Below are 115,343 nucleotides of genomic sequence, written 5' to 3' on the forward strand. Positions count from 1 at the left end.
ATAACCGTGCGCGGGTGCCCAAGAAGGCGGGTCGGCCTGTGCCGGATTGGCAAGGAGGCCGCCAAGGCCGAGGACGAAAATTCCGATAGCGAAACGAAGTGGCTTGTGGGCCATTTTTTGGCTTTCCTTTTGGCGAGGCGGCGCACAGCACCTTGTATTTCACACCCGCTAATATTGCGTATCTGATTAAAAACCCGGTTAAATCACCCCGCCGGACCAACGCCGTAAACAGCCGCAAGATACATTGCCGGGCTATTTTAGGCAGTCTGTTGCGCCGGGCCGAAAAAAGGGGCGTGCGGCCTGACCGTGCGATTGTTCCGGTGCGCAAGGCACGTCGTAAGCCGGCAATTTGCCTTTCAGTTTAATCTGAGCAGGCTTTGTGCGCTAGATAGGGCGCAGTTGGGGCAAATTGTGGCGTTGTTGCTTGCCTATACGTCTGCAGGGCGTCATTTGCGTTGAAACCGTTTGCACAGGCAGATAGCCTTCTGGCACTTACACAAATCATTTAAAAAGAAGTGCCGGGGAAACGTTATGACTTTCACTGCGTGGCTGTCGGTTGCCACCATCTGTATTTTGGGGGCAATGACACCAGGGCCCAGTCTGGCGGTTGTGTTGCGCCATTCGGTCGGGCAATCGCGCCAGGCCGGTTTTGCCTGTGCGCTGGCGCATGGGGCCGGTATTGGGTTTTATGCTGTCATTACGATGGCTGGCCTGGGCGTGTTGTTTCAAACCGTGCCGGTTTTTCGCGAAGCGGTCAGTATTCTGGGCGCGCTCTATCTGGCGTGGCTGGCAATAAAGGCATGGCGCGGGGCGGGAAGTGCCGCACGTTTCCAAAACGACAATCACGCCGGCGCGATAGCCGATACCTTGGGCCATGCGGCGCGTGATGGCTTTATGATTGCGTTTTTAAACCCCAAAATCGCCTTGTTTTTTCTGGCTTTGTTTAGCCAGTTTGTTTCGGCTGATGCCAGTTGGACCTCTAAAATATGGCTGGCTCTGACGGCGGCAGGCATTGATTGTGCGTGGTATTGCCTGGTGGCGATCGGTTTTTCGCACGGGGCGGTTCTGCCATGGCTGCGACGCAATTCCGGCATTATCGAACGGCTGATTGCGGTGCTGTTTCTGGTTATTGCCGCACGGGTTTTGTGGGGGATTGTGCCGGGCCTGACTGGCGTTGGTGCCTAGATCGGCGCAACCAGCCCATGTTTCCTGTTATCCTGATTAAAATTTCGGGGCGCATTACATCGCCCTGTTTAACGGACAGTATTTTCCATGTCTGAAACCAAATCGCCTGCTTCGAACCGGATCGCGTCAGACCCGGCTGAACGCGGTTTTCGCAGTCTTGTTCCCCATCTTGGGTTTTTGGCAGCCTTGCTGTTGCTGGCATTTAACATGCGCGGCAGCATCGTGGCGATGGGGCCGCTGGCCGAAAGCGTTGGTCTTGATTTGCAGTTATCAGGGGTGCAGTTAGGGCTGCTCACCACCATTCCTGTGCTTTGTTTCGGTATGTTATCAATATTTGCGCCGCGTTTGGGGCAACGTTTTGGCCTTGAGGCGACGCTGGTTGCAATGTTGGCACTGGTGGCCGTTGGGCAAGGATTACGTGCCAGCGGGCAATATGGCGTGATGGTGATTGGTACCCTTGTGCTAGGTGCCGCCATTGCCGTGATGAATGTGCTTACCCCGTCGCTGGTGCGGCGCAGTTTTCCGGGCAAGGTCGCGCTGATTACCGCCCTTTACACCTTTGTGATGTCCAGCGGTGCCACGATTGCCGCGTTTAGCGCGGTGCCGTTGCGCAACAGCATGGCGGGTGACTGGCGTTATGCGCTGGGTATTTGGGCGGTTGTGGCGGCAATTGGCTGTATTTGCTGGTTGCCGATGTTGCGCTATCATCATCATGCGCAAGGCGCACCGGCGCGCATATCGTTGTGGCGCAATGGCGAGGCCTGGTGGCTGAGCCTGTTTTTTGGCTGCCAGTCGATGGTATTTTATACCGGCACGGCATGGGTTGCGAAAATCTTCCTTGATTCCGGCATGTCAGATGCCGAGGCCGGAACGTTGCTGACGGTCTTTAATGTGTTTGGCATTCCGGCGGCATTTTTGGCCCCGCTGATTTATTCGGCCATTCCCCATAAAAAACTGGCGATGATTGTTTTGCATCTGCCGTTATTCATTGGCATTCCCGGGTTTGTTTTTGCCACCACCGACATGCCCTATCTGTGGGCGATGTGCATGGGGCTGGGCCAGGGCGCCATGATCAGCATTGCCTTGACACTGATAGGTTTGCGCGGGGCGGACCCGCAAACATCTGCCAAACTGTCGGGCATGTGCCAGTCTTTGGGGTATTTGCTGGCGGCAACCGGGCCGGTCCTGTTTGGGGCGCTGCATGACTTTTCGCACAGCTGGCAGATACCACTGTTTATTTTGTTTGCGGTGGTGGTGGTGCAATTTGTTGCCGGTTTGAGGGCCGGGTCGCCTGACAAGATTGTGTCGCGATAATGCCAAACCTTCCCAGCGTTCAACACCCCGATGGTTCAGCCGCGGGGTGTTTTGTTTTGCCCGGAACAAATCGGCGCGTGGGCAAAAATGACGGGGCATCGGTGTTTATCGTTGTTCCAGGCTGCTGCCATCAGCGCGATGCCTTTCCTTTTACGGGCTCCTGTGGTCATACTGGCTGTTGTTAATAATAATAATCGTTATTAATAAAATAAGTTTCAGAAATCAGACGGGCTGGTTCGTCATGGGTTCAGGCGGTTTTGCCGTATGAGACATGTATCATGGCCAGGAAAGTGACGAAATGACACCAAATTCAACCGACATTGTTAATGCCTGGAACGGCTTTGCGACCGGAACCGCCAAAGGATATGCCGTTGATATTGCAAAGCAGTTGGGCGTCAGTGAAGGCGAACTGGTCGCGGCGGGATGTGGCAGCACCGTTACCCGGATCGATGCTAATTGGGGTGATGTGATCTCGCGTCTCGAAGAACTGGGTGAGGTGATGGTGTTAACCCGTAACCCCAGCGTTGTGCATGAAAAAACCGGTACATTTGGCGCGGTTAGCATTCAGGGTGACATGGGGCTGGTTTTAAACGGTGACGTTGATTTACGCCTGTTTTTGGGCCATTGGGGCTTTGGTTTTGCGGTTGAAGCACGCGGGCGGCGCAGTTTGCAGTTTTTTGGCCACGATGGTACCGCGATCCACAAAGTTTTCCTGACCGATCACTCCAGCAGTGCGGGTTTTGACGCGCTGGTGACGGATTTTCGCGCAGCCGACCAAACAGCGCAGATATCGGTTTTGCCACCCTTGCCCACGCCAGTGACGCAGGTGGATGAAAAGGTCGATGTTGAAAACTGGCGCGCCCATTGGCGCAACATGACCGATGTGCATCAGTTTCACGGCTTGCTGAACGATTTTAACCTTGGCCGCCATCAGGGATTGCGGCTGGCCGGGCCGGAATTTGCCGAGCCACTGGACCCGGCGACATTCCAACGCCTGCTGGAAGATACCAGCGCCAGCGCCTTGCCAATCATGGTGTTTGTCGGCAATGCGGGTGCCATTCAAATTCATACCGGGCCAATCAACACCATTCGGGTGATGGAGAACTGGGTGAATGTGATGGATCCGCGCTTTACCCTGCATTTACGGACCGACCATCTGGCTGAAATGTGGCTGGTGCGCAAGCCGATCCGCGAAGGTGTTATCACCACGATCGAGCTTTATGATGCCGACCAAAACAACTTTGCCATCCTGTGTGGGCAACGCGCGCCCAAAGAAGCTGAAAGCCCGGCATGGCAAAAACTGGCCGAGGGGATGCCCCGCCTTGCACACCCGCAATCAACCCCGGCGGGGGCGTAATAATATGCGATTTTATGTGATGCTTTTTGCCGCGATTGTCGGCTTTATCGGCCTGTGTTTTCCGGCCTTTGCCGCCGATATGCCACAGCGCGTGGTTACGGTTGGCGCACCGGCGACTGAAATTGTATTTGCTCTTGGCGCGGGCGACGCGGTTATTGCCACCGACACCACCAGCACCTGGCCCGAACAGGTTAAAACCCTGCCCAAGGTTGGCTATATGCGCAATCTGGCGGCAGAAGGTATCATCAGCCTGAACCCTGATTTGATTATTGCGGTGGCCGAAAGCGGCCCGACGCCGGTTCTCGATAATCTGCGTGCCCTTGGTATTCCTGTTACTGTTTTGCCGTCGCTTAGCGCGCTTGAAAACCTGCCCAATGCCATTTCGGTGGCGGCAACGGCGTTGGGTCGCAACGATCAGGAGCAGGCATTAACAGGCCAGGTTAAAGCCGATATTGCTGCGATCCATGATATGGCGGCGCATCATGCCAATGCGCGCCGATCAGCCCGAAAGAAGATCGTGTTTTTGATGTCGGTCGGGCATGGTCAGCCCTTGTCAGCCGGGGCACATACAACGGCCAATGAAATTATCGAATTGATTGGTGGTGAAAACCCGATGGCGGGCTATGACGGCTTTAAACCTGTATCGCCTGAAATTATTGCCACCGATGATGCCGATTATGTGTTGGTCATGTCTTCAACGCTGGCGCAGCTTGGCGGCCTTGCCGGGGTGCAGGCCGACCCGGTTTTGGGCCTGCATAAGGCGGTGGCAGCGAGGCATGTGCTAACGGTTTCCGCCTCGACCATTTTGGGGTTTGGTCCCCGGTCTGTCGGTGAAATTCGCGATCTTGCGGCGCAAATTCATCGCGACGAAGCCGGGAAATGACTTTGCGCATACGCCAACCCGGGGGCGGACCGCTGAACTGGGCACGAGAACAGGTGTACCGGGTCCTGTGTGCTTTGCATATCAGGGGGCACGGGCAGGGCGCGGTTAACCGTAAGGCCCTGTCCTTGTTGGCATTGCTCACCATATTGTTGCTTGCCGTGGTGATCTCGCTTGGTGTGGGTGGGGCGGAAATTGGCGCGGTAAAAGTATTATGGCATTTGGCGTATAAAATTGGCCTTGCCGCAGGCGGGGTGGATGATTTTAGCGCGCGTGTTTTAGATAGCCTGCGATTGCCGCGCATTTTACGCGCCATTGTCATTGGGGCAACCTTGGGGGTGGCCGGAACGGTGATGCAAAGCCTGTTTCGCAACCCGATAGCCGACCCCGGCATTATTGGCGTGTCGGCCAGTGCGGCGTGCGGGGCCGTTGCGATGATTGTGTGCGGGCATATCATTTTAGGCAGCCATTATGTGGCGTTTGGCCCCTATGGGGTGCCCGTGGCGGCCTTTTTAGGCGCGGGGCTGGCGACGTTTGTGATCCGGGTTTTATCGCGCCAGGACGGCCATACCGATGCCGCGATTATGTTGCTGATCGGGGTGGCGATTAACGCCATTGCCATTGCCGGGGTGGGGATTTTCACCTATCTGGCCGACGATGCCCAGTTGCGCAGCCTGACATTTTGGCAAATGGGGGCGTTATCGGGCAATGGCCCGGCCGATGTGCCTGCCCTTGTGGTGATGGCCGCCGGGGTGGCATATTTGCTTACCCTTGGCACGCCCCTGAACCTGTTTTTGCTGGGCGAGGCCGAAGCCCGCCATTTGGGGCTGGAGGTTGAGGCCTTAAAACGCCGGGCGACCATTATGACCGCCCTTGTTGTTGGTGCGGCGGTGGCGGTTTCGGGGATTATCGGGTTTGTCGGGTTGCTGGCCCCGCATCTGGTGCGGCTGGTATGCGGGCCGGATAACAAAATTGTACTTCCGGCGTCGGCTTTATGCGGGGCGATTTTGCTGGTCGGGGCCGATGCCGTGGCCCGGGTGATTGTGTTGCCCGCCGAATTGCCAATAGGGCTGGTGACCGGAATATTGGGCGGGCCGTTCTTTTTGGGGCTGTTGATGCGCGAAAAGAAAAGGCGGCGGATATGACCCTGTGTGCGCAAAACGTGCGTTTTGAGGTGCGGGGGAGGGCCTTGCTCGATGATGTGTCGATAACCCTTCATCCCGGCGAGGTTTTGGCGGTTTTAGGCCCCAACGGGGCGGGTAAATCGACCTTATTAAAGGTTCTGGCGGGCGAACTGGCCCCGGCCGGTGGGCGCGTCACTCAAAACGGGGTTGATATTGGCCATGTGCCCGCCCTTGTGTTGGCACAAAACCGGGCGGTGATGCCACAGGCGGCGGCTATGGCGTTTCCCTTTATCGTGCGCGATGTGGTGATGCTGGGCCGGGCACCATTTCGCAAAATTTCGTCGCGTCACATCGACCGCGATCTGGTGGAAAAAGCCATTTTATTGGCCGATATCGGGCATTTGGCGGATCATGCCTATCCGGCCCTCTCTGGTGGGGAAAAACAAAGGGTGCATCTGGCGCGCGCCTTGGTGCAGCTTTGGGGGATGCCAAACAACACCACCAGCCAATCGGCGCGGTTTTTGTTGCTTGATGAACCGACAGCCGGGCTGGATATCGGCCATCAGCAGGGGTTGCTGGCGATTGCGCGCCGCGAGGCAGAGGACCATAAAACCGGTGTTCTTATGATCTTGCATGATTTCAACCAGGTCAGTGGCTATGCTGACCGGGTGGTGGTTCTACGCCAGGGAAAAGTTGTCGCCCAAGGCCCCACAGACCAGGTGATGCGCCCCGATTTGCTTAGTGATGTGTTTGAAAGCCCGATCCGGGCGATTGCGGACCCCGATGGTGCCCGCGATATTCTGGTTAGCAGCAATGCGCCGGTTAGCCGTTAACGCTCAGTGCTGGGTAATAGACCGGGCTTCGGCGGCAAGCTGTCCCAGTTTGTCAAGCAGGTCGCGGGTGGCGGTTTCCATGCGGGCAAAGTGTGCTTGCGCGGTTGCCATGTCCTTTTTGCGCCAGGCAGCAAGGGCGGCAGCGCCTTCGTCATGCTGGGTCTGGTGCGGGGCGCGGATGGCCTTATAGGCGCTCAGGTGGCGGAAGGGCTCGGATGCCGGGCCGTCATACCATTTGCCAAAGCGGCAGGTGGCGGGTTTGCTCATGGCCGGGTCATGTTCGCTGGCAAGACCGGCCAGAATTTCGGCGATTTGTTTGCAATAAACCGAATGATCGGCCTTCGCGCTGCGAATGGTACGGTTGGGAATTTCATATTGCACCAGTTCGCTGATTTGCACGTCGATCAGCTTTTCCACATTGCCAATCACGTCAATGATCGTGCGAATGGCACTGACCTGATCACCGGTTTGGCTGGCAATTTCGGCAATGCCACTTTGCACCGCATCGGCCGATCGGGTTTGTTCGGCCAGAATGTGGGAAATGTCTTCGATCCGACGGGTCGAATCGCCCATTTTCACGCCGATATCCTCGATCCGGGTTGAAACCTCGCCAATCACTTGCTGGCCGTTGGTTACCGCCTGTGTGCCGCGTGCCATGGCCTCGACAATGTTGCGCATTTCTTCCTGCAAATTGCCAATACGCTGGCGAATTTCCTCGGTCGCGCGCGCTGTTTGCTGGCTTAGCGATTTTACCTCGCCCGCGACCACGGCAAACCCTTTGCCCGCTTCGCCGGCGCGGGCGGCTTCGATGGTGGCATTTAAGGCCAAAAGGTTGGTCTGACTCGCGATATCTTCAATCGATTGCACAATTTCGCCAATCCGTTCCGATGCTTCGGCCAAAATGCCGACCCGTTCGGCGGCATCGGAAACAGCGGTGGCAATGTCGTCCATCCCGGCAACGGCGTCTGATACGGTTTGTTGGCCATTGCGGGTGGCTTCAATGGCTTCGGCGGCGTTGGCGGCCGCAAAGCTGCTGTTTTCATTAATGCTGTTAATGCCAGCGACCATTTCATCAACCGCGCTGGAAATGGAGCGTGCCCGATCATCGACCTGTTGCAGGCCGCCCATCATTTTGGCGTTGGAAATAACCCCTTCATTGATCGCAACTGACATATCCATGGTGCGGTCCATTAATTTGTCGGCAAATTCGGTTTCCGACAGGGCGTTTCGCGCTCTGCTTTGCCCGGCTGGTTTGCCGCCCGCCGCTTCATTCCCGGTTAGCAACAAATTCAGATCAAACATCAGGGCGGCATTGGCAAGGGTTACCAGCGCCCCTGCCTGGCCAACATTCCAGCGAAAGCGGCCAAAAATGGCACTGCTCAGCGATTGTTGCACATTGGACATGGCGAGGATGACGGTGGCGGGGGATATACCGGATTTGGCGTGTAAACCTGCCAGTTCGGCGGCCTGATCGCCTAGTTTGCGGTCAATTTTGCCGCTAAAAATCCGGGTCCAGTGGGTTTCAAGCAGCGAAACAAGCTTTTCACGTTGGGCATCATCGGTTTTTACGCCGGAATTATCAGCGATTATCTGATAAAACTGCTTTGCCCGTTGTCCCATCGGGGCAAAAACAACGTCTGACACGCGTTGAAATTTCACAAAGTCTTCAGTTTCGATCTGAAACTGATGCAGGTTGCTCTCCACGACCGACAAAGTCATTCCCCTTCACACTACCCCGATTGATCAATTTGCTGCCCGTCTTTGTTATCTATGTGCTTCGGGCTGAAAAAACATTAGGGGTGGGCGGGGGCTGGCGCAATCAAAAACGAAGTTCAAGCGCCTGTAAGTATCGGCCCATCATATTGATTTTCACCATTAACCCGGCTAACCCGGCCCACGGGACTATTGCCGCTGGCGGTTAATATCCAGTCACGAAAGGCGCGCACGGCGAAGGTGCTTTCCTTTTCTTCGGGGTAAACAACGTAATAGGCATGATGGCTGGGGATGCTCAGATCAAACGGGGCCAGAAGGCGGCCATTGTCCAGTTCCTCGCGCACCAGAAATTCCGGCATTAAGGCCAGTCCCAGCCCGGCAACGGCGGCCTGTATCACCATATGAAAATGCTCAAACCGGGGACCCGCCAGGTCATCAACGGCGGGTACACCGGCGGCTTTTAGCCAGTCCTGCCAGGCGGTGGGACGGGTGGCATGTTGCAAAAGCGTGCAATTGCGAATGCGGTCGCGCGCAATGGGTAAATCGTCGTTGTCTTTTAGCAGTTTGGGCGCACATACCGGGATCAGGGTTTCACCCATCAGGCGGTGAAAAACGCAGCCCGGCCAATTGGCCTCGCCAAAATGAATGGCGATATCAATTGCTTCCTCGGCAAAATCAAACGGGCGGATTTGCGTGATCAGGTTTAGCTGAATATCGGGCCAGGCGGCGCGAAAATCGCCCAGACGCGGTACCAGCCAGCGCGCGCCAAAGGTGGGCAGGGTGCCCACATTTAACATGCCGCCTTCGCCGCTATAGGCCATAACCTGCAAGGTGGCGGCTTCGGCGCGGTCCAAAAGGTCGCGCACCTGGGCGGCATAGGCATCGCCCGCAGGCGTAAGTTTAAGACGCTGGCGAATGCGACGAAACAGGTCCCGCCCCAGATATTCCTCTAACGATCTTACCTGGCGGCTGATCGCGCTTTGGGTCACGTTGAGCTCCTGTGCGGCCTTGGTAAAGCTCAGGTGTCGGGCCGATGCCTCGAAAAACTGAAGGGCGGTCAGGGACGGTAAAACGCGACGCATCGGCGGGAACTTCCATTGGCTAAGCTCATTCCAAAACGGAATGATATCGTGCCAATATATCGTTTGCTGCCCGCCGCGCCAAGGCCTAGCGTGTGAGCGGCCCGGAAAGCGCCCTCGCGCCGCCCGCGTGATGATTGCAAGGTTTTGATAGCGATAAAATGGAAAGATGCGGCACACGGTCTGCCGTTATGTTTCCTGTGGGTATCGCATCTGTCATGGCCCCTTTGGCCTTCGTGGTTTGGCCCCACCAACCCCGTGACATACCCGGCACGATCACGTCGCAAGTCCGCTTTTCGGGTCGAAAAACATCGGCTGTTTTACGGCCAGGTCCCATCGGCATAAGATGGGACGCATAACAATAAAACCAGTGAAATTTGGGCAAACCAAGGTTTGTTTTGAATTCGTTATCATTATCGGGAAGTTGGCTTTTATGGGTGTGAGCGGCGAATTTTACGATGTCATCATTGTTGGCGGCGGGGTTATTGGCTGCTCGGCGGCGTGGCATCTTTTGGGGCGCAATGATTTTGATGGCCGGGTGCTGGTGATCGAAAAGGATTCCAGCTATGAATTTTGCTCGACCGCTCTTTCTGCGGCCTCGATCCGCCAGCAGTTTTCAACCCCGATCAATATTGAAATGTCGGGTTATGGCATTGAGTTTTTGCGTAACCTGAAACGCGATGTGGACCCGGATGCGGATATTGCCCTGCATGAAAAGGGGTATCTGGTGCTTGCCACCCCTGATGGCCGCGATATTTTAACCCATAACCATCAAACCCAGTTGGCCCACGGGGCCGATATTGCCTGGATGGAACCAGGTGAGCTTAAGGCGAAATACCCGTGGATGAGCGTTGATGATTTATCTGCCGGTTGCTGGGGGCGCACCGGCGAGGGCTGGTTTGATGCCTATTCCCTGCTGCAAATTTTTCGTCGTCAGGCCAAGCTGCGTGGGGCGGATATCGTGGAGGGTGAAGTTTCAGCCCTTTTGCGCGACGGTAACCGTGTTACCGGCGTGACATTGGCCGATGGGCGGCAATTTAGCTGCGGCACTGTCATTAATGCCGCTGGCACCGGGGCGACCAAAGTGGCCCGCATGGCCGGGCTTGATATCCCGGTTGAGCCGCGCAAGCGCTGCATTTTTGTTTTTAACTGCCGCGATGCCGCCGATATTGTGGCCACATGCCCGATGCTGATTGACCCAAGCGGCCTGTATTTTCGCCCCGAAGGCGACTATTTCATTACCGGCATTCAGCCCCCGGCGGATCGCGATGGTGAATGCTGGGATTTCGAAGTTGATCACAGCCTGTTTGACGACATCATCTGGCCGGGCCTGTATCAGCGTTGCGAACGGTTTGAAGCGGTTAAAGTGATTAATTCCTGGGCCGGGCATTATGCCTATAACCTGCTGGATCAAAACGCCATTGTTGGCCCGCATCCCGATGTCCCCAATTTTCTGTTTGCCAATGGTTTTTCCGGCCATGGGTTGCAACAAAGCCCGGCTGTGGGCCGCGCGCTGGGCGAACTGGTGGCAACGGGGCGCTATCAAACGCTTGATATGTCGGTGTTTGGTTATCAGCGGGTGCGCGATAATGCCCCGGTGCGCGAGCTTAATGTGATCTGACGTTACGATATAAAAACAAGCCTTGTGAAACAGGAAACAGAACGGTTTTGCCTGTGCCGTTCATCCCAGATTTAACCGGAGCCACCGACCATGCCCCGCGATGATATTGCCGTTTCATCAAGCCTTGCCAACCGACAAAAACAGTCGGTTGCGGCCGGCATTCGTACCTTGCACCCGGTTTATATCGACCGGGGCGAAAATGCCGTGGTGTGGGATTGTGATGGTAAACGTTACCTGGATTTTGTGGGTGGCATTGGCGTTTTAACGCTGGGCCATCGCCACCCGGCAGTAATGGCAAAGGTCGCCGCCCAGCTGGACCGCTTTACCCATAGCTGCTTTAACGCGCTGCCCCATGAACCCTATATCGCCGTGACCGACTGGCTGGCCGACCATTGCCCGATCGAAGGCCCGGCAACATCGATGTTGACCAATTCCGGGGCCGAGGCGATGGAAAACGCCCTGAAGCTGGCGCGGGCCTTTACCGGGCGCAGCGGTGTTATTGCGTTTGACGGCGGGTTTCATGGCCGCACATTGGCGACTTTGGCGTTAACCGGTAAGGTTGCCCCTTATAAAGTCGGGCTGGGTGTGCTTCCGGGCAATGTGCATCATGTGCCATATCCTTGCCGTGAAGCCGATATATCAGATGCGGATGCGCTAGCCGCAATCGCCCGGATATTCAAGGTTGTTGCCGAACCGCAATCAATTGCGGCAGTGGTGATTGAACCGGTGCAGGGCGAGGGCGGATTTCGCACCTGTTCGACCGCGTTTTTGCAAAGCCTGCGTCATTTGTGCGACCAGCACGGTATGATTTTAATCGCCGATGAAATTCAGTCCGGCTTTGCCCGTACGGGCAAACTGTTTGCCATCGAACATGCCGGGGTATGCCCCGACATTGTGGTGATGGGCAAGGGAATTGGCGGCGGTTTTCCGCTTGCCGCCTTAACCGGGGCGCAAGATGTGATGAGCGCGATGGCACCGGGCGGCCTTGGCGGCACCTATTCGGGCAATCCGGTGGCGTGCGCGGCGGCAACCGGCGTGTTCGTGGCGCTGGAAAACGAAAATATCCTGTCCCGGGCCAATCAACTGGGTCAGCGATATGTGGATCATGTTGAAAAACTGCGCCTGTTGCCGGGCGGACATGTGATTGGGGCTGTGCGTGGCATTGGTGCCATGCGGGCCTTTGAACTGGTTAATGATGACGGTGCGCCGTCACCCAAACGACTGCAAACTTTATTGCAACTGGCCCGTCAGAACGGGCTATTGTTAATGCCAAGTGGTGAATATGCCAATGTGGTGCGTCTTTTAGCACCCTTGACGATCCCGTTTGATCAGGTCGATGAAGCGTTCGAGATTATCGGGCGTCTTTTACCGGCCCTTGCCGATGTGCAATAAGCGCACCAAGGGCCGCAAGACAAAACAGGACGTTAAATTGGCAAATCACCCCAACAGAACCAAAAGGAAAGGGAGCTTATTGTGAGCCATGCAAAGATACTGAGCGAACTCGGCCTGACCGATGATGTCATTTCGGGTGGAACCTTAAAGGTCCAGACCCCGGTGGATGGATCGGAGATCGCGAGCATTGCGCAGACCGACCCGGCAGCGATGAGCGACATCATTGCCAATGCGAAACGGGCGTTTTCACAGTGGCGTCAGGTGCCTGGTCCGCGCCGCGGTGAACTGGCCCGTTTGCTGGGCGAAGAACTGCGCGCCGCCAAGGAACCGCTTGGCCGCCTTGTTGCCCTTGAATGCGGCAAGATATATCAGGAAGGTATGGGCGAAGTTCAGGAAATGATCGACATTTGCGATTTCGCTGTTGGTCTGTCGCGTCAGCTTTACGGTTTGACCATCGCGTCCGAACGTCCGGGTCATAAAATGATGGAAAGCTGGCATCCGCTGGGCGTGGTTGGCGTTATTTCTGCTTTTAACTTCCCGGTTGCGGTTTGGTCGTGGAACACGGCACTGGCGCTGGTGTGCGGTAATGCCGTGATTTGGAAACCGTCGGAAAAAACCCCGCTTACCGCACTTGCGTGCCAGAACATTTTCCAAAAGGCGCTGGACCGTTTCGGTGACGCGCCCGAAGGTCTGCATCAGGTTGTGATTGGCGCGCGCGACATTGGCGAAGCCCTGACCGACAGCAATGATGTGGCCTTGGTATCGGCCACCGGCTCCACCCGTATGGGCCGCGAAGTTGGTCCGCGTGTGGCGGCCCGCTTTGGTCGCACCATTCTGGAACTGGGCGGCAACAATGCCATGATCGTTACCCCGTCGGCCGATCTGGACATGACGGTCCGCGCGATTGTGTTTTCCGCCGTTGGCACCTGTGGCCAGCGTTGTACGTCGCTTCGCCGTTTGATCGTACATAAAGATGTCAAAGACGACCTGCTGCCCAAGGTGATTGCGGCGTATAAATCGGTCAAAATCGGCGATCCGCTGGCGGATGGCACACTGGTTGGGCCACTGATCGACAAGGACAGCTTCGATAATATGCAGGCCGCCCTTGCCAATGCCAAAAAGGACGGTGGCACAGTACATGGCGGCGAACGTGTGTTGGAAGACCAATATGGCGATGCCTATTATGTGCGGCCGTCTGTGGTTGAAATGCCGGGCCAGACTGACACCGTCAAACACGAAACCTTCGCACCAATCCTCTATGTCATGACCTATGAAACGCTGGAAGAAGCCATTGCGCTTCAAAACGGTGTGCCGCAGGGCCTGTCATCATGCATTTTCTCAACCGATCTTCGTGAAACCGAACTGTTTCTTTCGTCTGTTGGCTCGGATTGCGGGATTGCGAATGTCAATATCGGCCCGTCGGGGGCGGAAATTGGCGGTGCGTTTGGCGGCGAAAAGGAAACCGGCGGTGGCCGTGAATCTGGTTCGGATGCCTGGAAGGGCTATATGCGCCGCGCAACCAACACGATTAACTATTCCCGCGAATTGCCGCTGGCACAGGGGATTAAGTTCGATATCTGATTTGTCTGATCAGACTGGCTTAACCGCGTGATATTCAAACACCGCCGACAGCGATTGTCGGCGGTGTTTTGTATGACGATCATTGCCATTTTGCACACATGGCGTAGAGCATATTTCCTTTAATAAGACCCATTTTGTTTGATTTTGACGTGCCGTTTGGCAAGGCACAGCGTGCCGCGCGATGCGGCGCATCGGGCAAGCGGTGTAACGCCGCCAAATGCCGTCAAAATTAAACCCTACGGGCCCGCGCATTCTGCTGCTCGGCTACGTCGAAATCCTTGTCCGTAACCCCGTTACGCCCTGCGGACTTCTCCTTGTCGAGCAGCAGAATGCGCGGGCAGAATGGGTCTTATTAAAGGAAACATGCTCTAATGGCCGGACGGGTTTTCATTTCTGGCATGAAAAAAGCGGCCCCCAAAGAAGGCCGCTTTCATTCTTAACCGGTTATATCGCTTGGTTTGCCTTAGGCGAAACGCTCGGCGACATATTCCCAGTTTACCAGATTGTCGAGGAATGCCTTGAGGTAATCCGGGCGCTTGTTGCGGTAATCGATGTAATAGGAATGCTCCCACACATCGCAACCGAGCAGCACTTTATGGCCGGTTACCAGCGGGTTTTCGGCATTCGGGCTGTTGGTGGTGGTCAGCTTGCCAGAATCTTTATCCTGCACGAGCCAGGCCCAGCCGGAACCGAACTGGCCAACGCCAGCGGCGGTGAAGTCTTCCTTGAATTTTTCGATCGAGCCGAAATCTTCAATGATTTTCTTTTCGAGTTCACCAGGGATGTTGCCACCGCCATTCGGCTTCATCATTTTCCAGAATTCGATATGGTTCCAATGCTGGCCAACCTGGTTAAACAGCTTGCCTTTGGATTTGTCGGCATAGGTTGCCAAAACCAGTTCTTCGAGCGACTTGCCTTCAAGGCCCGAACCTTCCAGCAGTTTGTTGCCGGTTTGGACATAGGCATTGTGGTGCTTGTCATGGTGGAATTCGAGCGTTTCAGCCGACATATACGGTGCAAGCGCGTCATAGGCATAGGGGAGTGCCGGGAGTTCAAGAGCCATGATACAGTACCTCGAAGTTCATTATCGTTACACGGTGCGGATCGCACAAAGCTTCCGCAACATATCCCCATTTGGCGTTTGTGTGAAAGTTAAATTGCCGTGCAACCTGTTGTTACGCGGTAATTTTGCTTCCAGCCTGCTTAAACAGGGTGCGAAAATTGATCTGTCCGTTCTATCTAGGACAGCGGACTGTTTTCGCAATGGGCAACATCGTCATGCGATGCAACCTCTTTGCGTAAAACACTATGGAACAACAAACGTTCCAGAAAAAATGTTATTTGGTGAATTTTGGTCGATGGATGGCGCAAAACCCTGTTGTGCAAACCGTGGTTCGTAATAGAGCCTGGCGTGAAATTCAGCCCGACGACCCTGTGGCAGGGCGTGCGCCGCCAAAGGTTTGCAAAGCCCGATGTCACGATAAAGACCGCCCGAACGAGGCGGTTGCAGAATTGGTTATTCCTTGTACAGGCTGACCATATTTTGAATGTCGGTGCCTTGACGGATCATGACACCATATTCGCCTTTTTGCAGGCTGCTGATATTAAGCTGGCACGGGAAGCTGCCACAGGTTTTGTTTAAGGCCATGCTGCCATCGGGATAGGTCAAAACGACCTCACCTTGCGGCGCATCGGACTGGACGGTGACCGTATCTGTTACGGCTTTGGGGGCAACCTTGATCGCAGCCAAGGCAGCTGTCGTCACTGACAAAAGACCGATCAGGGCGAGAACCACCGGTTTGCTGCGGAAAGACTTCGACATGGACGTCTCCTCGCAAAATGTCTGGTGCGATAAATCGGCAATGCAAGCAACAGTCTGGCATGTTCCGGTTCGATATATGCCGGGGCAGGCTTTGGTGTTCCTGACGGTGCCTTTGGGCCGGTATCGGCCCTTTTTTATCGTCGTTAATTGCGAATATGTCAGGCAATCAAGGGCTATTCGGGGCACGAATGAGGCAATTCGATGCCATATTTTCAGGTGAAAACAGCATATGGGCCGCGAAAATGCCCGATAACCGCTTGTTTGCGAGGATTTTTGCCGGGATGTTTCGATTTTACGGGTTTTTGCCTTATTTTCGGCCTTATAGGGCCAATTTTGCGAATTAACGGCGTTGTATCAAAGCCAATAATGCTCGTGAAAATAGAGACGCGGGGGTCGTTATTTTAAGCCAGAAGCTTTTTAATCCATATTCAGACAGGCGCCGGGGCTGGCGTAAACACGGGGCGACAGGCGAGGCCTTTGGCCCCGTGTTTGTGGAAATGGCCGCTTGCAGGTTAGGAGGCAGAAGAAGCCGCCAAAATGGCATCGGCGAGGGTGCGGCTGGCAGTTTCGGGGGCCGGTTGGCCGCAAATAGCGGAAACCACGGCCATGCCCTGCGCCCCTGTCGCCATCACGGCGTTGGCATGCTTCGTTTTTAGCCCGCCAATGGCGACGGCGGGAAGCGGGCTTAGCCCGACAAGGTGCTTTAACCCGTCAAGCCCGATGGCGGGTTTGTGGCCGGGTTTGGTTGCGGTGGCAAAAACCGGGCCGATGCCGATATAATCAACGAGGGCCGGGTCAACAGCCTGCATCGCAGATTCCGATTCCACCGACAGACCCAGGATTTTATCGTCGCCCAACTGTTGGCGGGCGCGGGCAACCGGCATGTCATCTTGCCCGATGTGCAAGCCGTGTGCCTTGATGGCAAGGGCCACCTCGATATTGTCATTCACAATCAGCGGCACGTTGCTGCCTGCCATGGCGGCCATCAGGGCGTGACCGATTTTGATCATGTCGTCGGTGTGCGCATTTTTGTCGCGCAGTTGCACCATTGTCGCCCCGCCCCGAATGGCCGCAACGGTGGTTTCGATTACGGAATGATCCCGGCACAGATCACGGTCCAGCACCAGATAAAGCGATAGATCGAAGGTCATGACAGAATTTCAATTCGGGCATTGGTGTTGAGGGTTTCGGGGCTGAGAGCATAAAGCGCATCGATGAAATGCATCATGAAGGTTCCCGGCCCGTTTGCATTTGGCGCAGCATGGGAACCGGCAGCCGCAAAGCTGGCAAGGGCGGCAATCGTCGCCTCAAACGGGGCATCGGGTGCGATGGCAACAAAGGCACCGACCAGTGCAGTCAGCGAACAGCCCATCGCGGTAATTTTGGGCATCAATGGCGATCCGCCGGCAATTCGGACGCTGCGTGTACCATCGGTGACGAAATCAACCGCGCCGGTGACGGCGACCACCGCATTTTGGGTTTGGGCAAGGCTGCACGCGGCGTCTTCGGCCAGTTCAACCGGGTCGCCACTATCCACCCCCTGACCGGCACTTTGCCCGCCCGCAAGGGCAATGATTTCCGAGGCATTGCCGCGAATGATGGTGGGGCGAAGTTTTAGCAAATCAGCCGTGGTGTCGCGGCGAAAGGCGGTGGCAAAATGGGCCACCGGGTCCAGCACCCAGGGCTTTTGCGCCTGATTGGCACTTTGCGCCGCGGCTTTCATGCCATCGACCCATTCGGATGACAGGGTGCCGATATTAACCGTTAACGCCCCGGCAAGGGCGGCAAATTCGCCTGATTCTTCGGGTGCATGGACCATCGCGGGTGATGCCCCGGCCGCCAGCAAGGTATTGGCGGCAAAATTCATTGCGACATAATTGGTAATGCACTGCACCAGTGGCGATGTTTCGCGCAGGCGGGCAAGAAGGTTGGCCGGGGAAAGGCTGGCATCGGTGGTCATGTTAAGGCTCCAATACAAGTATGTTTGGAAACCCAGTTCGAAGCCGGAATGATGGAGAAACGCCGAAAAAGCAGCGTTCACACCCTCCCTACGCCAGTATGAACTGGATCAGGTTCAACGGGTCACTGCGCTGCGGATATGGTCCGTGCGGCAGTTTCTCAGCCCCCTGTCGAGGCTCCCCTTGGTGAAATTGCAAGATGGGTGTTGGGGCGCGATGTGTCAATTGGCTGTTTTCGGGCGGGGAATGTCGGCGACCAAAAAATAACGGCGGGGCGCGTTTTACGTTGCCCCGCCGCCAAGCTTTTAATCTTGCACCTGTTGCCCATGGGCATGTCAGCCTATTTACGGCGTTCCATCGCGGCTTTCAGGGCGGCGGCCATAGCATTGCCACCGGCATCGCCCGCCGACATGTTGGCGCGGGAATTGCCACCCCCACGGTTGGCATCGCGGTTATTGCCGCCGCCATTGCCTGCCGGGCGGCGTTGCGCGCCCCGGTCATTGCCATTGCGCGCGCTGGCTGGTTGGCTGCGCTGTTCGCGGCGGGTTTCTGCCCCTTCGTAATCGGGGTCCGATTTCATTGACAGGCCAATGCGTTTGCGCGGCGCATCAACTTCCATCACGGTCACCGATACGATTTGCCCGGCCTTCACCACTTCACGCGGGTCGGCGACAAATTTGTCGGCCAGTTGTGAAATATGAACCAGCCCGTCCTGATGCACGCCAACATCCACGAACGCGCCAAAATTGGTGACGTTGGTGACCGTGCCTTCCAGCTTCATGCCGACTTTCAAATCTTTGATCTCATTGACACCTTCAATGAATTTCGCCGTTTTGAATTCCGGGCGCGGGTCGCGGCCCGGTTTGTCCAGCTCGGCCAGAATATCGCGGATGGTGGGCACGCCAAAAACGTCATCGGCGAATTTTTCGGGGTGCAATGTTTTCAAAAATGGCGAGTCGCCAATCAGGCTGGCAAGGTCGCGGCTGCTTTCACGGCTGATTTTTTCGACAATCGGGTAAGCTTCGGGGTGAACCGCCGAGGCATCAAGCGGGTTTTTACCGCCCAGAATACGTAAAAAACCGGCGCATTGTTCAAAGGCTTTTGGCCCCAGCCGTTCAACCTTGCGCAAATCGGCGCGCGAGCGAAAGGCCCCGTTGACATCGCGGTAGGTGACGATATTGCGCGCCAACCCTTCGCTAAGCCCGGCAACGCGGGTAAGAAGCGGGATAGAGGCAGTGTTAAGGTCAACGCCTACGCCGTTGACGCAATCCTCGACCACGGCATTAAGCGAGCGGGCCAGTTTTGCATCTGACACATCATGCTGATATTGGCCGACACCAATTGATTTGGGATCGATTTTCACCAGCTCGGCCAGCGGGTCTTGCAAGCGGCGCGCAATCGAGGCTGCGCCGCGCAGCGACACATCGAGATCGGGAAACTCTTCGGCGGCAAATTGCGATGCCGAATAAACCGATGCGCCCGATTCACTGACAATAACCTTGGTGGCCTTGATCTGCGGAAAGGCGTTAAGCAACATGCCAGCGAGCTGGTCTGTCTCGCGCGAAAACGTGCCATTGCCAATCGCAATCAGCTCGATTTTGTGTTTGGCGGCCAATGCGGCCAAGGTGTTGATCGACCCTTGGACATCGTTACGTGGCTGGAACGGATAAACCGTGGCGGTATCGACCAGCTTGCCGGTGGCATCGACCACAGCAACCTTAACGCCGGTACGAACCCCCGGGTCCAGCCCCATGGTGGCTTTTTGTCCGGCCGGGGCGGCAAGCAGCAGGTCTTTCAAATTGTCGGCGAATACTTTGATGGCGTCTTCTTCGGCGCTGTCGCGCAAATTGCCAAACAAATCAAGCTCGATCGACAGCGACAGTTTGACACGCCAGGTAAAGCGCACGGTATCGGACAGCCATTTATCGGCCGGGCGGCCCTGGTTGCGAATACCGACATGGGCGGCAATAACAGTTTCGCCCCGGCCCGGTTCACCGCGCGGGCGGTCTTCGTCTTCGGCGCCCAGGGTCAGTTTAATTTGCAAAATGCCTTCGTTGCGACCCCGGAACAGGGCCAGCGCACGGTGCGACGGGCAGGTTTTGATCTTTTCCGAGTGGCTGAAATAATCGGAAAATTTCGCGCCTTCGGCTTCCTTGCCTTCAATGACGCTGGCGGTAATTTCGCCGTCATCCCACAAAAGCTGGCGCAGGCGGGCAACCAGATCGGCGTCTTCGGCAAAGCGTTCCATCAAAATCTGGCGCGCGCCATCAAGGGCGGCTTTGCTATCTTCGATGCCTTTTTCAGCATCGATAAATTTGGCGGCTTCGGTTTCGGGGTCAAGCTGCGGGTTTTGATACAACCCGTCTGCCAGCGGCTCCAGCCCGGCTTCGCGTGCGATCTGGGCCTTGGTGCGGCGCTTTTTCTTATAGGGCAAATACAAATCTTCAAGGCGGGTCTTGGTATCGGCGGCCATAAGGGCCTTTTCAAGCTCCGGCGTCAGTTTTTCCTGTTCGCGGATGCTGTCAATCACCGATGACCGGCGTTCTTCCAATTCGGTCAGGTACCGCAGGCGTTCATCCAGATTGCGAAGCTGGGTGTCGTCCAGCCCTCCGGTCTTTTCCTTGCGGTAACGGGCGATGAAGGGCACGGTGGAGCCTTCATTTATAAGCGCAATGGTGGCAAGGACCTGTTCGGGACGGACAGAGAGTTCTTCGGCGATACGCTGGGGGATTGAACGCATGGTTTCTCCTTGGTTTTGCTCGTCCGCTTGAAATAGCGGCTTTCACCCCCGGTGGAAAGAGCCAGTTTGCGGCAATCACAAGGCAGCCATCAGAAGCCGGGGCTTGTCGTTGGCGGTCTGCGGCGCTATCTGTTGGGCAGTATTGAAAAACCGCCGCCCCGCGCGGCTTTGATCGGAGGCTCCCATGGCCGGAAAATTCCGCGAAACGGTTATCCATCGCTCGACAGGTTCCGTCCCCAATGCGGCATCGCCTGCAACCAAGGATGACGAAAAGGCAGCAGATAGCACCGTTGCGGGTGCCAGTGACGCGCCCGATATGGCGGCAGATGCACCGGTTTTGTCGCAAGATGCGATTAATGCCCTCGCCGAAGCCAAAGCCTTTCGCGAAGCCGCCCAGCGCGAAATTGGCGGCCCCAAAGGCCCCGAACCCACCCGTTTCGGCGATTGGGAACATAAAGGGCGCTGTATTGATTTTTAATGCCTGCATTGGCTGATTTACGCTGATAGCGTTGTGCAGGTGACTTTGGTGGTAAGGTTAGCTATATTGTTAGCTAACTTTGAAGGGGCGTTGCCATGAAACTGGTAAAAATGCACGATGCCAAATCCCAACTTTCTGCCTTGATCCGGGCAGCCGAGAACGGCGAAGACGTTGTTATTGCCCGGGGAAACGAGCCGGTTGCACGGCTGGTTGCCATTCACAAACATCAGCGGATGCCGGGAATGTTAAAGGGAATGCTTGATATTCCTGCCGGGGTTTTTGACCCGCTTCCCGATGACGAGCTTTCGGCTTGGGAAAATTAATGCAGGTGTTGCTTGATACCCATGCCTTGTTCTGGTGGCTTGTCGACTCGCCGCAACTACCACAGCAGGCGCGTAAAGTGATTGGCGAGGCCGAGACGGTTTTCATAAGTGCGGCCAGCATGTGGGAAGTGGCAACCAAAGTGCGGCTTGGCAAATGGCCATCGATGGTACCTTTGTTATCGCACTATGAAAGCTGGATCGGGCAGGCCGGGTTTGAGCCATTATCGATCAGTTTTCAACATGCGCATCTGGCGGGCGGACTGGATATTCCCCATCGCGACCCGTTTGACCGGATGCTGATTGCGCAAAGCCGGATTGAGTCCATCCCGTTGATCAGCAACGAGGCAATGTTTGACGATTTCGGCGTAACACGCATCTGGAATAAAAGCGGCGATATTCTTTAACAGAAAAACCGCCGTTTTTTTAGGGTATCAGTTCCCGCGAATGGCCTTGATATTGGGGGCATACTGGCTGGGGCCGCCTTTGAAGGTGGCGGAGCCTGCGACCAGAACGTCGGCACCTGCTGCAATCACGTCACGCGCGATTTCGGGGTTTACCCCGCCATCGACTTCAAGGTCGATAGGACGACCGGTTGCGTCGATCATTTTGCGGATGCGTTTGATCTTTTCAAGCTGGCTTGCGATGAATTTCTGGCCGCCAAAGCCGGGATTAACCGTCATCACCAGCACCAGATCGACCAGATCCATCACATATTCGATCACGCTTTCCGGGGTTGACGGGTTCAGCGACACACCGGCTTTTTTGCCCAGCGATTTGATCAGTTGCAGGCTGCGATGCAGGTGCGGGCCTGCTTCGGCATGAATGGTGATAATATCGGACCCGGCATCGGCGAAAGCCTGGATATAGGGATCGACCGGGGCAATCATCAGATGTACGTCAAACACCTTGTCGGTGTGCGGGCGCAGCGCCTTGACCACATCGGGGCCGATGGTGATGTTGGGTACAAAATGGCCGTCCATTACATCAATATGGATGTAGTCGGCACCTGCGGCGTCAATCGCGGCGACTTCTTCGCCCAGTTTGGCAAAGTCGGCCGACAGAATGGACGGGGCAATTTTGATGATATTTTGCGTTGTCATGGCGCAGCACGGTCCTGATCGTAACACAGTGAAAAAAAGCGGGAATTGGCCGCTGCTATAGCGCAAATTCCCGTCTTTGTCACTTAAACCGGCTCCGATTGGCCCTTTAACAGCACTTATCCGCGCTGTTTAACCAGTCGTGCGCAATAAAACCCGTCCATACCGCCGAGGTCGGCCATATGGGTTGGCAAAATGCGTAATTCACCTTCGGTGGTTATGGCTTCGTCCCAGCCACCCAGTTCGTCGGCCGTAATCGGTTTGCGGGCATAGTTGGGATGATCGGCCAAAAACGACTTTATCTGAAATTCGCCTTCATCGGGCTGCATCGAACAGGTGCAATAAATCAGCTCGCCGCCCACCGCCAGCACCCGGTCGGCCTGCAACAGCAGCTTTTGCTGGATCGGCAACAGCGATTTCATCAGGGCATCGCTTGAGCGCAGCAAAATATCGGGGTGGCGGCGAATGGTGCCAGTGGCCGAGCAGGGCGCGTCGAGTAACACCGCATCGGCAATCGGGGCATCGTCGGCCAGATCGGTGGCATCGCCGGTGACAATGGCAGCCCCCAGATCGACCCGTTCAAGGTTTTCGTAAACCCGGCGCAAGCGCCCTTCGGATTTATCCACCGCAATGGTATTGGCACCGCGGGCGGCCAACTGCATGGTTTTACCGCCGGGGGCAGCGCACAAATCATAGATGGTTTTGCCGTCATATTGGCTAAACAGCAGGGCGGGCAGGGCAGCCGCAGCATCTTGTACCCACCATTTACCATCGTTATACCCGGGTAAATCGCGAATACGCTGGCCGCTTTCAAGGCGGATGGTGCCGGTGGGTAGCAAGGTGCCACCCAGTTTTTCGGCCCATTCGGCCCGTTCTTCGGCGTCACGCACGGAAATATCAAGTTTGGCGTAGCCAAGGCTGGCACGCGCAATCTCGCGGGCGCGATCGGCCCCATAGGTTTTTTTCCACACCCCGCGCAGCCATGCCGGAACATTCAATTGCCAGTCTTCAACCCCGTCGGGCAGCTCGTACCCGTCACGTTGCAACCCGCGCAGCACTGCGTTGACCAGTTTGATATATTTGTGCAACCCGGCATCACGCGCGAGGTTTACCGTGCTATCGACCGCGCCGTGGTCGGACACATCCATGAAGAATAACTGGGTGACGCCCAGCCGCATGATATTGGTCAGGCGGTTGGCGGTGCGGTCCTGCGGCGGGTGATAACGCGGGGCCAGAATGGCATCAATTTCGCCCAGATGGCGCAAGGTGCTGCCAAGGAGATGGCGCAAAAAATTTCGATCGCGCGAGGACAGGGCATAGCCGTGTTTTGCCAGCAATTCATCGAGCGTGACTTCCCCGCCGCGCAATTCCTGCAGGGTTTTAAGGGCCAGCATACGCGGGTCTGCGGCCACGGGGGCGGCAGAGGTGCGCGCATCGGGGCTGCGGCGGCCAGAATGGTTTGAACGGCTTTCACGCACGGAAGGGTCTCTCCTTGATCAATATAATAGTGTAAGTAAGCGTGATAGGCAGGGGTGTAAAGCGTCTTGGCCGCAATTCAGCCCTGCCAAAGCGACGGTTTATGCGCAAAAACCGAAAAACCTTGCGGTTGGGTGCCTGCATCGCTAATCCAGAAATCAAATCTAATTAAAAGCGGGTCTGTTTGATGTCATTTGCTGCCCTTGCCGGTTTTTCAGGCGGTTTGCTACTTGCCTCGTTGCTGTTGACCGGGGCAGTTTTGCGATATTTGCGCCACAAAGCCATTCTCGACATGCCCAATCATCGTTCCAGCCATGCTGTGCCCACGCCACGCGGCGGCGGGCTGGCGGTAACGCCGTTGCTGTTACTGATGGTGGCCGGGGTGACAATCTGGTTTGGTGATGCGGGCTGGCAACGCTGGTTAATGCTGGCCACAGCGGTTGGTTTGGCGGCCATTTGCTGGATGGATGACCGCCATGATTTATCGGCACGGTTACGGTTCGGGTTTCAGTTTGTTGCCGTAATTTGCGGGATCACAGCCCTGAGTGGCCCGGTTTTGCAAGGGTTGGTGCCCCTGTGGCTGGACCATGTGCTGGTGGTTCTGGCGTGGGTGTGGTTTGTGAACCTGTTTAATTTCATGGATGGCATCGACGGTATTTCCGGGGTTGAAGCCGGATCAATCGGGGCGGGTGTGTTTGTGGTTGCCCTGTTGGCATTTACCCCGGCCTTTGTCGACCTGGGTGTGATCGGCCTTGGCATCGTTGCGATTATGCTGGGATTTCTGATCTGGAACTGGCACCCGGCCAAGCTGTTTTTGGGCGATGTCGGGTCAATTCCACTGGGCTATGTGCTGGGCTGGTTGTTATTGGAAATGGCGGCGCGCGGGGCGTGGCTGCCGGCTCTGATATTTCCGGCATATTATTTGTTTGATGCGACCTATACCCTTGTGCGCCGGGCTGCACGAGGCGAGAAAATATGGCAGGCGCATCGCCAGCATGCCTATCAGGTGGCGACCGGGCGCGGCATGAGCCACGGGACGGTATCCTTGCTGATCCTGCCGGCAAACCTGATCCTGATAACGGTTGTGTTTGTACCCTTGCCCGTTGTTATAGCGGGGGCGATTGCCCGTTTGGGGATCGCGCTGGGTGTTGTATTATTGCTGGTTGCGATCTTGCGGTTTTGGCCGATGGCAAAGGCCGATGGGTCTGCCGGGAAATAACCTGTCATTATACGACCTGTGCTTGACTTGCCCCCGTCAGGGCGCGAAAAGATCGACCCAGGACAACAGACAAACAAAACCGCCTTTGAACAATCAGGCGCACAGGCAATTGGTTTGGGACATTTATGTTGCGATTGATACGGCGTAGCCAAGTGGCGTTTGCCCATGATGTGATCATGGCGGCGGTTTCATTTCCGTTGGCGTTATATTTGCGTGTTGGCAATGCCCTGCCTTATTTTGTGCCGCAAAACATGGTTCTGGCAACACTTGGTTTTGCTGTGCTTGCGGGGGGCATCTTTTGGCTGTTCGGTCTTTATCGCGGCATCTGGCGCTATGCGTCGTTAAATGATCTGTCCCGTATTGCCAGGGCGGTGACGCTGGCGATTGCCATTTTGTTTGCTGTATTGTTTTTAACCACCCGGCTGGACTGGCTGCCGCGTTCGGCACCGATTATTCAGTGGTTTTTGTTAATGGCGCTTTTGGGCGGGCCGCGCCTGTTGTACCGCGTGGTCAAGGACCGGTCGGTATCACGTGCGATGGCGCGCGATGGCGAAAGCCGCATTCCCATTTTGCTGATCGGGGCGGGCGATGAATCCGAAGCCTTCATTCGTGAAACCCGCCGTTCGGCGCTGGCCCCGTTTGAAGTTGTTGGCATTGTTGGCCTGACCGAGGGGCGCGTGGGCCGCAATATGCATGGGGTCAAGGTTTTTGACACGGTGGATAACCTTGAAGCCACCCTTGATAAGCTGGAAAAGGTGCGACAGGACCACCGGCCGCGCAAGCTGGTATTAACCGGTAATGCCCTGCGCCATCCTGACATTGGCAAATGGGTTGAAATCGCTGACCGGCGTGGGCTGGTTTTATCACGATTGCCCAAACTGGGCGATTTGCGCGACGGTATTGCCGACCCGCTGCAAATTCGCCCCGTCGCGATTGAAGATTTGCTTGGCAGGCCCGAAGCGCGCCTGGACCGTGAAAAAGTCCGCCACATGATTGCCGGTCGCCGGGTTCTGGTGACGGGGGCTGGCGGATCAATCGGGTCGGAACTGGTGCGCCAGATTGCCAGTTATGGCCCGGCACGGATTTGCCTGTTTGATGCGGGTGAATATAATTTGTACGAAATCGACATGGAAATGTCGGAAAAACACCCCGACCTGCCGCGCTATAGCGTGCTGGGTGATGTGCGCGACCGGGTACGTCTGGATCAGGTTTTTGCCATCGAGAAACCTGATATTGTGTTCCATGCGGCGGCCTATAAACATGTGCCGCTGGTCGAACACAATCCCAATGAAGGTATTTTGACCAACACCATTGGGACGCGCAATGTGGCCGAGGCCTGCCGCGCTGCCGATGTTGAAACCATGGTGCTGATCTCGACCGACAAGGCGGTGAACCCGGCCAACGTGATGGGTGCGTCCAAGCGGCTGGCGGAATGTTATTGTCAGGCGTTAGAAACCTTAAGCGATGAAGAACGGGGTAAAACCCGCTTTGTCACTGTGCGGTTTGGCAATGTTTTGGGCTCTACCGGGTCGGTTGTGCCGTTATTTCGCCGCCAGCTTGAGGCCGGTGGGCCGTTAACCGTGACCCATGAAGGCATTACGCGTTATTTCATGACCATTGCCGAAGCGGTTGAACTGGTATTGCAGGCCGCCGAGATGGGCCGTCAGGGCATGACGGCGGGCGGCAAGATTTTTGTTCTTGATATGGGCCGCCCGGTCAAAATCGTTGATTTGGCACGGCAGATGATTTTGCTGGCAGGTTTGCGCCCCGAGACCGATGTGAAAATCAAGGTGACGGGGCTGCGACCGGGCGAAAAGCTTTATGAAGAACTGTTCCACGATTCCGAACCGCCAGAACTGACCGCAACCGATGGCGTGTTGTTGGCAGCACCGCGTGTGCTGGATTATGTGCTGATTAAATCGGTGCTGGCGCAATTGGCCGAAAGCGCGCAGGCGCGCAATTCGGAACGGACGCTGGAACTGGTGTCGCAACTGGTGCCGGAATTTCAGCCGCCTGAAATTAGCGTCAGTTCGATTTTGGCCGAGCAACAGGCCGAAATTGCCAGTCGCCCGATTGATGCCTGAGGCGATACCTGCTTTTTGATAGTAGGCTGCCTGAAAAAACAGCATGTTTCATTTGTGCTGACGAGATAGCCGCCTTGCAACAATTCGGGGTCCACATTTGGCCCGTTGCGTGTTATTGCTCCGCCCGAAATCGGACCGGGCCCATTAATGATGTGTGTTTGCCGAAATTGCAAAAGGCAGAACGGCAGAACCATGATTAATGCGCCCGGGCCATGTTCCTGTTTCCGTTCCTGCATGAAAGCGAAGCCCCGATGACAGCCCGTATTGCGCGCGCGCTTATTTCTGTTTCCGATAAAACCGGTCTGGTTGAATTTGCCAAATCCCTGCACGAACAGGGTGTTGAAATTCTGTCGACTGGCGGTTCCGCCAAGGCCATTGAAGCGGCTGGTATTCCGGTTAAGGAAGTTGCCTCCCATACCGGTTTTCCCGAAATTATGGATGGCCGTGTCAAAACCCTGCATCCGAAAATTCATGGCGGCCTGTTGGGCCGTCGTTCTGTTTCCAGCCACATGCAGGCGATGACCGACAACGACATCACCCCGATTGATCTGGTGGCCGTTAACCTGTATCCGTTCGAGGAAACCGTTGCCAAGGGTGCCGATTATGACACCTGCATCGAAAATATCGATATCGGTGGCCCCGGCATGATCCGATCTGCGGCCAAAAACCATGAATCGGTGACCGTAATTGTTGATCCGGCCGATTATGGCCGTGTGGTTGCCGAAATGGGCGACAATGCAGGTGCCACCACCTATGAAACCCGCCGTGCGCTGGCTGCCAAGGCCTATGCCCGCACCGGGTCTTATGATGCGGCAATTTCAACCTGGTTTGCCGGTCAGCTTGGTGAAACCTTCCCGCAGCGTTTGAATGTTTCGGCCGAACTGAAACAAACCCTGCGTTATGGTGAAAACCCGCACCAGCAGGCGGCATTTTACACCAATGGCAAAAACCGCCCCGGTGTTGCCACCGCAACCCAGCTTCAGGGTAAGGAACTGTCATTTAATAATTTGAATGATACCGACGCTGCCTTTGAACTGGTGTCGGAATTTTCCGAAAAACCGGCTGTTGCGATTATCAAACACGCCAATCCCTGTGGTGTGGCCGAAGGCGAAACCTTGCTTGATGCCTATCACAAGGCATTGTCCTGCGACCCGGTATCGGCATTTGGCGGCATTATTGCGGTAAACCGTACGCTGGATGCGGCGACCGCTGAAGAAATTGCCAAACTGTTTGCCGAAGTCGTGATCGCGCCTGATGCCGACGACGCAGCAAAAGCCGTTTTGACCGCGAAGAAAAACCTGCGTGTTCTTTTGACCGGCGGCATGGCAACCCCGGATGAAGCCGATATGACCCTGCGGTCATTGTCGGGCGGGTATTTGTTGCAAAACCGCGATGCGGGCCGGGTGACGCGCGACGATCTGAAGGTTGTGACCAAACGTGCACCGTCTGAACAGGAACTCAACGATTTGCTGTTTGCCTTCCGCGTTGGCAAACATGTGAAATCAAACGCGATCGTTTATGTGAAAAACAGCACCACAGTGGGCATTGGTGCCGGGCAGATGAGCCGGGTTGACAGCTCGCGCATTGCTGCGTGGAAAGCCGAAGAAGCCAGCAAAAACGCTGGTGAAGAAACTGTGCGGACCGAGGCGTCGGTGGTTTCGAGCGACGCTTTCTTCCCGTTCGCCGATGGTTTGCTGGCTGCGGTCAAGGCCGGTGCCACGGCTGTTATTCAGCCGGGTGGTTCCATGCGCGATCAGGAAGTGATCGATGCGGCCGATGAAAACAACATCGCGATGGTGTTTACCGGAATGCGTCATTTCCGCCATTGATCAATTTTGGTCTGGCAGGACTTGGATAAATAAAAACGGCGACCCGCGAAATATCGGGTCGCCGTTTTTTTATGTATTTCGCAATCAGTGTGGTGTGCTGGGCAAACTTAATCGCGGCCGGGTTTTTGCAGCACAGCCGTTTCATCGCCGTCAATCGTGGTGCCAGCTACCGAAACCGCCAGCGGGGCATTTGGCTTGCCCGCTATGCCTGCATGGCCATGATCGTCATGGGGGTGGTTATGCAGGCGCAAAGGCGCACGCCAGTCAATCGCACCAAAGGAATGGCAGGAGGGGCAAATAACCGACCATTTGCCGGTTTCCGCACCACACGCGCTACAGCGCCAGTCCGGGTCGGGGTTGGCGTGGCTGGCTTTGACCAGCAATTCACGCGCCTTGGCCGGGTCCTGCTTTTCGGCAAATTCCAGATCGGCAAGAAGGCGATAATGGCGGGCCTGTGCGTTTTTGGTAATTGCCTTTTCAAGGTTGCTGCGCGCCATGCCCCAAAGCTGGGCATGAAGGGCGGCTTCGGCCAACAGCAACTGGCTTTCGGGGTGGTCGGTTTTACCGGCAATCAGTTTTTCAACGGCTTTGATTTTACTAAGAGCATCGCCGTCCAGACTTTGCAGGTAAAGCTGGCCCAAAGCCCCATTGGGGCTGACCTGCCAGCTTTGGGTGACAATATCGCGCGCCTTGGCGGGCTGATTGACCTTTATGTAAAGCTCGGTCAGTAAAATGGCAGCACCGCTGAAATCGGGATGGGCGGTCAGGGCTTTGCGCAACAATTTGACGGCTTCGCTGTTTTCCCCGTCGCGCACAGCATCTTCGGCCTTTGCCGTTATCAGCAGGGCGCGGCGACGTGAAAGCTCGTCTTCTTTAAAAATCTCGGCCTTTTGCGCATCAACCAGCAGGGTTAAGGCCCGGTCCCAGCGTTTCGCACCCAACAGCAAATCGAAATAAGTGACCAGAACCGACGGATTGCGCGGGCGCAAACGGTGCGCGCGTTCGGCGTAATCAAGGGCGGCGGCGCGGTCATCCGATTTCAGGGATAATTGCAGCAGGCCACGCAGCCCGAAAAATGCCGAATCCGGTGATTTCAGCATTTCTTCAAACTGGTGATGGGCGGCGTCATTGTTGCCTTCAAGTTCGGCGGCCTGTGCGGTCAGAAGGCGGGTTAAGGTATCGTCTTCCAGGTATTTATCAACCGCACGGGTATGTTTAAGCGCCTGACGCACATCACCCGATGCCAGTTCCAAAAGACCCATGGTGAGGGCCTGCTGGCCCTTTTTACGGCGACGGCTGCCGAGCATGCGCCCGACCCAGCCCGGCGAGCGTGAAATGACAAACCAGATGCGCCACAGCACGACCAGAACCATAACCAGTGCGAGAATGGCCAGCACCACCATGCCGATAGAGCCATCAAACCGATAGCCCAGCCAGATGACGGTCATGGTGCCGGGATTATTGGCAAACCAGACAGCCCCGGTCACAAGGGCGACTGTGATTAGAATAAACAGAACCAGACGGATCATTGGGCATCCTCCGACCCGGTGGTGGCATTTCCGGTTTTATCTTCGGTGCCGGTCAAAAGGCCAATCGCGTGGCTGCTTAGCACATCAATCGCCTGATTGATGGTCTGGCGGGCATGGGCCTGATCCAGCCATGGTTTGAGGGCCGTCTTGGCGTTTTCGCCTTCAATGCCTTCAAGGGTTGTGATGGCATCGGCAAGGTTATCTTGTGCCAATGCCTGTTCGGCGGTGACCAGACGCCCATCAAGGGTTTCCTGCCCCACCACATCCACCCGGCGGATCGGAAACAGCTTTTTCAGGTTCGCTACTGTCGAGTCCCATATCCCGCCTGAATTATCGTCACTGGCGGATTTGATTGCGTCTTCTGCGGCACCAGAAAATGTCTGGCGTAATTGCTCAATTCGTGGTGCGCCAGTGCTGGCAAGAGGTTCCAGTGATGCGATCTGTTTTTGAACGACAGGATCATCCGAGCCACTGCGCGTTAGCTGGTTTAAGGCCACCTCGAACGGTCCGCCGCGCTGGGCAGCATCGCGTAAAATGGCAACAGCAATGCCAATCGCCTGACCGCGCCCGGCAATGCGCAGGCCTTCGGTGGCTTTAAGCTCGTCTTCGACCGTTGCCATACGGGCGGTAAGATCGCGCATTTCCTTGGCAACGCCCGAAAGTTCGGACTGCACCCGGGCCACGTCGTCAATCGGGGCGGTACGGGTTTCAAGTTCGCCCAGGCGGCGGGCAACAGAATCGTTCAATTCGCCGCCGCGTTCTTTGTCCAGCCGTTCGCGCAGGGCCCCGATTGTGCCTTCCAGATGTGACAGCCGGGCGGTCAGATCACTTGCAACAACAACGTTGCTGGCCTGTCCCTCATGAGAGCCCGGAGTGTCTGATGTGTCTGATGTGTCTGGCGTGTCATACGTTTTGGAAATATCGGTATCGGCAGACGGGGCGGCCTGTTGGGTGTCCATGCCCATATTGCCCATGCCATCGCCATCGCTGGCGTTATCACTGGCTTGGGATGTGCTGTTGGCATCACCGTCAGATGACGTAGCGGGCGGGGTGGTAGTGTTCGTTGCGGTGTTGGTTTGGGTGCCGCCTTGGGCGGCATCGTCCGGTGTCGATCCTTCATCCGTGTCTTGGCGCGGTGTGGCGGCGGGGGCGGTATTTTGCGTTATGGTGCCCGTGTTTGCCGTATCGGGAGCAAGGGCTTCTATCGCGGTTTGCGGCAAAAGGTCTGACAGGGCCGGTTGGGCCTGTTGCCACCACAACGAACGGCTTGCCCAAGTCAATGCCAGCACAATAGCAACAATGATCACGGCCCAGATCACCACCATGATGGCTGGTTTGCCGGGTTTTGCAGGTTTATCTGACGGGGTGCCAGAAGCAGGCCGCGAAGGGCCGTTATTATTGCCGCTGGTGTTTTTGCCACCAGACCCGCTTGCCCCGAAGGGACCAGAACCAGTTGCGCCAGATGACGGGCTTGCGGGCTTGGTCGCACTACTGGCTGGCTTGCTGGTGCCGCCTGGTGGCACGCTTGCATTTGCCGGTTTGTTGGCACCGGGTGGCGTCGTGGCAGTGGCCTTGGTGCTGCCTGGGGCATCGCCGGGCTTTGCCGTGCTGGCGGCGGATGGGGATGGCGACGCAGACGCAGATGCGGCGCTATCCTTGCTTGACGGCGTGCTTTGGGCGGGGGCCGCGCCAGTATTGGCATTGCCTTTACTGTCGATCGAAATCGTATCCTGGCCTTTGGCCGGCGTCGCGGAGGTGTCGGTTTTTGGCGTTTCTGGTTTTTTCACGGTCGGACCATTGCAGTTTGCGGTTGTTCCGATACGCCCATTGGCGCAGGACAGTCAGGCGATTGCGCTATATTATTGCGCTATCAAGTGCCGATAACAGGCTTTGTTGTGTCGGTTGGGCCGCGACCACGACCTTGCGCCAGTGCAGGCTGGCAAGGCGGTCTTGTACGGCGGGGCTTAGACAAATTGCGGTCATGTTGGCCATTGCCCCTTTTATATTGTGATGTTCCACCAGCTTAACAAAGGTTTCGGCCGTGCGGGGAGAGAAAAATAACACCGCATCAATGCCAGCGTGAACAAGGCCACCGATAAGGGCCGGTGGAAATGCGTTTGCGGCATGGGCTTCATATAATGTCTGGCGGCGTACCACGTAACCTTTTGCGGCCAGCAATGTTCCCAGATCACCGGCAGTTTTGCGTGCTGCCGGGTGATAAAGCCCGCCTTTGTCTGGCGATACTTTCTGGCTGATCAGGTCGGCCAGATCGTCAATATTGCCGCGCGCACTGGCAATGTCGGTAAATCCGGCGGCGTGTGCGGTGCTGGCGGTGGCATCACCCACAGCCAGCACCGGCAAATCGCGCCGGTTACAATGGCGGGTAAAGGCCCGAACCCCGTTGGCCGAGGTGAAAACCAGCGCCTGAATATTGTCAAGGTCGAGGCTGTGAGCACCATGTGGCAGCGCGGGGAATTCTATCGTCAACATCGGCGCACAACAGATTTCATAACCGCGTACAGTCAATTCTGCGCACAAATCAGTCGAGTCTGTTTCAGGCCGTGTGTTGAGGACAGTTTTCCCCATATTTTCTTCCGCGTTGTTCAGGTCGGTCTTGTTTTGTCGCGTGGTGGCAAGGTTGCACGTCAAGCCAGAATAAAGTCTGGCCCGCCACGTTCTTTAAGTTCATTCCCGGCATCGGCACCAATTTTATCAGCCCCGGCGATGTCGGGGTTTTCCAGAACCCGTTCGGTATTTAGCCATTCGCTGCCATCAGGGCGAACAATGGCGACGCGCAAACGCATGGTGCCGTTGGCATCAAGTTCGGCCAGGGCGGCGATGGGCGTTTTGCACGACCCGTCAAGCGCGCGCAAAGCAGCCCGTTCGGCGGTAATGCGAAGGTCGGTTTCATGGCAATGTAACGGGGCCAGCCACGTTGCAACCTTTTCATCCCCGGCGCGGATAGCAAGGCCGATGGCACCCTGGCCAACAGCGGGCAGCATATCGTCTTCGGCGATGACATGGGTGGCAATTTCGGGGTGGCCCAGGCGGTTTAACCCGGCCATGGCCAGCAAGGTGGCATCGGCTTCGCCGTCTTCAAGTTTGCGCAGGCGGGTTTGCACATTGCCGCGAAAGGTTTCGACCTTAAGATGCGGGTATTTGTTGAGCACCATTGCCTGACGGCGCAGCGATGCGGTGCCGACAACGGAACCCGCGGGCATGTCGGCGAAGTTTTTGTATTTTACCGAAATAAAGGCATCGCGCACATCTTCACGCGGCATGATCACGGGCATGGCAATGCCATCGGGCAAAAGGGTCGGCACATCTTTGATGCAATGAACGGCAATGTCGATCTCGCCCTTAAGCTGGGCTTCGTCGATTTCCTTGGTAAACAGGCCCTTGCCGCCAATTTCGGAAAGGGCGCGGTCGGTTACCCGGTCTGCTACCGTGGAAATGACAACGATTTCAATGTCGTTTTCGCCTGAAAGCTCGGCATGGGCCTTTGCCAGCAGGTCGCGTACTTCGTACGCCTGTGCCAGGGCAAGGGGGGAGCCACGGGTGCCGATGCGAAGTTTTACTGTATCTGTCGCTGTATTTGTCATGGTGCCGGTTTGTAATCCGAATTCAGTGTTTAAACAAGTTTTGCACGGTATCGTTGCGCTATCAGTGCCGGTTATCTGCGGGGCGTGTCAATATTTAGCCCTGTGAATACCGGCCTGCATAGGGCCTATATCACGCCCGATGGATGAATTTCCTTAATCTGATCGTATTTGAGTGTCGCGATATCCTGCAAGGGGTGGCAAGGCGTGTTACTTTGGGCTACATCATCGCCCACAGGCCTGCTTTGATCGGGCGCAAATCAGTAAGCCGGATATCAAAATCCATGATTGTTCTTGGTATTGAAACCAGTTGTGATGAAACGGCCGCCGCCGTTGTAAATGACAAACGCGAAATTTTGTCCAATCGCGTTTTAACCCAGTTAGAAGACCATCGCCCTTATGGCGGGGTCGTGCCCGAAATTGCCGCGCGCGCGCATCTCGAACATATCGACCGCCTTGTTGCCGAGGCGATGGATGATGCCGGGCTGGAATTTGCCGACCTCGATGCCGTGGCCTGCACCGGTGGGCCCGGCCTGATTGGCGGGGTGATGGTTGGCACCATGACAGCAAAATCAATTGCCTTTGCCACCAACAAACCGTTTCTGGCGGTCAACCATCTTGAAGGGCACGCCTTAACCGTGCGCCTGACCGATGATGTGGCGTTTCCCTATTTATTGTTGCTGGTTTCAGGCGGGCATTGCCAGGTTTTAATCGTCGAAGGGGTGGGGCAATATAAACGCATTGGCACCACCATTGACGATGCGGTTGGCGAAGCGTTTGATAAAACCGCAAAAATGATGGGGCTGGGTTATCCCGGTGGCCCGGCGCTGGAAAAACTGGCCGCATCCGGCGACCCGATGCGGTTTCGCCTGCCGCGCCCGTTGCGCGGGCGGCCCGGCTGTGATTTTTCGTTTTCCGGTTTGAAAACGGCAGTGCGGGTACATCTTGATGGTTTTCCGGTGCCACAGCGAACGCAGGAAATGAAGGCCGATCTGGCAGCATCGTTTCAGCGCGCGGTGGGGGAAACCCTGATTGATCGCTGTAAAAACGCGATTTATCAGTTCATGAATGACTATCCGACCGGTAATACGCTGGTGCTGGCCGGTGGGGTTGCGGCGAATAAATATTTGCGCACCCGTCTGGCTGAATTGACCGACAAGGCAGGCATGAAACTGGTGGCCCCGCCGTTGGAACTGTGTACCGATAATGCCGCGATGATTGCATGGGCCGGGCTGGAACGGTTTCGGCTGGGACAGCAAGATACGCTGGATTTTAAACCGCGCCCGCGCTGGCCGCTGGACCCCGAAGCCCCCAAACGCCCCGGCGCCGGGGTGAAGGCCTGAAATTGGCAAACGGGCGGATCTGGCCCGGATACGAGCATTTATGTCACATAAACGGAAACAACCGGCATGTCGGAAAAGCGCATAGGAATTGTTGGCGGCGGTGCGTGGGGCACCGCATTGGCCATTCAGGCGGTGCGGGCCGGGGCGCAAGCCCATATGTTGCTGCGCGACGGCGACCTTGCTGCGCGGATGAACGATACCCGTGAAAATGATTTGTATTTGCCTGGCATTACGTTGCCTGCCGGGTTAACGGCAACCCTGAGCGCGGATGATGTGTTACGCGCCGATGCCGTGCTGCTGGTGACCCCGGCGCAGTTTTTGCGCGAGTCCCTAACGGCGATTGCCGATAAATGGCAGCCGGGCGTCCCCGCCGTTATTTGTGCCAAGGGCATTGAAAAACATACCGGTGCCCTGATGGAAAACGTGGTGCGCGATGTGTTGGGCGATGTGCCGGTGGCGGTTTTATCCGGGCCGACCTTTGCCCAGGAAGTTGCCGCAGGGTTGCCAGCCGCCTTAACGCTGGCCTGCCGGGACCGCGAGATCGGCAAAAATCTGGTTGATCAAATCGGCACATCGTCGTTTCGCCCTTATTACAGTTCGGATGTAACCGGGGTAGAAGTGGCGGGCGCGATTAAAAACGTGCTGGCGATTGCCAGTGGCGTGGTGGCGGGCATGAAGCTGGGCGATAATGCCCGTGCCGCCCTGATCACACGCGGATTGGCTGAAATGTCACGCCTTGCGATTGCCATGGGGGGACGTGCCGAAACCCTGATGGGCTTGGCCGGACTGGGCGATTTAATGCTGACCTGTACCGGGACCTTGTCGCGCAATTACAGTTTTGGTGTTGCTTTGGGGCAGGGGCAAAAGGCGGCCGATATTTTATCGTCCCGGCGCAGTGTCACCGAAGGGGTGCATACCGCGGCTTCGGTAAGTGCCGTTGCGGATAAATACGGCGTGGAAATGCCAATTTGCAATGCGGTTAATCAGGTTGCAAACCACAATGCGCCGTTGCGAGACACCATTGATGCCTTGCTAAATCGCCCGTTTCGCGACGAGCAGGAAGCCGGTCTCTGATCCTTATTCGGTGCGTGTCGGCAAATGCCCCTTGGGGAACATGATGCGAAAATATCGGGTTCAGCTTGAGGCGGGCTCCGGCTTCTGTCATTTTGGCGTTATCTTCATCATATCATTTCTTTAGAGGTGAAAATTCCATGTTGTTTTACATTCGCTGCGTCGACAAGCCCGGTCATCTTAATGTGCGTAAAGCCAACCGTGATGCGCATCTGGCCTATATCAAGGACGGTTATGCCGACAAAATCGTTGCGGCAGGCCCGACCCTTGATCCCGACCTTGAAGGCATGAACGGCTCTGTTTTTATTATTGAGCTGGAAGACATGACCGCAGCCGAAACCATGGCTGCGAATGATCCCTATGCCAAAGCAGGTTTGTTTGAATCGGTTGTGATCCGGCCGTTTAAAAAGGTTTTCTGATCGATGGCGTACTGGCTGATCAAAACCGAACCGTCGAGTTGGTCATGGGATGATCAGGTGGCGAAGGATGTTGAAGGCTGGGACGGGGTGCGCAACTATCAGGCGGCCAATAATCTGCGGGCGATGAAAATCGGCGATCAGGCGTTTTTTTATCATTCGGTAAAAGAAAAAAGCATCGTCGGGATTGTCGAAATTGTCCGCGAAGCCTACCCGGACCCAGGCGATGCCAGGGGCAAGTTCGTGCAGGTCGATGTGAAAACGGTTAAACCGCTGAAAACGCCGGTATCACTGGATGATATCAAGGCTGATCCGCGTTTTGCTGATCTGGCATTGCTAAAACAGTCCCGGTTATCGGTTTTGCCAATTGACGATGCTTCCTGGCAGGCGATTTGTGCAATGGGCGGGTTGGCATCATGAGCCGCCTTGCACCGCAAGGAACGGTTTTGTGCCCGCTTTCTGCCCTTGATGATACCGGGGCCAAAGGCCTGTTCGTGGGCGAAGGTGACGCGCGGCAGAACATTTTTGTCGTTCGTGAAGGCGATGCGGTGTTTGGCTATGTCAATAGCTGCCCGCATGTCGGCGTACCGCTGGAATTTGAAGACGATGAATTCATCAGCGAATTTGGCGGTGAAATTCTGTGTTCGACCCACGGTGCGCGTTTTCGCATCAGCGATGGGTATTGCGTTTCGGGCCCGTGCAGTGGCGATGCGCTAGAGCCGGTTGCCGTGCGGGTTGAAGGCGATAACGTGGTGCTGGTTTGAGCCAGCCGGTCGGGCAGTTTCCAGGACTCGGGTGACCGAGTCCCTGAGCTATTAGGGCCCGGGCGGGATAGAAAACAGAAAATGCGGCGGCATCGTGAAAGGTGCCGCCGCATTTGTGTGAGCCGGATCACCGTCTCATCATTGTTTCATCTGCATCTCGTCAGCCGTCGCTTGGCGCACATCCTGCCAGCATATCGATATGATGGGTGATGGCGGCCAGTTCGTCGGCTTTGGACAGGCGGTGGTCGCCTGATTTGATCAGATGGACTTCGACATCATTGCTGGTCAGTTTATCGGCCAGTTTAAGGGCGGTTTGCCACGGAACGTCGGGGTCTTGCATGCCTTGTACCAGCCGGACCGGGAAGGTCAGATTGATGGGTGTGCGTAACAGTAAATGGTTGCGGGCCTCGACAATCAGGGTGCGGGTGATGGTGTAGGGATCATCGCCATACTCTGTCGGTTCGATCAAGGCGCCGGTTTCCTCGATGGTTTGTTTTTGCGTGTCGCTAAACCGGGCCCACATCAAATCTTCGGTAAAATCGGGGGCGGCGGCAACGCCGATCAGGCCGCCGATACGATCAGGCCGGGCAAGGGCTGTTAACAGGCTGATCCAGCCGCCCATCGATGATCCGACCAGTATTTGCGGGCCAGTGGCGACATGGTCCAGAACCGCGATGGCATCCTTGGCCCATTGTCCAATTGTACCATCGGCAAAATGGCCTGTTGATTGTCCGTGACCGGAATAGTCAAAGCGGGTATAAGCCAGCCCGCGCCGAGCACAATGTTCCTCGAAATGCGTCGCCTTGGTGCCTGTCATGTCAGACATGAAACCGCCAAGAAACAGGATGCCGGGCTTTTGTTCATTTGGTGTCGCTGTCTGCTTGCGGGGGATCGCGTGGTATGCGATTTTTGATCCGTCAGGCCGGTCGAGAAACATAAGTGTCGGCATGTCATAAGTCATCTGGGCTGAGAATCCTGGATGCTGAATGGTTAAGGTTGGATGAGCGCGTCACAAAACGAGACACAGGCAGTCTATCGCTCCGGGCGACAGACGCAAGGTTCGGACTTTCGTCCGGCGGTAATCCTTCAGGTTTTGCCCGAACTGGAAACAGGCGGTGTAGAACGTGGAACGGTTGATATTGCCAAGGCAATTGTTGATGGCGGTGGCGTTGCCCTGGTGGCATCGCAAGGCGGACGGTTAGAGCGCGAACTGGAACGGGCAGGTGCGCGCCACATCACATTACCCCTTAAATCGAAAAATATACTGACCATGCGCCAGAACGGGCGCTTGCTGGCTGATCTGATTGGGGCGGAAGGTGTGGATATTGTCCATGCCCGGTCGCGCGCGCCCGCATGGAGTGCGCGCTGGGCGGCGCGCCACATGCAAGTGCCGTTTGTCACCACTTTTCATGGTACCTATTCGGGCTATACCAACCCGTTCAAGCGCTATTATAATTCGGTTATGACCATGGGCGACCAGGTGATTGCGGTATCTGAATTTATCGCCAACCATGTGCGCAAATATTACAAAATTGACGAAGACCGCCTGAATGTGGTGCCGCGCGGCACCAATGTGGACCTGTTCAACCCGGAAAATGTCAGTCAGGAACGTCTGATTGCCCTTTCAACCCAGTGGCGGCTGAACGGGGATGACCAGGTCATCATGTTGCCCGGTCGCCTGACGCGCTGGAAAGGGCAGGCTTTTTTGATCAAGGCCATTCCGGCAATGCTGGCAGAAATTGGCCATCGTAATGTGCGCTGTTTGCTGGTGGGGTCCGATCAGGGACGCACAGCCTATCGCGAGGAGTTGATTGCCCTGAGCCGCAGCCTTGATTTGCAAGACGTTGTTCACATCGTCGACCATTGCGCCGACATGCCAGCGGCTTATATGTTGGCCAACGTGGTTGTTTGCCCGTCTTTGGACCCCGAGGCCTTTGGCCGGGTGCCGACCGAAGGGCAGGCGATGGGACGGCCGATTGTGGCAACGGCCCATGGCGGTGCAACCGAAACAGTTTTACCCGGTGAAACCGGCTGGCTGGTGGCGCCGGGCGAAGTGGCCCAGTTATCGCACGCGCTGGCGCAGGTTTTAAGTCTGAGCCCGCAACGGCGCGAAGCGATCGCGCAAAAAGGGCGACAGCATGTGATTGAGAAATTTTCCCTGACCCAGATGGCGGAACAGACCCTGGCGGTTTACGATAAGGCCTTGCAGCCTATCGTCAGGAATAATGCGGCATGACAGAAGACAAAATGGCACCGATTGGTGTGGAAATGGCGGTTGGTGGTGAAGAACCCGTCCGCCAGCAACGAATTTTAGTGATCAAATTAAGCGCGTTGGGCGATGTTGTGATGGCAACCGGGCCATTTGCCGCCATCCGTCGGGCGCATCCTGACGCCCATATTACGCTGTTAACCACCAAACTTTATGTTGATCTGGCCAAATCGACCGGCTGTTTTGATGCCATTGCCGTTGACCGGCGGCCAAAACTGACCCGGATTGGCGATATTCTGGCGTTGCGCCGGTTTTTGCGCGGGGGTGAATTTGACCGCGTTTATGATTTGCAAACATCGGACCGCACCACGTTTTATTACCGGTTGTTCTGGCCGGGCAAGGCGCCGGAATGGTCGGGAATCGCCTGGGGATGTTCGCATCCCCATAAAAATCCCGAACGTCATAAAATGCATACGATTGATCGCCATATCGACCAACTGGCCGATTTGGGCATTATCAATGTGCCCTTGCCCCATATTAACGCGCCCAAAATTGACCCGGACCGCTATGGCATCAAAACGCCCTATGTGCTGATTTGCCCTGGCGGGTCGGCCCATCGCCCGGAAAAGCGCTGGCCCGCCGAACGGTTTGGCCTGCTGGCCAAAATGCTGGCCGATTACCGGTTAACCCCGGTGCTGATTGGCACCGATAGCGAAGCCGACGTTTTAGACCGCATCAGCAACATGTGCCCGCGCGCGCGCAATTTGATGGGCCGGACCGATTTTCTGGAAATTGCCAGTCTGTCGCAAAATGCGGTGTTAGCGATTGGCAATGATACCGGACCAATGCATTTGGCCGCCGCCGCCGGGGCACCGACGATTGTGTTGTTTTCTGACGCATCGAACCCGGAAATGTGCGCCCCGCGCGGACATTCAAAGGATGCGGTCAGTATTATTCAGCAGCCCGATTTGCGTAATTTGCCGATCACGCGCGTGTTTGATGTGATTCGCCAGCGCCTTAATCTTGAGGACTGAACGGGTAAAACTGCGAAGTCATGCAAGTGCCGGGCCAGTGAACTGTTACCGTACTGCCTTATATTGCGAAATCATTGCTTTCTGATATGGGGCGGATATGCTAAATCAACTTGCTACTGATGCTTTTGCGGGCATTGGACACGTATTCTTGTTTGCCTTTATTTTTTGACTGTCATAGGAGATTCTCCATAGCACGACCACGCAAACCGATGCAGCCGACCAAAGACGGTCCGCGCGTCAATCAGGATATCAAAGCCCGTTCCATCTGTGTTGTTGACGCAGAAGGCAATTTGTCAGAACCGATTAGTGTTCGTGAAGGCATTGACATGGCGATGGAGGCAGGACTCGACCTCGTCGAAGTCGCGCCGACTGCCGAGCCGCCGGTTTGCAAGCTGATCGACTTTGGTAAATTCAAATATGAACTAAGCAAGAAACAGAACGAAGCCAAAAAGAAGCAGAAGGTTATCGAGGTCAAGGAAATCAAACTGCGACCGAATATCGATATCCATGACTACAACGTCAAACTGCGTGCGGCTCAGAAGTTTCTTGGTGGTGGCGACAAGGTGAAAGTCACCCTGCGTTTCCGTGGGCGTGAAATGGCGCACCAGGATCTTGGTCTTGGCATGCTGCAACGTTTTTCCGGTGATTTGGAAGATCTGGCCAAAACGGAAATGATGCCGAAAATGGAAGGCCGGATAATGATTATGGTGCTGGCGCCGCGTTAATGCGCGGCGATGCAGCCAAACCGGAAGGAGACGCCGATGGGAGCAGCTCAGGGACCCCTTGTTGTCGGTGTTGATGACGACGGGAAAAGCCTTGTTTTGCTTAAACGGATCGTCGAAAGTGGCGGTTATCGTTTCATCGGCGTGTCTTCCGGACACGAACTTTTATCGGTTCTTAAAACCGAGCGGCCCCGTGTGATCCTGATGGATGTGATGTTGCCGCAAATGAATGGCTTTGAAGCCAGCTTGCGGGTCCGAACCGGGTTCCCGCAACTTCCTGCTGCCGTTATTTATGTGACAGCGCGCCAAAGCGAAGAAGATTTGCGTGGTGGTATTGCCGCAGGTGGTAATGACTTTGTGCTTAAGCCGGTTAATCGCGAAAAGCTGCTAAGCCGAATCGAAAAATGGCTGGGCAAGGCCCACCTGATTAAAACGGCTGTTTGACCGCTTTTTGCCCGTTTCCCCCGCTTGATTTCCCAATCACTGGCGCGCGATGCTGTTATGCAAAGGCATGGCGGGTATTTGCGTGGCCGGTTTCGCACGTATTTTGGCGGGTTTCATCGACTGATAGCCGCAGAAACGGGCCAAAAATCGTTTGCAGCGCGATAAACGGGTTCGCGCGACCTGATTGGGGGCCTTTGCCGAAAAGTTCCTTGAAAAAGCACGGGGTCGAGTCTATAACCACGCGTCCCCGAACCAGGTGGTGAGGCTGGAGATAATTACGATTATCTCAGGGCATGCCCAGCCGCCGAAGGGGATTTTTGTCAAATTGCTTATCGCAAGGATAGAAAAATGCCCAAGATGAAAACCAAAGCGAGCGTTAAAAAGCGCTTTAGCCTGACTGCCAAGGGTAAGGTCCGTCACAATGTCGCTAACAAGCGTCACCTTTTGACGGCAAAGTCGACGAAGATGAAACGTCATGCACGTGGCACAGAGATTCTCTGTGATGCGGATGCGCGTATCGTCAAAAAATTCCTTCCCTACGGCTAAGGCAAGAGAGATTATAAATGGCTCGTGTTAAAGGGGGCGTGTCTTCACACGCTCGTCACCGCAAGGTTATCAAGGCTGCCAAGGGTTACCGTGGTCGCCGTAAAAATACTTATCGTACTGCCGTCCAGGCTGTCGAAAAAGGTTTGCAATATGCATACCGCGATCGTCGCACTAAAAAGCGCGTGTTCCGCAGCTTGTGGATCCAGCGTATTAATGCCGGCGCCCGTGAAAACGGCCTGACTTATTCGCAGTTCATGAATGGCCTGAAAAAAGCTGGTGTTGAGCTGGACCGTAAAGTCCTGGCCGATATCGCTGTGCGCGAACCCGAAGCCTTTAAGGCTTTGGTGACCCAGGCCCAGGCTGCGCTCGGCTGATAAACCTTTTTTAAAAAGGTTTTTACGGCATTTGCCTGATTTATTTCGGGGGCGGCCATTTTTGGCCGTCCCCGTTTTTGTTTTTAAGTTCCTTTATTCTGTTCACCCCAGCCAAAGCGTCGGAAGTTATGGAAAACATCGAAGCGTTGCGCGAAGAGGTACTGGCGGAAGTTCAAAAGGCAGTCGATCTGGCTGCGTTGGAAGACATCCGCATCAGCGCCCTTGGCAAAAAAGGCCGCATTACCGGCCTTATGAAAAACCTTGGCAAGATGGACCCGGACCAGCGGCGTGAATTTGGTCAGGCCCTGAACGCGCTGAAGGATCAGGTCGCAAGTGCGCTTGATATGCGCAAGGGCGATCTTGAAAACGCGGCCCTTGAGGCGCGTTTGACCGGTGAACGCATTGACGTGACCTTGCCGTCGCGCCCGGACGAAAGCGCAGGCCGCATTCACCCGATCAGCCAGACGATTGATGAAATTGTATCGATCTTTGGTGAAATGGGTTTTGCCCTGGCTGAAGGCCCGGATATCGAGGACGATTTTCATAACTTTACCGCCCTGAATATTCCGCCCGAACATCCGGCGCGTGAAATGCAGGACACGTTTTATTTGCCCGAAGGCGAAGATGGTTCACGCCTGGTGCTGCGGACCCATACATCGCCGGTGCAAATTAGAACGATGCAATCCAAAACCCCGCCGATCCGCATTATTGCGCCGGGTCGGACCTATCGTTCTGATAGCGATATGACCCATACGCCGATGTTTCATCAGGTCGAGGGGCTGGTTATCGACAAGAAAACCCATATGGGCCACCTTAAGGGCTGCCTTTTGGAATTTGTGAAAACCTATTTCGAGCTTGATGAAGTACCGGTGCGCTATCGCCCGAGCTTTTTCCCGTTCACCGAACCCAGCGCCGAAATGGATATTGGCTGTTCGCGCAAGGGCGGCGAGCTTAAAATCGGTGCCGGTGACGACTGGCTGGAAATTCTGGGATGCGGCATGGTGCATCCGCGCGTTCTGGCGGCCTGTGGTCTTGATCCCGAAGAATATCAGGGCTTTGCCTTTGGCATGGGCATTGAACGTATTGCCATGCTGAAATACGGCATCCCCGACCTTAGAACCTTTTTCGATACCGATCTGCGTTGGCTGAAACATTATGGTTTCGTGCCGCTGGATGTGCCGAATATGGTTAGGGGCTAGGATTATGAAATTCACATTAAGCTGGCTAAAACAGCATCTTGAAACCGACGCTCCGGCAGCGCAGATCACTGACAAGCTGACGGCCATCGGCCTTGAGATTGAAAGCATAGTTGACCGTGCGGCGGCCCTTGCCGATATTCGGGTTGGCTATATCGAAGAAGCAGGCCAGCACCCCGATGCCGACCGTTTAAAGCTGTGCAAGGTTAACACCGGCAGTGGCATGATCCAGGTCGTGTGTGGCGCGCCCAATGCCCGCACGGGCATCAAGGTTGCTTTGGCGCAGCCCGGCGCGATCATTCCGATTGATGGATCGAAGCTGAAAGCCGGTAAAATTCGCGGTGTGGAAAGCCAGGGCATGATGTGCTCGACCCGTGAATTGTGCCTGGGCGAAGACCATGATGGCATTATTGAACTGCCCGCCAACGCCGAAATTGGCGCGCTTGTTGCCGGTGTTTTAGGGGCCGATGACCCGGTTATTGAAATCAACCTGACGCCAAACCGCCCCGATTGCACCGCTGTGCGCGGCATTGCCCGTGACCTGGCGGCGGCTGGCATGGGCACGCTTAAGGACGATCCTTATCAGGTGCCTGTCGATGGCAGCTTTGACAGCCCGGTTTGGGTTCGTATTGCCGATGATGTGGCCGCCAATGCCGCTGCGCCAGCATTTTATGGCCGTTATATTCGCGGTGTGAAAAACGGCGAAAGCCCGGACTGGTTAAAAGCCCGCCTGGAAGCGATTGGCCTGCGCCCGATTTCGATTTTGGTGGATATCACCAACCTGGCGACGTTTGATTTGGGCCGCCCGCTGCATGTGTTTGATGCCGACAAGCTAAGCGGCAATATTGATGTGCGTTATGCCAAAGACGGTGAAAAGCTTCAGGCGCTGAACGACAAGGAATACACCCTGACCCGCGACATGGTGGTCATTGCCGATCAGGCGGCGGCGCAAAGCATTGGCGGCATCATGGGCGGTGAATTAACCGGGTGCCAGAACGACACGGTTAATGTGTTTGTTGAATGCGCGCTGTTTGACCCGATTGTGACGGCGAAAACCGGGCGCAAGCTGCAGATTAATTCCGATGCGCGCTATCGGTTCGAGCGCGGTGTGGATCCGCAATCGGTTATTTGGGGGATTGAAGTTGCAACCCGCCTGATTACCGAACTGTGCGGCGGTGAGGTGTCGCATGTGGTGAAAGCTGGCACCGTTCCGGCACCAAAAAACAGCTTTGATTTGCGCATCACCCGCATTGCCGAATTGGGTGGTGTGAGTGTGTCGCAAGACCGTGCGGCTGAAATTCTGACCTCCCTTGGTTTTGCCATCACTGCTGGCGAAGGCGTTTTAACCGCCATCGCCCCGACCTGGCGGCCCGATGTGGTGGGTGAAGCCGATCTGGTTGAAGAAGTTCTGCGCATCGTGGGCTATGACCAGATCCCGACGGTTGATCTGGAACGTGAAACAAGCCTGCCGGTTCCTGCCCTGAGCCCGATGCAAAAACGCGTTGGTTTGGCGCGCCGGGTGCTGGCATCACGCGGTATGTATGAAACCGTGACCTGGGCCTTTGCCGACTCGCGTTTGGCCAAAGAATTTACTGAACTGAAAGAAGGCCTGTTTCTGGCCAACCCGATCAGCTCTGATCTTGATGTGATGCGCCCTAATGTGCTGATCAATCTGATTTCGGCGACGGGTCGCAACCAGAACCGTGGTTTTTCCGATCTGGCCCTGTTTGAAGTTGGGCCGGAATTTTTCGGCGATCAGCCGGGCGATCAGCGTTTGGTGGCGGCGGGCCTGCGTGCCGGTGCCACCACGGACCGCAGTTGGACCGGGTCGCGCCGCGATGTTGATGTATTTGACGTCAAGGCCGATGCCGAAGCCCTGATTGATGCGCTGGGCGTGCCTGCCGGGAACATTCAGGTGAATAGTGATGGTGCGCCGGGCTGGTATCATCCGGGGCGGTCGGCTGCGTTGCAGTTGGGCCCGAAAAATATGCTGGGTTATTTCGGCGAATTGCATCCGCGTATTTTAAAGGCGCTGGATGTGAAGGGCCGTTTGGTAGCGTTTGAACTGTTTGTTGAAAACCTGCCGATGCCCAAAAAGAAAGGTACCAACCGTCCGCCGCTGAATGCGTCGGCATTCCAGTCGGTTGAACGTGATTTTGCTTTTTTGCTTGATGCAACGGTTAGTGCCGAACAGGTGGCCAAGGCTGCGCGCAGTGCTGATAAGGGCCTGATCAGCGATGTGACGATTTTCGATCTTTATGCCGGTAAAGGCATCGAAGAGGGCAAAAAGTCACTGGCATTTTCCATCACCCTGCAGCCGACCAAACAAACCCTGACCGATGAAGAAATCGACGGGGTTTGCAAAAAGGTAATTGCAGCTGTTGAAAAGGCAACTGGCGGCGCGTTGCGCGGCTGATAAGTGTTGTTTCGATACCGAATAAAAGCGGGCCACCTAATGGTGGTCCGCTTTTTTTTATGGGCTGTTTCTGTGCGCGTCGAATGGGTATCGTACAGGGTGATTAAGCCTGATTCTCCGATTTCAACCGGTCAAGAACAGCAAAAATATCGGACGGTTCCGGGCGTTTGGTGTAGTCGGCATTAACCTCGGCATAGGCGATGGTGCCAGTTTGATCAATCACGTAGCGGGCTGGCATGGGCAGGGTCCAGCTATCTTCGCCGTTAAACGTGGTTAAATCAGCGCCGAGTTTTTTGTGAACGTCCTGCAAATATCCCGGAAGGTTCCAGCGCACGCCAAAAGCATCGCCGGTTTTACCCGCTTCATCGACCAGTATCGGAAAGCCGAGATTGTTTTGACGGTGCGATTTGCGACTGTTGACGGCATTTTGTTGCGATAAGGCAACAAGCGTTGCGCCGCGGGCTTCAATCTCGCTGCGGGCTTCTTCCAGGGCTTCAAGGTCGAGGTTGCAATAAGGGCACCATACCCCACGATAGAACGTAACCACCAGCGGGCCTTTTTTCAAAAGCTCGACCGAGGATATTTCAGTGCCATCGGCATCATGCAGGGTAAAGGCCGGGGCCTTGTCACCGGCTTTAAGGGCGCGGTCTTGTGCGCCGCTGGCGATCAGCTCGTCGGTGGCGCGGTGCAGAACCGCAACCATGTCGGCGGGCAATAATGTGCCTTCGGCGTGGGCTTTGAGGGCGGCGAGTTTTTCTTGCAGGGACATCTGTCTTCTCCATATGCATGAGGTGTTGCGACAGAAGATGCCTTTTGCTGCATTTATTCAGTAGCCAGTGATTATGACTTTAAGTTATTCATTTTTATTATGAGTGATCATTTATTTGCCTTACGCCTGTTTGTGCGTGTGGCCCACAAGGGCAGCTTTTCGGCGGCGGGGCGCGACATGAATGTGCCGCAGCCCACTGTGTCGCGGGTTATTGCCCAACTGGAAGAAAAAGTTGGGGCATTGTTGCTGACGCGCACCACCCGTGCCGTCACCCTGACCGACGCCGGGCAGGATTTTTTATTACGGGTGGAGCAGATCCTGGCCGATCTGGATGCGGCCGAACATGCGGTGCGCGGCAATGGCGAATTGCGCGGGGTGTTGCATATCGGGCTGTCGTCAAGTTTTGCCCAGCGCATGGTCGTGCCGGTATTAGCGACCTTTCTGGCAAAACATCCGGCCCTGCGCCTTGAAATGATTATGGATGATACACGGCAAAACTTTATCGCCGACGGCGTCGATCTGGGGTTCCGGTTTGGGGTGCTAAGTGATTCTGCTGCCGTGGCGCGCAAGGTGGGGCAGTGGCAACGGGTGGTGGTGGCAGCCCCGGCCTATCTGGCACGATCACCGGTGTTGCGGGTGCCTGCTGATCTGGCGGCACATTCGGTTATTATGGGGCCAAGCCATGCGAGACAGGCGTGGGTGTTTCGTCGCGGGGGCGAGGTTGCCTCGGTCCGCGTGTGCGGGCAGGTGGCAACAACGGTAAACGAGGTGGCCACAGCCGCGGCGGTGGCCGGGATGGGCCTTGCCTCCATGAGCAGGGCAGCCTGCATGCACGAGCTTGGCAGCGGGCAACTGCTGGAGGTTTTAACCGGCTGGGATATGGGGCAGGTTGAACTGCATGCCATTTTCCCCGCTGGCCGGGCAGCAATACCCGCCGCCCGCGCCTTTGCCGATTTTATGGCGGCGGAATTAGCCAAGGCACAGGCCATAGCCCCTTAAAGCCGTATCCGTTACTGTTTGGTCTCAATAAGTGCTGCGTTTTTTCATCACCGCATAGGTTTCTTCTTCAAGGTCGGCGGCAATCAGGTCTGGCCCATTGGTGTAAATGCGCCAGGATTTTTCGAATTTTTCACAATCGAGCGTCAGCCGGTCGGCGATGCTGGTCCATTGGCATTTGCGTGGTTGGTCCAGCCCGACAAGGTTGCCTGTTGAATTGTCTTCGAGATGCATTACCAGCAATTGCTGGTCGGTGGTGACGGAATAAACGCCATATGTTTCGTTGGCAAAACGATAGCTGATTTCCGTGCCATCAAGCTGGCGCCAGCCACTGGGCAGCGGGCCGTGAATGTCGCGCAGGGAAAAGGCTGTTGCAAGTTGCTGCATATGGTCGTTGGGCATGATGCGCGGGTCGCTGCTACAGGCAGAAAGCAAAACCAGCCCTGTGATCATGGCGGGAATAAAGCCGTTTTTCTTCATTTCAGTCTCCTGTAGGGCGGGTTAAAAACCGTGATGTTCCCTGCCATTATAATCATTCCTCGGATCCACGCAGGGTGAAAACAAAGGATGCGCCGGGGTCGCTGATGGGGCGCGAGGTATCAAGCCATATTTCGCCGCCATGCTGTTCAACGATTTTGCGGCACAGCGACAGACCAAGGCCGGTACCGCTAAATTCATCCTTATGCAGGCGTTGAAACAGGCGGAAAATGCGCTGGGCATGTTCGGGGTGAATGCCAATGCCGTTATCATGCAGGGTAAAACGCCACAGGTCGGGTTTTACCGGATCGCGCAGGGCCGAGATGTTGATCAAGGGCGGTACGCCGGGGCGGGCATATTTAATGGCATTGCCGATCAGGTTTTGAAACAATCGCGATAAGGCGATGCGGTCGCCATACAGCTGAGGCAGGGCGATATGGGTGATCGTGGCCCGGGTTTCGGAAATGGCGGCTTTTAAATCGGCCTGGGCCTCGTTCAGCACTTCGTTGCAATCAATGATCGACTGATCGCCACTTTGGTTGCCGGTACGGGCATATTCCAGCAGATGCGTTATCAGCTTGTGCATCCGTTTGGCACCATCGACGGCATAGTTAATATATTCGTCGGCATCGGGGCCAAGGGTGCCACCATAACGCCGTTTTAAAAGCTGGGTATAGCTGGTGACCATGCGCAAGGGTTCTTGCAGGTCGTGGGAGGCCACATAGGCAAACTGTTCCAGGTCTTCGTTGCTGCGTTTAAGCTGGTTCAGGGTTTCACGCAGTTTTTCGGCGTTATCGACAAATTCGGTCACATCGCGTGCACTGCCCAGCATGACACCATCCACCGGGCCAATACAGTGCCACGCCAGCCAGCGATCATGGCCATTTTTGTCGGCCATGCGAAAGATTAGTTCATGGTCGGGCTTTTCACCGCTGATACAGCCGGCAAAGGCATGGGCGGCTTCTTCGCGCTGGTCCTCGGCAAACAGGTCGAAAAACGGGGTGCCAATGGCAAAATGTACTTTGTCGCCCAAAACGCTTTCAAGGGCGGTGCTAAATCCGCGCAAGCGGCCCTGTATATCCACCGCAATGGCCGGTTCGGGGGAATGTTGCAAATAGGCTTCGAACGGGTTGCAAATTTCCTGACTGGCCGTGGTTTCAAGCAGCAGGACGGTGACGTAATTTTTACCGTGGTCGGCGTGGCGGGTTGCTGTCAGGTAAAAGCGCTGGCCGTTTGTGTCGCCGCTGTTCAGGGTGACCATGGCGGCAATACGGTCCTGGGGCCAGCGGTCATCGACCAAGGCGCCGCGCAATTGCGCATAGGACGCGGGACCAAGCAGCTTGATAAAATCATCTGCCGTCGGGGTAACCGGGTGGGGGGAATTGCCCAGAACTTCGGGCCAGTTTAATTGCAGGGTTAGCGGGGTGTTTGGCGTTGAAATTTGCCAGCCGATCATGGCGCAGCCAAAATTCGACAGGTTGTTTTCAACATCGCTGAAATGCCCGGCCAAATCAGATGCCCGGATATGCTGGCGTTTCAGGCGCAACCAAAGCCACACCGACAGCCAGGTCATGACCAGTAAAATCAGGGCAAACAAAACCGCATGCAGGGCCAGCCCGCGAAACCATTCATGCAGCAGTGCCATTTTGGGCACCATGACCACGGCCATGCGGTCAAGCTCTGGCATGGAATGATAGGCCAGCATAATCGCTGTTTTGCCATGTTCGCAGGTCAGGCTGCCATCGGTGCTGTCATGATGCCGGGCAAGGGTTTCGCGCAGTTCAATGGCCAGATGTGGCGGAAAGCTGCCATGCAGAACCGTAAGGCTGTTATCAAGGACCACCAGCGAAATGTTGTCCTGATGGACGGGGATGGACAAAAGATCGCGCTTGTTGGCCTGGGCCACCGAAATGCTGATAGAGGAAACCAGCCGCACCAGTTCGGATCGCCCTTGTTCAAGCGCGCTGTCATAGAGAGTCTTTTGAATTATTCCAAATGATAACAGAAGGATAAAGGCCCCGCTAAAGGAAAGGAGCAAAAGGCGATGACGCAATGTGCGCAGGCTTCGCTGCGACAGAGACGGTTCAATGGCGGTCAGAAACATTGTACTGGGCGCATCCCTGTCGATTCTCTCTATACGGATGAAAGACAAAAGCCTAAATAAACCGGCACAAAGCGTAAAGCGAGATTGCTATGACCCGGTGGTTGCTGTTAAACGATCCGCTTGTGATCGGGAATGGTGTTTTCATCGCAGACAGCTTCTTGCCGAAAAGGGCTGTCTGGTTGCCTGCTGTCGCAGGTGCCTCTTTGGCATGCTGACGCGGCACTTTGAACACACTCCTTTTTCGATGCACTGACGTTCCACTGGATATATCGATAGCTGATTGCTAGAAAAGCATCCCATGACCGATCTTAAACATATACGAAATTTTTCGATTATCGCCCATATTGACCATGGCAAGTCCACACTTGCCGACCGGTTGATTCAATTAACGGGTGGTTTGACCGATCGCGAGATGAATGAACAGGTTCTCGATTCGATGGATATCGAACGTGAACGGGGCATTACCATCAAATCGCAAGCGGTCCGCCTGAAATATGTCGCCAAGGACGGGGAAGAATACACCCTGAACCTGATGGACACCCCGGGCCATGTCGATTTTGCCTATGAAGTCTCGCGGTCGCTTGCGGCGTGCGAGGGGTCGTTGCTGGTGGTTGATGCCGCGCAGGGTGTTGAAGCCCAGACGCTGGCCAACGTTTACCAGGCAATGGACAATAACCACGAAATCATTCCGGTTTTAAACAAGGTTGATCTGCCCGCAGCAGAACCCGACCAGGTTAAGGAACAGATTGAAGAGGTTATCGGCATTGATGCGTCGGATGCCTTGATGATCTCGGCCAAAACCGGCATGGGCGTGCCTGATGTGCTTGAAGCACTGGTAAAGCGCCTGCCGGCACCAACCGGTGATGCCGATGCACCGCTTCAGGTTTTGCTGATTGATAGCTGGTATGACGCCTATCTGGGCGTAATGATTTTGGTTCGGGTTAAGGAAGGTACGCTTAAACGGGGCCAGAAGGTCCGGTTTATGAATGCCAAGGTAACCCACACCATTGACCGGGTTGGCGTGTTTACGCCCAAACCGCTGGCACTTGATGCGATGGGGCCGGGCGAAGTCGGCTTTATCAATTGCGGTATGAAAACCGTTGCCGAATGCGAAGTTGGCGACACGATTACCGAAGAAAAACGCCAGTGTGCCAAACCACTGGCCGGTTTCAAGCCGTCTATTCCCGTGGTTTTCTGCGGTATTTTCCCGGTTGATACCAGCGAATACGACTCGCTGCGCGATGCGCTGGAAAAACTGCATCTTAACGATGCGTCTTTTCAGTTCGAACCTGAAAACTCGACCGCGCTTGGTCTTGGTTTCCGGTGTGGCTTCCTTGGGTTGCTGCATCTTGAAATTATTCAGGAACGGCTTGAGCGCGAATACGAACTGGACCTGATCACGACGGCACCGTCGGTTTCCTACAAGATCCATCTGACCAATGACGAAGAAATCATGCTGCATAACCCGGCAGATTTTCCCGAAGTCACCAAGATCAGAGCAATCGAGGAGCCGTGGATTAAAGCCTCGATTATGGTGCCTGATGAATATCTGGGCGGTATTTTGACCCTGTGTACCGAACGGCGTGGGGTGCAGCTTGATCTGACCTATGTCGGGAACCGGGCGATGGCAGTTTATAAATTGCCGCTCAACGAAGTGGTTTTCGATTTTTATGACCGTCTGAAATCCATTTCGCGCGGTTATGCCAGCTTTGACTATGAACTGGCCGATTACGACGAAAGCGATCTGGTCAAGGTATCCATCCTGGTCAATGACGAACCGGTTGATGCGCTGGCATTGATGGTTCATCGCGGTCAGGCCGAAACCCGTGGCCGTGCCATTTGTGGCCGGTTAAAGGATTTGATCCCGCGCCAGATGTTCCGTGTGGCCATTCAGGCCGCCATCGGCGGCAAGGTGATTGCCCGTGAAACCGTTTCGGCGCTGCGTAAAGACGTGACGGCGAAATGTTACGGCGGCGATATTTCGCGTAAACGCAAACTTCTGGAAAAACAGAAGGCCGGTAAAAAGAAAATGCGCCAGTTCGGCAAGGTCGAAATTCCACAATCGGCCTTTATCAATGCGCTTAAAATGAGCGACGATAAATAAGCCAACCGGTAATAAAGACCAAAGGCCGCGCCCGATGATCCCGGGCGCGGCCTTTTTTTATGTTGCGTCATGCCGGGCCGGTGCGTTTAGCTGCTGGCAACTGGCACCACATTATTGGCAATGGAGTATCCACATGGATCTGGATTTATTGGCCCGGCAGGAAAGCAAACTGGTTTTTGATGCCTTTGATGAAAACATGGCATGGAAAGTGGGATCGGCTCTGGTGGAAGTGGCCCGTGCGCGCAATGCCCCGGTTGTGGTCAATCTCCGTACCCCGAACCGTACCTTGTTTCATGCTGCCCTGCCCGGAGCTGTGCCTGCCAATGACGAATGGGCGCGGCGCAAAAGCAACCTTGTTTTACGTGAGCACCAATCATCGCGTCGGTTTGGCATGGCTTTGCAAACCAAAAACAAAACCCTGGCCGATCACGGCCTTGATTTCGCCGATTATGCCGATCACGGCGGCAGTTTTCCCCTACGGGTCAAGGGGGCCGGGGTGATTGGGGCAATTACCGTTTCCGGTTTGGCATCGGCCGAGGATCACGCAATGATTGTTGAGGTGCTTTCCGCGATTTTGAAGGTGTCGGCGGAATAGGGCAGATGTTAGCAAGGTCGATGATTGTTTTTGCGAAAGATCTTCTGACTGAATAGTGTCAGTCGATTAAATCTTGATACAGGGGATTTGTTAAAGGTTCCATCGTACGGGATCTTCGTAACCGATTGATGCCTTCTTCTACCGTGTGCCAAAATTTTGGGGCAATATCGAGGTCGAGGAAGTTTTTTTTTCGGATTTTGGAGTTTTCAACACGTTTAAGCGAGAGGTCGAGTGCTTTTTCAACGTCATAGGCGTTGTTTGCAATTCTGATTGCTTTGCCGAGATTGAGGCTTGTGTCGGTGAGTATAGCAAGGTCGTATAGATCTCTATTGTTAAGTGAGGAGTCTCCTCCTCGATCCGTGTTCGCCAATAATTTCTGGACTGTTAAATCCAGATCACTGAGGCATGGAACAGGGATGTTCTTGTAAAAAATCGCAGGACTAAAGGAACTCAACCGTGATTCCTGAAAAATTTCAAACTTTATCGGGAAGTTCTCCGGTTCCGATGTGTCACCAATCTGGATACCAAACCGGATGCCATATTGGTCGCTTCGGGCTTCACCCAGTGCAATATCGTCTGGTAAACTCTTAAACAAAACGGCGGCATGGGAGCCAAAAGACCCAATCATGTTCCGTAATGTGCGATATCCGTTTTTTTGGGGATCCGGGACAAAGTCGATGTCGTCGGACCTGCGATATTCACCATGAGTAAGGGCAAGCATTGTTCCACCACAAAACAAAATAGCATTATCGGCAAAGAAATCGTCACGCAGGAACGACAGCACATAATGTATTTTATTGTGATGGTTGTGTGAAAACGGCCCGTTTATCATGCAACCTGCCGGGCAAGCCACGAATGATTACGCATTGCAATTTTACGGATATAGTTTTTTTCAAAAGTTGTTGGGGTGGCGATAATGCCAACCAGATTCCAGTTGCGTTCGTATAGTGCCAAGGCTTCCTGTTCTGTCAGGTCACGATCTTTCCGGCCTTGCCAAAGCAAGGCGTTTAATAGTGGAAATTGTGTTGCGGTGATTTCCATTATCGTGAACCTGACAAAAGTTACATTTGTTCTCCGATTACCGGAAAATGTTGATCCTAGTTGACAGGATAGTCAACATTTTTGCCAGCAGGGGTGGGTTAAAGCCTTATTCCGCAGGCACGCCGGTGGTTGTTGAATATTCGAAATGAAATTCCTTGTCCGGGAACAGGTAGCTGCGTGCGCTGTGGATGGCACTTGCCCCTTCGGCGAAGCCCGACAGGATCAGTTTGAGTTTGTGATCATAGGTGGCGATGTCGCCAATGGCGTAGATGCCGGAGACCGAGGTTTCCATTGTCGCCTGTTTAACGCCGATATGGTTGCGTTCCAGGTTCAGGCCCCAGTCTGCAATCGGGCCAAGTTCCATTGCCAGACCAAAGAACGGCAGCAAATGATCGGCTTCAAGGTCAAGCTCTTCGCCTTTAAGTGTTGCCACTGTTACATGGCTCAGCTTGCCGCTGGCGGTGTCGCCTTTTAGGCCTTTAAGCTGATAGGGGATAACCATTTCAATTTTGCCCGCTTCGGCAAGGGCGGTGAGTTTGGCACTGCTATCGGGGGCGGCGCGAAATTTTGGGCGGCGATGCACGACATAAACTTTTTCGGCTATGTCGTGCAGCGAAAGCGCCCAATCAACCGCCGAATCACCGCCACCGGCGATAACCACCTTTTTACCGGCAAAATCAGCCCGGCGTTTAACGTAATACTGAACCCCGCCAGAGCCTTCAAAATCATCGAGCCCGTCCATCGGCGGTTTGTTGGGACCAAATGCCCCGCAACCTGCGGCGATAACAACAGCACCGGCATCAATCACGGTGCCAACCGATGTTTCCAGGGTAAAGCGGCCATCGTCGCGTTTTTCAAGTTTGGTCACCTGCTGGCCCAAATGATAGGTCGGCTCGAACGGGGCGGCTTGTTTGGCAAGCTGGTCAATCAGGTCCTGCCCGGTGATTTGCGGATGGGCGGGAATATCGAAAATCGGTTTTTCCGGGTAAAGGGCGCTGCACTGGCCGCCGACCATGTCGAGCGCATCGATGACATGGGTGTTAAGGCCCAGCATCCCGGCTTCAAATACGGCAAAAAGCCCGACCGGGCCTGCGCCAATGATGGCAATATCCGTGCTGTGCGACGCTTCCGACATCTTGATTCCATTCCAAAAAACAAAGGGCGTAAACCTGTCAGGGGCGAAATAGCATTTTGTGCCCGCAACCGCAACGGTGTCCGGCCTTGGTGCCGTGACGTTGACGTGGTTTTAACGGGCCAAGGTTACAATAAAACCACAGTCAAAAGCATTGCGAAATCGGCCTTTCTGCCCGTAAAACAGGGGATGGCCGACAAATTTTGTCACATCACTGTGAAAGCGGGCGCAGGCACCTATGGAAAAGACCGTCGATATTAAAAATCAGGCTGGAACCGAAAAGCTGGCCGCCAGCCTTGCCGCGACAGCCGGGGCCGGTGATGTGATCTTGATGCATGGCACGCTGGGCATGGGCAAAAGTGCCTTTTGCCGTGCCTATATTCGTGCCCTGGCCGATAACCCCGATGAAGAAGTGCCCAGCCCTACTTTTACGCTGGTGCAGGTTTACGAGCTGGAGCCGTTACCGGTATGGCATTTTGATTTGTATCGTTTGTCCGACCCCGAAGAAGTGCATGAACTTGATATCGAAGACGCCTTTAACGAGGCTGTCAGCCTGATTGAATGGCCCGACCGGCTGGAATATCTGACGCCGGAAAACCGGCTCGATATTTATATTGAACCCGGATCGAACCCTGATGCGCGCCAGATAAAACTGGTGGCGCACGGTAATGACTGGGAAAAACGCCTCGATAGCGTTACCGGGAAGGTGGCATGAGCCAGACAGACAATAAAGGGCGCGAAACCGGGATTGACGGTTTTTTGCGCCAGCACGGCTGGGCAGATGCCACGCGCGAAAAGCTGGTCGATGATGCATCGGCGCGCAAATACTGGCGGCTGAGCCAAGGTTATGAAACGGCGTTATTGATGGATTTTCCACCCGATGCGGTGTCGATTGATCCGCATGGCGTAAGAGACACGCCCGAGCGCCCGGCATCGATTGCGCCGGTTGTTGAAACAACCGCGATGTTTACGCAGTTGGGCTGGCGGGTGCCACATATGCTGGCCCATGATGTGGCGCAAGGCTTGGCCCTGATTGAAGATTTTGGCGATCTGACCTTTACCAGTGTGCTGAAGATGGGCGAAATTTCCCCCGCCAGCCTGTATATTCACGCAACAGATGCCCTGGTGGATTTGCATCGCCGCGTTGATCGTGACGTGGCGGAGGGAGATTGGGCGGGAATCACATCAGCGGGGATCAAATTGGCCGGGCTGGTGCGCTATCAGCCCGAAAATTTGCGCCGTCAGCTTGCCAGTTTTTGCCGTGATTATTTGCCGCTGGTATTGGCCGATGCCAGGGCACGCGACAGCGCGATGCAGGATTTTAACCGCCTGTTGGACGATATTTTACCCCAATGCTGGCAGGCTGGTGAAACGATTATTCACCGTGATTACCATGTCGATAACCTGATGCTGGTCGATACCGATGATGGTGGGGTTGATTGCGGGATTATTGATTTTCAGGATGCTGCCATCGCCCCGCGTCCCTATGATCTGGTGTCGTTATTGCGCGATGTGCGCCATGATGTGGGCGCCGATTTGGAACGTGCGATGTTGGACCGGTATCTCGCCGCGTTTCCGGCTATTGATGAAGCCGCCTTTTACCGCGCCTATATTGCCACCGGCATGGTGCGCAATTTTCGCATTTTAGGCCGGTTTGGCTGGCTGGCGCGCGAAAGTGGTAAAACCCGCTATCTGGAATTTATTCCAAGGTGTTGGGAGTTGATCTTGCGCGGGGCGGATGACAATTTGCCAGCGTTGGCAGGCTGGGTTGAAACGCATATTCCCGCCAAGGCCCGGTTTGAGCCGGTTGTGCCATCGACCCATTCCAAAAATGGACCCGATCATCATGAGCAATAACCTGAACCACGTTTTAAAACCGGCGCAGGCGATGGTATTGGCCGCAGGATTGGGCAAACGCATGCGCCCGATTACCGACCATATGCCCAAACCCTTGGTCAAGGTGGCGGGCAAGCCGATGCTGGACCATGTTTTGGACCGGTTGGGCGATGCCGGGTTTGACAAGGTGGTGGTCAATCATCATTACCTTGGCGAAATGATAGCGGAACATGTAGCAAAGCGGGATTTTCCGGCTGTTATCTGTTCGCCAGAGGCTGAATTGCTGGAAACCGGTGGCGGGGTGCAAAATGCCCTGCCGATGCTTGATGAAAATGCCGTGCTGGTCGCCAATGCCGATATGTTCTGGACCGAAGGCAAAGACCCGCTTTTCACCCGCATGATCGACGCCTTTGACGCCGACCATATGGATTGTTTGATGGCGATTGCGCCCGTGAATGGTGCCTTTGGCTATGACGGGGCCGGTGACTTTTTTTGGCAGGTGGATGGACGGTTAAAACGCCGGGGGGAGGCCGCAAATGCACCGTATTTTTTCACCGGGGTGCAAATTTTAAACCCCCGGCTGTTTGATGGCATATTGCCGGGTCATTTTTCGCTTAATGTTATTTATGACCGCGCACTGGCAAACGGGCGCTGTTACGGGCTGGTGCATGACGGGGGCTGGTTTCATATTGGCACACCCGAAGCCCTGCGCGATGCCGAGGATGCCATCGCCGCATCGTAAAACGGTTTTGGCAGGGTGCCATCGCGGCCATATTCGGGTTAGTCTGGGTTTTCGACACCATCGCTATTTTTACATGGATACCGGTTGCCGGAAGTGTCCGGTTGGGCGGGTTTAACTGAAACGGGGACGACAATGACGGACAATCTGTTTTACATCCCGCCCGGTGCCCCGTTTGCCGATATGCTGGCCCGGCAATTATTGCGTGAAACGGCGGATCAACGGGTAATTCTGTCCGATACGTTGCTTTTGGTGCCCAATCGCCGGTCGTGCAAGGTGATGCGCGATGCCTTTTTGCGCCAGACACAGGGCAAGGTAACCTTGCTGCCGACCATTCGCCCGCTGGGCGAGGCTGATGAAGACGAACTGGCGATGTTTGGCCGGGCTGATCAGGATGTTGTGCTTGATTTGCCGCCTGCCATTCCGGATTTGCAACGAAAATTGCTGCTCACCCGGCTGATCATGTCGCGCGCCGATTACAAGGGCGAAAAACCCACAGCAGATCAGGCGGCACGGCTGGCCGGAGAACTGGCCCGGTTTTTGGACCAGGTGCAAACCGAAAATTGCAAATTTGATGATCTTGAAGGGCTCGTTCCGGCCGAATTTGCCCAGCATTGGCAATTGACGCTGGAATTTTTGCAAATCCTGACCACGTTCTGGCCCAATATTCTGGCAGATCAGGGTGTGAGCGACCGTGCCGCGCGGCGCAATGCCATGATCGCGGCGCAAATAGAGCTGTGGGGCGTTAACCCGCCTGATTACCCGGTGATTGTGGCCGGGTCCACGGCGCCATTTCCGGCTTTGCGCACCCTGACCGGGGCGGTTTTAAACCTGCCGCAAGGACACGTGGTGTTGCCGGGGTTAATGACCGGCCTGTCAGCGGTGGATTGGGCCGCCATTAACGATGATGCCGCCCATCCGCAGCATTTGTTAGCACGGCTGTTAAACCATATCGACCGTACAGCAGATGATGTTTTGCCGTGGGGCGGGAATGATACGGATGTTGACGCGGTTGATGCTGGTGGCGCAGTTGATGCCGGTGGCGCGGTTTTCGAAAATGCCGGGGGCAATGATACGCCTGTTGGGGGCGCGCAATCCTCGCCGTCCCGCATGCGTGATTTGTTTGATGAGGTGGCGGATCCTGCTGCATCAGACGGGCAAAGGTTGCCATTCGCGGCCAATCAAACCGCTGTGAAACACAGTTCGGCCCGGTATGAACGGCGTCGTCTGGCACGCGAGGCTTTGCGGCCCGCCCAGACCACCGATCAATGGCGCTATATTGACGATTTTGCACCAGACGTGCTGGATGGTGTGTTGCGGGTGGATTGTTCCGGTGCGCGCGAAGAAGCCGCCACCATTGCCCTGATGATGCGTGATGCGCTGGAAAACCCGGCAAAAACCTGTGCGCTGGTCACGCCAGATCGCGGGTTGGCCCGCCGGGTGGCAACCGAATTGCGGCGCTGGGAAATTGATGTTGATGATTCTGCCGGGGTGCCCTTGCACGATACGGCCCCGGCCATTTTCATGCGTTTGGTGGTGCGCACGGTACAGGAGCAATTTGCCCCGGTGCCGTTGCTGGAACTGTTAAAACACCCGTTATGCGCGGCTGGTTTACCACCCGAAACGTTTCGCACGCAAACCCGCCTGCTTGAATTGCAAATTTTGCGCGGGCCCCGACCGGGGCCGGGGCTGGATGGTTTGGCCGACGCGATTGACGGTTGGCGCGATGAAACGATTGATCGCATCACCAGGGCCGATGCCACCAATGCTGCTCGCCGGATCGAGCGCATTCGCGATGATCATCAGCGATTGCATCAATTGGTAGAAGCCCTTGATGCGGCCTTGTCGCCATTGCTGGACCTGATGGCCGATAAAACCGTGCTGCCGGTCGAGGCCCTGCGCACCCATGTGCGGTGCTGTGAAACATTGGCGGCCAGCGACCAGCAAAGCGGGCCAGACCGCCTGTGGCGCGGTGATGCAGGCGAGGTCCTGGCTGATTTTGTTTATGAATTGTTACAGGCCTTGCCGGGCTTTGATGCCCTGCAAGGCGCACGTTACGGTGCGTTTCTAGATGCCTTGATGGCCGACCGAGCGGTGCGCCCAAGGTTTGGTAAACATCCTCGCCTGTTTGTTTGGGGCACGGTCGAAGCCCAGATGCAACAGGCCGATTTAACCATTTTAGGTGGGCTGAACGAAGGCGTGTGGCCACCCGATGCCGGGTCTGACCCGTGGATGAGCCGCCCGATGAGGGCAAAATTTGGCTTGCCTGCGCCTGAACATCGCATTGGCCAGTCCGCCCATGATTTTCAGCAATTGTTTTGCGCGCCAAAAGTGGTGATGACCCGTGCGTTGCGCGTGGGCGGCACGCCAACCGTGCCGTCGCGGTGGTTGTTACGGATTGAAAACCTTTTACGCAAGTCTGGCGTGGCGATGGAAAAGGCGGACGCCGCACAGTGGCGACACCTGGCCGACCAGCTTGACGAACCAACGGCGGAAATGCGGGTGCGCATTGGCCGCCCGGCACCGACACCGCCGGTGGCAGCCCGGCCCAACCGCCTGTCCGTCACGCAAATTGAAACATGGATGCGTGACCCTTATGCGATTTATGCCCGCCATGTTTTAAAACTGCAAAGTCTGGACGATATCGACCTTGACCCTGGCGCAGCAGATTATGGCAATTACATTCACGAGGCGCTGGACCGGTTTATCAGCCAGTATCACGCCCATTTACCCGCCGATTCCGAAGCACGCCTGATGGACATTGGCGAGGAGGTCTTTGCGCCGTTAAAAGCCCGCCCCGGATTATGGGCGTTCTGGTGGCCGCGATTTGGGCGCATTGCCAAATGGTTTGTCCAGACCGAAGCCGGGCGACGCGATTCTTTGCGCGCATCCTATACCGAACGCAGCGGCAGCCTTGTTTTAGGATCGGGATTTGAAGTTTATGCCCGGGCGGACCGGGTGGATGTGCTGCGCGATGGCGGCATTGCGATTATTGATTATAAAACCGGTGTGCCGCCCAGTGCCAGGGATGTGATTAATGGCTTTGCCCCACAATTGCCGCTTGAAGGGGCGATTGCCGAACAGGGCGGTTTTAACGAGGTGGATAAAGGCCCGCCTGCATCCTATGCGTTCTGGAAGCTGTCTGGTGGGGACCCGGCGGGGGAAATTCGCGAAATTGATACCGCACGGATGAAAACCACCCCACATGACCTGGCGCGTGATGCCGTTGCCGGGGTTGCCGCCCTTGCCATCGCCTTTGCCGACCCGTTAACCCCGTATTTAAGTGTGCCACACCCCGATAATGCCCCGAAATATTCCGATTATGTGCATTTGTCGCGCGCACGCGAATGGATGGGCAGCGAAGACGAGGGCGATGGTGAAATTGTGCGGCCTGTAACATCCGCGCCATCATTAGAACCAGCATCAGTTAGCGGCGGAGACGAAAAATGACCCGGAATGTTGATGATGGTGCGGCGGCTGTGACCGATATTAAACGCCAGCCTATGCCGCCACTGGGCCATGATGGCGGCAGCGATGACCCTAATGTGTTGCAACGCCGCGCATCGGACCCGATGGCATCGGTTTGGGTGTCGGCATCGGCCGGGGCGGGCAAAACCAAGGTATTGTCGGACCGGGTGTTGCGCCAGATGTTATCGGGCACCGAACCGCACCGCATATTGTGCCTGACCTTTACCAAGGCTGCCGCTGCCGAAATGGCCAACCGGGTGAATGAACGGCTGGGCCGCTGGGCCACCATGGATGATGTCGATTTACAGCGTGATCTGGCCGATTTGGCCGGAACGGCACCCGGCGCGGATGAAACCCGCCGCGCGCGCCGTTTGTTTGCCAGCGTGCTTGATGCGCCGGGGGGCATGAAAATTCAGACCATTCATGCCTTTTGCCAGTCCTTGTTGCGCCGGTTTCCGTTGGAAGCCGGTTTGGCTCCGCATTTTGAAATTATGGACGACCGTACCGCTGCCGAAACGATGACCGATACCCAGGAAGAAGTGCTGGCTTATGCGCGTAGCGGGCAAGACCCGATATTGGCCGATGCGCTTGCCGTGGTGACAGGGCAGGTTCGTGAAGGCGCGTTTGGCGATGTGATGCGCGATCTGGCCCGCGAACGGGGCCGGTTAAAACGCATGCTGGATGCGCATCATGGCCGTGATCGCATGTGTGACGCGGTTTATAAATCGCTGGGCGTCGCACCGGGGCAAACGGCGGAGATGATGTTGCGGGCCGCGCTGGCCGATGGGGCGTTTGACCGCGACGGGTTGATGATGGCACTGGCAGCCCTTGAGGCCGGGACAAAAACCGACAAGGACCGCGTACCTGCACTGGTGCAGTTTTTGGAAAAAACCGATATTGATGCCCGTATCGCAGTGTTTAGCGATTATCGCACGGTGTTTTTCACGGCATCTGGTGACCCGCGCGCCAAATTGATTACCAAAAAGGCAGGCGAAAACCACCCGGCGGGGGCCGATGCGCTGGCACAGGAATGTGCCCGGCTGGTGGAACTGGAAAAAAATCGCAAGGCTGCGATGTTGGCGGAATCAACCGCCGCGCTGATTTGCATGGGCGAAGCCATGCTGGCGCGTTATGCCCGCAAAAAGGCGCTGCATGCGTGGCTGGACTATGACGATTTGATTTTAAACAGCGTGCGGTTGCTAGAACAGCAGGCCGGGATCGCCGGACCGGCAGAACAGGGCAGTATGGCGGGATGGGTGCTGTTTAAGCTTGACGAAGGCTTGGATCATATCCTGATTGACGAAGCCCAGGATACCAACCCGGACCAATGGAAAGTTGTACAAATTCTGGCCGAAGAATTTTTCAACGATGCCAGCCACCACGAAGACAAACCCCGGACCATCTTTGCCGTTGGGGATGCGAAACAATCTATTTACAGCTTTCAGCGCGCTGATCCGGAAAAGTTTGCCGAGATGCGCCGCCATTTTGCCGGGCGTGCTGCTGAAATTGAAGCCGAATGGCGCGAAGTGCCAATGAACATATCGTTTCGGTCCACCGATGCGGTTTTGGGCGTGGTGGATAAGGTGTTTGCCGGGCCGATTGCCCGCCAGGGTGTGGGTGATGAAGGCCGCGATGTGGCCCACCTGGCCTTTCGTCAGGGCCATGCCGGGCGCATCGAATTATGGCCACCTGTTGCCCCGCTGGCACGCGAAGACCAGCAACCGTGGACGCCGCCCACCCGGATTGTTCGCCTTGATGACCCGGAAATAAGGTTGGCGCGCGTCATTGCCGGGCATATTCGCCATGCAATCGATAGCCGTGAAATTTTGTCCTCGCGCGGGCGCCCGGTGCGGGCCGGTGATTTTATGATTCTGGTGCGCCGTCGTACCGCCTTTGTTGACGAGGTGGTCAAGGCGCTTAAGGAACGTAACGTCCCCGTCGCCGGTGTTGACCGCATGGAAATTACCGAACAACTGGCCGTGATGGACCTGATTGCCTTTGGCCGGTTTTTGCTGATGACCGATGACGATTTAAATTTGGCAACCTTGTTGAAAAGCCCGATCATTGGCTTTAGCGAGGAACAGTTATTTACCCTGGCCCATAACCGCAAGCGCACATTATGGCATGCGTTGCGCGAACGGGTTGGGGACGACCCGGTGTTTGAGCGTGCTTATGGATTTTTGGCGCGCTGGCTGGGCCGGGTAGACTATGAACGCCCGTTTGAACTGTATGGCGAATTGCTGGGTGGGCGCGGGGATGATGCGCGTGGCGTGCGCGCACGCCTAGTGGGCCGGTTAGGGATCGAGGCCAACGACCCGATAGACGAATTTTTGAACCTTGCGATGAATTACGAGGCCGAACATGCGCCAACCCTGCAAGGCTTTTTGCACTGGTTGATGGCGGGCGATGCCGAGATTAAACGCGACTTAGAGCAAAGTGGCCGCGATGAAGTGCGGATCATGACGGTGCATGGGGCCAAGGGGCTTCAGGCGCCAATCGTGTTTTTGCCCGATACCATGCAGGTGCCGACCCAGGCCCCCAACCTGTTTTGGCAGGATAAGGACCAGTTAATGTTTTGGTTGCCGCGTGTGGCGCTGGAAAATGACCGGGTAAAGCTGTTGCGTGATGACATCGCCTTAAAACGCGATCAGGAATATAATCGCTTGCTGTATGTGGCGCTGACCCGGGCCGAAGACCGGCTGTATATTTGCGGTTGGCAGGGGCAGAAAACCCCGCCTGAACATTGCTGGTATAATTTGTGTGAAGCGGCCCTAAGCGATTTTGCATCACCCGACGCAATGGATTTCAGCATGCTTTCGCCCTCTGGCTGGCAAGGGGACGGGTTTGTTTGGAAAACGAAACAAAGCGTGGAGCCCAAGCTGGACAAGGTTGGGGCAGGGATGGTCGCCGATGGGGCAGAAACGTTAGCCAGTGATGAGGGAATGCGGAAACTGATCCGCGCTGCAGCCCCCGAAGAAGTGTTTCCACCGCGGCCCCTGGCGCCTAGCCGCCCGCTCGAAGACGAACCATCGGTGCAATCGCCGCTGGGCGGGGATCAGGGACAAAGTTTCAAACGCGGTATTTTGATCCATAAATTGCTGGAACTGCTGCCCGATTTGTCACCCGACCGCCGGTTTGATGCCGCCGAGCGGTTTTTAAGCCAGCCGGTGCACGGGCTGGAGCCCGATCAGCAGTTTGAAATTGCCAATGAAACACTGGCGATTTTCGAGAACCCAGAATTTGCCCCGATATTTGGCCCCGCATCGCGCGCCGAGGTGCCGCTGGTGGGGATTGTGGGCGGGGATGTGGTTTCGGCCCAGATTGACCGGCTGGTGATTGCGGGCGATGAAGTGATGATTGTGGATTATAAAACCAACCGCCCGCCCCCGCGTGACGTGGCACAAACGCCGATGGCGTATCGGCGGCAAATGGCGATTTATCGCGATGCATTGACCCAGATGTATCCCGATAAAACCATTCGCTGTCATATTCTGTGGACCAACGGCCCATGGATGGTGGAACTGCCCGAAACCCTGATGCGAATGCAACGCGCTTGACCTTTGGCCTCGGCCTGCCTACCTTTGCATCCATAAGCGGATCGAGGTCGCCCGCTTGGGCGTTTGACCTCGCAACAACTAGGATCTGACAGAATGACAACGATTAAAGTATCCGATACGTCATTTGACTCTGACGTTATTGGCGCAGACGCGCCGGTCCTCGTCGATTTCTGGGCGGAATGGTGCGGTCCGTGCAAGCAGATTGCCCCATACCTTGACGAAATCGCCGGTGAACTTGGCACGAAACTGACTATTGCCAAGGTCAATATCGACGAAAACCCTAATACCCCGGCCAAATACGGCGTTCGCGGCATTCCGACCCTGATGATTTTCAAGGGTGGTGAAGTGTCTGCGATCAAAGTGGGTGCCATGCCGAAAAGTGCTTTGGTTGACTGGATCAATCAGTCGCTTTAATCGGCCATGTGTGGGCTTGAATATCGAAAAAGGCGGGCGCCACAAGGCCCCGCCTTTTCTTTTGCCCGATAGCAGGAGAGAAAAATGCCTGAAATGACAAAACTGACATCCGCAATAGACGGATTTGAATTTGATGCCTGGCACGGGGTACCCACCGGGCCGCGCAAAGGCGGGCTGGTGCTGATACAGGAAATTTTTGGTCTGGATCAATATATGATCGAGGATGCCAAACGTTGGGTCGCCGAAGGCTATGAAGTGTTGGTGCCATCGATGTTTGACCGTCAGGAGCGCGGTTTTGTGGCAGACCATGATGCCAGCGGTTTTGAAACCGGGCGTAAATATGCCGGTGATAATGGCATTGAAAACCCGGTGGCCGACGTGCAGGCCTGCGTGGACGCGCTTAAGCAGAACGGCCCGGTATTTTTAATTGGCTATTGTTATGGCGGGACTGTTGCCTGGCGGGCTGCTGTGCAAATTGCCGATTTGTCAGCGGCAGTCAGTTATTATGGCGGCGGAGTCGCCGGGATTGCAGATCAGGCGTTGAAATGCCCGGTCATTTGCAATTTTGGCCGCAAGGATGCGCATATTCCGGCGGATGATGTTGCAGCCACGATCAAAAAAGCCCATCCCGAAGTGCCGGTCTATATTTATGAAAATTCCGGCCATGGCTTTAACAATGATGGCCGACCGGATTCGGACCTGGCTGATGCCAAACTGGCCCGTGCGCGTTCGGCGGCATTGTTTGTCGCTTGTGGTGCGGCGATCTGACCCTTGGCTCCGGTGTCTCTATACATCGCGCGCATAGCATACTGTCGCTGAAAAAACGGGCTGGCTGATGGTGTTCAGCCAGCCCGTTTTATTGGTTTTGGGGCGGGGAATTACGCCGCCCGGATATCGCGCAGGAAGTCGTGAATTTGCGCCAGAAGCGCATGGGATTTATCGCTAAGATCGCGGGCGGCGTGTAACACCTCGCCCGATGCCTGGCGTTCATCTTCGGCAGATGCGCGCAAGCCATCGACATTGCGCGAAACTTCCTTGGTGCCGGTGGCAGCCTCGGCCACGTTGCGGGCGATTTCGCCGGTGGCGGCATCCTGTTCCTGAACAGCTGCCGCAATACCGGCGGCGACTTCGTTTAGTTCCTTCATGCGGGCGGCCAGATGCTGGATCGCGCCCAGGGCATTTTGGGTCGATCCCTGAATATCGCCAATTTGCCCGGCAATTTCTTCGGTGGCGCGGGTGGTTTGGTTGGCAAGGTTTTTAACCTCGGCCGCGACCACGGCAAAACCTTTGCCGGCATCGCCTGCACGCGCGGCCTCGATGGTGGCGTTCAGGGCTAAAAGGTTGGTTTGTTCGGCAACAGACTTGATAAGCTCGACCACCTGTCCAATTTTGTCTGACGCCGTGCCAAGGGCGCTAAACAATCCGCTGGCTTCGTCGGCTTCTTCAGAACCCGACTGGGCAATTTGTGAACTGCGGCTGACCTGCAAGGTGATTTCATCAATCGCGGCGGCCAGTTCCTCGGCGGCGGAGGCAACCGTATCGACATTATTGGCAGCCTGTTCGGTGGCGGCGGCAACGGCGGTGGCCTGTTCGGTGGTGTGCGAGGACTGGTTGCTCATATCGCCCGCGGTGCCGCGCAACTGGGTAACGGCTGCATTCACCACCGTCAGGTTGCCTTCAACCTCGTCTTCAAAGCTGTGAATCAGGTTTTCGATCCGCTCTGCACGGTCGATATGTTCTTGCTGAACACGAGCCTGTTCGATTTGAAGGCGGTCGGTTTCCTTGCGGTTAGCGCGGAAAACCTCAAACGCGCGCGACAGGGCACCAATTTCGTCTTCGCGTTCGGTATGGTGAATTTCGGCATCGGTATCGCCAGCGATCAGGGCGGTTAGCGCATTGGTAATTTCGCCCAGCGGCCTGGTAATCGAACGGCCAATCGACAGCCCGATCACGCACAGAATAACCAGCAAAATTACGGCAAAGGCAATGTCGGCGGTGGCGCGCTGCCAGAAAATGCCGTCGACATCATCGATGTAAATGCCGGTGGTTAAAACCCAGCCCCACGGGGCAAAGCTGCGCGCATAGGACAGTTTTGGTGCAGTGCCGCTTTTATCGGGTTTGGCCCAGACATAATCAACAAAGCCGCCATCAGGGTTTTTGGCAGCTGTGATCAGGTTGCTGAGGAAAGGCGTGCCGTTGACGTCTTTGAGCTGGGCGGCACTTTTGCCATTAAGCGACGGGGACACCGGATGCATGATGATGCTGCCTTTGGCATCAAGCACAAAAACATAATTGTCGCCGTCATATCGCAGCTTTGAAACGGTTTCCAGCGCCTGTTTTTGGGCGTCCTGTTCGCTGATATCGCCGGATTTTGCCATGTCGGCCAGGCGCGAAATGCTGGTTTCTGCCATATCAACAACCTGGCGAATGTTTTCCTTGCGATCATCAAGCAGGGTTGAACGAAGGGTAAACAGATCAAAAATCGTCGGGATGCAAAGTGCAATGGCGACAAGCACCATGAGAAGACGGAGTTTTGCCGCAATTGAAAAATTGGAAAGAGTCATATTTAAAACCCTGAATGCTTGATGGCGAACCAGATCAAAAACCGATTAACGTCAATTAACGGGAAAAGCAGAAAATCAACCGCTATTCACCTTTGAATTGCAAAAAGCATACCCCTTTTGGTCGGGTTGAAAATTGATCTGATACCAGGTGGCAATTGCCAAAGTTGAAAATAATGCGATTTGGGAACGGGTTGTGGCGTATTTTTTATATAAGAAAAATATGGTATTATGATGAGGTACGAGGTTCAGCCGGACCCTGAAGTCATTCCAGAACAGAAGTATTTTTTTACTTTTAACCTCTGGGTTGCGCGGCGTGGTGGTGACGGGGTGTTCGGGGCTGGAAACAGGCGGGATTTTTTTGGCATAACGGGAATTATGCAACGAATGCGCCGGCCCATTGCCGACGAGTCGCAACATTCAGGACCACGACACAGAGACACTGCAGATGCCAGTTTGCTGGGCGTTATTGCGGGGAAACGACAAAGGCAGGGTTTGTGAACCCTGCCTTTGTCGTGATGTGTCTTTTAGCAGGTGTCAAATGCCTGAAACGTGGTTATGCGTTGCGAATATCGGCCAGAAAGGTCTGAAATTGCGACAGCAATGTCCGTGATTTCTGATCAAGACCCTGAGCCGATTTTAAAACATCGTTGGAGGTTTCACGTTCGCTTTCAGCAGACCGGCGCAAACCGGCCACATTGACCGAAACTTCCTTGGTGCCTTGGGCGGCTTCGCCGACATTGCGGGCAATTTCGCCTGTGGCGGCGTCCTGTTCGGCAACGGCGGCGGCGATACCGGCGGCAACTTCGTTCAGTTCTTTCATCCGCCGCGACAAATGGGTGATCGCGCCCAGGGCATTCTGGGTCGATCCCTGAATATCATTAATCTGGGCGGCGATATCCTCGGTGGCACGGGTGGTCTGGTTGGCAAGGTTTTTAACCTCGGCGGCGACCACGGCAAACCCTTTGCCCGCTTCGCCCGCCCGGGCGGCCTCGATGGTGGCGTTCAGGGCCAACAGGTTGGTTTGTTCGGCAATTGACTGAATCAACTGCACAACTTCTCCAATTTTTTCTGAGGCCGAGCCAAGGGCGGCAAAAATACTGGTGGCGTCGTCCGCTTCTTGCGAGCCGGTGCTGGCAATATCCGAACTGCGGTTAACCTGCTGGGTGATTTCATCAATCGAGGCGGCAAGCTGTTCGGCGGCCGCTGCGACCGTATCAACATTGCGTGCCGCCTGATCGGTGGCCGCGGCAACGGCGGTGGCCTGATCGGTGGTATGCGATGACTGGCGGGTCATTTCATCGGCTGTGCCGTGCAAATGGTGCACCGCATCGTTAACCCCGTTAAGGTTGCTGGTGACGGTCCCCTCGAACTGCGTGATCAATTGTTCAATCCGCTTGGCCCGTTCAATTTCGATTTGCTGGCGATGTTCATGATCCGCGCGGGCGGCTTCGTTGCGTTTCCGATTTGATCGGAAAACTTCAAGCGCACGGGCCAGTTCGCCAATTTCATCGCGGCGGTCTTGTGCATCGGGGATGTCAACTTCGACGGTGTTATCGCCCTGCGCCAGGCCGTTAATGGCGCGGGTAATATCGCGAAGCGGCCTTGCTGTGCTGCGGCTGATGGCGGCCCCGATCAAACCGACGATGGCGATAATAATCAGTGCCACGACAATATCGCTGATCGCGCGTTGCCAAAAAGCGGCGTCAAGATCATCGATATAGGTTCCCGAGCCAATAACCCATCCCCAGGGTTTGTACATGGTCCCGTATGATATTTTTTTCGCCGAGGATTTCTGGTCGGGTTTGGGCCAGACATAGGTAAGATACCCGCCATCGGTGGTGGCCGCGATTTTGACCAGATCGGCGAAAACCTTTACCCCGTTCACATCGGTAATGTTTGCGCCATCCTTGCCGTTCAGGGCAGGTTTGACCGGGTGCATAAGAATTTTGGCCGCACGATCAAGAACAAATACATAATTGTCGGTATCAAAACGCAGGGTTTGAACTGTGGCCAGGGCCTGTTTCCGGGCGTCTTCCACGCTCAGAGTGCCGTCTTGCGCCAGTTTGCCATAATGGTCGATGGTCGATTTTGTCAGTTCAACAACGCTTTTGACACTTTGCTTGCGTCCGTCAACCAGACTTCCCCGCAAAGTGAAAAGATCGTAAGCCGTCAAGGACAGTAGTGCAATCGCCACGACCCCCAATAAAAGTCGCAACTTTACCGATATTGTACAGTCGGATAGGTTCATGATTTATAACCCCGAGTATTCTTGTTGTTGCAGCATGCTGTACTGTGGAAAGAAGTATGACCGTTTTTTGTCATTCACTTTTAAGTTGATGCCTTGTTACTGACGTGCTTAACGGTTGCTATTTTTCTGTATTCTTTTTTCTTTCCAGCATTTTAGGTTCATCTTTTCAGAGAAGCATGAATTATTGTGGTGGTCAGTAAATAACAATGACCCGCAACAAAAAAATAACGTAACACGATGTTTTGTTAACCTTGGATTGGGGCGATTGCCCATGAGAAACACCTTTGGTGTGGGTGTTTTAGTATTTTTGAATATTTGAAAATTCTTTATTTTACTCGAAGTTGCATTCCGGGTGTTGTTTCGATGTTATAAAGCCATACTCAGGGTAGCGAGCAAAGCTGGTGGGCGGGATATGGGATTAAATCTGGCGGGAGCGTCGACGAAATTGGGGCAGATATGAATCTTAAAGCGCTGAGGCTGTTTCGGCTGACGGTTTTACACGGCACCCTTTCAGGTGCGGCACTGGCCGCAAATTTAAGCCAGTCTGCCGCCAGCCGAATGCTGGCCGGGCTGGAAAGCGAATTAAAACTGACCCTGTTTGAACGCACCAACCAGCGGCTGGTCTTAACCCGCGAAGGCGAGCGTTTTTTCCACGAAGCCGAACATATTTTAAACGGGGTCGAGGAAATTCCTGCCATTGCGCGTGAAATTCGCGAAAAGGCGGTGGATACCCTGCGCATTATCACTGTCGGGCCAATCGGGGCATCGTTGCTGCCGCCGGTGATTGATTTGTTAAATGCTGAACATGCCAATTTAAAATGCAAAATTGATATCGGCACGCGATCTGATGTGGAAAATCAGGTCGGGTCGCGGCGTTATAATCTGGGTCTGCTGTCATTGCCGATCAAGACATCGGTGGTTGAACTGGCGATTGAACCGGTTCTGGAGGCCCGAACCCAGGTGTTGCTGCCCGTGGATCATCCGTTGGCTGCCCTTGAATGCGTGCCGGTCGAGGCCTTGGTCGATCAACCTTTTGTATCCTTGCGATCCAACCAGATTTGGCGGCAAAGGCTGGACCACCTGTTTGAAGCGATTGGCAAGGTGCCGCGCATCAGCCTTGAAATCGGATCGAGTTTGCTGGTGCCCAAATTTGTTGAAAGCGGTTATGGCCTTGGCCTGATGGACGGGATCAGCAGTGTTTTTATTGATCCGTCCAAAACCACCTTGCGCCCGGTTGGGCCTGAATTTTGGTTGCCGTATGCCTGCGTTTTTCCGCCTGCCGGGCAAAACCCTGTCGCGATGCGGTTTGTGGCCCTGTTACGCCAGCAAATTGCGCGCCGTTGCGCCGATGATGCGGCATATGGGGCCAATGTGCGGCTGTTAATGCCAGATTAACCGGCCTATATGCCTGCCATCGGGCAAATGTCCGTCATTTTCACGCCGTTTTGGCGGCACCGTGCATAAAAACGGCCCGGTCCTGTTTCAGACCGGGCCGTTATGTTGTGCGCCAACAAAACCGGGAATACCAGGCGTGATCAGGACTGGCCGGGTTTCGCCTGCGCAATATGCTGGCCGATATGGGTAACGTGCGTGCGTGCGCTCGCCGCGGTATCGCGGGCAATGGCGGCGCTGCGCCCGGTGTAATGGCGTGGATCAAGGGCTGTATCGAGGGCGTCGCGGCTGGCATAGCAGGTGCGGACATTATCGTGTTTGTAAAGCGCCTCGGCAAAGGAAATGCCGGTGTCGCGGCTATCGACAATGGCGTGATGCACCAGATCATGGGCGGTTTGGCGGCCAATTGTATTGGCCAGGTGCATCATGATTTTTTCTGACACCAGCGGGGCAGGATCGCGCATCAGGTTTTCATACATGCGGTCCTGATTGATTTTCAGATGATCGAGCAATGTTTCAAGCTGGCTGGCCACCTTGTAAGACAGTGTGCCTGCTTCATCAATCAGCTCGTAGAGGCGGAAATTATAGGCCGCATCGCCTTCGTGGCTGGGGCGGCAGGCTTCCATTGTCGGCCCCACCAGATTGCGCAGTCTGGTGGCTGCAGTAAGCAGGCTAACCACATATTTGGGATTAAACTTGTGCGGCATGGTCGAACTGCCGACCACATTGGCCGCCTGAATCTCGCTGATTTCGTCTACTTCGTTTGACATCAGGGTATAAAGTTCGGTGCCCATGCGTTCGCAGGCAACTGCAAACATGCCCAGCATGGCAACATATTCGGCAAAGCCATCATTGGTGGCGCGCGAATGCACGGTGGAGGCGGTTAAACCCAAATGTTTCGCCATCGTATCGGCCAGTTTTTGGCCCATATCGCCATAGCTGTGCATGGCCCCGGCGGCCCCGCCAAAAATAAGCATGAAGGTGCGTGGTTCGGTGCCGATCAGCCGGTCGGCGCAGCGTTGAAATTCGTCAATCCAGCCCGCCATTTTATAGCCAAAAGTAATGGGCAGCGCCTGGCGGCGATTGGTGCGGGCCACGGTTAGCCAGTCGGCGGTCTGGTCGGCCATATCGGCCATTTTTGCCAGCGTATTTGCCATGCGGGCCAGCACAAAACGGTGTGATTTGCGCAATTGCAGGGTTTTACCGGCAATGATGATATTTTGGGTGGTGGCCCCCCAATGCACATATCCCCCGGCATCGCCCGCACATTTTGCCGCAAGGGCACGCACGGTCGACATAATCGGCGACATGCTTTCGGCGATGTCGTCTTTTAAGGCATCCACGTCAAATTGGGCCAGATCGGTATGTTTGATGATTTCGTCACAGGCCGATTGGGGGATCATGCCCAATTCGGCCTGGGCGATTGCCAATGCGCCCTCGACATCCAGCCAGCTTTGCCAGGTGGCGTTTGATGTAAACAAATCGTCGGTCGAGACAGGCAGTTTGCGCGTGTTCATTATCATCGTCTCACGTGTTGGGGCAGGGGGGCGCATTGGCAGTACGGTTTATTGTTGCAGGGGGTTAACCCACCACAAACAACAGGTTATAGGCAAACAGCATGACCAGCCCGCCAATGAGCGGTATGGCCGTTCGTTTGACAATATCGATGGGTGAACATTCGGCGACCTCGGCCACCGCAATGATGACACCCGATACCGGCGACAGCGACCGGGCGATACCGGCCGTAAACTGAAGCGGCAACAACAGGCTGACAGCACCGGTGGCTGTGCCAGCGGTGATGTTTGGGGCCAGGCTGGCAAACGAGAAGAACGCCGCATTGCCCGACCCGGTCATGATGGCGGTAATGGCGACCAGCGCACAGGCAACCAGCATCATGCCCAGAATACCAAAACCGGCATTTTGCGCGCTGGCGATCATGAAATCGATCGCGCCAATGGCCTTAAGACCAGCAGCAAAAAATTCGGCGCAAATGATCAGGGAAATGATGGTCGAGAACATGTTGCCCATGCCCCGGAAAAACACCATGAAACCCGTAAACACATCGGCCATTTTGTGACGATTGCGAAACATCTCGCAGAACAGGCCGATCAGCGCGCCTATAATCATGGCCGTGACCACACCCAGTTCAATCTGATGGATTAGCAATTTGCTGAAAATCAGGATCAGGGTTAAGGGCAGGATTGGCAGCAGGGCATAAAAACCTGGGGCGCTCGGGGCATCATCACCGGTGGGGTCCATGCCCGCCATGACCTCGCCGTGATGGGGCACGACAACTTCGTGATTATCGCGGCGGTCAAAATATTTCGCACTGAAATAGGTCAGGATGCAGATTACCGGAATAATGCAGGCGGCAACCGGAATTTGATATTGGGCAAAGAAAATGGCCACATCAATATTGGCGGTATGGGCCGCAAGGTTGGCGGTACCCGATGCCGGGCCAAGGTCGAGAACCGATGTGGTGCCGATCATGGCAGCAGCGGCCGCACGGCTAACACCCAGTTTCACCAGTGTCGGATACAGGGTGACCAGCAACAGCATGGCAAGGCCCGCGGCACTGGGAATAAAGATGTTCAGGATTTGCCCAACGGCATAACCCAAAGCCAGCACAACATAAGGCGCGCCAATACGGGCGAGCGGGCGGGTTGTGATGTTAACCATCGCCTGTGTTGCGCCAATATGGTCCATATATTTGGCAAAGCCGCCAGCGGCCATAATGATCAGGCCAAGGCCCGCCAGGCGATAGGACATGATGGCATGGATATGTTCAAAAATATCGAACCCGGCCCACCCGGTAGGGTCGTCTTTTTTGAAAACAATATCATGTGTCGGGTAAAAAATGGCGGTAACGGCAAACAGCGTTAAACCGGCCAGCAGCAAGACGGTGTGTGGCTGGTATTTTTTGACGATTAAGGTGGCAGCAACCACGCTGACCACAATCGCAATCATTAATTCTATCATTTTGTTTCCTCCCAGTCGTACGGTCGGGCACGATATGGGGGGTGGGTAAAGGCTGTATATTGCTTTGTCGCGATCACTTTATCGCATTTTTGCATCGGTCGCGTATTGGTAGCACAGCAAATGCAAAAAAGGGCTGCCGGTAAGGCAACCCTTTCGCAACGCAGCATTTTCTCGGTTTTCAGGGGGTTAATCCTCAAACGGGGTACCATCCATATTGCCGATCAGCACTTCGCGCTTGCCGACATGGTTGGCCGCTGACACCAGCCCGTTTTCTTCCATTTGTTCAATAATCCGTGCGGCCCGGTTATAGCCGATGGAAAGCTTGCGCTGAACAAAGCTGGTCGATGCCTTTTTTTCGCGCAGCACAATGCCCACGGCCTGATTGTAAAGGTCGTCATCGGCACTGTTGCCGCCGCCCGGCCCGGCATTGCCGCCCCCGCCTGCCATATAGGCCGCCACCGGGTCTTCTTCGGGTTCCTCGGTGACATCATCAAGATAAGATGGGTCGCCCTGGTCGCGCAGGTGTTTGACGATGCTTTCAACTTCTTCGTCCGACACAAACGGGCCATGAACACGCTGGACCCGGCCGCCCTGACTCATATAGAGCATGTCACCTTGCCCCAGCAGCTGTTCGGCCCCCATTTCACCCAGAATGGTGCGAGAATCGATTTTCGAGGTCACAGAATAGGAAATACGGGTTGGGAAGTTGGCCTTGATGGTACCGGTAATCACGTCAACCGACGGGCGCTGGGTTGCCATGATCAAATGGATACCTGCGGCACGGGCCATCTGTGCCAGACGCTGGATTGATGCTTCCACATCCTTGCCCGCCACCAGCATCAGATCGGCCATTTCATCGACAATCACGACAATAAAGGGCAGCGGTTCCATGGGGAGTTGCTGATCTTCAAAAATCGGCTTGCCGGTTTCGGGGTCAAAGCCGGTTTGTACCCGGCGGGTCAGTTCTTCGCCCTTGCCAGCAGCTTCCTTGATGCGTTTGTTATACCCGGCAATGTTACGCACGCCGACCTGGCTCATGGCGCGATACCGGTCTTCCATTTCGCGTACCGCCCATTTAAGCGACACCACGGCTTTGTGCGGGTCGGTCACCACCGGGGTCAACAAATGCGGAATGCCATCGTAAATCGACAGTTCCAGCATTTTCGGGTCGATCATGATGAACCGGCATTCTTCGGGCGTGTGCTTGTATAGCAGGCTCAGGATCATGGCATTCACGCCCACCGATTTACCCGAACCGGTGGTCCCGGCGATCAGCAAATGCGGCATTTTCGACAAATCGGCAATCACCGGGGATCCGCCAATATCCTTGCCCAGGCTCAGGTTCAGTTTGCCGGTGTTTTTTTCAAAATCGTTGGATGCCAGAATTTCGTGCAAATGCACGGTTTCGCGTGTCGAATTTGGCAGCTCGATCCCGATCACATTGCGGCCCGGCACCACGGCAACACGGGCGGCAATCGCACTCATGGAGCGGGCAATATCGTCGGCAAGGCCGATGACGCGCGATGATTTAACCCCGGCAGCCGGTTCGAGTTCATACAAAGTCACCACCGGGCCAGGGCGAACCTGAACGATTTCGCCCTTAACCCCGAAATCCTGCAACACGGTTTCCAGCAAGCGGGCGTTTTGCGCCAGTGCGCCTTGGTCGATCTGGGCGTAATCCTCGTCGGTCGGTTCATGAAGCAAACCAAGCGGCGGAAAGCTGTATTCGCCGGGGCCAAGGTCAAACGATGACTGACGCTGTGCCGATGCCTTGGTGCTGGGTTGAACCTTGGCCGCGGGCGGGGCGACAATATGAACCGGGGGTTCATTGTCGATATCATCATAATTATCGGCATCATCGCTGGCCGACAGGGTGTTGCGTTCAACGGCTGCCGCCACCCGTTTTTCCGAGCGTTCCATCGACGGTTCCTGGCGCGGGCGGGCATTGCGGTCGCCCTTGCGTTCGCCCGGTGCAACTTCGGCCACTTCGTCGGCACTATTACCGGGAATGGCGCGGCCTACACCGTAAATAACTGTGCCGCCAATGCGCGACAGCACATGGCCAACAGCGCGCCATTCGGATAATTGATAGGCCATGCAAAACAGGGTCAGGCCCATGCCGATAATCATGCTGAACAGGCCGATAATCACCGGCCCGGCAGGAATACCGGCCAGAGTTAACAACATGCCCAGACGACCTAACAGCAAATCACCGGCAAAGCCGCCATAGCCCACGGTTAGCGGCCATGTCATGCCGCGCGGCACGGCCGATGCCGCCATGGCCATTAACAACAAGGCCAGCGGCAATAATAAAAACCGCAGCCACATCCAGCTAAACGGGCGCATTGCAATCAGGCGCAGGCCCCAGCCGACAATCAGCGCGGTTAACAGGGCCGCGCCCAAGCCCAGCGTGCGTAACATCATATCGGCGACATAGGCGCCAAAAATGCCCAGCGGGTTATAGATATAGGCGTGGTCGCTGGCATGGTTAAACGACGGATCACCGGGGTGAAACCCGATCAGCATGATAAACAGGGCAATCCCCGCTGCCGTCAGCGCCAGCCCACACAGCTGGATGCCCCCGCGTTTCAGGAAGCTGACCAGCGCACTGGGCAAAAAGGCCGTGCCGCGTTCTAGAAGGTTTGTCTGACTGCTGCTCATGCCGATTTCCGTTGTTAGTCCTGTTACGTACTGTCTGAAACGAGACCGGGTTAGCGTGATAGGGCGGCGTTGATCCGGCTTAGCCCGTCGCGGGTTGTGGCAAGATCATGCACCAAAGCAATGCGAATAAAACGCGCACCGGGATTGTCGCCCTTTGGGCCGTTGATCGAAAGATAACGTCCCGGAATGACTTTAACCCCTTCTTGCGCCCAGATTTTTTTGGTGGCGGCTTCGTCGTCACCAACATCAAGCCACAAAAAGAACCCGCCAGCAGGGCGATGAAAGCCAAAGCGATTGCCGAAAATTTCGGCCGCGATATCAATTTTGGCGCGATACAGGTCGCGGTTGGCCTCGGCATGGGCATCATCATTCCAAAGGGCGGTTGATGCCGCCATGATCGGCATGGGAATGGTGGCCGAACAATAACTGCGCAGGCGGTTGAACTGCTTAATAATTTTGGCATCGCCCGCGACAAAGCCGGAGCGTAACCCCGGCGCGCTGGAGCGTTTGGACAGGCTGTGAAATACCAGCACATTGTCCATATTGCTATTTTGGGCAGCACAAATTTCAAGTGCGCCGGTTGGGGCATCGCGGTCGTAAATGTCGGCGTAACATTCGTCCATCGCCAAAACAAAATTGTGTTTGCGCGCCAGGCCGATGATGCGTTCAAGATACCCGCGCGAGGCAACGGCCCCTTGCGGGTTGGCGGGCGAACACAAGAAAAACAGGCGGCACGCCGCCAACGTTTCGTCATCGATTTGATCAAGGTCGGGCAAAAAGCCGGTTTCCGGCGTGGCGGCTAGCGGTACCATTTCGGCATCATTAAGCACGGCGGCCCCGCAATAGACCTGATAAAACGGGTTGGGCAACAGGACCTTGGGTTTGGGGCCGGGCTGGTCTTGCGGAATAACGCAGGTGGCGATCAGATACAGGGCTTCGCGCGTACCGGCCACCGGAATGATGTGGTCGTCGCGGTGGATCATATCTTCGGGCAGGTCATAGCGGCGATCCAGCCAGCCCTTGATGGCGGCGCGCAGTTCCGGTGTGCCTTGTCCGGGCGGGTATTTGTGCCACAAATGGGCATTGGCAATCATGGCTTCGGTGATCATGGCTGGCGGTTCGTGCTGGGGTTCGCCAATCGACATCACCAGCGGGTCTTTGCCCGGCGTAATTCCGTCCAGCAGGGCGGCAAGCCGTGGGAAAGGATAATCGGGCAGGGTGTCCAGGCGCTGGTTGAACATGGTGTGTGACGTTCCGTTTATAAAAGACCCCAATGGGCAAACCGGTGGATCAGCTTGCCTGTGTATGCTTGATCAGCCCGGATAGCCCAATTTGTAGCATCCTTTGCAAACAGGCCGTCCCGCGATCAGAGCGCACACATAGTTTACCCCTAATGGAAAAGTACAAAGAAAGATTTAAAGGGCAGGGTCTGCAAACGTAAAAAGCCCGGAAACGTGCGGTTTCCGGGCTTTTGGAAATGTCACAGCTTTGGTCTAGCTTGCCTTTACGTCATCCTCGGGATAGGCGGTGATTTTATGGATCGACAGATCCGCCCCGTAATATTCCGCTTCGGAATCAAGGCGGATGCCGATTGTGTTTTTCAAAACGCCGTAAACCACGAATCCGGCAATTGCCGCATAGGCCGCCCCGCCGACCGATCCGACAAGCTGTGCGCCAAACGAAACACCGCCAACACCGCCCAGTGCCGACAGGCCAAAAACGCCACAGGCAATGCCACCCATAAGCCCGCACATGCCATGCAGGGGCCAAACGCCTAAAACATCATCAATTTTCCATTTTACCTGGCACTTTTCAAACGCCCAGACAAACAGAAAACCCGCCAGCCCGCCGGTGATGAGCGCGCCGATCGGATGCATGACATCGGATCCGGCGCACACCGCAACCAGCCCGGCCAGCGCCCCGTTATGAACAAAACCGGGGTCGTTACGCCCGGCGATCAGGGCGGTCAAAATACCGCCAACCATCGCCATCAGGGAATTAACCGCGACCAGCCCGGTAATGCCGCTAACCGATTGTGCGGACATGACGTTAAAGCCAAACCAGCCAACGCATAACACCCACGACCCTAACGCCAGAAACGGAATGTTGGACGGCGGAATACCCACCAGCCCGCCGGTTTTGGTATAGCGCCCTTTGCGCACACCTAAATGAACGACCGCACCCAGCGCGATCCAGCCGCCAACGGCATGAACGACAATTGACCCGGCAAAATCGTGGAAGGGTGCGCCGAAAATGTGGGTAATGGCATCCTGAATGCCAAAATTTCCATTCCAGACAATGCCTTCAAACAACGGGTAAAACACACCGACCAGAACGGCGGTGGCGATCAGCTGTGGCCAAAATTTGGCCCGTTCGGCAATGCCGCCCGAAATAATGGCGGGGATGGCGGCAGCAAAGGTTAGCAAAAAGAAGAATTTAACCAGGTCAAAGCCACTGCTGGCAAAGGCATGTTGGCCATTTACCAGTTCGGCCCCGCGTAACACATTGGCATTGCTGAAAAAAGTTACACCATAGGCCACGGCATAACCGATGAAAAAATAGGCAATGGTCGATACAGCGAAATCGACGAGAATTTTGACCAGCGCATTAACCTGGTTTTTTTTTCGAACGGTTCCGACTTCCAGAAAGGCAAACCCGGCGTGCATGGCAAGGACCATAATGGCCCCCATCAGCACAAAAAATACGTCCGAGGCAGTTTGAAAAGCCTCCATGAGACGACCTCTGTTTTTGTTTATAACGTTTCCTCTTGGTGGGCGGCCCAGATCAATATCTGTGCCAACACCAGGGCGAAGGGGAAAAGAACGTTCAAAAACAGATGCTTGTGGTGAGGGTGTGCAAAGGTTCCAGCCCGGGGTCAAATTGTGCCTGGCGATGTGAATGCCTGGCAAGTGACCAGAACGCTGCTTAAAAAGGCAGCACAAAAAGAAAGACCCGCCACAAGGGCGGGTCAATCGGTCTGACAGGGAAATGCGTTGGCATCCGTCAGGAAGTTGTTGTGCAGGACACCTTAGAAGCGCTGCGAACCTTTACCAAATTCCGGATAGGCTTCGAGGCCCAGTTCGGCAGCATCGGTACCCAATGCTTCGTCTTCTTCCGACAGGCGGAGGCCGACGGTGTATTTAATGATCAACCAGACGATGGCCGAGGTAACCAGGGTGAAAGCGCCGATGGAGACAACGCCGGTCAACTGGGCACCGAAGGTAACGTCGGCATTGGTGATCGGAACAGCCAGGGTGCCCCAGATGCCGCAAACAAGGTGAACAGACACAGCACCGACCACGTCGTCGATTTTGCATTTGTCAACCAGCGGAACTGCGATGACAACCAGGATGCCGCCGATGGCGCCGATGATGATTGCTGCACCAATGGTCGGGGTATCCGGACCGGCAGTAATCGACACCAGGCCAGCCAAAGCACCGTTAAGGGCCATGGTCAGGTCGACTTTTTTATACAGGATCTGCGTCAGGATCATTGCGGCGATTACGCCACCAGCAGCTGCCATCGAGGTGTTGGCATAGATGTTGGCAATGGCAATAACGTCGCTGGCCGTGCTCATGGCAAGCTGCGAGCCGCCATTAAAGCCAAACCAGCCAAGCCACAGGATCATGGTACCAATGGTGGCAAGGGTCAGGTTGGAGCCCGGCATCGGGTGAACCGAACCGTCTGCACCGAACTTGCCTTTACGGGCACCAAGGATGATGGCACCGGTCAAAGCTGCCCAGCCGCCAACAGAGTGAACCAGGGTGGAACCGGCGAAGTCATAGAAGCCCAATTCGGACAACCAGCCGCCGCCCCACTGCCAGGAACCCGTGATCGGATAGATAACCGAGGTCAGAACCACGGTGAAGATCATGAAGGGCCACAGTTTGATGCGCTCGGCAACGGTGCCAGACACAACAGAAGCCGCGGTTGCAACGAACACCATCTGGAAGAACCAGTCAGAGGTGGACGCATAACCGGCAGAGTAATCACCAGCAAGGGCTGCGGCGTCATCTGCGCCCCAGATGCCAAAGCTGCCGATCCAGCCGCCATCAACGCCGGCATACATAAGATTGTAGCCGATGAGGTAATACATGATGCCAGCCGCCGCAAACAGGGCGACGTTTTTAAGCAGGATGGTGGCAACGTTTTTGGAACGGACCAGGCCTGCTTCAAGCATGGCAAAACCGGCAGCCATCCACATCACGAGCGCGCCGTGGATCAGGAAGCTGAAGGTGTTGAAAATGTAACCGGTTTCTGCCGAAACCCCGGAAGCGGCGGCTGCATCCTGTGCAGAAGCCGGTTCGATCATCGCCAGAGTGGCTGCCCCAATTAGCCCGGCAAGGCCGGTAGTCTTCATCGAGATTTTCATAATGTCTCCCCTTGTCTCCGGGCTTACAGGGCGTCGTCGCCGGTTTCGCCGGTGCGGATACGAACCGCATGGCTTACGTCGAGAACGAAAATCTTACCGTCCCCGATTTTACCGGTCTGAGCCGTTTTCGTGATGGCTTCGACAACCTGATCGACCAGATTATCCGTGATCGCGACTTCCAGCTTTACCTTCGGCAGAAAGCTGACCATGTATTCGGCGCCACGATAAATTTCGGTCTGACCCTTTTGACGGCCAAAACCTTTGACTTCGGTGACCGTCAGCCCCTGAACGCCAAGCGCACTTAACGCTTCGCGGACTTCATCGAGTTTGAACGGTTTGATAACAGCAGTAACCAATTTCATAATATGCGACCTCCCGGCACATCCGTTGACCACCAGTGTGGCAATCACGATTTCGCAGTCACAGCATCTAAACCAAGAATCGTGCCAGATTCAAAATTCATCAATCAAGTTATTGATTTTATTTATTTTATAATGAATTCGACCGGGTGTGAACGGTGGCAGCCCCTCAATGCAGGCGCGTATATTTTGTGCAGCAAAACACCAGTGTGATTAAAACTGCATCAAATATGGGCAGCAACGCGAATGTGGCTTTTTTTAACGATCACACGATCTTAAGGCGATATCATCCCGTAAGCAGAGAAAGCGATAAGGCTGGCGAAAGCTGTTTTGACGGCCTATGTTGCCATTGATTTTGGCCATATTGGCCGTATGTAGGCCTGCAAAGGCAGGCGGAGGAGCATGGTTTGCGCATAAAATGCGTAAATGGTGCGTAAATAATGATGTGTCCCGGGCATGCGGGCAGATGTGGCGTAATAACCGGGCAATGACGGGCAAGGCAGGGTCAATAAAGATGACGACGAACGACGTTCTTCATTTTGATGTGATTATTCTGGGCGGTGGCCTAGCAGGGGCCAGCATGGCAATGGCCCTGGCCCATGGCGGTTTGCGCAGTGTGGTGATTGACCGCGAAAACCCGCAAACATTGCTGGGTGCCAATCATGATGGCCGCACATGCGCCATTGCGGCGGCCTCGCGCGCGGTTCTTGATGTTACCGGTGTCTGGCAATATATGCAGGCCGATGCCCAGCCCATTTCCGATATTCGCATTGCCGATGGCAAAAGCCCGCTTTACCTGCATTATGACCATCGCGATGTGGGCAGTGAGGCACTGGGTTATATTGTTGAAAACCGGGTGACGCGCCAGGCCCTGTATCGGGCGATGAACGAAAATGACCTCGTTACATTAATAGCCCCGGCATCGGTTGCTGAAATTACCCGTGACAGTGCGAATATGGTTCTAACGCTTGAGGACGGCACAATTGTCAGTGCGCCTTTGGCGATTGGGGCCGAAGGCCGCAATTCGTTGTTGCGAAAATGGGCGGGGATTAAAACCTATCAGTGGCAATATGATCAAAGTGCGATTGTGTGTACGGTAAAGCATGATCGGCCGCATAATGGTGTTGCGGTGGAGCATTTCTTGCCCGCCGGGCCGTTTGCCATTTTGCCAATGACCGAAAACCGTTCCTCAATTGTCTGGACCGAAAGCACGGCCCTTGCCAATTATCTGGTCGGGCAAAGCGAAGAAGTGTTTCTTGATGAATTGCATCAGCGCTTTGACGGTTATCTGGGCGACCTTGAAGTGATCGGGCCGCGGTTTTGTTATCCGTTGGGCCTGCAGCACGCTTATAACTATTGCGACGCGCGGCTGGCGCTGATTGGTGATGCGGCGCATGGCATGCATCCCATTGCCGGGCAGGGCCTTAATATGGGCATTCGCGATGTGGCCGCACTCGCCGAAATTTTGATCAATGCCCGTCGACTGGGCCGGGATATCGGCACGCAAGATGTGCTGGCTGAATATGAACAATGGCGTCGTTTTGATAATACCGTGATGTTGGCGGTCACCGATGTGACCAACCGGTTGTTTTCCAACGATATCGCGCCGGTCCGCCTAGCCCGCGATGCCGGACTGGCGGTGGTGCAAAAAATACCACCATTAAAACGTACCTTTATGTCCCATGCTATGGGGTATGCCGGGACGTTGCCATTGTTGATGCAGGGAAAACCTGTTTAATCCTCTCCTTCTCGCTGAGGCGTCTTTGCGCGCAAACATGGCGGATAAACGGCGCCTCCTGCCCCTCCTTGGTTTGTCGGTAGAGGGCACCTGATAAACTTGAGAGGGCACCTGATAAACTGGCGTGCGGAAGGCGGGCTTGTGCTTTCTGCCCGTCATTTGTCGTCGCGGGGCTGTTATCGGTTAATGGCGCGGGAGTGAGCTGTGTTGTTTAAAAATGTCAGCTGGTGACTGTCAGTCAGTGCGAGTCGGCCCATTTCATTGTGAAAATGAACCGGTTTTCGGATCATTAATAAAATTTCCGGATGTTTTGGGTGTTCATAGTTCCCGTATCGGGACGTAAGGCGCCGTTAAAGGCCAATTACAGTGTTGCAGATCAAAACCGTTCTAAAAGACACATGATTTCATGTTGTTTTCTTGATTTGGGTCAAGCTAATCGTCTGTCATATGAAGGATTCTCCGCCTCGATCAATTCTTTGACGAAGGGGAGTCCGTATTATGCGACTGATCAATACTCTTAAAGCTGCCGGTGCAGCTGCTATTCTTGTTGCGGCTGCTGCTGCTTCGATCACCCCGGCTTCTGCCGATGATATGGGCTTCAAGGGGAAGTCAGCAGGCGATATCCTGATCCGTGGTCGTATTGTCGGTGTCGTTCCTGACGAAGACATCAAAAGTAACACCCTTGCGGGTGAAGGCAATGTCGATAACGACGTTATTCCGGAACTCGATTTTTCTTATTTCATCACAGATAACATTGCGTTGGAATTGATTGCCGGTACGTCCAAGCACAGCGTTGACTGGGATGTGAACTCGTCGACCAATGTCGATCTGGGTTCTGTCCGTTTGCTGCCGCCGACCTTGACCGCTCAGTATCACTTCCTGTCCAAACAGCGTTTCAGCCCGTATCTTGGCGCTGGTGTTAACTACACGATTTTCTATGATGCCAAATCAGGTGCCGCAGAATCCATTAAGTATGACAATGGTTTCGGTCTGGCCTTCCAGGCGGGTTTTGACTACGCCATTTCCGGCCCGTGGTCGCTGAACGTTGATGTGAAGAAAATCTTCCTCAACACCGATGTAACCACCAATGTTGGCGGCACCACCTACAAAGCTGATGCGGATCTTGATCCGTGGCTGTTCGGTGTTGGTATTGGCTACCGCTTCTAATTTGTTCTTTCGGGGACAAAGAGCAAACGGGTCGTTGCAGATTGCTGCAACGGCCTTTTTTGCGTGCAGAACCCATAGCTGACCCGGGGTTTTGTTAAAGTGCCGGGACAGAATGGGTATGTGCTGCGTGCAGAGCGGGTTGCCGGTAACGGGGTGCTGGCACAACATCACGGCTTTAAGCGGCGATCCGGGCCATCTGCAACTTGCCCTGTCTGGTACAAGGCGATGGGATAACAGGGGCCGACAGGCCCGTTCTTTGCGCGTCGGGCGGGTAAGGATGTTCAGACGGGGATGGTCGGGGCGAGGGATGGCGACGCCAAAGGTGGCGTGCCCTTATTTATGAGCGGGTCGCGCAGCAGCGGGCTCGCGTGACAGGCCGCGATCCTTCAAGGCCTGTTCGTATTGCTGCCACAGCTTTGTCTGGGTATTGTGCAGCTCGCGCAGATAATGCCAGCTATAAATGCCGCTATCATGCAAATCATCAAATGTGATTTTTACGGCGTAATGGCCCACGGGCTCGATATTTATAATGCCGACATGTTTGCGACCAGAAATTATCCGCTTTTCTGACGGATGGTGCCCTTGAACTTCGGCAGAGGGGCTTTCAACCCGTAATAATTCCGCGCTCAGACGTGTCTGAAGGTCGTCATCCCAGATAACTTCCAGAACACGATCTTGCTTCAGATAGTTTATTTCAATCGGAATATGGCTGGGAGTGAAGGCATTATCAGACATGTGAAAGGGGAGCCTTTTCAGTCTTCGATGACGCGGGCTTCATCAGGCAGCATAATCGGAATGCCATCGCGGATCGGATAGGCGAGGCCAGCTTTGCGGCTGATCAGTTCGCGGTTTTCGCGATCATATTCCAGGGTGTCCTTGGTCACAGGGCACACAAGAATTTCAAGAAGTTTGGGGTCAACCGGGCTGTGGCTGGCGGTCGTCATGATGTGTTTGCCTTGTCTGTGCTTGATGCTTAATGTGGTGCGTTTATTGTCCGCATGGTCCGTAAAGTACGGGCTGTGCGCCGGTCATGTGGCTAGTTGCTGGCAACCCTGTTATTTTGGGGATGACAGGCCATTTCCAGCAATGTTGTCAACATGTCACCGCGATCATACAGACTTGTGCATTCCAGCAAAGCCTGTTTTTCCAGCGGGTCCAGCTGGCACCCCATGGCAATGGCCGAGACCAGCATTTCATCGTCGGTATCGCTGATTGTATCCCAGCATGACTGCAAGGAATGATGGGCGAAATAGGCATCAAGGGCCTGATGTAACCGTGGGCGATCAAGCAGTTGTTCAGCAGCCTGCATGCTGTAATCCAGATCGCCGCGCCAGCGGGTGTAATCGCAATTGACCATGCGGTATCCGCCTTCGGCCAAGGGGCGTTCGTTGGCAATGTCAAACCGGCATACCCCGGTCAGCGTAATCAGAAACCGGCCATCATCTGTTTCATTAAACGCAGAAATGCGACCGATACAGCCGGTGCCAAACAGGTCGTTCGGCCGGTTTTTGTTCTGATTTTGCAATGGTCTGGCTGGCCGGGATGGGGGCATGGCGGAATGGCGCGGTTGCACCATTCCAATCATGCGGTCGCGGCCCAGAGCATCCATGATCATGTTCAGATAACGCGGTTCGAAGATGTTTAACGGCAAATGCCCGCGCGGCAGCAACAGCGCGCCGCTGAGCGGAAATACCGGAAGCGTTGCCGGAAGTTCAGAAAAATCAGGATCAAATGGGCCGCAAATATTCATACAAACAATACCGTTGAAAGGGCGCGTCGACCGGCAACACTCGCCGGGTCCATCGGGCCCCATGCCTCGAAAAACTTGATCAACTGGGTCCGTGCGCCATCGTCGTTCCATTCGCGATCGGTGCGAATGATATCAATCATGGTCTGCACGGCTTCTTCGCGTTTGTTGGCCGCAAACAGGGCGATGCCCAGATCAAATTTGGTCTGGATATTGGTCGGGTTGGCTTCGGCATTGGCGCGCGCAACATCGAGATCGGCGTTGTGAAGGCCTGCTTCGGCCAGTTCAAGCGCACTAATGGCCGCGGCAACCGGTGTTTTCAAACGGGTACGATCCCCCATGTCGTCAACAAAGCCGCGCGCATTTTCAATTTCGCCCATTGCCACCATGCAGCGCAAAACACCGCCCAGGGCTGTGTCATTGTCGGGTTCGCGTTCCAGCACATTGCCATACAGGCCATGGGCAGTTATCGGGTCACCTTCGGCCAGCGCGGCATGTGCCTTTTCAAGCAGCATTTCAATCGGGCTTTCAATCGGCCCGCCTGCAATGCGTTCAAAAAAGGCGCGGACTTCGCTTTCGGGCTGCGCACCCTGAAAACCGTCTATCGGGCGACCATCCTTGAAGGCATATACGGTTGGTACTGACTGAATGCGCAATTGCGCGGCCAGTTCCTGGTTCTGGTCAATATCGATTTTAACCAGCTTGACGCGGCCACCGGCTTCACGGGTGACTTTTTCGATGATCGGGGTCAGGGTTTTGCACGGACCGCACCATGGCGCCCAGAAATCAACAACCACCGGGCCTTCCATCGAGGGTTCGATCACATCCTGTACGAAAGTTTCGATGCCGGAATCCTTGATCAGGCCGGAATCGGCCCCGGAACCAGCCGGTGCGGTGGGGGCATTTGGATCAAGAATAATAGACATGGCTGGATTACTCGCTGTTAGTCGTCTTTGTAAATGATGCCCCTTATTCGGAAGGACAAGGGGGGTGATTTAGATTACAATCTTGCAATGTATTAAGCCGGAGCGTGCAACCCCTGAAATCTGGGGTGTTTGGGCGCGAAAGCAACTGTTTTCAGTCGTTTTTTGCCAGATCGCCGTCGAAATCGAGCATGACAGGTGTATATCCCAGCGATGTGACAAATTTCAAAAGATCATTCGGCGAAATTGACGTTGTCCTGTCGTTGCGCAGCGGATGAAAATTTAAAACGGTATCGCCGCTTTGGAAAAAGGCACTGTCAAAAGCGACATGCACCACCCGGTCATGGTCGTTGATCAGGGCAAAAGGGGTGACCGAGCCGGGAATGACACCCAGCGTTTGGTGCAACAGATCGGGTTTGCCAAACGACAGTCGCTGGCAACCGAGGTGTTTGTGCAAATGGTTTAGCTGTATCGGGCGATCTTCCTGGGCCACGACAAGCCACAGCGCCCCTTTTTTATCCTTGAGGAAAAGGTTTTTGCTGTGCATGCCCGGTAAATCGCCGCGCAGGGCCTGTGATTCTTCGACAGTGAAAAGCGGGACATGCTCCAGCGTGCTGATATCGATTCCCAGTTTTTCAAAATAACCAAATAACTTGGTGGAGGGATCGTCCATGTTATTTCCGTTATGGTTGGGGTGATGGAAAATATTGATCGCGATAATAACACAAAAACTGCGCCAGTCAGATGAACTGACGCAAAAAACCAATAAAAACCGTTGGAAATCCGCCATTTTTCACGATGTGACATTTTCATCAAAAAAGGTGTTGCAATCACTCGTTCTTGGGCTATTATCCGCGCCGCTCCCCAAGGGGAACACAACAGACTGATGAATGCGGGCGTAGCTCAGTGGTAGAGCACAACCTTGCCAAGGTTGGGGTCGAGAGTTCGAATCTCTTCGCCCGCTCCATCAGGTCTTTTGGGAAATACCGCTTTCATTATGATGCGGGCGTAGCTCAGTGGTAGAGCACAACCTTGCCAAGGTTGGGGTCGAGAGTTCGAATCTCTTCGCCCGCTCCATAATGAAAGCAGTCAAAGGCCGTCCTTCGGGGCGGCCTTTTATTTTGCCCAAATGGCCGGGCGGATGTTTTTAAAAACAACAACAAATACCATCGGGCCAACATATCCCGGGGCGCAAGGTGGAACGAAAGTTCCTTTCATCAACCTGAAGATCCTTATTTAAACAGTGACTTGACGGAACAGAGCTGATCAGGGGAAACTGCCCGCGTTCTTCTGCCCGTGAGGGGCGGCTGTTAAATTCATAAAAATGAATAAATACGATCTGGCCATATATTTATGGTCAGATTTTTATGCTAGTTTCCGGCGCACGAACAACGATTGGATCTTGGTTAAGCCAAAGGGCAGTCCGCCCGGTGATTAAGGATTTTTCCCATTTCGAGCCGCCATTTTTTTATCATGCGGACTCTTCCGGCGATGCTTCTGGTGATGCTGATCGGGAGTGCCGGTTTTTTTCTGGTTTACTGGGCGACAAGTGAAACAGACCGGGTGGCAACAGCGCGCCAGCTTTATCTGATGGAGCAATCGCAGGCCGAAAGCCTGTTTGTGATTGCTCATCAGCAAGAAGGGGGCACTGTCTGGGATAATTCGCTGCAGGCGGCCATGCGATGGGACACCAAATGGCTCAATGATAATCTTGGTGCCTGGATGCACGAATATTATGGCTTTAACGCCCTTTATGTTCTCGATCCCCGCGATGTGCCGGTGCTGGCCTATCGTGAAAAAACAGGGTTGCAGGCCCATATTGACCCGGCATTTGGCGAAATCCTTTATCCGGTTGTTAACAAGCTGCGTGCCCGGTTGCGGGCGGGCGAGGGCTCTCGCGATCCGCGCTTGAAGACACCTGGCGAAACAATTCGAACAATGGTGGATGGCCATCCGGCCATTGTCAGCGTCAAGCCGATCGTCAGTCATAGCGGCGAAATCACCCAAGTACCCGGAAACGAGTTTTTGCATGTTGTTGTTCATTATCTGGATGGCACCAGTTATCTTGCGGAACTGGAACGGAATTACCTGTTTGATAATTTGCGTTATTCCAGCACTAAAAATAATGTCGGCACAGAACGCGCCTATCCGCTGAAATCGACCGGTCATACCATCGTCGGGTATTTTATCTGGCAGCCCTATTGTCCCGGTGCGACGGTAATGGGGTATATTTCGCCGATGCTGGTGGTGCTGGTTGCGGCCCTGATTGTGATGGTGTGTGCATTTATGACCCTGGCGTATCGCCGTCGCGCCAGCCAGGACGCCACAGAAGCCAAAATGCACCATATGGCAATGCATGATGCCCTGACCGGGTTGCCCAACCGCTCGAATTTTAACTTGCGGGTCGATCATGAACTGGCAAATCTGGGTCCGTCGCAGGCCGGGTTGGCATTGCTGTTTCTGGATCTGAACGGGTTTAAACAGATCAATGATTCGTTTGGTCATCCGCTGGGCGATAAGCTGATTTGCGAATTTTGTAACCGTTTGACGTCTCTGTCGCGAGATTGCGATGCGGTTGCCCGGGTGGGCGGTGACGAGTTTACCCTGATGCTGACCGGGATGCGCCAGCGCGACGATGTCGAACGTTTTTGCCGCAGACTTATTGAACTGGTCCGGGTGCCGTTCAATATTGATGGCCAACAGATTTTTGTCGGCCTAAGTGTGGGCTATGCCTTTGCCCCGGAACACGGGCGGGACCGTAACGAACTGATCCGCAAGGCCGATGTGGCACTTTATCATGCCAAGGCCAATGGCAGAAATGACTTTGCCGGTTTCGAGGACGAAATGGATGCCTTGTTGCGCAACCGGCATCGTCTGGAAACCGACCTGCGCGAGGCCTTGGGTGCCAACGACCAGATAGAGGTTTATTATCAACCGATTTATTGCGCACGCACGGAAACGCTGAACGGGTTTGAGGCGCTTTTGCGCTGGCATCACCCGGCCCGCGGGCCAATTTCGCCGGAATTTTTCATCCCGATTGCCGAGGAAGCCGGTATTATTGGCGATCTTGGTCAATTTGTTTTGCGCCAGGCGTGCGAGGCCGCCATGCGCTGGCCCGACCAGACCATGGCCGTTAATGTCTCGATCCTGGAATTGCAGGATATGGATTATGTGCAAAAGCTTGCCGCAGTTTTGGCCGCAACCGGGCTGGCACCGGAACGGCTTGAACTCGAAGTAACCGAGACCGCTATGCTGACGGCGGGAACGTGCGAGGAAAACTTAAAAGCAATTCGCATGATGGGAATTCGAGTTGCGCTGGATGATTTTGGTACGGGCTTTTCGTCTTTGGGCCGCTTGACCCGGATTGATGTGGACCGGATCAAGATTGATAAAACCTTTGTTCATGGTTTTGACCAGTCGAGTAACGACAAGGCAATGGTGCGTGCGATTGTCGAACTTGCCCATGCCACCAGACTGGCGATTACGGCAGAAGGGGTTGAGAACCGGGCGCAGATGGAATTTCTGCGCGAAATTGGCTGTGACCTGCTGCAGGGTTTTTATTATGCCAAGCCGGCCCCCGCGGCTGAAATAGATGCGTTGTTGGCAAAGTAAGGCAATGCCGCCGGGAAAACCTGCCCGTGCGGCACCTTGGCCTTACTTTGGCTTCACAATGTGGAAAAGGGGCGCCCGAACCAGTATAAAAGGCACGCAAGGCCGTCCGGTATTTCGCTACGATAAAAAACTTCACCACCGGAATTTCATGTTTTTATAAAATATTTGTACTACTTGAAAGATCGCGCCATTGATCCAGGTCGTTCTGGTAGGTGGTGATTTTGGTTGCCATGATGTCTACGGCATCCGGGCCAACGGGGAAATGCAGCGGTGGTTCATCGTCATTGGCAAGCCGGATCAGGGTTTGTGCCAGCTTTCGCGGATCACCAGGTTGCTGATGATTGTATGAGCCATAGGTGTTTTTAAGGTTTTGCGCGGTATCGCGATAATCTTCGATATGGCTGTCGGCATAGCGCACGGACGTGCTGTCGAGGAAATCGGTTCGGAAAAATCCGGGTTCGACGATGGTGACGTGAATGCCAAATTGCGCCACTTCCTTGGCCAGGGATTCGGAAAACCCGGCAAGGGCATGTTTGCTTGCACAATAAAGCGAGCCACCGGGCCCGCCGCGTAACCCGGCGATGGAAGACATGTTAAAAATCATGCCTGCGCGCTGGCGACGCATGGTTGGCAGCACGGCGCGGGTGACATTCATTGCCCCGAAAACATTGGTGTCAAACTGGGCACGGATATCGTCATTCGTGGCTTCCTCAAACAACCCGAAATGACCATATCCGGCATTATTGACCAAAACGTCGATCCGGTTGAATTTTGATGATGCCGCATAGACCGCACTTTGGGCGTGGCCTTCGTCGGTAACATCCAGTGTCAGGGCAAGAAAACGGTCGCCGGCCGTGGAAAATTGCTGCGAAAGTTTTTCCCGGTTGCGCGCCGTGCCAATAACGCGGTCGCCCGCTTCAAGGGCGGTACGGGCAATTTCGGCCCCAAGTCCTCGGCTGGCGCCGGTGATAAACCATGTTTTGGGCATATGGACCTCCGTTTGGTGGCATTTGGCGATGGGCGCAATGTAACCAACAGTGCCCCTGATGCGGTAGACCGATCCACGCGGGGTATTGCACAATACTGCATAAATTGGATGTGGGAAGGGTGTTGGCATTAAAGCCGGGCAACGATCACGACATGGCGAGACGATGGTGTGTTGTGGTGCATTTTCAAACACTAAACGCCGACCGGTAGAATTTTACCGGTCAGCGTTAAATTGGAACCGTTTGTGGGCCGAAGGTGGGGCCGGGCAGGCATATCGCGCCCGGTTTATCCCATGATGTGATAACCGCCATCGATATGAATGACATCGCCGGTAATGGCGCGCGAACGGTCACTGGCCAAAAACGAGGCCAGATCGCCAATTTCATCAATGGTGACCAGGCGATGTTCGGGCGAACGGGTGCGGGCCTGTGCCATCAGGTTATCAAATTCGGCAATGCCCGATGCCGCACGGGTTAATAGCGGACCCGGCGAAATGGCATGGACGCGAATGTTTTGCGGCCCCAGTTCCGCTGCCATATAACGGGTTGCGGCTTCAAGGGCGGCTTTGACGGGCCCCATGATGCCATAATGATCAACCACCCGTTCCGACCCCATATAGCTGACGGTCAGTAAGGCGCCGCCATCGGTCATGAGCGGTTCGGCGCGTTGGGCGATGCGTTGAAACGAATGGCACGAAATATCCATTGCGGTTAAAAAGCCGTCGCGCGAGCAATCTACCACGCGGCCATGCAAATCATCGGCGGGGGCGTAGGCAATGCAATGCAGGACAAAATCCAGCTTGCCCCATTTTTGGGTGATGTCGGCAAACAGGGCATCGGTCTGGGCCTCGTCACAAACATCAAGCGGGGCAATGATCGAGGCATCCACATTTTCGGCTAGCGGGCGCACATATTTTTCCGCTTTTTGATTAAGGTAGGTTACGGCAAGCTCGGCGCCGTCACGCCGGAACGCCTGGGCGCAGCCATAGGCGATGGATTTGTCGTTGGCGATGCCAATCACCAATCCTTTTTTTCCTGCCAGCATTCAAGTTACCTCTTTGGATTTAAAATCACGCTGCAATTGCGAAAGTTTGTAAAAAGATCTTGTCAGAAGAAAGTCTAAACAAGTTTGCGCTGCAGCAAACAGTAAATTTCGATGACATTGCATTTGTGACCCATGCGTGCTGCACATATCCGAACCGATTGAGAAATCAAATTTTTTACATTCCAGCCGTAGTTTTTGAGCAGGCGATAAGCTATGTGTAAGTCTGGATGAAGGCGGCGTTTTCGTGTGTTTTTCTTTCCCAGGGCGATGCCGCCGGAATCCCAAAGCAAAGTGATAATCCGAGGTGTTTGGTACCAGTCGCAAAGGCTGGTGCAGGCGGTTTTGGCAAACAAAACCGACAAAAAGGGAAATACGACATGAAAGCCCGAACCGACGACCCGAAACGGGAAGTCATTGACAAAGTTGTCGAGCAAATCCACCTGCGGCTGGCAGGAGAGATGGCGAAGGATGCAGAAGCATTCGTTCGCCTTTTTTATAAGAACGTCCCGCCCGACGATATCGCAGGACGATCTGTTGATACGCTTTATGGCGCAGCACTGACGCTTTACAAGTTTGCCCAGAAGCGCCCGGTCGACAATTCAGCCAAGATCCGGGTTTATAACCCCGATCTGGAAGAACATGGCTGGAAGTCTGATCATACCGTGATCGAGGTGATCAACACCGATATGCCGTTCCTGGTAGACTCGGTAACATCCGCGTTAAACGAATTTGATGTCACCGTTCATCTGGTGATCCACCCGATTATTCGGATCACGCGGGACGGCGATAACATTTTACAGTCTGTTAGCGGAGTTGACGCCTCCGAGGCGCCGCGTGAATCCGTTATGCATGTCGAGATCGACGAGCAGACAGACGAAAAAACCCTTCAGGCAATTCGCAGTCGCCTTGAAGATGTGCTGACCGATGTTGACCTTGCGGTGCGAGACTGGCAGCCAATGATGTCGCGGGTAAAGGAAGTCCTTTCCCAGATTGAACAGGCGCCCGAAGGCATTTCAGAAGAAGCGGTTCAGGAAACCCGTGATTTTCTGGATTGGCTATATGACGATCATTTCACCATTTTGGGCTATCGCGAATACAAGTTCAGTGGTGAAGGCAAAAAGGCCAAGGTCGATGTAAATATCGACAGCCAGCTTGGTATCCTTCGTCGTGAAGGCACCCATATATTTGATGAATTGCGCCAACTGGGTAAATTGTCGCCCGAAGTGCATGATTTTGTCACCAAGCCAAACCTTCTGATGGTGACCAAGGCCAACAAACAATCCACGGTGCATCGCTCGGTTCATCTTGATACCGTGGTGGTGAAGCAGTTTGATGCGACCGGCAAGGTCATTGGCCAGCATCTGTTTGTCGGCCTGTTTACATCGGGGGCTTATAATCTTAACCCGAAACTGATTCCGCTTTTGCGGATGAAGCTGGCCGAAACCATCAAACGTGCCGGTTTTCCGCCTGCCAGCCATGATGGCAAGGCGCTGGCCAACATTCTGGAAACCTTCCCGCGCGACGAGCTTTTCCAGATCGAACTCGACGACCTTTATCACATCTGTATGGGCATTCTGCATTTGCAGGAACGTCAGCGCATCGCCCTGTTTGTGCGCCGCGATGCCTTTGAACGGTTCGTTTCCTGCCAGATTTTCTGCCCGCGCGACCGCTTTACCACCAAACTGCGGATGAATTTCCAGCGGGTGGTGGAAGAAGCCTTTAATGGCAAGGTTTCGGCCCATTACACCCAAATTGGCGACTCGCCGCTGGCGCGACTGCATGTTCTGGTACGCACCACGCCGGGCGAATTGCCGGAATATGATGTCGCAGACATTGAAAAACGCCTGGTCGAAGCCGCGCGCGACTGGAACGACACCATGCGCCAGGTTCTGGTGCGTGAAATGGGCGAAGAAAAAGGTCTGTCGTTGTATCGGCGTTATGGCGATTCTTTTGCCACCGATTATCAGGACCGTTTTTCGGTTGAAACGGCGGTTCTTGATATTGAACGTATTGAAGATGTCCTGAAATCGAATGATTTGCGGGTTAATCTGTATCGGCCGATTGAAGCCGCCGAAAACGAACTGCGCTTTAAAATCTATAACCCCGCCGCCCCGGTGCCGCTTTCTGATGTGTTGCCGATGCTGGAAAATATGGGGTTAAAGGTCATTACCGAAAATCCGTTTGCGGTTACCCCGCGTGACGGCACCATCGGGGTGCGCATTCACGACTTTGGCGTGATTGTCGATGGCCAGTTCACCCTGCATGAAGTGCGTAACAAGTTCCAGGAACTGTTCGTGCGCATGTGGCACGGCGAAGTGGAAAACGATGCCTTTAACCGGCTGGTATTGTTAGGCGGGCTTGATTGGCGTGAAGTTGTCGTCTTGCGGACCTATGCCCGCTATATGCGCCAAACCGGATCGGCCTTTTCGCAGGATTATCTGGCAAAAACGCTGGCCAATAATGCTGCCCTGGCAACATCGCTGGTCGAACTGTTTATCGCCCGCTTTGACCCGGACCGTGACCCGGGACTGGAAGCCGAAATTGGCGCGATTGAAAGCGATATCGCGGCCCGCCTTGATGACGTGATGAACCCCGATGAAGACCGCATCTTGCGGGCGTTTCTTAATCTGGTGCAATCCAGCCTTCGGACCAACTATTTCCAGGTTGGCGAAGACGGCAATCCGAAACCTTATCTGTCGATCAAGTTTAATTCAGCTGAGGTCGAGGATTTGCCGCTGCCGCGCCCGTGGCGCGAAGTATTTGTGTATTCGCCACGGGTTGAAGCCGTGCATTTGCGCGGTGGGCCGGTGGCGCGCGGCGGCATTCGCTGGTCCGATCGCCAGGAAGATTTCCGCACCGAAATTCTGGGTTTGGTCAAAGCCCAGATGGTGAAAAACGCGGTGATTGTACCGGTGGGGTCAAAAGGCGGCTTTGTCGTTAAACGTCCGCCGGTTGATGGTACGCGCGAAGCCTTTTTGGAAGAAGGCATTGCCTGTTACAAAACCCTGATGCGCGGCCTGCTTGATATTACCGATAATATCGTTGCCGGTGCCGTGGTCGCGCCTGAACGGGTGCGACGGCTCGATGAAGACGACCCCTATCTGGTGGTGGCGGCCGACAAGGGCACAGCAACGTTTTCTGATATCGCCAATGGTGTTGCCCGTGATTACGGATTTTGGCTTGACGATGCCTTTGCTTCGGGCGGATCGCAGGGCTATGACCATAAAAAAATGGGCATTACGGCGCGCGGGGCGTGGGAATCGGTCAAACGGCATTTCCGCGAAATGGGCAAGGACATCCAGAAGGAACCCTTCACCGTCGCCGGTGTTGGTGATATGTCGGGCGATGTGTTTGGCAACGGCATGTTGTTGTCCGAGCAGATCCAGCTGATCGCGGCCTTTAACCACCTGCATATTTTTGTTGATCCCGATCCGAACCCGCAAACCAGCTTTGCCGAACGTAAACGCCTGTTTGACCTGCCACGGTCGAACTGGGCCGATTACGACGAAAAGCTGTTATCGAATGGCGGCGGTATTTTTGATCGCCGGGCCAAAACGCTGGACCCGTCACCCGAAGTGCGCAAATTGCTGCATCTTGGCAGTGGCAAGGTTACCCCGGCCGATATGATGAAAGCCATCTTGAAGGCCGATGTTGAATTGCTGTGGTTTGGCGGTATTGGCACCTATATCAAGGCGGCCAGCGAAAGCAATGCCGATGCCGGGGACCGCGCCAATGATGCCATTCGCATTAACGGTGGCGATATCCGGGCCAAGGTTGTTGGCGAAGGGGCCAATCTGGGCGCAACCCAGCGCGGGCGTATTGAATATGCCCAGGCCGGCGGGCGCCTTAACACCGATGCCATCGACAATGCCGGCGGGGTTAATTGCTCTGACCACGAGGTCAATATCAAGATCTTGCTGGGTGAAGTCGTTGCCAATGGCGACATGACCGAAAAGCAGCGCAACAAGCTGCTGGAAGACATGACAGAAGAAGTTGGCGAACTGGTTCAGCGCGACAATTATGTGCAAAGCCAGGCGATTTCCAACATCTTTGCGGGCGGGGGCGATGCCCTTGATGCGCAGGTTCGCCTGATCCGTATGCTGGAACGCGAAGGGCGTCTTAATCGGGAAATTGAATTTTTACCCGATGAAGAAGAAATCAGCCGGCGGTTTAATGCCCATGAAGGTCTGACGCGGCCGGAAATTTCGGTGCTGATGCCCTATGCCAAATTGTGGCTCTATGACGATGTGCTGCATTCCGACCTGCCCGATGACCCGATTCTGGTCGAGGAACTGGTGCGGTATTTCCCGACACCGCTGCGTAAAAAATATGCGCATGCCGTGTCGCACCACCGTTTGCGGCGTGAAATTATTGCCACGGTCGGCATTAACAGCCTGGTCAACCGTCTTGGTGGCACCTTTGTTCACGATATGATGGAAGCCACCGGTTTTTCGGCGGTCGATGTGTCGCGTGGATACCTGATTTCACGGGCGGTTTTTGGCTTGCGTGAAATCTGGGCCGGGATTGAAACCCTGGACAATATCGTTGCTGCCAATGTGCAGACCGAAATGTTCAAGAATGTCGGCAAAATGGTGGAAGACGTGACCTTGTGGTTCCTGCGCAATTGCGAGGAATTGAATGTCGGGTCGAAAATCGAACAGTTCCGACCGCAGGTCATGCGCGTTATCGAGGCGTTTGAACAGATTATTCCGGGCGATGCCGAAATTCGCAACAGCCTGAAACAACGGGTGGATCACCTGAAAAAACAGGGTGTTCCCGAAGATCTGGCCAAACGGGTGGCGGCAATGCCGCAAATGGTTGCCGTGTGCGACATTGTGCGGATCGCCGAGGGATCGGAACGCGATGTGCTTGATGTTGGTGCGACTTACTTTGCCGTTGGCTCGCGCTTTCAACTGGGCGTTTTGCGGACAGCGGCTGAAACGGTCGAGGCCGAAACCCACTGGCAAAAACTGGCCCGCAATGCCGCAATTGATGACCTGTTTGGCCATCAGCGCGAATTGACCCGGGTGGTTTTGGCTGAAGACCAAAACGGGGTTATCGGTGGCGATGCGGTCGAGCAATGGGTTGCCACCCATCAGCGCGGCACGCAACGGTGCGATCAGTTGATCGACGAACTGCGCGCCGTCGGCCAGATCGACCTTGCCATGCTTACCGTTGCCAACCGCCAGATCAGGGCCCTGATCGGCGGATAAGCATCACCGGCAATACATATTGCGACAGCATATGACGGGGGCGGTTTTGGTCGCCCCCGTTTTTTATGATCTGCGACCTAATTCACAACGGGGTCGCGAGTGGCTTGTGCAGGGGGCAAAATAGCCTATCTTTTGGCCGACAAGCCGAATGGAGGATAGCCAGTATGAATTATGTGCGGACCGGATTGCTGTTAGCAGGGATCACAGCCCTTTTCGGGGTGGTCGGCATGATGATCGGCGGGCAGCAAGGCATGATCATTGCCCTGCTATTTGCCGGGGGCATGAATGTTTTTGCCTATTGGAATTCCGATAGCATGGTTTTGCGCATGCGCCGCGCCCGCCAGGTCGATGAAAATACCGCTCCCGAACTGGTCGGGATTGTGCGCCAACTGGCCCGCCGGGCAGATTTACCCATGCCCAGGGTTTATATTGTCGATAACCCGCAACCCAATGCCTTTGCCACCGGGCGTAACCCCGAACATGCTGCCGTTGCCGCCACAACCGGGTTGTTGCAATTGTTAAGTGCTAATGAAATTGCCGGGGTGATGGCCCACGAACTGGCCCATGTTAAAAACCGCGATACCTTAACCATGACAATTACCGCAACCTTGGCCGGGGCCATTTCGGCATTGGCGAACTTTGCCATGTTTGCCGGTATTTTTGGCGGGCACCGGCAAAATAATAACAATCCGCTGGGTGGTTTTGGCATGATATTGGTTGCCATTCTGGCACCGATGGCGGCGGCGTTGGTGCAAATGGCCATTTCACGTACCCGCGAATACGAAGCCGATCGCATCGGGGCCGAAATTTGCGGGCAGCCCCTGTGGCTGGCCGATGCGCTGGGGCGGCTGGACCGGGGTGTTCATGCCATCCCTAATGGCGATGCCGAACGCAACCCGGCGACGGCGCATATGTATATTGCGAATCCATTGTCGGGCAAGGGTATGGACAGCCTGTTTGCTACCCATCCGGCGATGGAAAACCGCATTGCCAAGTTGCGTGCAATGGCCGGAACGCCGATTTCCCCAACCCGCCGCCGCAAACGACCCTGGAGCTGACAGTTTCCCGCACTTTTCTATTCTTTGGTATTGGTGATTTATACCCCGTTCATAATTGACGGCTGGCACTTTGCACCTGATTATACCTTTGGACGGTATGGTTTTCGTTGCATGTCAATATCTTGCCAGAAAGGGATAGGGGGGTATGGCCGGTTTCTGGTCAACACTCGAACTGGTATTCAAGGCGGTGTTTGGGGGTGTCTCGTCGGAAGCAGCGCTAGATCCGCTGGCGACAGCGTCACAACAAGCGCCCGGCGATGTGCTATTTGTTTGCGGCATTGCCGAGTTCGGCGTTGGGGGCGTTGAGGGTTCGGAAATTCAATCAGCCATCATAAAAAGCCTGGCTGATTTTTCCGGCTTTGATTTTCCGGCCATTTCGCAGCATATGGCGATGAGCACCGATGCCGTTGACCCGTTTCATGCGGTGCGCGATGCCCAGAACTGGGCCTGGAGCGCGGGCCTGCGCCACAATTGTTCGGCCCTGTTATGGGGCGATGGGGTGGCGGGCCAGAACCGGCTGGATCTCTGGCTGGCAAGCAAGCAAAACACATATGCCCCCCACGAACTTTTCATCTCGCAGAAATACGGTTTCAGCTTGCCACTGGGCGAGGATTTCGGCCAGTCGATCAAACTGTTATTGCTGGCCGCATCCTTGCGCCTGAGCAACGATCCGACCCGGCGCAATCTTGTGTCGGCCAAACTGGCAAAGGCGCTGGAATATCAGCAGGACCGGGCCAGAAACCTTGATACGATTGATGAAAGCGGTGACGGGGTTGCGTTGTGTTTTGCCACGTCCGCACTCGCCCTTGCCGAAAATGGCGACCGGGGCTGGTGCCAGTTGGCATCAGAGGTGCTGGAGCCGCTGGTGGCGCGGTGTTTTGGTTTTGATGCCCGTGCCGATCGTGACCAGTTAACCATGATGATTGCGGGGGCAGGTCATGCGGGTGTTGATCAGTTGTTGCCCGAACATATTGCCTTGCTGGCCCTGTATGGACATTTGCTGAACTGGTCGGCCTTGGGCAGTTCGGCCAGTCGGGTGTCGCTGCTGGCGGTTGAAATCTGGCGGATATTGCATCGCCGGTTTGAATTTGCCGCCGGGGCCAGCGTGGCGCAGGCGGTATGCCTGACCCGGTTGGGCGAAGCCTGTTGTGCCCATGCCCGTGAAACGAAAGATGCCGCCCTTGCCGCCGAGGCCGTTAACCATTTACGCGGGGCGCTGGGCGCAAGCGATGCCAAAGCTTATCCGGTGTTATACGGGTTAACCGCGTATCATTTGGGGGATGCGTTGATTGCGCATGGGGAACTGGCCAAAACCGGACTGCTGTATGAAAGCATCATCCCGTTTTTTCAGGCGACGTTAAAAGTATGTTCGCGGCGCGAAAATCCGTATCTGTGGGGCCGGGCGATGTTTGCTTTGGCAACCGTGCAGGCCATGCAGGGCCGCGACACCCGCGACGTCGCCATTTTGCGCACGGCGAAAATGAATTTTGTTCAGGCCCAGCAAAACCTTGAAGAAGCCGGGGCACGCTCTGCTGCGCGCACGGCCATGGGCGGGCAAATGCGGGTCGAAACCCTGATCGCCGACATTACGACCAAAGAGATGGAAGCCTCGTCCGGTGTGTCGCCATCCACAGCAAAGATTGCGGGCTGACAGTGCGCGCTTCTTGCGTGAGCCAGTACGCCACAATATCAAAACCCTCAATACGAAGCCGCGCCAATAACAAAACATCCCCGCAGTTGGTGCTGCGGGGATGTTGATTGTTAAGGCAAGTGCTGCCAGGCAGGCTTTGGCCCGGCGCAGAAAATGCCAGCCCTGATTAGTTGCGCGAATTGCCGAAAAAGCGCAGCAACATGATGAACAGGTTGATGAAATCAAGATACAGACGCAGGGCACCAAAGATGGCCTTTTTGCCAGCCGTCGTGGCGTCATCATGTTCAGCATAGCTTTCTTTGATACGCTGGGTGTCATAGGCAGTCAGACCGGTAAAGATCAGAACACCGGCGGCTGAAATGATGAACTGCAACATGGTGCTGCCCAGGAAGATATTCACAACGCTGGCAATGATCAGGCCGATCAGGCCCATGAACAGGAAGCTGCCCCACGCCGCCAGATCCTTTTTGGTGGTGTAGCCATACAGGCTCATCGCACCAAAAGTACCTGCGGTGATAAAGAAGGTGCGCGCAATGCTTTCGCCGGTATACATCAAGAAGATGGACGACAGCGACAGCCCCATCAGGGCGGCATAGGCCCAGAACACGGCCTGCGCGGCAGGCATGCTCATTTTTTGAATGCCAAAGCTAAGAACCATGACCAGCGCAAACGGTGCCAGCATAACAATCCAGGACAAGCCCGAACCGAACACAGCCTGCATGAAAGCAGGGCTGCTCGATGCTGCCAGTGCGACGATACCCGTCAAAGCCAGCGCAGACGCCATGTAGTTATAGACGCGCAGCATATAGGTCCGAAGACCGGCATCAATGTCGGCCGCCGACTGGCCAGCCGAGACAGAATAGCCGCGTCGTTGCGTTTCGAAAGCCATTGAATTCCCTCATATGATCCAGATTGAGCGGGATTGTGCTTACAACCCGTCACTGGTGAAAATATGGCAGGATTTCTCTGAAAAGCAACGATTGCGGGCTTTTGCGGGAGCTGGCGGGTCAAAGGGTTGTGATTTTGATCACAATTAAAAATGTGACAAAATAAATTGTCTTTCAAAATTCTCGTTATGGTTGGGGTGGTGAAAAGAATCGGGCGCATTCCCAGGGAATGGAAACTTTTATATGGAATTGAAAACAAACAGTTTTGTGAAAAGAATCGGGCGATTGCCCTTTGGTGGCGCGCTTGTCGCCGGGATAATATTTGGCAATTTTATAATCTTGCCTGCAACTGCCCTTGCCCAGGCGAATGTTTCTTTATCAAAACAAAGTGATCAGCCGGGGAACGATTTTTGCGCCGACCCCTCCTTTGGCACCCGCCCTTGTCCGATTCTGCCCGCCGATATTGCCGAATTTGATGCCAGCTTTATTTACCGGTTTGTCGGGCCGGAATCCCAGCGCCCGTTCGACCGGTTTTCGTGGCAGTCCTTTATCGCGATGACGTGGCCGGTGGGGACAAATGGCCGTGCAGTATCTTACCCCGACGCCGCCCACCCCGACGACAGCACGCGGCCGCGCTGGCAACGGCTTGTCACGCGTGATGCCCTGATCCGCGGCGAGAACGCAACCGGTGACATGACGAAAGGCCTGTCGGTGTGCCGCGAAGCCAAGCAAACCAACCCCGCATCCGGGCATTTGGAAAATGCGGGCAGTGATGGGATGTTGCTTTATGCCTACCGTCAGGCGACCGGCGATGTGCTGGTCGATCAGGCGGGGAATTATGTGTTGTATCAAACCCGGTTAAACGATGTTGCGGTGAACTATATCCGCCGTAACCAGCTTGCAACATTTGCCGGGCGTGCCCGACAGGCCGATCTGGGATCTGAAATTTCGTTTCCCATGCAAGGTAATGTGTTCTCTGCAACAGCGGACACACACAATATGGCCCCCGGTGCGACGCTTTTGAAGTTTGCCTGGCGGGTGTTGACCGTGAAGGATGACTCCGCCAGATTTTTAACCCGCAAAGCCCGGTTGTTTGTGCCCGCCCGCGACAGCCTGTCGGGCAGGCCCATGTGTCAGACTGTGGTTGTGGGCCTGATTGGCCTGCATCTGGTCCAGCGGGTGGTAAGTGGCAATGGCGACCGCTGGATCTGGTCGACATTTGAACATGGCGCTAACGCGCCGCTGGCGGGCAATGCACGGCGACCTAACAGCTTTATTGCCCAAAAACTGTTTCCCGACGGATGCAGGGCACCTGCGGCGCAGAATATGAACGACCTGCAGGCCGGGCAAAACAAAGACATTGCCTCATCGCAACAATTCAATCTTTTTGATCCGACGGTAAACGAAGCGTTGCTGGATGCTGCCAATACGCCAAATGACGTGATGCCCAAACCCGATAGCGCATCGTTGCCGAATGCCGCCCGAGGGGCGGCGCAAGGCGCCATAGCAAATCAGGCGTTTGTCGGGCGGGGACGGGCGATGTGGGCGCAACAACCCCCCTATGCCGTGGACCGGACGGGGCAGGCGATAGCGCGATCGCAAATTGTGCGCTGCTGGCGGGTATTTGAAGGTACGGCACAAACCAATGCGCGCTGGCATCAGGCGCTGGCGGGCAGCGTGTGGGAAAATTATTTTCTGGTGGGGACGCAATGGATTGGTAATGGCGGTGGCGTGCCGTTCGGGGTGGGCGAGGTGCCCCGGTTTTTAAGCAATGTGGCGCTGGAAAGTTTTATTCAGCACCAGGAAACCGGGACGTGTCTGGGCTGCCATAGCACCGCGCGCAGCGATGCCGGGCAGCTATCGAATTTTACCTTTGTGCTCGCCCCGGCCAACTGAGCGCCATTTTCACATTAGAAAAAACAACAGAACAGTTCAATTTGCCGGTGTTCCATCATAGGATGCGTGCGATAATAGCTACCCGTCGCCACAGACCCGAAAAACGGGCAGGACGGATTTCAGGCAGGGGGGAAACATGCTGCCAGCAGGTGATGATTATACGGCACTGGACCGGGATTTTACCTGGAACGTGCCAGCGTTTTACAATATCGGTGTTGATGTCTGTGACAAATGGGCTGATGACCCGGCCCGTCTGGCCCTGATCCATCGTCGTGCCGATGGCACGCGCCGTGATTACAGCTTTGCCCAGATGCGCCGGCTGTCCAATCGTTTCGCAAACGTATTGTCGCGTCATGGCGTCGGGCGCGGCGACCGGGTGGGGATATTGCTGCCGCAATGCCCGGAAACCGCCATTTCCCATATCGCGACCTATAAGCTGGGCGCGATTGCCGTGCCGTTATTCACCCTGTTCGGGGTCGATGCGCTGGAATATCGGCTGGGCAACTGTGCCGCCCGCGCGCTGGTGACGGATTTGGCGGGGGCGCGCAAAATTGCCGAAATCCGCGATCTTTTGCCCGCCCTTGAACATGTCTATGTCATTGATGGCAAACCTGATGATTGTCTGGATTTCAAGGCGCTAAGTTATGAAGCCAGCGACGATTTCACCCCGGTTCAAACCCGTGCCGATGACCCGGCGCTGATCATTTATACATCGGGTACCACCGGCCAGCCCAAAGGTGCGCTTCATGCGCACCGGGTGTTGCTGGGGCATTTGCCCGGTGTGGAAATGTCGCACGATATGTTTCCCCAAACCGGTGATTTGATCTGGACGCCGGCAGACTGGGCGTGGATTGGCGGCTTGCTTGATGTGTTATTGCCCGCTTGGCATCACGGGGTGGCGGTGGTGGCCCACCGGTTTGAAAAATTCAGCCCGGAACGCGCCTTTGCCCTGATGGCGGAATATGGCGTGCGCAATACGTTTTTGCCGCCCACGGCCCTTAAAATGATGCGCGCAGCCTCGTCAGATGTGACAGCACACCATAATTGCACTTTGCGCACGATTGCCAGCGGCGGTGAAACCCTGGGCGCTGAAATGCTGCAATGGGGACGTGATACATTTGGGCTGACGATTAACGAATTTTACGGCCAGACCGAATGCAACATGATTGTCAGTTCATCATCGCGCCTTAACGCGACATTGGCGGGGCATATGGGGCGCGCCGCCCCCGGCCATGATGTGCGGATTATTGATGAAACCGGAACCGAAATGGCCCCGGGCGATGTTGGCATGATTGCGGTACACCGGCCCGACCCGGTAATGTTTTTACAATATTGGCGCAATGATGCCGCCACCAAAGCCAAATTTATTGGCGACTGGATGATGACCGGTGATTTGGGCGCGATGGGCAAGGATGGCTTTATTCGCTTTGTTGGCCGCGAGGATGACGTGATCAGCTCTGCCGGGTACCGTATTGGCCCCGGCGAGATAGAAGATTGCCTGATCGCCCACCCGGCTGTGAGCATGGCCGGTGTGGTTGGCAAGGACGACCCGGTGCGCGGGCAGATTATCAAGGCGTTTGTGGTGCTGGGGGATCATGGGCAACAAAGCGATGCTTTGGCCGGGGATTTGTCGGACTTTGTTCGTAACCGGCTGGGGGCGCATGAATATCCGCGTGAAATTGCCTTTGTCGATGCCCTGCCGATGACCGCGACCGGCAAGGTTGTCCGCCGGGCCTTGCGCGATATGGCATAGGTTTGCCTGGCGCGGCGGTCTTTGTGGCCCGATGGAGCGGCGCGGGTCGGGCAATATATGCAGATAATCAAACCGCATACGAAATCACCGCTGTTTTCGGACGGGCGCGGGTTTTTAAGACACATACGGGCAGCACCTTGGTATCGGTGCCGCCCGTATGTTTTTTTGGGTTTATTCGTTGCGCAAAATTGGCGCGGCGGGGCTGCGCAGCGCCTGCCATGTGCCAATAAAGCCTGCCGTAAGTGTCGCGATCAGCCCGATCAGGATGGGGCCGAAAATGGTGGCGGGTAACAGGGTCCAGCTTGCGCCCATCACCAGCACCAAAACCGCCCATGCCGCCGCACTGCCAAACAGGGCGGCAATCAGCCCGGTCGACAGGCCCAAAATGCCGTATTCCAGCGCATAGGCGTATAAAATATTGGCCCGCGTTGCGCCCAGCGTTTTAAGGACAACGGCATCATAAATGCGTTTGCGCCGCCCGGCGGCAACGGCACCCGCCAGCACCAGTACCCCGGCGATAATGGCAATAGAACTGGTCGCACTTAGCGCAAGGCCGATTCCGGCCAGAATGGTATTGGCCGCCTCCAGCGCCTCGCGCACGCGAATGGCGGATACATTGGGGAAGTCCTTGCCAATCATGACATCAACCGGTTCTTCCATGGCCGGCGGCATGTGGGCGGTGGCGATCAGGCTATAGGGGGCCTTGTCGATCAGGCCAGGCGAAAACACCATGGCAAAATTCATGCGCAGGCTTTGCCAGTCCACTTCACGCAGATTGGCAATTTCGGCAGTAATATCGCGGCCCAACACATTCACAGTTAATGTATCGCCCGGTTTCAGGTTAAAGCTGGCCCCGATATCGGCCGTCAGCGATACCAGCGGTTTGCTGGCATCGTTATAGTTTTCCGGCCACCATTGGCCTTGCGTAATTTTGGTGCCCTCGGGCGCGGTTGTGGCAAAGGTTAACCCCCGGTCGCCGCGCAAAAACCAGCGATCATCGCCCGGCGGAATATCGTTGGCATTGACCCCGTTTAACGCCGTTACACGGCCGCGTAACATCGGGGTTTGTTCAATGTTATCAACATCCTTCTGGCTGCCCAGTTCGGATCGGAACGCATCAATCTGGTCAGGCCGGATATCAAGAAAGAAAAAGGCCGGGGCGGATTCTGGCAGGCGGTCCTGTATTTCGTGGTTCAGGTTGCCTTCGATGCTGGCAATGGTGACCAGCAATGTTAGCCCCAGCCCCAGCGACAAAGTAACGGCGGTGGTCGATGTGCCGGGCCGGTGCAAATTGGCCAGTGCCAGCCGGGTAAAGGCGCTGCGCCCCTTTGTGAACCGTTTTGATATCGATATAACGGCACGTCCGGCCAGGGTGAAAATAACAATGGCGGCGATAGATGCACCGATAAAGCCCAGCGCAATGGCGGTATCGGTGGCACTGGCCACTGTCAGGATCAGCAAAAGTATCAGCGGGACGGCCAATACCGGCACATCACGGCGACGCATGAAATTGCCGGTCAGCCCGGCACCTGACCGAAACAGGCGGGCGGCGGGAATTTCACGGGCACGCAACAGCGAGGGCAGGGCAAAAACCAGAGTGGTTAAAATGCCAAAGGCCGTTGCAATCACAAGCGAGGGCAGGGCAGGCCCGGCAGTAACCGCAATTGGCAGCTTGTCAGCCAGAACTGGGGCAACAAGCATGGGGGCCAACGCGCCAATCATAAGGCCGATAATGATCCCCAAAATGGCGATGGCCAGAATTTGCAGGAAATAAATCCGCAATACCAGACTATGGGTCGCCCCGATTGATTTTAACGTCGCAATCACGGACGTTTTGCTTTCGACATGGCTGCGCACCGCATTGGCAACACCGATGCCACCGACCAGAAGGGCCGATAACCCGACCAGGGTTAAAAACAATGTCAGCCGTTCGATAAAGCTTTTCAGGCCGGGGCTGGCATTTTTGGTGTCGCGCACGCGCCAGCCCTCGTCGGGATAGGCATCGTCCAAACGGGTGCGAAAGGCTTTGATTGTGTCGTTATTTTTCAGATCGATCAAATAATGATAATGCATCAGGCTGCCCGGCACGATCAGGCCGGTATCGGCAAGGGCAGGCAGGGCCACCATCAAACGGGGGCCAAAGTTTAAAAAGCCAATGGCTTTGTCGGGTTCCTTGGTGATGATGCCGCGAATTTGTACATCAATGTCACCCAGTTTCACCGTATCGCCGACCTTAATGTTCAAGCGTTCCAGCAACCCTGCTTCGGCAACACCGCCCCAAATACCGTCTTTTTTGTCTAAAATGCCCGTAAACGGGACATCGTTTTGCAACTGCATCTGTCCAAAAAGCGGGTATTGGGCATCAACTGCTTTCAGTTCGACCAAACGACGCTGGCCATTGCCATAGGCAGTGGCGCGCAAGGTGGCAATTTGTTCAACCCGCCGGGCGTTGTCGTTAAACCAGCTTTTCTGGGCGTCGCTGGCCGGCATATTGACCTGCTGAATTTCGATATCGCCGCCCAAAAGGGCGCGGCCATCGCGCTCTAACGCCCCTAAAACCGATTGCGAAACATTTCCCACTGCGGCAATGGTGCCGACCCCGAGGGCAAGGCAGGCCAGAAAAATCCAGAAGCCGCGCAAACCGCCGCGCAATTCACGCTGCGCCACCCGCCATGCCAGCATCCACTGGTTGGGTTGCGGTGTTTCAACCCCCATTATGCTATGTCCCCGCCTGAAACAATAACGCCGTCACGCATGGTGATGGCCCGGTCACAGCGTGCAGCTAACCCTTCATCATGGGTGATTAAAAGCAGGGTCGATCCCTTTTTGCGCGCCAGATCAAACAGCAATTCAATAATCGTTTCGCCTGTGTGCCCATCCAGATTACCGGTGGGTTCGTCGGCCAGCAGCAATTCCGGGTCGGTTGCCAGGGCACGGGCCAGCGCCACGCGCTGTTGTTCGCCGCCACTTAACTGTCCGGGGTAATGATCAAGCCGGTGATCAAGGCCAACGGCGGTTAATTCTGCGCGTGCGCGTTCAAACGCATCGGCGCGCCCGGCAAATTCCATTGGCAAGGCGACGTTTTCAAGCGCGCTCATCGACGGAATCAGATGAAAATCCTGAAATACGATGCCGACATGGTGGCGGCGAAACAGGGCCAGCCCGTCTTCGCTTAGCTGGCGCAAATTGTGGCCGCAAATTTCAATAACACCATCTTGTGCTTGTTCCAGTCCGGCAATGACCATCATAAGCGATGTTTTACCTGATCCCGACGGGCCAATCAGGCTAACGCGTTCGCCTGCCTTAACCGACAAATCGATATTTTTAAGAATATCAACCGTGCCAGCAGGCCCCTTCAGGCTTAGTTTCAGCCCCTTCACATTGATCGGCAGGTTTGCCAAGGCCGCAGCAGTTTCGGGGTGATCGGCGGTCGATGACAGGGGCGAGGCAGAAGCAGAATCACGCATGAAAAATCCAGTCAGGGTTGCGCCATGGCGATTTGGTAGGCATTTGACAGAGACAAACCGCCATTGCGATGATCGATTTTCATGCAATTTGGCGGTTAAAGACCTGAAACACCAAAATATTGCGCCAGCATAACAAGAGGAAGCCAATGATTACCTGCAGAAATGTGTCAATATCCACACCGGGGCAAGGGGCTGGTGTTAACAGTTTCACTTTTACCCGCGCGGGGCATCATTTATTCGGGGCCGGTTTGCGGCGCATGGGTGTGTTTTTCGCCCTGATGGCTTTCGTTTCGGTTTGTGTATTTGGCCTGTCTGCCCATGCCCAAACGACAAACACGGCAAATGAAGCCAATAATCCAGACCAAAAACCAACCATTGTTTTGTTTGGCGACAGTTTGATTGCCGGGTATGGCCTGCCGCAACAAGATGGTTTTGCCCCCAAACTGGCGGCTGCCCTGAAAAATGCCGGGCTGGATGCCAACGTTATTAACAGCGGTGTGTCGGGCGATACAACGGCGGCCGGGCTGGCGCGGCTGGACTGGGCGATGGTCGACAAGCCGGATCTGGTGGTGCTGGAACTGGGCGCAAACGATGCCTTGCGCGGCGTTGACCCGGCGCAAACCCGCAGTAACCTTGGGAAAATAATCGAAAAACTGCAAGCCGGGAAAATCCGCATTTTGCTGGTCGGCATGATGGCCCCCCCCAATATGGGCAAGGAATACGGGGCGGAGTTTAATTCGATCTATCCTGATCTGGCCAAAAAGCACCAAATTCCGCTTTATCCGTTTTTCCTTGATGGCGTGGTCGCCGACCCTGCCCTTAATCAGGGCGATGGCATGCATCCCAATGCCCGCGGCGTCGATATCATTGTCGGTAAAATTGCCCCGGCCGTGCAAGATGCCCTTGGTAAATAAGGGCGGAAGCGTGCCTGTCGCTGCCATAGGGGCTGTCCCTGAGCGTACGACAGGCACAATTTGTGCAGTTGCCCTGTCTTGGGGGTGATGCCTCTTAATTTGTTGAAATAAAACAGATTTTGATTTGTCCGTGGCGGCCTGATTCGGGGATGTGCAAATAAGGGCCGGTTAAAAAACGGCGTCTTTGGGTTTTCAGGCGATACGAAATTGCACGACCCGCCAAAATCGCATGGCTGGGGCTGGGGACGTGGCAGGAAAACTGCGCACGGTTAAGGGCTTGAGACCAAATATGGATTTGGAAAACCATCTTTTTAAACTCAGCATTCTGTTGAGAGGCAAAATCATAGGCCAAAAACTGCAAAAGTAGATAGAATTCGTAACGGATTGATAATGATGTTGTGATGATTCTCGTGAGCGTTAGTTCAGCGAAAGTGAAATCATGTTATATATATAAATATCAATATGTTGTGTGTTCCCGGCGAGGCGTGGTTACACCGAAAATCCAACGAAAAACGCTGCAAAAACGACGGTTTTGGGACTGAAAACTGCCTGTTAAGACCTTGTTTACTTTCGGCTGTGTTCCGAACGCAAATTTTGCAACTGCATTTGTAGATTTTGACGATTTCGCGACAGGATCAGGTCCGGCGCGCTTTGAAAAACCGTCAAAATAGGCCGTAAACCGAAACAACTTTCGGGGAGAAAGCGCCTGACGTTCAAAGCCAGGGTTTTTACGGGTGTATGTTGGTAAGTAATTGTATTTCCGTATTTATTTTTGATGCTGCGTTAGATTTACAAGCCTGAACGGCACACGCGCATAGCTGTGGTCGGGATTGTTAACTATTTGTTATGCATTTTCAGAATGTCGGAGTGTTGCTACAGACTTTCTTGAAAAATACAATAATTTCAAATCGTTATTCGTTTGTTCGCGTGGGTTCTTTTGTAAGAATGCAACCAGCGCAAGCAATGCGTCAGGTTTTTGACTCGGAAGCGATTCAAGATTGGCTACTTTTGTAGTTGCGTCCTAAAATGGCCTCGCATACAGTCGGGGCGCGGATATGGAAGGGAACGGCGGACCGTTTTTCGTTCCTGTCGCATTGGATCAAAGCCATTTTCGTGACAAGGGGCTTCATGGCGTCGCCAACTGTAAAACAGTCCTATACCATTCCCTGTGCCAGTGTTTTTCGCGATGCCGTGCTTGATCTTGCTACGCGGCGCGAGGTCAATGCCGCCGATCTGGCGCGTTCGGTCATGCTGATTGTGCCGCGTGATGTTATTGATGGTTATACAGACCCTGGTGATCCGCCGGCGGGCGATCGTGAAACCATTGTGTTAAAATCGGGCCCGGCCGAAGGGCGGCCATGGCGGCGAAAACCACGCCTGCAATTGCGATTACCGTCGGGATATTCGATTGTCACGGTGCGTAAGGCGTTGAAAATGGCGCTGGATTTTGAGGGGGGCGATGTGCGCATTCGCGTTGATCGCCCCGATGTGCTGGCTGCCGAACGCCGTGCGATGCAAGAAGTTGCCGACCTTAAAAAACGTGTGATGCAGCCGCCCGCCGAATTGTTGCAATCGCGCGAGGAGGTCGAACGCCTGCGCCAAATTGTGCATAATCTGGCATTTGACCCGCTTGATCGCGGGGTTAGCACCTATAATGATGCCTTGCATGTGATGGGCTTCCCCCCCGGTGCGCGGCCAGATTTACAAGCCATCCGTACCAAATACCGGGTTTTGGCCGCCATCCACCACCCCGATAGCAATTATGGCTCCCATCAGCGCATGACCCAGTTAAATGCTGCCATGGAACTGTTGCGCCGCCATGTTGGCTGATGGGTTTGATGGCGTTTTCCTTCCCTGCTCGTAAGGGCAGCCTTTTGTTTGTGGTCTTGTGATCGGCCCGGCAGAATGTTTAGATCATCAAAGACAACAGACAAGGTCGATAGGTATGCGACCACTAGATAAGACAGTCTGGCGGGTGGCCATGCAGATGGTAATATGGTGTGATGGCCGTCGGGAAGTTACGTGATGGCGTATCTGGCTTTGAAAAGTGGTGGTCGGGTCCAATCAACGGGGAAATGTCATGACAGCAGAATTTATTGCGGCACATGCCAGCGGTGAACACTGGGCGGCAATTTCGTCGGAACTGGCCGAAAAACTGGAACGACAGGGCCCGATTACGGGCGGTTTGGCCTTTTTATATGTGTCCGAAGCCATCGCGGGCGATATGGGCAGCATCCTGACGTTTTTGCGATCCCGTCTTGGTGTCGAATTTTGGGTTGGCACCACTGGTGTCGGGGTTTGCGGGCCAGGGCGGGCCTATTTCGGGGTTCCCGCCGCATCGGTGATGATTGCGCCGTTCGCCAGCGACCGCTTTCATGTGTTTGACCCGGTCTGTCGCGATGCCGATATTGATAGCGATGATATTCAAGATGCGTTTGATCGCCTGGAACCGGTTTTCGGGCTGGTCCATGCCGACCCCGGCGTCCCCGATACCTTGAAACTGCTGCCTGAACTGGCGCGTGCCGGGTCGATCTATCTTGTGGGCGGGGTGGCGTCGGGAAGTAACAAGGGGGCATCGCAAATTGCCAACAAGGTTACGAATGGTGGTCTTTCTGGCGTTATGTTTGCCCATGATACGGTGGTGCAGGTCGGGCTTAGTCAGGCCTGTTCGCCCATTGGGCCTGTGCATCGGGTGACCGAAGGGCGCGGCGGCATTATATCCATGTTAGACGACAAACCGGCCTATCAGGTGTTTTGTGATGAAATGGGTGCCGATGAAAACGGCATGTCACGGGCATCGGGCGGCGGGGCGGTCGCGCAACCAGGCACCGGGCGCTATCATATCGCCTTTATGGTGCCTGGCACCGATACCGGCGATTTTGTTGTGCGTAACCTGGTTGGGATAGACCCGCAAAACAACCTGATGGCAGTTAATGACGATGCCCGGCCTGGCGATGCCGTGCGGTTTGTTCGCCGTGACAGTGCAACTGCCGAGCAGGATTTGCGCCGGATGCTGGCCGATTTGCAGCGTCGCCTGCCGGCAAGACCACGAGGGGCCCTTTATTGCAGCTGTGTTGCCCGGGGGCCGCATTTATTTGGCACGGAAAACCGCGAAATGATGATCATTCAGGAAGAACTGGGCGATTTGCCCTTAACCGGTTTTTACGGAAATGGTGAAATTTGTAACGACCGTTTTTACGCCTATACGGGAGTTTTGACCCTGTTTATGTAATATCGTGATGAAATATCACGAAAAAAAGCAAGGCAGCGGTTTCATTGTCGACGCGGCAGGATATATTCATCCTATTTCCAAAATGAGGCGGCCCGCAAACAGGGCCGCAAAAAGGGGACTTTTAGGATGGAATATCGCCGTTTGGGGCGTACTGACCTCAATGTCAGTGTTATCTGCCTTGGAACCATGACCTGGGGCCAGCAAAACACCCAGGACGAAGCCTTTGAACAGCTGGATTACGCCACCAGCAATAATGTCAATTTCATCGATACCGCCGAAATGTATCCGGTCCCGGCGATGGAAGAGACCTTTACCCGTACTGAAACCATCATTGGTAACTGGCTGGAAAAACGCGGTAAGCGCGACGATCTGGTGATTGCAACCAAAATTGTCGGCCCGGCGGAACGCTTTCCCTATGTCCGCGGTGGCCCGCGCCTGACCCGTGATCAGATTTTCACCGCCATCGATGGTTCGTTATCGCGCCTGAAAACCGACTATGTCGATTTGTATCAGCTCCATTGGCCGGACCGTAATTCCAACTTCTTTGGCAAGCTGGGATACGAGCATGACGCGGAAGAGGAATTCACCCCGATTGAAGAAACCCTTTCCGCCCTTGATGAACTGGTCAAGGCGGGCAAGGTCCGCCATATCGGTCTGTCAAACGAGACCCCGTGGGGCCTGATGAAGTTTCTGGAATGGGCCGAGAAAAAAGGCTGGCCCCGGGTTGCTTCGGTTCAGAACCCCTATGGTTTGTTGAACCGGACTTATGAAGTGGGTCTGGCGGAATGTTCGATCCGCGAAGATGCCGGTCTTCTGGCTTATTCGCCGCTGGGCGGCGGGGCGCTTTCGGGTAAATATCTGAACGGTGCCCGCCCGGAAGGGGCCCGCACGACGCTGTGGCCGCAATATTTTGGCCGTTATCTTAAGGAAAATGGCATCAAGGCAACCGAATCCTATGTCAAACTTGCAAAAGATAACGGGTTGGACCCGGCACAGATGGCACTGGCCTATGTAAATTCGCGGTCCTTCGTGACGGCGAATATCATCGGTGCCACCTCGATGGAACAGCTGAAATCCAATATCGGATCGGCCGATATCACCCTGTCGGATGATGTTTTGGCCGAAATTGAAAATATTCAAACCCAGTGGCCCAATCCCTGCCCCTAAGCAAGGTGGGTTGTGTCTTTACACCGGGTGGCATTTATCGTGCCGCCCGGTAACGCCGAATAAAAGGAGGCGTCGTATGGTCGTGATCGTTTCAGGCAAGGAAACCGACCTGGAAGGAATGTCCGTGCGGCGTCTTTTGCCCCATCGCGATGTGCGTTCGGTCGGTCCGTTTGTGTTTTGTGACCATATGGGACCGGTCAGCTTCGACGCCGGTTCGGGCATTGATGTGCCGCCCCATCCCCATATTGGCCTGGCAACGGTGACCTATCTGTTTGACGGAGCGATTTTGCACCATGACAGCCTGGGTAATCA

Annotated in this window: 92 protein-coding genes, 2 tRNA genes, 1 pseudogene and 1 riboswitch (2 of these 96 only partly in view); of the genes and pseudogenes, 54 read left to right on the forward strand and 41 right to left on the reverse strand. The window is 55.1% G+C overall.

From position 1 onward, the window contains the following. Nucleotides 1–114 carry the start of an RT0821/Lpp0805 family surface protein gene (locus TMES_RS01875; RefSeq protein WP_085578885.1) on the reverse strand. It extends 531 nt beyond the left edge of the window, so only the first 114 of its 645 coding nucleotides appear in the window; it begins with the start codon at nt 112–114; the stop codon falls past the left edge of the window. 417 nt (nt 115–531) lie between these two features. On the opposite strand from TMES_RS01875, the gene TMES_RS01880 reads away from it, so the two are divergent. The 6 genes and pseudogenes from TMES_RS01880 to TMES_RS01905 all read left to right on the forward strand — a co-directional run. Next, entirely contained in the window at nt 532–1,185 is a 654-nt protein-coding gene (locus tag TMES_RS01880; RefSeq protein ID WP_085578887.1) for a LysE family translocator, read from the forward strand. An 87-nt stretch (nt 1,186–1,272) separates the two neighbouring features. Next, the gene (locus tag TMES_RS01885) at nt 1,273–2,499 is read left to right on the forward strand and encodes a CynX/NimT family MFS transporter (protein WP_085578889.1); all 1,227 of its coding nucleotides are present in this window, start codon (nt 1,273–1,275) and stop codon (nt 2,497–2,499) included. Between the two features lie 298 nt (nt 2,500–2,797). Next, nucleotides 2,798–3,856: a hemin-degrading factor gene (locus TMES_RS01890; RefSeq protein WP_085579786.1), complete on the forward strand. Its 1,059-nt coding sequence runs from the start codon at nt 2,798–2,800 to the stop codon at nt 3,854–3,856. 4 nt (nt 3,857–3,860) lie between these two features. Beyond that, a complete protein-coding gene (locus TMES_RS01895) occupies nt 3,861–4,739 on the forward strand; it encodes a heme/hemin ABC transporter substrate-binding protein (protein ID WP_158091171.1) in 879 nt (292 codons plus the stop codon). Nucleotides 4,740–4,867: 128 nt separating this feature from the next. Then, nucleotides 4,868–5,881 (forward strand): FecCD family ABC transporter permease, encoded by a 1,014-nt coding sequence (locus TMES_RS01900; RefSeq protein ID WP_245835163.1) that lies wholly within the window; start codon nt 4,868–4,870, stop codon nt 5,879–5,881. 29 nt (nt 5,882–5,910) lie between these two features. Then, nucleotides 5,911–6,693 (forward strand): annotated as a pseudogene (locus tag TMES_RS01905) (heme ABC transporter ATP-binding protein); the annotation flags it as partial. A 3-nt stretch (nt 6,694–6,696) separates the two neighbouring features. Here the strand turns inward: TMES_RS01905 and TMES_RS01910 are convergent. Together TMES_RS01910 and gcvA are read right to left on the reverse strand one after the other, a co-directional pair. Then, the gene (locus TMES_RS01910; RefSeq protein WP_085578897.1) at nt 6,697–8,412 is read right to left on the reverse strand and encodes a methyl-accepting chemotaxis protein; all 1,716 of its coding nucleotides are present in this window, start codon (nt 8,410–8,412) and stop codon (nt 6,697–6,699) included. A 113-nt stretch (nt 8,413–8,525) separates the two neighbouring features. Continuing rightward, a complete protein-coding gene (gene gcvA / locus TMES_RS01915) occupies nt 8,526–9,488 on the reverse strand; it encodes a transcriptional regulator GcvA (RefSeq protein WP_085578899.1) in 963 nt (320 codons plus the stop codon). Nucleotides 9,489–9,918: 430 nt separating this feature from the next. Between gcvA and TMES_RS01920 the strand changes: the two genes are divergently transcribed. The 3 genes from TMES_RS01920 (at nt 9,919) to amaB (ending at nt 14,079) form a co-directional block, all read left to right on the forward strand. Further along, nucleotides 9,919–11,106: an NAD(P)/FAD-dependent oxidoreductase gene (locus TMES_RS01920; protein WP_085579788.1), complete on the forward strand. Its 1,188-nt coding sequence runs from the start codon at nt 9,919–9,921 to the stop codon at nt 11,104–11,106. Nucleotides 11,107–11,196: 90 nt separating this feature from the next. Continuing rightward, a complete protein-coding gene (locus TMES_RS01925) occupies nt 11,197–12,498 on the forward strand; it encodes an aspartate aminotransferase family protein (RefSeq protein WP_085578901.1) in 1,302 nt (433 codons plus the stop codon). A gap of 81 nt (nt 12,499–12,579) precedes the next feature. After that, a complete protein-coding gene (gene amaB, locus TMES_RS01930; protein WP_085578902.1) occupies nt 12,580–14,079 on the forward strand; it encodes an L-piperidine-6-carboxylate dehydrogenase in 1,500 nt (499 codons plus the stop codon). Between the two features lie 463 nt (nt 14,080–14,542). Here the strand turns inward: amaB and TMES_RS01935 are convergent, their stop codons facing one another. From TMES_RS01935 to TMES_RS01955, 5 genes are all read right to left on the reverse strand, one after another. Further along, nucleotides 14,543–15,142: a superoxide dismutase gene (locus TMES_RS01935; RefSeq protein ID WP_085578904.1), complete on the reverse strand. Its 600-nt coding sequence runs from the start codon at nt 15,140–15,142 to the stop codon at nt 14,543–14,545. A 453-nt stretch (nt 15,143–15,595) separates the two neighbouring features. Further along, complete coding sequence (locus TMES_RS01940) at nt 15,596–15,901, reverse strand: hypothetical protein (RefSeq protein ID WP_245835164.1); 306 nt, start codon at nt 15,899–15,901, stop codon at nt 15,596–15,598. Between the two features lie 512 nt (nt 15,902–16,413). Next, complete coding sequence (gene thiE, locus TMES_RS01945; protein WP_085578906.1) at nt 16,414–17,052, reverse strand: thiamine phosphate synthase; 639 nt, start codon at nt 17,050–17,052, stop codon at nt 16,414–16,416. Further along, a complete protein-coding gene (gene thiM / locus TMES_RS01950; RefSeq protein ID WP_085578908.1) occupies nt 17,049–17,861 on the reverse strand; it encodes a hydroxyethylthiazole kinase in 813 nt (270 codons plus the stop codon). Before thiM ends, thiE begins: the two co-directional genes overlap by 4 nt. 68 nt (nt 17,862–17,929) lie before the next feature. Continuing rightward, nucleotides 17,930–18,053, reverse strand: a riboswitch (TPP riboswitch). 146 nt (nt 18,054–18,199) lie between these two features. Further along, nucleotides 18,200–20,599, reverse strand: a complete 2,400-nt coding sequence (locus TMES_RS01955; protein WP_085578909.1) for a Tex family protein — start codon at nt 20,597–20,599, stop codon at nt 18,200–18,202. A 184-nt stretch (nt 20,600–20,783) separates the two neighbouring features. Between TMES_RS01955 and TMES_RS23235 the strand changes: the two genes are divergently transcribed. From TMES_RS23235 to TMES_RS01970, 3 genes are all read left to right on the forward strand, one after another. After that, nucleotides 20,784–21,077 (forward strand): DUF1674 domain-containing protein, encoded by a 294-nt coding sequence (locus tag TMES_RS23235; protein ID WP_245835165.1) that lies wholly within the window; start codon nt 20,784–20,786, stop codon nt 21,075–21,077. 95 nt (nt 21,078–21,172) lie between these two features. After that, on the forward strand, nt 21,173–21,400 hold the full coding sequence (locus tag TMES_RS01965; protein WP_085578911.1) for a type II toxin-antitoxin system Phd/YefM family antitoxin: 228 nt from the start codon (nt 21,173–21,175) through the stop codon (nt 21,398–21,400). Next, nucleotides 21,400–21,804, forward strand: coding sequence for a type II toxin-antitoxin system VapC family toxin (locus TMES_RS01970; RefSeq protein ID WP_085578913.1), 405 nt, complete (start codon nt 21,400–21,402; stop codon nt 21,802–21,804). The genes TMES_RS01965 and TMES_RS01970 overlap by 1 nt, the downstream gene beginning before the upstream one ends. 27 nt (nt 21,805–21,831) lie before the next feature. Here the strand turns inward: TMES_RS01970 and rpe are convergent, their stop codons facing one another. Beyond that, entirely contained in the window at nt 21,832–22,500 is a 669-nt protein-coding gene (rpe, locus tag TMES_RS01975; protein ID WP_085578915.1) for a ribulose-phosphate 3-epimerase, read from the reverse strand. A gap of 116 nt (nt 22,501–22,616) precedes the next feature. Then, the gene (locus TMES_RS01980; RefSeq protein ID WP_085578917.1) at nt 22,617–23,975 is read right to left on the reverse strand and encodes an RsmB/NOP family class I SAM-dependent RNA methyltransferase; all 1,359 of its coding nucleotides are present in this window, start codon (nt 23,973–23,975) and stop codon (nt 22,617–22,619) included. A 185-nt stretch (nt 23,976–24,160) separates the two neighbouring features. Here TMES_RS01980 and TMES_RS01985 point away from each other — a divergent pair, with 185 nt between their 5' ends. From TMES_RS01985 to purH, 3 genes are all read left to right on the forward strand, one after another. After that, nucleotides 24,161–25,192, forward strand: a complete 1,032-nt coding sequence (locus tag TMES_RS01985; RefSeq protein WP_085578919.1) for an MraY family glycosyltransferase — start codon at nt 24,161–24,163, stop codon at nt 25,190–25,192. 152 nt (nt 25,193–25,344) lie between these two features. Continuing rightward, a complete protein-coding gene (locus TMES_RS01990; RefSeq protein ID WP_245835166.1) occupies nt 25,345–27,276 on the forward strand; it encodes a nucleoside-diphosphate sugar epimerase/dehydratase in 1,932 nt (643 codons plus the stop codon). A 212-nt stretch (nt 27,277–27,488) separates the two neighbouring features. Next, complete coding sequence (gene purH / locus TMES_RS01995; protein WP_245835167.1) at nt 27,489–29,105, forward strand: bifunctional phosphoribosylaminoimidazolecarboxamide formyltransferase/IMP cyclohydrolase; 1,617 nt, start codon at nt 27,489–27,491, stop codon at nt 29,103–29,105. Nucleotides 29,106–29,212: 107 nt separating this feature from the next. On the opposite strand, the gene TMES_RS02000 is transcribed toward purH, so the two are convergent. The 4 genes from TMES_RS02000 to hemC all read right to left on the reverse strand — a co-directional run bounded on the left by TMES_RS02000 (nt 29,213) and on the right by hemC (nt 34,236). Further along, nucleotides 29,213–30,634 carry a heme biosynthesis protein HemY gene (locus tag TMES_RS02000; protein ID WP_085578922.1) on the reverse strand — a complete coding sequence of 474 codons (1,422 nt, stop codon included), beginning with the start codon at nt 30,632–30,634 and terminating at the stop codon, nt 29,213–29,215. After that, nucleotides 30,631–32,421 carry a COG4223 family protein gene (locus TMES_RS02005; protein WP_085578924.1) on the reverse strand — a complete coding sequence of 597 codons (1,791 nt, stop codon included), beginning with the start codon at nt 32,419–32,421 and terminating at the stop codon, nt 30,631–30,633. Before TMES_RS02005 ends, TMES_RS02000 begins: the two co-directional genes overlap by 4 nt. A 67-nt stretch (nt 32,422–32,488) precedes the next feature. Next, nucleotides 32,489–33,220 carry a uroporphyrinogen-III synthase gene (locus TMES_RS02010; protein WP_085579796.1) on the reverse strand — a complete coding sequence of 244 codons (732 nt, stop codon included), beginning with the start codon at nt 33,218–33,220 and terminating at the stop codon, nt 32,489–32,491. Nucleotides 33,221–33,279: 59 nt separating this feature from the next. Then, on the reverse strand, nt 33,280–34,236 hold the full coding sequence (gene hemC, locus TMES_RS02015; protein WP_085578926.1) for a hydroxymethylbilane synthase: 957 nt from the start codon (nt 34,234–34,236) through the stop codon (nt 33,280–33,282). A gap of 281 nt (nt 34,237–34,517) precedes the next feature. Here hemC and tsaD point away from each other — a divergent pair, with 281 nt between their 5' ends. The 5 genes from tsaD (at nt 34,518) to TMES_RS02040 (ending at nt 37,827) form a co-directional block, all read left to right on the forward strand. Next, nucleotides 34,518–35,576 (forward strand): tRNA (adenosine(37)-N6)-threonylcarbamoyltransferase complex transferase subunit TsaD, encoded by a 1,059-nt coding sequence (gene tsaD / locus TMES_RS02020; RefSeq protein WP_085578928.1) that lies wholly within the window; start codon nt 34,518–34,520, stop codon nt 35,574–35,576. A 66-nt stretch (nt 35,577–35,642) separates the two neighbouring features. Beyond that, entirely contained in the window at nt 35,643–36,650 is a 1,008-nt protein-coding gene (locus tag TMES_RS02025; RefSeq protein ID WP_085578930.1) for an NAD(P)H-dependent glycerol-3-phosphate dehydrogenase, read from the forward strand. 137 nt (nt 36,651–36,787) lie between these two features. After that, nucleotides 36,788–37,066, forward strand: coding sequence for a YciI family protein (locus tag TMES_RS02030; protein ID WP_085578932.1), 279 nt, complete (start codon nt 36,788–36,790; stop codon nt 37,064–37,066). Nucleotides 37,067–37,069: 3 nt separating this feature from the next. Beyond that, on the forward strand, nt 37,070–37,483 hold the full coding sequence (locus TMES_RS02035; protein ID WP_085578934.1) for an EVE domain-containing protein: 414 nt from the start codon (nt 37,070–37,072) through the stop codon (nt 37,481–37,483). Further along, nucleotides 37,480–37,827, forward strand: a complete 348-nt coding sequence (locus TMES_RS02040) for a Rieske (2Fe-2S) protein (RefSeq protein ID WP_085578936.1) — start codon at nt 37,480–37,482, stop codon at nt 37,825–37,827. The genes TMES_RS02035 and TMES_RS02040 overlap by 4 nt, the downstream gene beginning before the upstream one ends. Nucleotides 37,828–37,987: 160 nt before the next feature. On the opposite strand, the gene TMES_RS02045 is transcribed toward TMES_RS02040, so the two are convergent. Beyond that, the gene (locus TMES_RS02045; RefSeq protein WP_085578938.1) at nt 37,988–38,788 is read right to left on the reverse strand and encodes an alpha/beta hydrolase; all 801 of its coding nucleotides are present in this window, start codon (nt 38,786–38,788) and stop codon (nt 37,988–37,990) included. 39 nt (nt 38,789–38,827) lie between these two features. On the opposite strand from TMES_RS02045, the gene TMES_RS02050 reads away from it, so the two are divergent. The 8 genes from TMES_RS02050 to pheT all read left to right on the forward strand — a co-directional run bounded on the left by TMES_RS02050 (nt 38,828) and on the right by pheT (nt 46,768). Continuing rightward, nucleotides 38,828–40,063, forward strand: coding sequence for a glycosyltransferase family 4 protein (locus TMES_RS02050; protein ID WP_085578940.1), 1,236 nt, complete (start codon nt 38,828–38,830; stop codon nt 40,061–40,063). Continuing rightward, on the forward strand, nt 40,060–41,070 hold the full coding sequence (locus TMES_RS02055) for a glycosyltransferase family 9 protein (protein WP_085578942.1): 1,011 nt from the start codon (nt 40,060–40,062) through the stop codon (nt 41,068–41,070). Before TMES_RS02050 ends, TMES_RS02055 begins: the two co-directional genes overlap by 4 nt. Nucleotides 41,071–41,279: 209 nt before the next feature. Further along, nucleotides 41,280–41,795 (forward strand): translation initiation factor IF-3, encoded by a 516-nt coding sequence (gene infC / locus TMES_RS02060; protein WP_085578944.1) that lies wholly within the window; start codon nt 41,280–41,282, stop codon nt 41,793–41,795. 36 nt (nt 41,796–41,831) lie between these two features. After that, the gene (locus TMES_RS02065) at nt 41,832–42,236 is read left to right on the forward strand and encodes a response regulator (RefSeq protein ID WP_085578946.1); all 405 of its coding nucleotides are present in this window, start codon (nt 41,832–41,834) and stop codon (nt 42,234–42,236) included. Between the two features lie 348 nt (nt 42,237–42,584). Then, a complete protein-coding gene (gene rpmI / locus TMES_RS02075; RefSeq protein WP_085578950.1) occupies nt 42,585–42,782 on the forward strand; it encodes a 50S ribosomal protein L35 in 198 nt (65 codons plus the stop codon). Nucleotides 42,783–42,799: 17 nt separating this feature from the next. After that, nucleotides 42,800–43,156 carry a 50S ribosomal protein L20 gene (gene rplT, locus TMES_RS02080; RefSeq protein WP_085578952.1) on the forward strand — a complete coding sequence of 119 codons (357 nt, stop codon included), beginning with the start codon at nt 42,800–42,802 and terminating at the stop codon, nt 43,154–43,156. A gap of 128 nt (nt 43,157–43,284) precedes the next feature. Continuing rightward, complete coding sequence (gene pheS, locus TMES_RS02085; RefSeq protein ID WP_085578954.1) at nt 43,285–44,355, forward strand: phenylalanine--tRNA ligase subunit alpha; 1,071 nt, start codon at nt 43,285–43,287, stop codon at nt 44,353–44,355. 4 nt (nt 44,356–44,359) lie between these two features. After that, nucleotides 44,360–46,768, forward strand: a complete 2,409-nt coding sequence (gene pheT, locus TMES_RS02090) for a phenylalanine--tRNA ligase subunit beta (RefSeq protein ID WP_085578956.1) — start codon at nt 44,360–44,362, stop codon at nt 46,766–46,768. A 103-nt stretch (nt 46,769–46,871) separates the two neighbouring features. On the opposite strand, the gene TMES_RS02095 is transcribed toward pheT, so the two are convergent. Continuing rightward, entirely contained in the window at nt 46,872–47,537 is a 666-nt protein-coding gene (locus TMES_RS02095; protein ID WP_085578958.1) for a peroxiredoxin-like family protein, read from the reverse strand. A gap of 99 nt (nt 47,538–47,636) precedes the next feature. Between TMES_RS02095 and TMES_RS02100 the strand changes: the two genes are divergently transcribed. Continuing rightward, nucleotides 47,637–48,536 carry a LysR family transcriptional regulator gene (locus TMES_RS02100; RefSeq protein WP_085578960.1) on the forward strand — a complete coding sequence of 300 codons (900 nt, stop codon included), beginning with the start codon at nt 47,637–47,639 and terminating at the stop codon, nt 48,534–48,536. 24 nt (nt 48,537–48,560) lie between these two features. Here TMES_RS02100 and TMES_RS02105 read toward each other — a convergent pair whose 3' ends face one another. Beyond that, on the reverse strand, nt 48,561–49,013 hold the full coding sequence (locus TMES_RS02105; RefSeq protein ID WP_085578962.1) for a hypothetical protein: 453 nt from the start codon (nt 49,011–49,013) through the stop codon (nt 48,561–48,563). Between the two features lie 52 nt (nt 49,014–49,065). Beyond that, entirely contained in the window at nt 49,066–51,114 is a 2,049-nt protein-coding gene (locus TMES_RS02110; protein ID WP_085578964.1) for a PAS domain-containing sensor histidine kinase, read from the reverse strand. Between the two features lie 298 nt (nt 51,115–51,412). Here TMES_RS02110 and lepA point away from each other — a divergent pair, with 298 nt between their 5' ends. Together lepA and TMES_RS02120 are read left to right on the forward strand one after the other, a co-directional pair. Next, the gene (gene lepA / locus TMES_RS02115) at nt 51,413–53,218 is read left to right on the forward strand and encodes a translation elongation factor 4 (protein ID WP_085578966.1); all 1,806 of its coding nucleotides are present in this window, start codon (nt 51,413–51,415) and stop codon (nt 53,216–53,218) included. A gap of 133 nt (nt 53,219–53,351) precedes the next feature. Further along, nucleotides 53,352–53,813, forward strand: a complete 462-nt coding sequence (locus TMES_RS02120) for a heme-degrading domain-containing protein (RefSeq protein ID WP_085579798.1) — start codon at nt 53,352–53,354, stop codon at nt 53,811–53,813. Between the two features lie 58 nt (nt 53,814–53,871). Here the strand turns inward: TMES_RS02120 and TMES_RS02125 are convergent, their stop codons facing one another. From TMES_RS02125 to TMES_RS02135, 3 genes are all read right to left on the reverse strand, one after another. Further along, entirely contained in the window at nt 53,872–54,645 is a 774-nt protein-coding gene (locus TMES_RS02125) for a nucleotidyl transferase AbiEii/AbiGii toxin family protein (RefSeq protein WP_085578968.1), read from the reverse strand. Further along, nucleotides 54,642–54,854, reverse strand: a complete 213-nt coding sequence (locus TMES_RS02130) for a hypothetical protein (RefSeq protein WP_085578970.1) — start codon at nt 54,852–54,854, stop codon at nt 54,642–54,644. Before TMES_RS02130 ends, TMES_RS02125 begins: the two co-directional genes overlap by 4 nt. 106 nt (nt 54,855–54,960) lie before the next feature. Continuing rightward, on the reverse strand, nt 54,961–55,989 hold the full coding sequence (locus tag TMES_RS02135) for an NAD(P)/FAD-dependent oxidoreductase (RefSeq protein WP_085578972.1): 1,029 nt from the start codon (nt 55,987–55,989) through the stop codon (nt 54,961–54,963). A gap of 235 nt (nt 55,990–56,224) precedes the next feature. Here TMES_RS02135 and tsaE point away from each other — a divergent pair, with 235 nt between their 5' ends. The 7 genes from tsaE (at nt 56,225) to TMES_RS02170 (ending at nt 66,768) form a co-directional block, all read left to right on the forward strand. Beyond that, nucleotides 56,225–56,701 (forward strand): tRNA (adenosine(37)-N6)-threonylcarbamoyltransferase complex ATPase subunit type 1 TsaE, encoded by a 477-nt coding sequence (tsaE, locus tag TMES_RS02140; protein WP_085578974.1) that lies wholly within the window; start codon nt 56,225–56,227, stop codon nt 56,699–56,701. After that, nucleotides 56,698–57,843: an aminoglycoside phosphotransferase family protein gene (locus TMES_RS02145; protein ID WP_085578976.1), complete on the forward strand. Its 1,146-nt coding sequence runs from the start codon at nt 56,698–56,700 to the stop codon at nt 57,841–57,843. Before tsaE ends, TMES_RS02145 begins: the two co-directional genes overlap by 4 nt. Further along, nucleotides 57,833–58,564 (forward strand): nucleotidyltransferase family protein, encoded by a 732-nt coding sequence (locus TMES_RS02150; protein WP_085578978.1) that lies wholly within the window; start codon nt 57,833–57,835, stop codon nt 58,562–58,564. Before TMES_RS02145 ends, TMES_RS02150 begins: the two co-directional genes overlap by 11 nt. 132 nt (nt 58,565–58,696) lie before the next feature. Further along, on the forward strand, nt 58,697–62,011 hold the full coding sequence (addB, locus tag TMES_RS02155; RefSeq protein WP_245835170.1) for a double-strand break repair protein AddB: 3,315 nt from the start codon (nt 58,697–58,699) through the stop codon (nt 62,009–62,011). Then, nucleotides 62,008–65,586: a double-strand break repair helicase AddA gene (gene addA / locus TMES_RS02160; RefSeq protein ID WP_342746300.1), complete on the forward strand. Its 3,579-nt coding sequence runs from the start codon at nt 62,008–62,010 to the stop codon at nt 65,584–65,586. The genes addB and addA overlap by 4 nt, the downstream gene beginning before the upstream one ends. A 93-nt stretch (nt 65,587–65,679) precedes the next feature. After that, nucleotides 65,680–66,000, forward strand: coding sequence for a thioredoxin TrxA (trxA, locus tag TMES_RS02165; RefSeq protein WP_085578980.1), 321 nt, complete (start codon nt 65,680–65,682; stop codon nt 65,998–66,000). 84 nt (nt 66,001–66,084) lie between these two features. Beyond that, a complete protein-coding gene (locus TMES_RS02170; RefSeq protein WP_085578982.1) occupies nt 66,085–66,768 on the forward strand; it encodes a dienelactone hydrolase family protein in 684 nt (227 codons plus the stop codon). Nucleotides 66,769–66,878: 110 nt separating this feature from the next. Here TMES_RS02170 and TMES_RS02175 read toward each other — a convergent pair whose 3' ends face one another. The 3 genes from TMES_RS02175 to TMES_RS02185 form a co-directional block, all read right to left on the reverse strand. Continuing rightward, the gene (locus TMES_RS02175; RefSeq protein ID WP_085578984.1) at nt 66,879–68,564 is read right to left on the reverse strand and encodes a methyl-accepting chemotaxis protein; all 1,686 of its coding nucleotides are present in this window, start codon (nt 68,562–68,564) and stop codon (nt 66,879–66,881) included. A gap of 75 nt (nt 68,565–68,639) precedes the next feature. Continuing rightward, the gene (locus tag TMES_RS02180) at nt 68,640–68,981 is read right to left on the reverse strand and encodes a hypothetical protein (protein ID WP_085578986.1); all 342 of its coding nucleotides are present in this window, start codon (nt 68,979–68,981) and stop codon (nt 68,640–68,642) included. A gap of 136 nt (nt 68,982–69,117) precedes the next feature. Continuing rightward, complete coding sequence (locus tag TMES_RS02185; protein ID WP_245835171.1) at nt 69,118–70,758, reverse strand: methyl-accepting chemotaxis protein; 1,641 nt, start codon at nt 70,756–70,758, stop codon at nt 69,118–69,120. 510 nt (nt 70,759–71,268) lie between these two features. On the opposite strand from TMES_RS02185, the gene TMES_RS02190 reads away from it, so the two are divergent. Next, nucleotides 71,269–72,207, forward strand: coding sequence for a LysR family transcriptional regulator (locus TMES_RS02190; RefSeq protein ID WP_085578990.1), 939 nt, complete (start codon nt 71,269–71,271; stop codon nt 72,205–72,207). 140 nt (nt 72,208–72,347) lie between these two features. On the opposite strand, the gene TMES_RS02195 is transcribed toward TMES_RS02190, so the two are convergent. From TMES_RS02195 to TMES_RS02225, 7 genes are all read right to left on the reverse strand, one after another. Then, the gene (locus TMES_RS02195; protein ID WP_158091172.1) at nt 72,348–73,721 is read right to left on the reverse strand and encodes a lyase family protein; all 1,374 of its coding nucleotides are present in this window, start codon (nt 73,719–73,721) and stop codon (nt 72,348–72,350) included. Between the two features lie 64 nt (nt 73,722–73,785). Continuing rightward, complete coding sequence (gene dcuC, locus TMES_RS02200) at nt 73,786–75,183, reverse strand: C4-dicarboxylate transporter DcuC (RefSeq protein ID WP_085578994.1); 1,398 nt, start codon at nt 75,181–75,183, stop codon at nt 73,786–73,788. A 186-nt stretch (nt 75,184–75,369) separates the two neighbouring features. Then, nucleotides 75,370–77,844 carry a DNA translocase FtsK gene (locus TMES_RS02205; protein ID WP_085578996.1) on the reverse strand — a complete coding sequence of 825 codons (2,475 nt, stop codon included), beginning with the start codon at nt 77,842–77,844 and terminating at the stop codon, nt 75,370–75,372. 50 nt (nt 77,845–77,894) lie between these two features. Then, the gene (locus TMES_RS02210) at nt 77,895–79,085 is read right to left on the reverse strand and encodes an aminotransferase class I/II-fold pyridoxal phosphate-dependent enzyme (RefSeq protein ID WP_085578998.1); all 1,191 of its coding nucleotides are present in this window, start codon (nt 79,083–79,085) and stop codon (nt 77,895–77,897) included. Between the two features lie 252 nt (nt 79,086–79,337). After that, nucleotides 79,338–80,576 (reverse strand): ammonium transporter, encoded by a 1,239-nt coding sequence (locus TMES_RS02215; RefSeq protein WP_085579000.1) that lies wholly within the window; start codon nt 80,574–80,576, stop codon nt 79,338–79,340. A gap of 296 nt (nt 80,577–80,872) precedes the next feature. After that, nucleotides 80,873–82,216 carry an ammonium transporter gene (gene amt / locus TMES_RS02220; protein WP_085579002.1) on the reverse strand — a complete coding sequence of 448 codons (1,344 nt, stop codon included), beginning with the start codon at nt 82,214–82,216 and terminating at the stop codon, nt 80,873–80,875. A gap of 23 nt (nt 82,217–82,239) precedes the next feature. Next, entirely contained in the window at nt 82,240–82,578 is a 339-nt protein-coding gene (locus TMES_RS02225; RefSeq protein WP_073955310.1) for a P-II family nitrogen regulator, read from the reverse strand. Nucleotides 82,579–83,089: 511 nt separating this feature from the next. Between TMES_RS02225 and TMES_RS02230 the strand changes: the two genes are divergently transcribed. Together TMES_RS02230 and TMES_RS02235 are read left to right on the forward strand one after the other, a co-directional pair. Further along, nucleotides 83,090–84,313: a UbiH/UbiF/VisC/COQ6 family ubiquinone biosynthesis hydroxylase gene (locus TMES_RS02230; RefSeq protein ID WP_085579004.1), complete on the forward strand. Its 1,224-nt coding sequence runs from the start codon at nt 83,090–83,092 to the stop codon at nt 84,311–84,313. A 498-nt stretch (nt 84,314–84,811) separates the two neighbouring features. Continuing rightward, nucleotides 84,812–85,480: an OmpW/AlkL family protein gene (locus tag TMES_RS02235; RefSeq protein ID WP_085579006.1), complete on the forward strand. Its 669-nt coding sequence runs from the start codon at nt 84,812–84,814 to the stop codon at nt 85,478–85,480. A gap of 333 nt (nt 85,481–85,813) precedes the next feature. Here the strand turns inward: TMES_RS02235 and TMES_RS02240 are convergent, their stop codons facing one another. From TMES_RS02240 to TMES_RS02260, 5 genes are all read right to left on the reverse strand, one after another. Continuing rightward, nucleotides 85,814–86,215 (reverse strand): gamma-butyrobetaine hydroxylase family protein, encoded by a 402-nt coding sequence (locus TMES_RS02240; protein WP_085579008.1) that lies wholly within the window; start codon nt 86,213–86,215, stop codon nt 85,814–85,816. Nucleotides 86,216–86,232: 17 nt separating this feature from the next. Next, nucleotides 86,233–86,424 carry a Trm112 family protein gene (locus TMES_RS02245; RefSeq protein ID WP_085579010.1) on the reverse strand — a complete coding sequence of 64 codons (192 nt, stop codon included), beginning with the start codon at nt 86,422–86,424 and terminating at the stop codon, nt 86,233–86,235. Between the two features lie 92 nt (nt 86,425–86,516). After that, nucleotides 86,517–87,230, reverse strand: coding sequence for an LON peptidase substrate-binding domain-containing protein (locus TMES_RS02250; protein WP_085579012.1), 714 nt, complete (start codon nt 87,228–87,230; stop codon nt 86,517–86,519). Next, nucleotides 87,227–88,153: a thioredoxin gene (trxA, locus tag TMES_RS02255; RefSeq protein WP_085579013.1), complete on the reverse strand. Its 927-nt coding sequence runs from the start codon at nt 88,151–88,153 to the stop codon at nt 87,227–87,229. Before trxA (TMES_RS02255) ends, TMES_RS02250 begins: the two co-directional genes overlap by 4 nt. A 151-nt stretch (nt 88,154–88,304) precedes the next feature. Further along, a complete protein-coding gene (locus TMES_RS02260) occupies nt 88,305–88,823 on the reverse strand; it encodes a prolyl-tRNA synthetase associated domain-containing protein (protein ID WP_085579804.1) in 519 nt (172 codons plus the stop codon). Nucleotides 88,824–89,042: 219 nt separating this feature from the next. On the opposite strand from TMES_RS02260, the gene TMES_RS02265 reads away from it, so the two are divergent. The 3 genes from TMES_RS02265 (at nt 89,043) to TMES_RS02275 (ending at nt 91,762) form a co-directional block, all read left to right on the forward strand. Next, nucleotides 89,043–89,117: transfer RNA gene (locus TMES_RS02265), tRNA-Gly, on the forward strand. Nucleotides 89,118–89,152: 35 nt separating this feature from the next. Further along, nucleotides 89,153–89,227: transfer RNA gene (locus tag TMES_RS02270), tRNA-Gly, on the forward strand. Between the two features lie 414 nt (nt 89,228–89,641). Then, nucleotides 89,642–91,762 (forward strand): bifunctional diguanylate cyclase/phosphodiesterase, encoded by a 2,121-nt coding sequence (locus TMES_RS02275; RefSeq protein WP_158091173.1) that lies wholly within the window; start codon nt 89,642–89,644, stop codon nt 91,760–91,762. Between the two features lie 154 nt (nt 91,763–91,916). Here TMES_RS02275 and TMES_RS02280 read toward each other — a convergent pair whose 3' ends face one another. Together TMES_RS02280 and fabI are read right to left on the reverse strand one after the other, a co-directional pair. After that, nucleotides 91,917–92,750: an oxidoreductase gene (locus TMES_RS02280; protein WP_085579017.1), complete on the reverse strand. Its 834-nt coding sequence runs from the start codon at nt 92,748–92,750 to the stop codon at nt 91,917–91,919. 284 nt (nt 92,751–93,034) lie between these two features. After that, nucleotides 93,035–93,793 (reverse strand): enoyl-ACP reductase FabI, encoded by a 759-nt coding sequence (gene fabI / locus TMES_RS02285; RefSeq protein WP_085579019.1) that lies wholly within the window; start codon nt 93,791–93,793, stop codon nt 93,035–93,037. Nucleotides 93,794–94,170: 377 nt separating this feature from the next. Between fabI and TMES_RS02295 the strand changes: the two genes are divergently transcribed. From TMES_RS02295 to TMES_RS02305, 3 genes are all read left to right on the forward strand, one after another. After that, the gene (locus tag TMES_RS02295) at nt 94,171–99,006 is read left to right on the forward strand and encodes an NAD-glutamate dehydrogenase (RefSeq protein WP_085579023.1); all 4,836 of its coding nucleotides are present in this window, start codon (nt 94,171–94,173) and stop codon (nt 99,004–99,006) included. Nucleotides 99,007–99,170: 164 nt separating this feature from the next. Next, complete coding sequence (htpX, locus tag TMES_RS02300) at nt 99,171–100,064, forward strand: zinc metalloprotease HtpX (protein WP_085579024.1); 894 nt, start codon at nt 99,171–99,173, stop codon at nt 100,062–100,064. A gap of 145 nt (nt 100,065–100,209) precedes the next feature. After that, nucleotides 100,210–101,715, forward strand: a complete 1,506-nt coding sequence (locus TMES_RS02305) for a hypothetical protein (protein WP_085579026.1) — start codon at nt 100,210–100,212, stop codon at nt 101,713–101,715. 166 nt (nt 101,716–101,881) lie between these two features. Here TMES_RS02305 and TMES_RS02310 read toward each other — a convergent pair whose 3' ends face one another. Then, entirely contained in the window at nt 101,882–102,604 is a 723-nt protein-coding gene (locus tag TMES_RS02310) for a Bax inhibitor-1/YccA family protein (protein ID WP_085579028.1), read from the reverse strand. 241 nt (nt 102,605–102,845) lie between these two features. On the opposite strand from TMES_RS02310, the gene TMES_RS22910 reads away from it, so the two are divergent. Together TMES_RS22910 and TMES_RS02320 are read left to right on the forward strand one after the other, a co-directional pair. Further along, nucleotides 102,846–104,498 carry a hypothetical protein gene (locus TMES_RS22910; protein WP_085579030.1) on the forward strand — a complete coding sequence of 551 codons (1,653 nt, stop codon included), beginning with the start codon at nt 102,846–102,848 and terminating at the stop codon, nt 104,496–104,498. Between the two features lie 136 nt (nt 104,499–104,634). Then, nucleotides 104,635–106,251, forward strand: coding sequence for an acyl-CoA synthetase (locus TMES_RS02320; RefSeq protein ID WP_085579032.1), 1,617 nt, complete (start codon nt 104,635–104,637; stop codon nt 106,249–106,251). Between the two features lie 171 nt (nt 106,252–106,422). Here the strand turns inward: TMES_RS02320 and TMES_RS02325 are convergent, their stop codons facing one another. After that, nucleotides 106,423–108,966, reverse strand: coding sequence for an ABC transporter permease (locus TMES_RS02325; RefSeq protein WP_085579033.1), 2,544 nt, complete (start codon nt 108,964–108,966; stop codon nt 106,423–106,425). Beyond that, a complete protein-coding gene (locus TMES_RS02330; RefSeq protein ID WP_085579035.1) occupies nt 108,966–109,718 on the reverse strand; it encodes an ABC transporter ATP-binding protein in 753 nt (250 codons plus the stop codon). Before TMES_RS02330 ends, TMES_RS02325 begins: the two co-directional genes overlap by 1 nt. Before the next feature lie 146 nt (nt 109,719–109,864). Between TMES_RS02330 and TMES_RS02335 the strand changes: the two genes are divergently transcribed. From TMES_RS02335 to TMES_RS02360, 5 genes are all read left to right on the forward strand, one after another. After that, nucleotides 109,865–110,632 (forward strand): arylesterase, encoded by a 768-nt coding sequence (locus TMES_RS02335; protein WP_085579037.1) that lies wholly within the window; start codon nt 109,865–109,867, stop codon nt 110,630–110,632. Nucleotides 110,633–111,760: 1,128 nt separating this feature from the next. Then, on the forward strand, nt 111,761–112,462 hold the full coding sequence (locus TMES_RS02345; protein ID WP_085579041.1) for a J domain-containing protein: 702 nt from the start codon (nt 111,761–111,763) through the stop codon (nt 112,460–112,462). A 250-nt stretch (nt 112,463–112,712) separates the two neighbouring features. After that, nucleotides 112,713–113,864, forward strand: a complete 1,152-nt coding sequence (locus TMES_RS02350) for an FIST signal transduction protein (protein ID WP_085579043.1) — start codon at nt 112,713–112,715, stop codon at nt 113,862–113,864. A 126-nt stretch (nt 113,865–113,990) separates the two neighbouring features. Continuing rightward, complete coding sequence (locus TMES_RS02355) at nt 113,991–115,031, forward strand: NADP(H)-dependent aldo-keto reductase (protein WP_085579044.1); 1,041 nt, start codon at nt 113,991–113,993, stop codon at nt 115,029–115,031. A gap of 76 nt (nt 115,032–115,107) precedes the next feature. Beyond that, on the forward strand, nt 115,108–115,343 hold the 5' end (the start) of the coding sequence (locus tag TMES_RS02360) for a pirin family protein (protein WP_085579046.1). It continues 652 nt past the right edge of the window; 236 of the gene's 888 nt are visible here — the first part of the coding sequence; the start codon lies at nt 115,108–115,110; the stop codon falls past the right edge of the window.

Source organism: Thalassospira mesophila (assembly GCF_002115755.1).
In the GTDB taxonomy this organism is placed as follows: domain Bacteria; phylum Pseudomonadota; class Alphaproteobacteria; order Rhodospirillales; family Thalassospiraceae; genus Thalassospira; species Thalassospira mesophila.

Bases quoted from the DNA above. Each gene is read 5' to 3' on its own strand.
- TMES_RS02010 (WP_085579796.1), bottom strand. From the start codon at position 33,220: ATGGGGAAAACTGTCCTCAACACACGGCCTGAAACAGACTCGACTGAT.
- TMES_RS01940 (WP_245835164.1), bottom strand. From the start codon at position 15,901: ATGTCGAAGTCTTTCCGCAGCAAACCGGTGGTTCTCGCCCTGATCGGT.
- TMES_RS02110 (WP_085578964.1), bottom strand. From the start codon at position 51,114: ATGTTTCTGACCGCCATTGAACCGTCTCTGTCGCAGCGAAGCCTGCGC.
- TMES_RS01965 (WP_085578911.1), top strand. From the start codon at position 21,173: ATGAAACTGGTAAAAATGCACGATGCCAAATCCCAACTTTCTGCCTTG.
- TMES_RS02105 (WP_085578962.1), bottom strand. From the start codon at position 49,013: ATGAAGAAAAACGGCTTTATTCCCGCCATGATCACAGGGCTGGTTTTG.
- htpX (WP_085579024.1), top strand. From the start codon at position 99,171: ATGAATTATGTGCGGACCGGATTGCTGTTAGCAGGGATCACAGCCCTT.
- TMES_RS02055 (WP_085578942.1), top strand. From the start codon at position 40,060: ATGACAGAAGACAAAATGGCACCGATTGGTGTGGAAATGGCGGTTGGT.
- TMES_RS02100 (WP_085578960.1), top strand. From the start codon at position 47,637: ATGAGTGATCATTTATTTGCCTTACGCCTGTTTGTGCGTGTGGCCCAC.
- TMES_RS01955 (WP_085578909.1), bottom strand. From the start codon at position 20,599: ATGCGTTCAATCCCCCAGCGTATCGCCGAAGAACTCTCTGTCCGTCCC.
- TMES_RS22910 (WP_085579030.1), top strand. From the start codon at position 102,846: ATGGAATTGAAAACAAACAGTTTTGTGAAAAGAATCGGGCGATTGCCC.
- pheS (WP_085578954.1), top strand. From the start codon at position 43,285: ATGGAAAACATCGAAGCGTTGCGCGAAGAGGTACTGGCGGAAGTTCAA.
- TMES_RS01925 (WP_085578901.1), top strand. From the start codon at position 11,197: ATGCCCCGCGATGATATTGCCGTTTCATCAAGCCTTGCCAACCGACAA.
- TMES_RS02035 (WP_085578934.1), top strand. From the start codon at position 37,070: ATGGCGTACTGGCTGATCAAAACCGAACCGTCGAGTTGGTCATGGGAT.
- TMES_RS23235 (WP_245835165.1), top strand. From the start codon at position 20,784: ATGGCCGGAAAATTCCGCGAAACGGTTATCCATCGCTCGACAGGTTCC.
- TMES_RS02145 (WP_085578976.1), top strand. From the start codon at position 56,698: ATGAGCCAGACAGACAATAAAGGGCGCGAAACCGGGATTGACGGTTTT.
- TMES_RS02325 (WP_085579033.1), bottom strand. From the start codon at position 108,966: ATGGGGGTTGAAACACCGCAACCCAACCAGTGGATGCTGGCATGGCGG.
- thiM (WP_085578908.1), bottom strand. From the start codon at position 17,861: ATGACCACCGATGCCAGCCTTTCCCCGGCCAACCTTCTTGCCCGCCTG.
- TMES_RS02180 (WP_085578986.1), bottom strand. From the start codon at position 68,981: ATGTTGCGACTCGTCGGCAATGGGCCGGCGCATTCGTTGCATAATTCC.
- TMES_RS01910 (WP_085578897.1), bottom strand. From the start codon at position 8,412: ATGACTTTGTCGGTCGTGGAGAGCAACCTGCATCAGTTTCAGATCGAA.
- TMES_RS02025 (WP_085578930.1), top strand. From the start codon at position 35,643: ATGTCGGAAAAGCGCATAGGAATTGTTGGCGGCGGTGCGTGGGGCACC.
- TMES_RS01895 (WP_158091171.1), top strand. From the start codon at position 3,861: ATGCGATTTTATGTGATGCTTTTTGCCGCGATTGTCGGCTTTATCGGC.
- TMES_RS02125 (WP_085578968.1), bottom strand. From the start codon at position 54,645: ATGATAAACGGGCCGTTTTCACACAACCATCACAATAAAATACATTAT.
- TMES_RS02135 (WP_085578972.1), bottom strand. From the start codon at position 55,989: ATGTCGGAAGCGTCGCACAGCACGGATATTGCCATCATTGGCGCAGGC.
- TMES_RS02305 (WP_085579026.1), top strand. From the start codon at position 100,210: ATGGCCGGTTTCTGGTCAACACTCGAACTGGTATTCAAGGCGGTGTTT.
- TMES_RS01970 (WP_085578913.1), top strand. From the start codon at position 21,400: ATGCAGGTGTTGCTTGATACCCATGCCTTGTTCTGGTGGCTTGTCGAC.
- trxA (WP_085579013.1), bottom strand. From the start codon at position 88,153: ATGTCTATTATTCTTGATCCAAATGCCCCCACCGCACCGGCTGGTTCC.
- TMES_RS02040 (WP_085578936.1), top strand. From the start codon at position 37,480: ATGAGCCGCCTTGCACCGCAAGGAACGGTTTTGTGCCCGCTTTCTGCC.
- rpe (WP_085578915.1), bottom strand. From the start codon at position 22,500: ATGACAACGCAAAATATCATCAAAATTGCCCCGTCCATTCTGTCGGCC.
- TMES_RS01935 (WP_085578904.1), bottom strand. From the start codon at position 15,142: ATGGCTCTTGAACTCCCGGCACTCCCCTATGCCTATGACGCGCTTGCA.
- thiE (WP_085578906.1), bottom strand. From the start codon at position 17,052: ATGACCTTCGATCTATCGCTTTATCTGGTGCTGGACCGTGATCTGTGC.
- TMES_RS02330 (WP_085579035.1), bottom strand. From the start codon at position 109,718: ATGCGTGATTCTGCTTCTGCCTCGCCCCTGTCATCGACCGCCGATCAC.
- TMES_RS02170 (WP_085578982.1), top strand. From the start codon at position 66,085: ATGCCTGAAATGACAAAACTGACATCCGCAATAGACGGATTTGAATTT.
- purH (WP_245835167.1), top strand. From the start codon at position 27,489: ATGTTCCTGTTTCCGTTCCTGCATGAAAGCGAAGCCCCGATGACAGCC.
- fabI (WP_085579019.1), bottom strand. From the start codon at position 93,793: ATGCTGGCAGGAAAAAAAGGATTGGTGATTGGCATCGCCAACGACAAA.
- TMES_RS02250 (WP_085579012.1), bottom strand. From the start codon at position 87,230: ATGAATATTTGCGGCCCATTTGATCCTGATTTTTCTGAACTTCCGGCA.
- TMES_RS02245 (WP_085579010.1), bottom strand. From the start codon at position 86,424: ATGACGACCGCCAGCCACAGCCCGGTTGACCCCAAACTTCTTGAAATT.
- TMES_RS02230 (WP_085579004.1), top strand. From the start codon at position 83,090: ATGACGACGAACGACGTTCTTCATTTTGATGTGATTATTCTGGGCGGT.
- TMES_RS02225 (WP_073955310.1), bottom strand. From the start codon at position 82,578: ATGAAATTGGTTACTGCTGTTATCAAACCGTTCAAACTCGATGAAGTC.
- TMES_RS02030 (WP_085578932.1), top strand. From the start codon at position 36,788: ATGTTGTTTTACATTCGCTGCGTCGACAAGCCCGGTCATCTTAATGTG.
- TMES_RS02000 (WP_085578922.1), bottom strand. From the start codon at position 30,634: ATGATCCGTCTGGTTCTGTTTATTCTAATCACAGTCGCCCTTGTGACC.
- TMES_RS02065 (WP_085578946.1), top strand. From the start codon at position 41,832: ATGGGAGCAGCTCAGGGACCCCTTGTTGTCGGTGTTGATGACGACGGG.
- TMES_RS02295 (WP_085579023.1), top strand. From the start codon at position 94,171: ATGAAAGCCCGAACCGACGACCCGAAACGGGAAGTCATTGACAAAGTT.
- TMES_RS01885 (WP_085578889.1), top strand. From the start codon at position 1,273: ATGTCTGAAACCAAATCGCCTGCTTCGAACCGGATCGCGTCAGACCCG.
- TMES_RS02345 (WP_085579041.1), top strand. From the start codon at position 111,761: ATGGCGTCGCCAACTGTAAAACAGTCCTATACCATTCCCTGTGCCAGT.
- tsaD (WP_085578928.1), top strand. From the start codon at position 34,518: ATGATTGTTCTTGGTATTGAAACCAGTTGTGATGAAACGGCCGCCGCC.
- dcuC (WP_085578994.1), bottom strand. From the start codon at position 75,183: ATGATAGAATTAATGATTGCGATTGTGGTCAGCGTGGTTGCTGCCACC.
- trxA (WP_085578980.1), top strand. From the start codon at position 65,680: ATGACAACGATTAAAGTATCCGATACGTCATTTGACTCTGACGTTATT.
- tsaE (WP_085578974.1), top strand. From the start codon at position 56,225: ATGGAAAAGACCGTCGATATTAAAAATCAGGCTGGAACCGAAAAGCTG.
- TMES_RS02120 (WP_085579798.1), top strand. From the start codon at position 53,352: ATGGATCTGGATTTATTGGCCCGGCAGGAAAGCAAACTGGTTTTTGAT.
- TMES_RS02190 (WP_085578990.1), top strand. From the start codon at position 71,269: ATGAATCTTAAAGCGCTGAGGCTGTTTCGGCTGACGGTTTTACACGGC.
- TMES_RS02350 (WP_085579043.1), top strand. From the start codon at position 112,713: ATGACAGCAGAATTTATTGCGGCACATGCCAGCGGTGAACACTGGGCG.
- TMES_RS02195 (WP_158091172.1), bottom strand. From the start codon at position 73,721: ATGAACACGCGCAAACTGCCTGTCTCGACCGACGATTTGTTTACATCA.
- TMES_RS02130 (WP_085578970.1), bottom strand. From the start codon at position 54,854: ATGGAAATCACCGCAACACAATTTCCACTATTAAACGCCTTGCTTTGG.
- TMES_RS02215 (WP_085579000.1), bottom strand. From the start codon at position 80,576: ATGGAGGCTTTTCAAACTGCCTCGGACGTATTTTTTGTGCTGATGGGG.
- amt (WP_085579002.1), bottom strand. From the start codon at position 82,216: ATGAAAATCTCGATGAAGACTACCGGCCTTGCCGGGCTAATTGGGGCA.
- TMES_RS02095 (WP_085578958.1), bottom strand. From the start codon at position 47,537: ATGTCCCTGCAAGAAAAACTCGCCGCCCTCAAAGCCCACGCCGAAGGC.
- TMES_RS02210 (WP_085578998.1), bottom strand. From the start codon at position 79,085: ATGTTCAACCAGCGCCTGGACACCCTGCCCGATTATCCTTTCCCACGG.
- hemC (WP_085578926.1), bottom strand. From the start codon at position 34,236: ATGACAAATACAGCGACAGATACAGTAAAACTTCGCATCGGCACCCGT.
- TMES_RS02045 (WP_085578938.1), bottom strand. From the start codon at position 38,788: ATGACTTATGACATGCCGACACTTATGTTTCTCGACCGGCCTGACGGA.
- rpmI (WP_085578950.1), top strand. From the start codon at position 42,585: ATGCCCAAGATGAAAACCAAAGCGAGCGTTAAAAAGCGCTTTAGCCTG.
- TMES_RS02240 (WP_085579008.1), bottom strand. From the start codon at position 86,215: ATGTCTGATAATGCCTTCACTCCCAGCCATATTCCGATTGAAATAAAC.
- TMES_RS02320 (WP_085579032.1), top strand. From the start codon at position 104,635: ATGCTGCCAGCAGGTGATGATTATACGGCACTGGACCGGGATTTTACC.
- gcvA (WP_085578899.1), bottom strand. From the start codon at position 9,488: ATGCGTCGCGTTTTACCGTCCCTGACCGCCCTTCAGTTTTTCGAGGCA.
- TMES_RS02280 (WP_085579017.1), bottom strand. From the start codon at position 92,750: ATGCCCAAAACATGGTTTATCACCGGCGCCAGCCGAGGACTTGGGGCC.
- addB (WP_245835170.1), top strand. From the start codon at position 58,697: ATGACGGACAATCTGTTTTACATCCCGCCCGGTGCCCCGTTTGCCGAT.
- TMES_RS01890 (WP_085579786.1), top strand. From the start codon at position 2,798: ATGACACCAAATTCAACCGACATTGTTAATGCCTGGAACGGCTTTGCG.
- TMES_RS02260 (WP_085579804.1), bottom strand. From the start codon at position 88,823: ATGGACGATCCCTCCACCAAGTTATTTGGTTATTTTGAAAAACTGGGA.
- pheT (WP_085578956.1), top strand. From the start codon at position 44,360: ATGAAATTCACATTAAGCTGGCTAAAACAGCATCTTGAAACCGACGCT.
- TMES_RS02275 (WP_158091173.1), top strand. From the start codon at position 89,642: ATGCTTCTGGTGATGCTGATCGGGAGTGCCGGTTTTTTTCTGGTTTAC.
- TMES_RS02355 (WP_085579044.1), top strand. From the start codon at position 113,991: ATGGAATATCGCCGTTTGGGGCGTACTGACCTCAATGTCAGTGTTATC.
- TMES_RS02205 (WP_085578996.1), bottom strand. From the start codon at position 77,844: ATGAGCAGCAGTCAGACAAACCTTCTAGAACGCGGCACGGCCTTTTTG.
- infC (WP_085578944.1), top strand. From the start codon at position 41,280: ATGCAGCCGACCAAAGACGGTCCGCGCGTCAATCAGGATATCAAAGCC.
- rplT (WP_085578952.1), top strand. From the start codon at position 42,800: ATGGCTCGTGTTAAAGGGGGCGTGTCTTCACACGCTCGTCACCGCAAG.
- lepA (WP_085578966.1), top strand. From the start codon at position 51,413: ATGACCGATCTTAAACATATACGAAATTTTTCGATTATCGCCCATATT.
- TMES_RS02335 (WP_085579037.1), top strand. From the start codon at position 109,865: ATGATTACCTGCAGAAATGTGTCAATATCCACACCGGGGCAAGGGGCT.
- TMES_RS02175 (WP_085578984.1), bottom strand. From the start codon at position 68,564: ATGACTCTTTCCAATTTTTCAATTGCGGCAAAACTCCGTCTTCTCATG.
- addA (WP_342746300.1), top strand. From the start codon at position 62,008: ATGACCCGGAATGTTGATGATGGTGCGGCGGCTGTGACCGATATTAAA.
- TMES_RS01920 (WP_085579788.1), top strand. From the start codon at position 9,919: ATGGGTGTGAGCGGCGAATTTTACGATGTCATCATTGTTGGCGGCGGG.
- TMES_RS02150 (WP_085578978.1), top strand. From the start codon at position 57,833: ATGAGCAATAACCTGAACCACGTTTTAAAACCGGCGCAGGCGATGGTA.
- TMES_RS02050 (WP_085578940.1), top strand. From the start codon at position 38,828: ATGAGCGCGTCACAAAACGAGACACAGGCAGTCTATCGCTCCGGGCGA.
- TMES_RS01880 (WP_085578887.1), top strand. From the start codon at position 532: ATGACTTTCACTGCGTGGCTGTCGGTTGCCACCATCTGTATTTTGGGG.
- TMES_RS02310 (WP_085579028.1), bottom strand. From the start codon at position 102,604: ATGGCTTTCGAAACGCAACGACGCGGCTATTCTGTCTCGGCTGGCCAG.
- TMES_RS01985 (WP_085578919.1), top strand. From the start codon at position 24,161: ATGTCATTTGCTGCCCTTGCCGGTTTTTCAGGCGGTTTGCTACTTGCC.
- TMES_RS02235 (WP_085579006.1), top strand. From the start codon at position 84,812: ATGCGACTGATCAATACTCTTAAAGCTGCCGGTGCAGCTGCTATTCTT.